This window comes from Clostridium sp. AF22-10, assembly GCF_003478725.1.
GTDB classification, from domain to species: domain Bacteria; phylum Bacillota; class Clostridia; order Lachnospirales; family Lachnospiraceae; genus Otoolea; species Otoolea fessa.
The window spans coordinates 1-92,904 of sequence record NZ_QUFZ01000012.1; the positions used below are offsets into that span (position 1 = coordinate 1).

Genomic DNA, 92,904 nt, shown 5'->3' on the forward strand with positions numbered 1-92,904 from the left:
TCTCTGTATAATAAGATTTTTACTAACCTGCCAGTCAGTAGTCTTATTGTACTCTGAGGTATTTTCAATTTTCAACGTCTACGCTTTTTATTATACAGGAAGCTCCTTTCCTCTGTTATAAGGTTAATGACTATGGATTAATATCCTTCAACTCCCATCTGCTTGCAGATTTCAGCAAGTTGCGGATCCACATATTTTCCGTTTTCCTCAATTGTCACGCCATCTACGATAATTGTAGGTTTCGATACTACACCGTCTGTGTGAGAAGCTGCTGTCCAGTAGCTTCCGCGAATCATTTTACCCTGACTTCCAATACCAAATTCCATGCATCCAAAAATTCGTTCATCTTCTACGATACGTCCGGTTGGTTTCATAACGCCCGGATTGAATCCGAGTGAATAGTGTGCCAAACGGAACATATTCGGATCGTTGAACGAATGCAGCCATGCGCTGAAACGTTCGGCCTCTTTTCCGCCTTCAATCTTAGTTACACGTCCATTTTCCAAGGTGAGTTTCACATTTTCAGAAATTGCACCCATGTCGGTCGGCGGGAAAATCGCAACATCGAATACAAGGGTTCCATTAATCGTTTCCTCTATTGGACACCAGCTAATCTGGCCAGCCATCATGAACGGATACCCCTTAAAGGTTGCCAGCTGACCGGAGTGACGAACTTTTCTTCCCTCATTTTGGGCTGTTAAATAAGTTCCATTATTATCTTTAATGATAATATCGTTTCCTGCCTCTAATTTAGCCTTTAAAGCCTCTCCCAGCTCTACTACCTTGTTAACATCGACTCTTCCGATACAATTCACGATCATGGTTGCATCCATACCGGTAAGATTAATGTAACGGCAGCCAAAATCAATTGCTCTCTTCCATGCATCACTCAGGAAGATGGAACCGTATGATAACTCAATCCAGACATCGGAAACAGCAACTGCATTTCCAAGCGGAGCCGCCGGTTCTGAATAGGTACTTAAATTGGTCGGTGCGAAAACAAGCAGCGGATTGGCTCCAACAGTATAAGCTGCGCTCATGAGAGCTTCCAGTACACGTTTATCCGTAGAGGTATCTCCGGTAATTACTACGTTCTCTCCCGGCTGCACCAGCATAACATCGTGCACCAACTTGTACGCAGCCTTACTGACCTCATACGATAAATAGTCTTTCGACATCTCAATTCCAATCGGGTATTCCATAGTTCCTCCTTTCCCTAACATTCATAATTTTAAGTATACTATTTTGAAATTCGCGAAAAATATTTTTCTTTGTCTTGATCTTAGCATATAAATCAAATAAAATGAAATTATGTTATTTTATAAAGTGATAAATCTGTATTATACAGACTGTAGTCTGAATTTTGGTCTACAAATTCAAGAATACCCAGGTATTCTTGCTACTAGATGTGCGTTATTTCATATCTGATATAGCCCGCCACCCACGAAATCGCCTTATACAGATATTCACGCAGAAAGGAGAGAGTATATCTGTGTTAAATTATAAGCTCAGTACCTTTTTAGAGCTCTGTGAAACGAAAAATTATACCAAAACCGCTGAAAAGCTTCATATGACTCAACCAGCCGTAACTCAGCACATCAAATATCTGGAACAGTATTACGGAACAAAACTATTTTATTATGATGAGAAAAAAAGACTTCACCTAACCGATCAAGGACGTCTCCTCCGCTCATATGCCCAATCTGTACAGGCTGATTCAGAAATCATAAAAAACCGGCTTTCTGTCCCCATCAACGAACCTGACATTTTCAAACTAGGTTCCCTGACCGGATTCGGAGAAACATTTGCTGCAAAAGTAATGGGAAAATATCTGGACAAATACCCTGAAAAAAAGGTCAGCATCTATATGGGAGAATCTGATGACTTGTTAGTTCAATTAGCAAACGGAAGAATCCAGGCTTGTATTGTGGATACCTACTGTCCACCGGAAGAATATGAATGTCACGAATTATTCGAGTCTGAAACCATCTGCATCTGCGCTCCCACTCATCCGCTGGCCGGAAAAACCGTAGATTTTAAAGAATTACATCCCTATCGGTTGATTTTCAGAGAAGAAGGTTCAAAATCCTATCTCAATCTGCGTTCTATTCTTCACGGTTACAATCAGGACATACATAATTTCGCCTCTTTTGTAGAAGTCGGAACCATCAATACCGTTCATAATCTTGTCATTGAAAATGTTGGTCTCTCATTTGTATACAAGTTTGTCGTACAGAAAAAACTGGATCGCGGTGTTATGAGCCAAATTTTTATTAACGATTTTAAAAGCAAAACCTTCATTAACTATGTATGGATGAAGAACAGCTTTTTCGCTGAAAAAAACAGGGAATTCCTGGATATATGCAAACATTATCTTGCCAGTCTGGGAGATCTGAATTTATAAGAAGAAATGTGCCATGGCACATAGAACGAGGTTTCCTATGGCAAAACAGCCGCTCCGCAATCTTATTGATCGCGAAGCGGCTGTCGACACTTATGTATAAGCTTTTCATACTTCTATTGCATATCTTAACTTAATTAATTCCCTCTGTAAATTTATCAGGTGCTACCTTTGCCTTCACCTTCATTATTACATAATAGGTAATACCGGTTATAATCAGAGATTGTGCCGGCGGAATTCCAATTACTACAACATAGGTTGTAATATAGCCAACTGCAATTCCCACAATCATTGCAATTGTAGCCATAAAATTCCATCCCTGCTTATCTTCCCACACTCCCTTTCTGAGGAAGAAATCAACAAACATAACCCCTGCAATGGCCGGATAAAGAAGAGCAGCCAGACTAAGCAGTTTCTGTAAATTTTCCAGAATACCCGTAAAACAAAGAAGAAGTGATAAAAATGTACCTGCGGCCGTTACAATCGCTCTTCCTTTATTTGTTTTTATATTCAGCATATTGGAGAAAGAAAGTCCCATTGTATAGTTATTTACAAGCTGACTGGTCCAGGCAGCAAGCCAAAGAACAATAAATCCCCAGATAGGAAATCCTAAGTTTTCCATAACTGCAACAATATCTGCAGTTCCATTTCCTGCTCCCATGATGGCACCAATAAAAAGAAGCGGAATACCAATTGCAACAATTCCAATCGGTATTAAAATATTATCCTTCCAACACGGTTTTGCATATCTTGTATAATCAGCAGAAATAACAAACTGCGATACATTCATGCCAAGTATCATCGTCACACCGGCAGCAAATGAAATCTCACCGCTTCCTTTGTAACTAATAATGTTCGACCATCCAATGTTCTTTAATGCCAGGTAAATACCAACAATGCACAGAAGAATTCCACCAGGAACCGCAAAATAATCCGTCCATTTCATAGATGAATATCCAATAACAGAAGGAATTGCGAACAATATTCCTGCGACAATGGTGGTAATCATCCAGGCAGTTCGATTAACTGTATAGTCAATTCCCAAAACTGCACAAAACGCATTGCCTGTTACCGATGTCTGAACGGCCCACCAGCCCATACTGATAACACCGATAACTAGCGCGATAATAAATTTTGCCTGTTTGTCGCCAAATCCTTGTTTTGCAATTACGGAAGAGGAAAGACCTGTTTTGGCTCCCATATATCCACTGATAGCATTTCCTACCCATGTTAAGCATATGAAAGTGAACAGTACAACCGGTATGATTCCTTTTAAGCCAAATGCGCCTATTAATGTAGAACCTATCATCAACAAGGTAACACTGAATTCAAGGCCTCCGAAAATAAATGCCGGTGCTGTCCAATGCTGCCGTTGATTTAGCGGTACCGGGGTCATCGGATCATCTATAATCACCGTTTTTTCTTTTTCTAATTCTTTTCCCATACAATCTCCTTCCTATATTTTGTTATAAACTTCTTCACGTCTCATTAATCTCCACGGGATGGTTTCTTTCGCTTTCTCCAAACATTCCTTTTTGAGCACAACACGTGTGTAGGATTCTTCTGATGTGCATAATCTGGCAAGCGTTGTTCCATCCGGATTCGAAACAGTTGTATTACCACAATACTCCACGTCCCCGGATGCCCTGTTTAATCCAACCGTATAAACCTGGTTTTCTGCTGCTCTTATACTGCTGCATCCGGAAAACAGGTAATCCCAACCCGGATTCCACGCGCTCGGATACATAATCACATCTGCGTTCTTTTTTAATGCTAAAGATTTTGCCAATTCTGAGAATCCAAAATCTGCACAAATTAACAATCCAATTGTCCAGCCTTTAAACGAAACCGTAACCAGCTCTTCTCCTTTCGCAAAAAAATCATTTTCCTTATCCCATAAATGAATTTTTTTGTACTCTCCCAAAAGTGTTCCTGTTCCATCCCAAATACAGGCAACATCATAATGCTGGTTTCCCTCTTTTTTATTAATTCCGGCCATGATTGCTATCTTATATTTACTGGCAAGCTCTGAGAAAAAAAGTGCTTCCCTATCTGAAATTATGGCCTTTTCAAAATTGTATCCGCTGATACAAAGTTCCGGAAAGCAAAGAAGATCTATGTCGTCAGAAGAATGGTTTCTAACAAGTTCTTCTATATGAGCACAGTTTTTTTCGATATTTCCTTCCTGGATAGATAATTGAATAATTCCTAGCTTTAACATATGTCCTCCTTTTTAAACTTACTTTTTTTCAATTTAATCCAAATATTCGATCCTTTTCTCCTTTCATTTTCATACTTACTCACGAAATTACGTTTCTTTTCTTGATTTTATCACGCAAATCAAACAAAATAAAATCATATTATTTTATAAAGTAATAAATCGTCATTATACCGACTATAGTCTGAATTCAAGTCTGTCGTCATTTAGATATAAAAATATAGTAAAAGCCCCGGAGTTTTGTGATTCCGGAGCTTTTACTATATTTTGATACCGGATTGCTATGTGCTTCGCACTTTCGCAATCCTAAAACTATTCAAACATTGCGCTCTCAGCGCCTTCAATCTGAAGATTGGTCTGATAGAATTTGGTCAGAGCACTGATTGCATACTCCACATCCTTCACACCGGCTGTCTCGTAGCAGGAGTGCATACCAAGCTGCGGAAGACCGATATCTACCGCATGGACGCTGACCTGTGTATTGGACAGATTGCCCAGTGTGGAACCGCCTGCGCTGTCACTGCGGTTTGCAAACACCTGAACCGGAACACCTGCCTCATTGCAGACATTCGTAAATACCGCACGGCTGAATGCGTCCGTGGTGTATTTCTGGTTCGCGCTCTCCTTGATGACGATACCTTTGTTCATCCAGGAGCAGTTGACTGCATCCGTCTTCTCCCCGTGGTTCGGGTGAACGGCGTGTGCGTTGTCGCAGCTTACGAGGAAAGAACCGGCAACTGCCTGATAATAGTCCTCCGGTGTCTTGCCAAGTGCGCCGTTGATGCGGTGCAGGACATCCTGTAAGAAGGTGGACATCGCTCCCTGCTTCGTATTGGAACCAACTTCCTCATTGTCGAAGCAGCAGTATACGCTGACATCGCGCTCATTCTTCGCCTCCAGGAATGCTTTCAGGGAAACGTAAGCGCACTGTAAGTCGTCCAGTTTCGGACTGGAAATGAACTCGTCCGCATACCCCCAGATCGTACCCGGCTGGCGGTTTACAAGGAAGAGATCCTTTCCTAAAATATCCTCCGCTGCCACACCAAGCTCTTTCGCAATCATCGCGTCAAACGCGCCTTTTTTCAGCTCACCAGCGGAGAACAGCGGGCATAAATCAACCTGACGGTTGTATTTGTATCCATTGTTCACCTCACGGTTGAAATGAATCGCTACGTTCGGAATGATGAACAGATCTTTATCGATGTACAGAAGTCTCGCGCTCACGCCCTGACCGTCCTTTACCAGCACACGGCCTGCGACAGTCAGAGGGCGGTCAAACCATGTGCTGTCGATCATGCCGCCGTATGCTTCTACATCGAGACGCAGATACTCGCCCGGACCATTTAACTCCGGTACATTCTTGATCTTGTAAGTCGGTGAATCACTGTGGGAGGCGCACATCTGGAAATGGTAATCGCCCAGTTCCTTTCCGACGCGGAACGCAATGATACTGGAATGGTTGCGGATCGTGTAATACGTTCCACCCTGCTTCACGTCCCAGCAAGTTCTCTCCGGCAGATAGGTAAAACCTGCCTCATCCAGCATTCCCTTGATCGTCTCAATCGAATGAAACATACTCGGGCTGTTCTCAATAAAAGTCAATAATTCCTTCGCAGCATTCATCATGCAGACTTCCCTTCTCTCTTCTTAATCGCCGGTAAAATCAGTCCCAGTGCTACCAGAACGACTGGTGTGATGACATTCAGCATGGTTGTGTACAGATCACCCTGTTTGTACATACCTAATAAGCAGCAGGCTGCGGTCAGGATAAAGCACCATGCGCCAAAGCCCAGTGCCACTCCGTTGTTCTTCACAAAACGATACTCGCGCTCAAACTTATCTGAATGTTTGCGAAGCATGAAGTACGCAAAGAATACCCACAGATAACGCATCGGCATGGTAACCGAATTAAGCTGTGTCAGCTGGCGCAGAACCGTATCCGCATTCGGAACCAGAACCTGAGCCAGAATGATGGAACCGGACAGGATGACTACCATCCAGATACCATTGACGTAAGCGCCAAATTTGTTTTTCTTTAAGAGCTTGGTCGGGATGAACTGACGCGCATCCTCGTTGTCAAGCAGCATACGAAGCGGTGCATCGATGCTGACTACCAGCGTCGAGAACTGGCCGATCGCGTTGCAGGCTGCATAAATGATCATAATCAGGTTTCCAACGCCGTAATACTCACCCAGTTTCTGGAATGCCCAGTACTGTCCATTCGCATTGTAAGAGTCAAAATTAGCCTCAACCAAGGATACATCGAACATCATACCCATCGCGATTGTACCGAAGATCGCGCAGACGATTACCATGATCGCTGCAAAAATCATACTCTTCGGGAATCCCTTGGACGGATCCTCTACCTTGTTTACATATGGGGAGATCTTCTCACAGCCGCCGACTGCAAATACAAGGATGGACAAGCTGCTGAAATACTTCCAATCAAAATGCGGAATCAGGTTTTTCAAGCTGAAATCCACCGACAGGTAACCACCGTTCGGATTGATGACCGGTGCAGCAAACATCAGCAGAATGTACAGGATACTCATGACAAACATACTGGTTCCCGCCAGGGTAGCCAGTTTCTTTAACGGGTTTAAGCCGCGGCTTGCAACCCAGCAGAAGAACAGCAGTACCGCAAAGGTAACTAACTGAACCGCTTTCGTGTTAAAGGACGCATACTTCTCTGCGTTCTGGAAAATCATCCAACTCAGCGCTTTCAGACCGCCGGATCCCTTCGATGCGATGTAGGTGACATGGCAAGCCCAGTAGGTCCAACCTGCGTAGTATGCAGCCTTCGCGCCGGTTGTCTCATGAATCCAGGAGCTGACACCGCCGCCCGAATTCTTAAATGCGGAACCAAGCTCTCCGACCATCAGTGCGTACGGTACAAAGTACAGTGCGAACATCAGAATCCAGGAGAAGATAACCTGTGTTCCATTGAAGTATACGAAACCATTTAAAACGTTTCCAAATCCCCAGAGGGTGGAGAAACACATAAAGGAAAGCATATACCACTTGATTTTGTTTTGTTGTGATTTGTTCATATCTTATTTTCTCTCCTTACTGAAAGTATCTTTTTTATTCTCTCATATGCTGCGTTAATTGTCAAAAGTATTTTTTTATTAACCCAGTATTTTCCAGTCCGAATCGGTAGTATTCTGTAGTTTGTGGCTACTTTTTGTTAAATCCATACAATATGCACCTATTTTTTCCCCAAAAAAAGCGGCGATTCGAAAGAAAACGCCGCTTTTTGCCTCTTGTTTTATAAATATTTTATTATATCATTTTCGATATACACAGCTCCTCCAGCGCCACGTTAACCCCCGCGCAGAGGAAGTGCCAGAGACTTAACTTCTGTCCCTACTTCATGTAACCTTTCAGCGCCCACTCATACGTCTCGATCGCCTGCTGCAGGTTCATGTTAGCTGTCTCTTTGTCGATCTGTTTCTCCAGGAAGGAAACTTCCTCGCTCTTGTACTCCAGCTGGGTCGCCATGCCAAGCTCCAGCTTCTTCTGCATCGCATTCATCGTCTGCGTCTCTGCTGCCAGGGACGCATCGGCAAGCTGCAGGGCTGTCTGCTTCTGCATGATGTCGTTGTAGAGTGTCTGCATACCGGAGCGGATCGTCTGCTCCTGGTTCTTGATGGTGCGGTCCATGTTTTTCTTATCAGCTGAACCTTCTGCCATATTGGCATAGCCGCGCTTATTGGACTGTAAGGACAGGTTCTGTTCGAGCGCCGTCTGTGTGTCCGCCGCCAGGTTCATTGCCGCGATCCGTCCAAGATCCGCCTGCGGCAGATCCTGGATATCCGGTTCCGCGTCATAGGTCCAGCCGGTCTGGACGCAGAGCTGCTGGTGCTGGGTCTGAAGCCCCGCTTTCGTCTGTGTCAATGTGGATTGAAGCGACTGCAGCGATTTCTGTGCATTTAACACATCAATCTGGGTCGCCTGACCGAGCTGCTGGCGTTTCTGAGTCATCTGCAGTGTCAGTTCCTGCAGTTCCAGCGATTTCTCCATCAGCGGAATTGTCTTTTTGACCTGATTATACGCCGCAAACGCTGCCTCTACCTGTACCACGACCGCATCCTGGCTATTCATATAGTCCAGACGGTCCATCTCGCTGTCACGGTAGGAGGCATCGGCCGACTGCTGCGTTTTTAATGCATTCTGCTCGACCATCGCCGATGCAGACATCAGGCTGGCATACGCACTTGCCATGCCCGGCACTGCCAGATAATCCTCAATCTGGTCTGCCTGATCCCGCAGGTTATCCGCGCTGTCATACAGGTCATTTGCCTGATTGTACTGCTTATCCTGCACTTCCTTCGCATTCTTTGTATCGCGTCCTGCCTGATAGGTTGTCTGGTTGTTTAAATACGTCGGGTTGTACTCCTGTACCAGATACGGCAGCTCGCTGTATTCCATCACATTGTCCTGAAGCTTCGCCCATGTATCCGCATCGTAGGCGAACTGCGGGCTGGCAGCCAGCGCCGCAAATGATCCCTGCAATACCAGAACCGCTGCTGCCGCTGCGCTCAGAAGCGCCGTTTTCCTTCTTCTATGTTTCATTTCCGGTTCCTACTTCCTTTCTGTTACCACCATGTTATCCTACGGCACTTTCTGTTCCAAAAGTGCCTACCCGTGAATAGCAACCTGTTCACACCTTAAGTAAACTGCCATTCCTGACGGATTAATTCGTCACAATCAGACCTTTCACAGCCCACTCGTAGTTTTCCACCGCTTTGGTATATTCCAGTTCCGCGCTCTTATACGACGCCACGCTGCTGAGCCAGGAGCACTCAAGCCCCAAATAATTGGCTCTTGAGAGCATTCCCAGTGCGTTCTGGCGCTTTGCCGCCTCGTAGCTCTGCGCTGCCGCCTGATATCCAGCCGTCGCACTGTCATACGCCTGTTTCTTTGATACCACCGCCGCATAGAGGTTCTGAACCGTGATCGTCACCGAATCCTCGGTATAGGCGACGTTTCGCTTCTTGACTGTGCGGTTGGAAGACCCTTCCGCTTTCGCAGCACGCACAGACATCAAATCATAATTTGCGCTGACTGCCGCCTGTGTATCGGCTGCCAGATCCATCGCCGCAAGGCGGGTGGCATCCGGAACCGGCACATCCGCAAAGGTTACCGGCGCATCCGCGTCAAATCCAAGCAGCATCAAAATATTCTGCTTGAGCTGCAGTGCCCCATTCTCTGCCTGCTGGGCGCTGGAATTGGCCTGCTGCAGCGCCTTCTGCGCCGTCAGGACCTCCTGCGCGGAAGCACGGCCGAGCGCCTGCATCTTCTGTGCGGCATCCGCATTTACCTGGCACATTTCCACATTCTTTTTCGCTGTTTCCACCTGCGGGAGCAGTTCCTCATACTGGATGAGCAAGTTCTGCACCGCCTTGACTAACTTATTCTTTGTCTGACGCAGGGTCCGGGCATAGGTGCCGGAAAGCTCCTTGTTCGTAAGCTTTGCCCCCTGTTTGCGCAGCTCTCTCGCTGCCGCCTTGTAGCCCTCAAACAGCTCTCTCGTCTCCGCATCCATATCGTCGGACTTCAGGTCCATCGCATCTTCCATGAGGGCGCTCGCCTCTGCCGCCAGGGCAGTTCCCGCCGACTGGCTGGTCGTCTGGCTGTAGAGCTGGGAACGCAGGTTTAAGTACGTGCTGTTGTACCCCTCGATTCGCCATGCGATCTCGCCATATTCCAGCGTCCCGTCCTCAAGCTGCTCTTTGGTGTACGGGGAAGTCTCCTCCTCCATCTCGGTATTGCCGCCCGTCAGCACCGGACCGGTCGCATCGTCACCGATCCGCGCATCTGAGCCGATCCCCGGTGTTTTAGCCGCATATGCCGGCATCGTCATAGCCGTGCTGACTAACGCCGCCTGTAAAAGAATGGCAAACAGTTTCTTCCTGTTTTTCTTCATCTTACTCATCTTCATTTCCTTTCGGCGCTCTACGCGCCTGCTCCCGATTCTATCCCGGCGCCCCGTTTCAGGATGCCGAGCGTCCGGACAAACCGTTCCCGGATACGGTTTTCCGGGACTCCGTCGTGAAAGCTCTTGATCTCCATCGCGATCGACATCATCGCCATGCGAAAAAAGCTCATATATTCCTCCCAGCCCATCTTCCGCAGGGATTTTCCCACGCACGCCTCATAAGCGGCGCGCTCCAGCCTGCGTCCGCGCACGGCGCGCGGGCTGTCCAGGTCATAATTGAATATATCGAAGGTCAGCGCCTCCCGACTGCTGCACTCCATGATGTTGCGGATGAAATCCGCGCGTTTCTGGTCGCGGCACAGGGCGAGTGACCCATTTAAGGACTGGTCAAGCATCTCCCAGATGTCCCCCTGCGCCGCTTCGAGGCAGCGCTCGCCGCATTCATAAAATTCATTGATAAAGCTCTCACACAGATATCCTAAAACATCCCATTTACTGTCAAAATACGTATAAAAACTGCCCCGGGAGATCCCGGCATCTTCTATCATACGGTTGAGCGATGCTTTTTCTATCGTTGTCCGCGTATATTCAGCCATACACGCGTCCCGGATTTTCTTCTGTTTTTCCTCCGGCAATCGCTTAAATCGTTCCGACGGCATCTTCTTCTCCCCCTTTTTCTATCCGTACAGGCAGCTTCCCCGCCCCGGGTCCGCCGCCTGACAGATTCACTGCTTAACCTGCTTTTCCTTAGTCGCAGTCCAGCTTATCATACTCATCTTCTTTGCCTTTTCCCATGTTATAAACCACCCGGTAGAAGGACGGAAGCAGTACCAGCGTCAGGATCGTCGCCGCAACCAGACCGCCGACGTTTACAAGCGCTAAGCCCTGCATCATCTTGCCCGCCTTACCAAATGCCAGACAGTTCGGGATCATCGCAATGATGGTCGTCAGTGTCGTCATGCAGATTGGGCGTACACGGATCGCACCGGCTTCTACCAGCGCCTCGTCTAACGGCATCTCCATCCGCAGCTGGTTCACCGTATCCACGTATAAAATACCGTTGTTTACAACCGTACCGACCAGCATCAGGAAACCAAGCATGGAGTTCATACTGATCGGGCAGTCCGCCAGAAACAGGAATCCAAAGGAACCGATCAAACTGAACGGGATCGTTGCCATAACCATCAGGGAGAATTTCGGGGACTCAAACTGGATCGCCATGACAATGAAAATCAGAAAGATCGCTGTGACAAGCGCCATTCCCAACGCGGAAAGCTCCTCGCCCATCGACTCATCCAGGCTATTGGTCGCCATCTCAACGCCGTACGGGAATTCCCAGTTCTGCACGAAGCTCTTGACATCTTTTTCAGCCGTCTTCTTATAATCTGCCTGTGCCTGCATCGTGATCGATACCTGGTACTGTTTCTCTTTTCGTGAAATCTCCTGTGGGCTATCCTGGTAGTAGATCTCTGCCAGATCCTCCAGCGGAAGCGTATTACCCGTCGCCGTCGTGATCATCATGCCCTGCAGTTTCGCGATGGAATCGTAGCGATCCGGCGCAAATTCTACCTTCACGTCCTGATCATTGCCGTTGACGGAGATCGTCGCCGCTTTCACACCGCTTAAATTACTGTATACCATCGAACCGATGCTGGCCGGGGTCAGTCCCTCTGCCTCTGCCTTAACCGGATCCACATTTACCTTGATAACCGGCGCCGCATTCTCAACAGAAGAATGTACCTGCATAACATCCTCGCGCTTGCGAAGCTCCGTTACCAGATCATCCGCTGCCTTCTTTAGGGTGTCGTAATCGGTACTCTGCAGATCCACCTCAATTGAATCACCGCTGCTCATGCTGCTGCTCATACTGCTGCTGCCCTGTTCCAAGGTAATGGTCGCATCAACGTAGTTCTGTGTCGCATATCTCCACTTCTCGATAACCTCGTCCGTGGAAAGTTTTCTCTTATCTTTTAAGTAGGCATTCAGCGTCACATCACTTCCGGAAGTCATGCTGACACCACTGTTTCCATATGTCATCAGGTAATGATCCACATCCTCGTCTGTCTCTACCATATTTTCCAGATCGAGCACAGTGTCACGGATCGCCGATACCGAATAACCCGGTTTCGTCTTGATCGTCATCGTGACGATACCTTCATCGATCGAAGACATCAGCTCCAGGTTCAGTCTGGACGCCATGAGGATGGACAGGACAACCAGCACTGCAGTCGTTCCGAATACAAGCGCATAGCGCTTGATGACATGCGGCATATGCTTGCGATACCAGCCCTGGATGCCTTTGATGATACGTCCTGCCGGCGCATGATCCTTCTCAACCGGATGCCAGAACATATAGCAGAGCGGCACGATGATGACTGCTGAGAATAAGGAAGCCGTCATACAGAAAATGATCGTGTACCCGAGCTGTGTAAAGAGCTGTCCAGACATACCATTTAACATCAGAAGCGGAATAAATACAACACAGGTTGTCAGCGTACCGCCGGTGATCGAGCCGATCATCGTGCGCGTACCTTCCAGCGCCGCATCATAGAAATCCAGTTTTTCCTTTGCCCGGAAACATCCGTCGAGGACGTTGATCGAGTTATCAACCATCATACCTACACCGAGAACGAGCGACGTCAGGGAAATAATATTCATTGAGAATCCCATCGCCGCCATACAAATGATCGCCAATACAACGGAGATCGGAATGGACGTACCTACGATGACCGACGCACGCAAATCGCCATAGAATAAGAACAGAATGATCATGGACAGGATGATCGCCAGGATCAGGGTCTGGATTACGCTGCTTAAAGACTGTTTCAGCGTGTCACTGGCATCATCTACCACGGTGATTTTAAGACCCGGATACTGCTGTTCAATTTCCTGCACCTTCTTGGTTACCTGGTTGGAAACCTCGATCGCGGTGGAACTCTGCTGTTTTTTGATTCCCAGGGAGATAACATCTTCGCCATTGTAACGTCCGATCGAGCTTGCATCCTCCAGCGCCTCATAGACATTTGCGATATCAGAAAGATGGATCGTCTCACCGTTTGCCAGCGGAAGTACGACATTTTTCAGACTTTCCGTGCTCTTAAATTCGTTGCCGACACTGACGTCGAGATCCTGTTTTCCAACCCGGACATCGCCCGCCGGGATCGTGAAATCGGCGGCACCGACTAACTGTGCAACCGTATTCATATTCAGGTGGTACTGTGCCAGTTTTTCCGGAATCAGTTCCACGCGGGTGTAGCTATCCTGACCGCCGGCAATCGAAACCTCGCCGACCGAGCTTAATTTCTCAAACTCAGGAACAATTTTGTCATCTACATATGTATAAAGGTTCTGATCAGCGTCGCCGCTGACTGCCAGCGTAACCGTCGCCATCGAGTTGATATCCAGCTCCATGATATTCGGATCGTTGGCATCGTCCGGCAGATCGCTCTGAATGCCATCTATCGCCTTTTTCAGGTTAATGTATGCGGTATCCATGTTGGTACCGTACTCATACTGGACAATGACGATCGATACATTTTCACGGGAAATGGACTGTACCTTATCGACCGAGTCCAATGATGTGATCGCATCTTCTTCTTTCTTGGTAACCAGATCGGTTACGTCCTCCGGGCTGGCTCCCGGATACACCGTAGCGATGATTAACATCGGCATCTCCATCTCTGGCGTCAGTTCCAGCTTCATGCCCATGACGGACTGAAGGCCGAAGTACGCGATGGTAATCAGACAGAGAATGATGGTAACCGGACGCCGCAGTGCGAGTTTTGTCAGTCGAATCATTCTTTGTCACCTGCCTCTGTCGTCTCCGCTGCTGTCTCATTGTTTCCGTCTGTCTGCGCGCCATCGGTATCCTGTGCTAACAGGACTTCTCCCTGATCCACCAGCTCGTTGCTCCAGCTCACGATGACCTGGCTGTCACTCGTCAGACCCGATTTTACTTCCATATTTTCATCGTCATAGATACCTGCTTCGATCTCGGTCTTCTCCGCTTTTCCATCCTCATAGAGATATACAAACGGGGCACCGTTGTCATAGCTGACTGCATCGACCGGAACGGTCAGCACCTGGCTGACATGGTCCATGATAACCGTCATTTTTACGCGAGAACCATTCGTAAGACCTGCTGCATCCGGCACCATCGCACGCGCGTCATAAAGGCCGCTGCTCTCGTTGACCATAGATCCGATTTCGGTTACAGTACCGGTGTAATCCGCACCATTTTTCTCCAGCGTCACGCTGTCGCCCAACTCCATCGTCTGGTGGATCTTCTCGGTGATGCCGAATTTAACCTGTAACTGGCTGGCACCGGAGATCGTGCAGATCTCGCCTGCCGGAGATACATGATCATGCGGCTCGACGCTCCGGGACTCGATCACACCGTCGATCGGCGCCGTCACGGTCGTGTATTTCACCTGCAGATCGTACTGGTTCTTCGCAGATTCATAGGAAATCTTCGCATTCTGTGCGCTGTTTTGTGCCTGCTCCATCGCCTCCTGGGAGACAAAACCATCAGCAAAGAGCGCCTGGGTACGGCTTAAATTGCTGTCCGCATTCTTTAAGGCAACGGAAGCCGCATCCACCTGTAGCTTTAACGCTGTCAACGCGTCGGAATCGATCTTGCACAGCGCCTGCCCTGCCTGGACCGTATCGCCCGCCTGGAAGTAAACCTCCAGCACCTCGCCGCTCATCTTCGGCATGACGCTCGCGCGGGACTGCGGCTCTACCAGTCCGGTCAGATCCGTGTACAAGCTGATGTCCTGACGAACCGGATTTTCTACTCTTACGGTTGGACGGGATTCATATTCCACCGCCGTATTCTTATGACCGCATCGGGACAAAACGACAGCGCCAACAACTACAATCGCAGCCAGCGCCAGAATCTTTCCTCTTTTTTTCATAATTTCCTCCATCTATGCTTGTTCTTGGTAAAAATTTTTCTCAGTCTATATTTTACTCATCTCGTATACACTTTGCCACTCCCAAGTTCGGACAGGTGTGTACACAAATTCGCCAAAATGTATCTATCCATGTTCATCTTTTTTTCATGGCACCCGAATTCTCCTGCCGCTGACCGTTTTTTCCGGGTACATGACAGCAAAAACGCAGAAAAAACCAACCAAATACCGCTGATTCCTCCTGCGTTTCCTTGTTCCATTTTCTAATTGATAATAATTCTCAAACATGCCGGAAAACTGATTTCCTAACGATTCCGCGTAGGGTCGCACCCGGTGCATTTGCGGATCACGCTCATGAACGTGGCGACGCGCTCCTTCACATCCGCCTCATTCTTAAACGGCGCATCAAACGCAACTCCCATAACCGAGAAAATGATGATCTGCACCGCCATCGCCGCCTCCGACATCGTCAGGTTCTTAAACATACCCATCCGTTCCAGATGGTTATAAAAATACTGGTACACCTTTTCTCCCATCTGACGGCGCAGGGCCATGAACTGTACCGACTCGGACAATGCCCGGATATGCTTCTGATTTTCCATGATATACATATACAGCTGTGTCAGCGCCTTCTCCGGATCTGTCTGGCTCATCGTCTCTTCCATGACGCGCTTCATCTCGCGTTCCATCCGGTATTCCATCAAATCATATATATCTTTAAAGTAATAATAAAATGTTTTTCTTGTGATCCGGCTCCGCTCGACCAGCGCCGTGACCGTGATCTTCTCGACCGGTCTCTCCGACTCCAGCTCGATATAAGCCTCTACAATCCGTTCCTTCGTATTTCCCTGCTGCATACTCTTTTCCTCCGGCAAACCGTTGTTGTTTAAGTATAGTTTATAATTCAACAAACTGCAAGTATTGCCTGAAATTTCCATGTTCCTGCGATGAATCGTTACTGTTCACGCATGCGTGCCCAGTAACGGAATTTGCCGTGGCTTCGCATTCAAATACGGCAAATTCCTGCTGCCACCACGTTTTCTTACGGCACTTTCGGTTCCAAAAGTGCCTACCCGTGAACAGTAACGATGAATCCACGTTACTGTTCACGCAAACGTGCTTATTTGTGGACAGCAGCCGATACGGACGGTCCGCTTTCGTGCTTCACACGCCCTTCCACCTGCGGCAGTTTCTGCGAGTATACAACCACCCGGTCGCCTTCCAGTATCTGCGTACCGCCGTCTGGAATGACGATCTGGCTGCCCCGCTTTATCATCACAATGATCGTATTCTTATAGAAGCGCGCCTCCGCGATCTTCTTACCACACCAGCGGTGATCGGGTGTCATCAGAATCTCTTTTAAAAGGATTCCCTGGCTGTCCGTAAAGCCCTCTGCACCCAAGACGACGGTATCCCCTTCCAGAATTACAGTCTGCCCTTTGGGCACAATCGTCTGCGCGCCGCGCCGGATCACTGTGATTAACATACCCGGAAGCATCTCAATCTCACAGATTTTACGGTTTTTCCACGGATGATTGTCCCCGATCGGAAGCTGCACGAACTGAATCTGCATATCGCCCGTATAGTCTGAGAACGTCCGCATGACATCGGTCGAGTTGTCGATCATGTCGCATTTTTCTGCCACCTTCGGAAGCAGCGAACCCTGAAAAATGATGGAAAATAAAACAACGCAGAACACGATGTGGAATATATCATATTTCATATATCCCTCACTGAGCGTCGCCATGATCGCAAATACGATTGACGCCGCACCGCGCAGACCCGCCCAGGAAATAACCAGATACTGCCCGATCGGCGGTTTCGACGGTGCGAGCAGCAAGCCAACCGCCGCCGGACGCGCCACAAATGTTAAAAACAATGCGATTGCGATCGCCGGAAGCACGATCGACGGCATCTGCGAGGGAAACGCCAGAAGTCCCAGTAAGAAAAACAGAAGCATCTGCATCATGCCGGTAAACGCATCAAAGAAGCCAACCAGCGCTTTCTGGTTCTTCAGCTCCTGATTTCCAAGGATAATACCGGTCAGATACACGCTTAGGTAGCCATTTCCGCCAATCTGGGATGCAAGCGCGTAGGAAATGATTGCCGCCGCAAAGACAAAGATCGTGTCAAATCCCTCGCCATAAAAGGCATACCGCTTTAAAAGCCATGTCACCAGCCACGCGACCGCCGCGCCGGTCAAAAGCCCAAATGCGAGCTGGCGGATCAAAAGCAGAACCGCCGAACCGCCGCTCACACTCCCCGTCATCGCAGACAGCAGAATCACCGTCATCATGTACGCAAACGGGTCGTTGCTTCCGCTCTCTAACTCCAGCATGGATGCCGTGCCGTATTTGAGGTTCAGCTTGCGCGAACGCAGGATCGAGAACACGGATGCCGCATCGGTCGATCCAAGAACTGCGCCGAGAAGCATTCCTTCCATCAATGCCATCTTAAGCACCAGATGACAAAACAGCCCGGTCAAAAACGCCGTCAGCACTACACCCGCCGAGGATAACAAAATCGACCGCCCCGCGACCGGCTTCGCCTCACTCCAGCGCGTGCCGAACCCGCCGTAAAACATAATAAAAATCAGTGCCACCGAGCAGACCTGTTCCGCCAGTGCAAAATTGCCGAATGGAATCTTAAAAATACCGTCCGATCCAAACAGCATTCCCAGCATAATAAAAATAAACAACGTCGGCACCCCCAGCCGCCCCGAAAGACGGCTTCCCGCGATGCAGACAAGGATAATAATCGCTACGACCAGAAGCGCAAATGAAGTTGAAATATGTATCATTCCTTTCTATGTTTAGTAGGTATCATAAATGTGGTGTTTTTATAATGATACAATATCTCTATGCCTCTTTCGTGTTAAGATTCCATTAAAAAGAGGAAATCTTACAGCGACAGATCTCCCTTCGCCCGCGCCCTCCGGTCGCGGATCGACTGGATCACCGGCACCAGGAACATTGCGACGATACCGCCCGCAAATCCATTGTTATAGAGGTTCATGCCCCCATACACGATCCCGACATTGAGCGCCACCGACGCGTGCAGAAAACCGGCTAACACGCCGCATAAAATTCCAAACTCTCCGGCGATCGGCGCCAGCGTCGTGGAAAAGAGCAGCGCCAGAAGTGCCGACGGATTCGTGATATCCCACGCCCGGACGGTACTCGCAATGCAGACGCCCGCCATGATCGGGAAAATATTCCGCAAATGTTTTCCAGTCGCACTGAATCCAACGATGGTAAAGATTCCGCCGATCGTCGGTCCATTTAGGTTTCCGCCGACTGCCAGCACAAAGAAGGTCGCAAACAGACCATTGAGTCCCATGTTGAGAAGCGTCACCGCACCGCCCAATTCCAGCAGGTAATCGGTACCGCCGATTCCCGTTGTCGCAAGGAGTTTTTCATAGCCTAAAAGCGTATCTTTTCCGCGCCACAGCACTGCCACCACCGACATGCCTGCAAACAGGACAAATAGCAGCCCTAAAAGCATCGCATCATTGCCGGAGGACCAGATAAGACGCGCCTCCGTCTCAATTCCAAAGGACTTAAACGTGGAGACCAGGACCGTCGCAATGATACCAGAGGCAAATCCCACATTATAAAGGGAATATCCCTTATGGGCATAGTGGGAATGCGTCGCGAGCGGTGGAAGCACGAATCCGATACAGATTCCCACCAGAATCGTCACACAGAAGCGCTGCCAGAGCGGCAGCTCCACCACGTGCATCAGCTGTGTGATGATCGGAGACAGGCTCGTTCCGTAGATGCCGACATAAATATAGTTGGATAAGTGCATTTTATGATATTTTGCATAGAGAAATACACCCAGAAAAATCGCCCAGATATTCATCAGATTTTTTCCGAACAAAGAGAATCCAAACATCAGACAGCAGGATGTGATCGTATGCCCGTCCATCTCCATCCCAAGACTATAGACAAAGTAGATGCTGATAAGCGCCATCATCCCGGCATTGACAAACGCGGCTCCCATGCCGCCGACCGCAATATAATCGGTGATCAGGAAATCCGGTTCCCTTATGATTTCATAGATACCAGTCACAATGGAGTCAAACGGCTGTATAATCAGCCCCACTGAAATGAAATAGATCGGAATCAGTGCCAGAAGAAAGAATTTCATCTCTCTGGACAGAGATTTCACTGTAGTCATATACGCACACCTTTCAAAAAAGGGATGCAAAAAAGATTCCGCATCTTTGCACCCCCGACTGTTAACATTCTATAAAAATGGTTACTATTCTATTGTATTGGATTTTCAACTGTTTTGCAACTGATTTTTTTCTCACTGTAACCCGTTATGAAACCCGTCCGACAGAACCGGCTGCCCCCATTCTCATGTGAAATTGTTACTCTTCCTCCGGCGCACTTCCCAGCACATAACCGCGCTCTTCCAATATTTCGCGCAGCTCATCAACCACCGCCCCCAGCTCTTTACCTTCCTCGTCGATCGTGATGTCCGCGTATTTCTCAAAATACGAGATCCTCTCATGGTAGAGATCCAGAAGTGTCATGCCGTCTTTCAGCGCCACGCCGCGGTCCTTGACATCGCCGACGCGTTTTACCAGCTCGTCATAGGTAATTTTCAGATAGACAACCAGTCCGATGGATTTTAAATGTTCCATCGCTTCCTTTCCGTAGATCACGCTGCCACCCGGTGCGATGATCGCCTGCTCGGCTTTTACCCCCGCGTTGACGCGGTTCTCCACATCGAGAAATCCGTCCAGCCCCTGTTCTTCGATAATCTCGCGCAGACGCTTACCTTCCTGTTCCTGAATCAGCAGATCCACATCTATAAAGGAATAGCCCAGTCTCTTTGCTAAAAGCACTCCGACCGTGCTCTTTCCTGCGGACGGCATACCAATCAAGGTTACATTATTTTTCATCTTTGGCACCTCTTTTTTTCTTTACACTCCATCCAAATGTTCCAAGAAGCTCTGAAAGCCCATAGTAGCCGCCATGTGAATACACAATCGGTTCCGCCTTTGCAAGCTCCAGGCCGCCGCGCTCGTTGAGCCACTGCTCGTCCACGCTGACCCCCGTCACCTCTGCCAAAAACATATGATGCGACCCCAGTTCCTTAACTTCGGTCACCCGGCACTCGATCGCGACCGGGCTTTCGGCGATCACCGGCGCTTTCACCGTCTGCGCCGGAACCGGCGTGAGCCCTGTCTCCTTCCATTTATCCACATTCCTGCCGGAGCGGACGCCGCAGTAATCGGTCGCATATGCCATCGACTCCGTCGCCAGGTTGATGACAAATTCACCGCTCTCCCGCAGCATATGGTAGGAATAGCGCTCCGGGCGCACCGAAATGTACGCCATCGGCGGGTTCGTACAGATCGTGCCCGTCCAGGCAATCGTGATGATATTGCTGTTTCCTTCGGAGTCCGCCACTGTCACCAGCACCGCCGGAACCGGATAAATCATATTGCCCGGCTTCCAGTGGGCGCGCGGTCCCGGAGTGTTCCGGGTCTCCACCCGTTTTTCCAACTGTCCTTCCGGGTTCTGCCTTGCTCCTCCCCGGCGCCGCTCTTTTGGCTTTCCAGCCGCTCTCTTCTGTGCCATCCCTATATCTCCTTAATCATTGTCCGGGAGAAGTTTGATCCGGACCATGATCTGTTTCACCATGCTTCCCTCCGGCAGGCTCATATCATCAATATGCGTCTGTGCCGGCAGATCGCCCTCTTCCTCCAGTTCCAGGCTGATCCAGTTGTACGCTGCATCCCGCGCATTTTCCACCGCATCCTCCAGATCCGGACCTTCTGCCTCGCAGCACTCCAAATCCGGAAAATATGCGTCATACCCTTTTCCATCTTTCTTAGGCGTAAAAACCGCCGGATATACAAATGTCATGGTATCCTTCCTTTCCGTCCGACCTTCCTGCCCTGCACGAACTATCACTGGATTTTCCGTATGGAACAATCCCGCCCGCGCACCGTCACCTGATTTACTGCTCCAATGTCACAGTCAGTGCCGGAATCAGCTGTTTCTTTCTGGAAACAACGCCCGGCAGTGTTGCCGTCTGCTTCAGCTCTTCATTTGCGTCGCCTACGTGGAACGCGTCTGCCACAACCTGTGCCGCCCCCTGTCCAACACAGAGAAGTTCGGTCGTCTCCGTCAGAATATTCGTCAGCATGAAGAAGATCATATCCAGACCTTCGTCCTCACGCGCCTTCTCCATAAACGGCAGCATACGGTTCTTCAGCTTTCCAAGCTCCTCTGCATTCAGGGAGTTGATCTGACCGACGCCGAAGTTTGTCTTTCCAGCTGAGAATTTCTTGAAATCCAGATACAGAATCTCCGCATCACTCTTGCCCTTTAACTCGCTGCCTGCCTCAAACATCTGATTTGCGAACTCATCCAGCTTGATGCCTGCCATCTCAGCCAGAGAAACCGCTGCCGCCCGATCCATCGGTGTGCAGGTCGGGGAACGGAACAGAAGCGTGTCGGAGATGATCGCACTGCAGAGCAGACCCGCGATAGTCTTGTCGATCTCCAGCCCCTGTTCACGGTACATCTGGAAGATGATCGTTGCCGTACAGCCCAGCGGCTGGTTACGGAAGAATACCGGTCCGACTGTCTCCACAGTACCCAGACGATGGTGGTCAATCAGCTCCAGGATATTGGCATTCTCGATGCCGTCTACCGCCTGGCCGCGCTCATTGTGATCGACCAGAATCACGTTCTTGCCGCGCGCACCCAGTAAATTACGGCGGGAAATCAGGCCTTTGTATTTGCCTTCTTTATCGAGTACCGGGAAATGACGGAAACGCTTGCTTGCCATCACATCCTTAATATCATCGATGAAATCATCTGTATCGAAGGTGATCAGCTTCTCAGTCTTCATGAAATAGCTGATCGGCATACTCTGGTTAATGAGACGGGCTGCCGTGTAGGTATCATACGGAGTTGTGATGACGGTACAGCCGCGCTCCTGTGCCAGTTTTTTGATCGTCATGGAAACGCCAGCGCCCTCACACACGATAATACAGCTTGCACCCATCTCGATCGCGCACAGCTGCGACTCATAGCGGTTGCCGAGGATAACCAGGTCGTTCTCTTCAATATAATATTCCATCATATCCGGATTAGCTGCCGCAATCAGGACTTTTCCTTTATCAAAGTACGCTTTCTCATCGCCAACAAAAATCGCGCCCTCCAGGGTCTCGATGATATTTGCATACTGGGTGCATGCCTTGGAAAGAATGCTGCTGTCGTATACATTCATATAAGAACGGGTGATATCGCCGACTGTGATCAGACCTTCCAGTATATTCTTATCGGTAACAGCCGGAAGTGTTACCAGACCGTCCTCCTGCATCAGGTTCCATGCTTTTCTCAGGGAAATATTCTTGGAAACACCTGGAGTCTCGCGGATCTCAACATCCTTGACCTGCGTTTTAACGGATTTAATCAGTTTCGGCACATCTACCTTAAAGTAATCCAATACGAGGTCGTCTCCGGGTTCAGTTCTCCAGCACGGCACGGTACATATTCGCCGCCCGTCTGAAGTGTTTTGAAATTCGCATAGCCGATTGCAGAACAAATCGAATCCGTATCCGGGTTTTTATGTCCAATTACAATCGTTTTCTTTGCTTTTTCTGCTGCCATTTTTTCCTCCTGATTCGCACCGTGCGCTGCAAATTCTGCCATTTTTCTTTCTATCCTCTGTTTTGATAGAGAAACCTCTGATTCATGAAACTTTTTTGTACAAAATCGCCAATTTTCATAATCTGTTTACACGGTGTTCATATTTTATTCATATCTTATTTTTATACTAAAAGCATAAAAGATTTCACTTTTCAAATTTGTTTTATAGTGATTTTGCACATAGATTTTTCATAATTGCCCCGGATGCTTGACCGCTCCGGGGTCTCCTCTTGTCTACAGCATTTTTCGGCATATCTGAACGTTTTTCTATCCCTATTTTCTTCAAACGTCCAGCCCCTTTACCCTGCACTCTGTCACTCAAAACAAGGCGTCTAATCGTAACTGTTCAGCACCTTCACAGTTACGCCTAATCTAAGATCAGTCTCGCCGCCCCATAGATACCTGCGTCATTTCCCAATGTTGCCAGGCGAACCTCGCCCTTATTCTCAGAGATCGGGGTCAATTCACGGTAATAGCGGTCAATCCAATCCGTTAAAAAAGTCCCCGCCTTTGACACGCCGCCTCCGATGACAAAAATCTCCGGATCCACGGTCATCGAAATAGTCGCCAGCGCCCATCCGAGATAATAGCACACGGTGTCCATAACCTCCAGCGCCAGTGCATCCCCGGCTTTTGCCGCATCCAGCACATCTTTTGCGGTGATCGCATCACCGTAGGCACGCATCACCGACGCATCCGGCTTTGCCGCCATCTTCCGCCTCGCTTCCCTGGCGATACCGGTCGCGGACGCTACCTGTTCCAGACAGCCGTGTCCGCCGCAGTTGCAGGTTTCTTTCTCGCCCTCGCGGATATGGATATGACCGATCTCGCCGCCCAGTCCGTGGCGTCCTGCAACGATCTTCTGATCGTGTACCACGCCGCCGCCGACACCGGTTCCCAGCGTCACCATCACGATATCATGGCAGCCCTTGCCGCCGCCCTGCCACATCTCGCCGAGCGCCGCCACATTAGCATCATTACCGGAGCGGACCGGCATTCCATCTAATAACTCACTCAAAATCTTCTGCGGGTTCAGATCGCGCCATCCCAAGTTGACGCAGACCTCCACATAGCCGTCCGGCTGCACCGGACCCGGAAATCCCATACCTGCGCCGATCACGGCGTCCATCGGGATTCCCTGCTCGTTCAATTTCTTCCTGATCGAAGCGGCTACATCCGGAAGAATGTACGCCCCATTCTCTTCCTTGCGGCTCGGAACCTCCCACTTATAAACAAGCGTTCCGTCCGTCTCAAAAATACCAATCTTAACCGTCGTTCCGCCGACGTCTATCCCAATACATTTTTTTTCCATGTCTGGATCCCTTCCCTTACGGCTGCACCGGCAGCCTTTCTTCTATGCCCTCATCTTTTTTCTGCGCTGGCTCTTATTATACGCAATGCATCCCCGTTTTGCAAGGTTTGGAAAGCAAAATACACCTGCCTGCCGGAGAAAGGCGCATTTCTGCTTAAGCGGTACCGCATTCTTTTCTGCCGACAGACAGGTGCCTGTCTTTTATCTTATTTTTTTACCAAAATCAGCATTATTTCAGGCTCTTAGCCACCTCTACCACATGCTCAACGGTAAAGCCGAACTTCTTGAACAGAAGCCCTGCCGGTGCGCTGGCGCCGAAACTTTCCATCGCGATGATCTTGCCGTCTAAGCCGGTGTACTTGTCCCAGCCGAAGCTCCAAGCGCCTCTACTGCTACACGGCGGCGTACTTCTCTCGGAAGTACGGACTCCTTGTACTCCTCGCTCTGCTCCTCGAACAGATCCATACACGGCATGGAGACAACGCGGACTTTCTGACCTTCTGCTGCCAGAGTCTCTTTTGCATGAACCGCCAGAGCTACCTCGGAACCGCTGGCAATCAGAATTAACTCCGGTGTGCCTTCGCAGTCGTCGATGATGTAGCCGCCCTTTAATGCCTCACGGCTGCTGCCTGCCATCGGCTCCAGATTCTGTCTGGTCAGCACCAGTGCGGTCGGTGTGTGCTCGGAAGTAACAGCACTGTACCAAGCTGCCTCTGTCTCGGTCGCATCGCACGGGCGGAATACATGGAAGTTCGGCATCGCACGCAGCGCTGCCATCTGCTCGATCGGCTCATGGGTCGGTCCATCCTCACCAACGCCGATACTGTCATGCGTAAATACATAGGTCAGCGGCACGCCCATCAGTGCAGACAGTCTTGCCATCGGTTTGCAGTAATCACTGAATACAAAGAAGGTCGATACATACGCACGCAGACCGCCGTGCAGCATGATGCCATTTCCGATCGCTGCCATCGCAAGCTCGCGGACACCGAAGTGCAGGTTACGTCCAGCTCTGTCCTCCTTGGAGAAGTCGCCCGCATCCTTCATGTTAGTCTTGTTGGACGGTGCTAGGTCAGCAGAACCGCCAAACAGGTTCGGCAGAACATCCTTGATGTAGTTGATCAGGCGTCCGGAGATCGCACGGCTTGCTTCCGGTTTCTCCTGTTTTGCCCAGAATCCGGCGTCATCTTTCAGCGCCTCGCCCGCCTTTGCATTGTGATACTGGTTCCAGAGCGCTTCCATCTCCGGATATTCCTCGCAGTAAGCGGCAAACATCACGTTCCATGCAGCTTCTACCTCTGCCTTCTGCTCTGCGATCTCGGAGTAGTTTTTGTATACCTCTTCCGGTACGAAGAACGGCTCTTCGCTCGGCCAGTTTAAGTTCTTTCTGAGTGCTTCCACATTCTCCACGCCCAGCGGCTCGCCGTGTGCGCTCGCCTTGCCCTGTTTTGCCGGGCAGCCGAAGCCGATCTGCGTCTTGATGGTGATAAAGGACGGATGCTCGGTATCTGCCTTTGCAGCCTCGATCGCCTTGCCGATCGCGTCGATATCATTGCCGTCTTCTACAGTGATCGTCTGGAAACCAAATGCCTGCATACGCTCCTGTACATTCTCACGGAATGCGATGTCGGTGCTTCCCTCGATGGAGATGCGGTTGGAATCATAGAGAACAATCAGCTTGGAAAGTCCCAGGGTACCTGCCAGAGAGAATGCCTCAGAGGAAATGCCTTCCATCATACATCCGTCGCCGCCCAATACATAGGTGTAATGGTCAACTACCGGATAATTTTCTTTGTTGAATACGCTTTCCAGATGTGCCTCAGCCATCGCCATGCCGACTGCCATACCCATACCTGCGCCCAGCGGACCGGTCGTCGCCTCAACGCCAACGGTATGACCATATTCCGGATGTCCCGGAGTCTTGGAATCTAACTGGCGGAAGTTCATCAGATCTTCTTTGGAAAGATTTCCGTAGCCAAACAGGTGCAGCAGAGAGTACAGCAGCATGGAACCATGACCGCCGGATAAGATGAAACGGTCTCTGTTCTCCCACTTCGGGTTAGCTGGGTTATGGTTCATATGATGTGCCCACAGTTCATAAGCCGCTGCTGCACATCCCAGCGGAAGTCCCGGATGACCGGAATTTGCCTTCTGGATTGCGTCTGCGGATAAAATCCGGATCGCGTTTACGGATAATGTGTCAATCTGATTCATAAGTAACCTCCTGCTATGTATCTTAATTTTAAAAACTAAACGTGTGTTATTTGAGGCGGATCTCGCGCATCCGGTCGCCGCCGCTGATAATCAATGAATTGAACGCGCGGCCGCGTGTTACCTGCGCCACAGAGAAATCAAACTCCCCGGCAAACCGCTCCTTGCCGGACAGACTGTAGACCCGACAGGAATTTTCGTTATTTAGGATGACGAAATCGCCCTGTATATTTATGTTACGCCACGAATACGAGAAATCTGCCGTACCCATAGCGGTTCCATCGGATTTAAACATGCTCAAACGGCTCTCACTTCCGCCCTCGGTGTTGTCCGAGATGACCGCCACATAGTCCTTCGACCATGCCACGCCACGGACTTCCCCGTCGATCTCCGCCTGGCGCACCAGCGCCGGGCTTGTTACATTTTCCAAAGAGAAAAATGCCACCTGATCATCCGCAAATGCACACGCGTGATCCTCGTCGAGAAACCGGACGCGCGGACAGATGCTGTCTCCCAGCTCATCAAAACCTCCGACCAGACGGTCTGGATAATTCTTTCCATATTCGGAGAAATTGTAAAATACAATCCGGTTTTTGAGTGCCCCGTCCTGCAGATACAGGTCGGAAAGCATGACCTGCGTACCATCCGGCGATAAGGAAACGTCCATCAGGTAACCATTTCCCGACATAACCGTCTTGATCGCCCAGTCAAGCTCGCTGCCGTCTTTCTTGAAAAAGGTCACATACGAAGCATTGCTGTCCTCCACCAGCGCCGCCACGATGCCGTATGCCGATACGCTGACGCGCAGGATCGGCAGAAGCGTCGTCGCCTGTCCCTGGCTTCCGGTCTTGTCCACAATATAAATATCATTGCCCTGCTGGTCCCCGATCACGGCATAATCGCCGTTGACATAGCAGATTGGTGATTTCAGCTCATAACTCATCGACCAGACCGCCTTGCCGGACTTGTCCAGATAGGAAGCTCCGTCCTTCGTATATTTCAGGACATTTTCCCCAAATGGAACAAATTCCGTCGTGCTGCTCTCACTCGCCGCAATCTCTTTTTCCCACGCTACCGTATAGTCCGTGTAGGCATGGTTATCTTTATAATACATAAAACCAGCCGCCAAAAGCGCCGAGATTAACACCGCCGTCAGCACCCTGCGGAGACGTTTCCGTCTGGAATGGCGCTCGGCTTTCTCCGCCACCTCTTCCTCATTTTCCCCGTGGCTTATGCCCCGGCGGGGAAACATGTCCTGCGTGGCGGTGTCGATCACACGCCCTCTCAGCTGCTTTTTCTTCTGTTCCCGTTCAATCGGTTCATCTCACTCATTTTTTTATCTCCTGTAGCTGGACTGCCATCTTGATTATACACTATTTTAGATGGTTTGGCATTATCTTTTTGCTATTCTCCGGACACATCCGGCAGCACCAGCGTCTGCCCTGCGATAATGCGGTTTTCATCGGTCAGATGGTTGACCGCAAGGATATCGTCCAGATGACGGATATTACCATAAAGCTTAAAACAGATCCCATAGAGTGTCTCCCCGTCCCCGACCGTGTACGTGCCGCCGGGCTTCAAGTTTGTGACCGGATAGTCCTGTCCCGCCGTCGAATTGCCGCCCGGATTCGGCAGGTCGCGCTGTGCCTCCGGCTCCGGCAAAATGTACGGGGCTTTCGTCTCCGCCATTTTTCCGTCCTCTTCGCTCTGCCCGCCGGAAGCCTGTCCATTCTGTCTGCCTGCTATGGCAGTGCCCTCTGTATCTCCATCCGCCGCGCTCTCAAGTGTCCATTTATGCGCCTGTCCTCCGTTTTCCGCTGTTGTTCCGTCTGCATCCACATCGCTGCTCTCAAGCGGCGTCACACTACCGCGGAGCTGTTCCACCGTGACCGCCTCTTTCCCGTCCGCAGTGCCCCGCACACCATCCGGGAGGACGGATACCAGCACACTCTCCATCTCGCGCATTTTCTGGTAATTGCCGAAAAGCACCACGCCGCCGGCAAGCACCGCGACCGAAAGCACGCCGCACAGCGTCCCCAGCGCCCGGATCGTCCCGTAACGCGACGCCGCCTCCTGCTGCCGCTCTTCCATCCGGTTACGGAAATCGCGGATCACCCGATCGCCGGTGCCTGTCTCCACCCGGCGGGCGTCCTTCCGCAGAATCATATAGTCCTGCATCATCTGGTTTTTCTCGTAGTATATATGATATCCTTTCAAACGGTAAAACCCGTCCTCCGACATCACATAGTATGCCGCCTCACCGTCCACACCGCTGTTTATGTACATGAGCTGGTTTTTCCCACCGAAATACTGCTTGTGCAGCCGCCAGTAGGTCAGGGGACTTAACATACACCCCGGCGCGCCGCAGATAAACCACCCCTGCACGGTCTTTTTCGGAAATGTCTCCTCCATCCGCTGGTATGCCTTTTTCCATGCCGCCTCCGAAAAGACAATCTTCTCCCCGGACGGCACAACCTCCTCCATCTCCAGCGCCCCGTCCACAAAGAGGCACGGAACCTCCTGCTGTGGATCCGAATTTCCGAGCAGCAGCCCGACCCGGAGTCCCGGTCCGCCGGATGGATATACCTGTTTCAAATACGTGTTTACATAATCCTCCACATACAACCGGACCACCTCATCCCGCTCGCCGATCTGCCGGATATTTTTCGGCAGTTCTGCGCGGGAACCAGAATATTCTCCCATATGTTCACCCCGCTATGATAGATTCTCCTGAAACCGGGTCTGTACTTGCTTCCATGATTTGATTGCTGCACCGTGCAGCATTTTCAGTGCTGAAAATACCTGCTCAAATACAGTAACATGATTTTCCGTAATTTCAGGAGTATGATGAATTTCTTTCCGCCTATCATAACGCCGATTGCATGCAAAATTTGTCAAACGGAGGCAGCATCCAGGCAAAAATTTTCGACAAGCCCGATCCCCGCGCTGATGCAGTCTGCCAGCTGCATAACGAGTGCCAGGCGGATACTCTGCAGCATCATCGGATCGTAATGGCTGCAGCCCGCCACGATCCCGGTGATAAAGAGATCTCCGACCGCGTGAAGCTCCTTGCAGACGCCAAGCCCCGGCTTTAAAGCCCCACGCCCCAGCGTGACATAGCCGATATGGTTTTCATCGCCAACCGAGGCATCGACCGCCACCACCAACGCATCCGGGTACCCATTTTTTAAAACCTGCGCGTAATGTTCCAGGTTCATCGCGTGCACGGGGCGATCAAGTGTTCCGAATACCAGCGTACCGCGCCGCCGTTCCTGTTTGAGTTTATATCCGATCAACGGTCCCAGACTGTCTCCGGTCGAGCGATCCGTGCCGATGCAGAGGAAAACCAGTTTCTTTTTATGCCTTCGGGTCATTTCTTCCTGAATCAGCCCACTTAACTGCCCTGCCAGCTCTCCCACCGCGTCCCGGCGGGCTGAATTGTAGTAATATATCTCCGGACTGCCACCGAACCGGCTGCGTCCCCGTCTGTTCATCTCCCACACCGTCCTGTTTTCTCCCTGCCTGTTGGACAGGGGTTGTTTTACCTTTATTATAGGCGGGGTGGCAGGAAATTATGCGAAAATTGAAGGATATATACACGGACGAAAAAAGATGTGACAGAAGGCAGCTTTACAGCGCCCGGTGTCACATCTTTTTTCTGGTTGTTCCTATATCTAATTATTTATTTTTATGAAATAATTTCCACAGTTTACTTTCCGCCGCGTTCGCGGTACTCTGCGATGACCTCGCTTAAATTAACGGCTGTGCTGTTATCCAGAATATGTTTTAGCGCGTCCAACTTTTCTGGATTCAGAAATTCCTTGCCTAAGTAGCACTCGTAGGTATCTGTGATAAAGATTCTCTTTTCCTTGATTACCGTCTCGGTATAGTGCAGGCGGCTCTCGACCTCCTGATGGCCTTCTTTGAGTTGTTCGAGCTTTGCACGGCTGTTGCTGGTGATCTCATCGGTCAGGATGGTTTTTGTCACATTTTCGAAGGTGTTTAATGCGTCCTTTTTCTTCTTCGCCGTCTCCTCCAGATCCTGCTCCATCTGGGAGATCTCATCGTCGTATTTTTCCAGATCGTAGAGCGCTTCACTGCGATCCCGACGGATCGAGGAGGTGATCACCGCGATCTTGCGGTTGTTCGCCGCGATCAGACTGCGGATCGAACGTCCTTCCTGCAGCGCCGCCAGATGGCGATCCTTCGTCCAGTTTCCAATCAGGATATACAGTCCGCCAAAAACAACCACATCCACGCCGTAGATCATCGCCAGGTATAAAGTCTTCTGTTCTGGAAGCAGCTTGTAGATGCCGCACGGGATCAACAGGAAACAGATCGCAAAGGTAATCAACACCGTCAGAAATTCTTTGAATCCCCTCGGAAAATACAGCGCATAGTACAGTGGGCTTTTGCAGACAAATGGAACACGATCCGACTGGAACAGCGTCCGCATCCGCACGGCAAGCTCTCGGTTGTGCGCGTGAAGCTCCTGCGTTTCTTCCTTAATCCGCTCCTTGATGCCCTGGTTTTTCGCCTTTTCGCGGCGTGTCCGCGTGCGTTTCAGCTTATCCTGCAGCTTCCCAAGCTCATCGTCATAGCTTTTTTCAATCTCATCCCGGCGCTTTTTCACGGTCGAATTCACGGCATCCGCCACCGCTTTCCGCTCCGTCTCCAGCACGCGCAGACGCTTTTTCTCTTCCTGAGCAAGCGTCTCCTCCTGTTTTTCAAACTCCGCCAGCTCCACCACTGCCTGTCTGGCGTCTTCCAGAAATGTTTTCACATCCGTTATCGCCTGTGCCATCTCGCCCCTCCCGGTCTTTGTCTTTTTGTAACGGCTGCCTGCCCTTTATTCTTCCAGCACCTGTATCTCCAGATAATCGAAATCGATGCTCTCGATAAAGTTGTCCTGGGTAAAACGCGCCTTATCGTGACGTTTGAACTCCTCGATCGTCTTATCCAGCCAGACCGGATGCCCCAGATCAAAGGCATAGCAAATCTGGTCGATCGCGTCAAACACCATCGCCGTTCTCGACATTGTATAATCACCGTTGCTGATCACAATATCCCTAAGCATCCGGTTTTCCTTCATCATTTTTCCCCAAAGACGAAACATCCTGCCGTTCCTTTCCCGCTGTCAAATTTCATTTTTACCGTGTCCGGATGTTCTCTCCGGACATCTTTTCTCACAATCTTATGTCCAGTATATCAGCTTTTTTAAGAGTTGACAAGGCGGGGCTTTTCGGCAAAATTCACTGCCACTGTGTCATCGTGCAGCACTTCCCATTTTCAAAAGAAACTGCAGATCTTCCTCAATCCCCCGCACATTTCCAGAAACGTCCATCGCATACTCCATGACCCACTCGGCATCCGGCGTCGCCTGCTTTGCCAATTTTAAAAAGCAGTCAAAATCAAGTGTTCCCTCATGAATCCTCTGATGGCTGTCGTGGACACCGTCGTTGTTGTGGAGATGGTACGCCACAATCTGGTCCGCCAGCGCGTTTACGACCCGCTTAAGCGACCAGCCGTTCGCCCAGGCGTGCCCGATGTCGATGAGCACCGCATACTGTTCCCGGCGGCACAGATCGATAAATTCCTGCTCATCGAAGAGACGGTTTCCGCGCTCCAGAACTCCGGCATTCTCCACGACCACCTGGGTTCCCGCCTCCTCACACAGCTGTTTCACGGTGTAATAATTTTCACAGGAAACACGGACGCGGTCTTCCTTCTCGCCCGGTATGATGCGGCAGTTGTTGTGATGATAAACGAGATATTTGCTTGAAAGCTCTTTCGCATACGAAAGCGTCTTTTCAAGCAGCTCCATCGTGCGCGCATACTCTACAGTCCCCTCCGCTGCCGAATGCTCTGCCTGATAATATGGACCATGGAAGCTGACCGGGACTTCCTTTAAGAGCGGCATGGCGTCCCGCAGGTTCTTCTCAAAGCATTCCTCATGAAACATCGGAAACACCTCGACTCCCACCTGTCCAGGAAACCGTTTGAGATACGGAAGAACCTGACCGAACTCGCTGCCTTTATACATATTAGTGCTGATAAGAATTTTTCTCATGATTGCATGTCTCCTCTTCAAAATATACGTTCATAATCTTGTTTTGAAAACACTTTTTTCGCTCTATTATCTCTATTCTTACTGGGCGATCGCCTTTTCCAATTTCGGCACCGCCAGCTTTTCCTGTGCGCGGATCACCATCTCCGGGTAACCGAGCGATTTCTCCGTCCCGCGGTCAAACAGATGCAGCTTTTCCGTCTCCACATGGATGTATACCTTCTCACCCGGCTGTGGAATCTCGCCCTCGCGGATGGCAATCAGCTCGTTCTTGTCTCCCTCGACCTGAATATAAACACCGTACCGGTTTCCGTAATCCTCCACGTAACGGACCATGCCCTCGATCGACCGCTCCTGCGGGGTGCGGCTCATCATCACGTGTTCCGGGCGGACACCGGCGTACAGCAGTCCCGACGGGCACTGCGCGGCGATCCGCTGCCAGATACCCGGAAGTTCTACCTTCTGCTTCCCGATGACAAGCGCCCCGTTATGATATTCCGCCTCCACGATATTCATGGACGGCGAACCGATAAACTTCGCACAGAACACGCTTGCCGGACGATTGTACACGTGTGACGGGGTATCGAGCATTTCCATCTTGCCCCGGTACATGAGCGCGATCCGATCGCCAACCGTCATCGCCTCGATCTGGTCGTGCGTAACGTAGACTAACGTCGGGTGGTACATTTCATGGATTTTTACCAGTTCTTTTCTCGCACGCATCCTAAGCTGTGCATCCAGGTTTGACAGCGGCTCGTCCAGAAGGAAATAGTCGGCGCGCTTTACCACGGCTCTCGCCAATGCCACTCTCTGGCGCTGTCCGCCGGAAAGCTCCTTCGGCTTCCGATCCTCCAGCCCTTCCAGTTCCAGCATTTTGAGGACTTCTTTTAAGCGCGCATCGATCTCGTTCTCATCCATCTTGTGCGCTTTTAAACCATATATGATATTATTCTTGACGCTCATATGCGGAAACAGCGCATAGTTTTGAAACACCATCGAGACACCGCGCTCGCCGCACGGCACATCATTTACCACCTGGTCGCGCATCCACAGGTTTCCGGCGGTCACATTTTCCAGTCCCGCAATCATGCGAAGTGTCGTCGATTTTCCACAGCCGGACGGACCTAATAAAATCAGGCGTTCGCCCTCCTTTACCTCCATGCAGAGGTCCTCCACGACCACATTTTTGCCATACGCTTTTTTAACATTTTCAAATACAATATTTTTCATTGAATTAATCTATCCCTTTCTTATGTCCAGCGCAATCTCCCATTATCCCTTCAATCCAGACGCCGCAAATGTATTGATGATATAGCGCTGGAAAATGATATACAGTACCAGCGGAATCAGCATCGTGAGCACCGACACCGCCATCGCGATCGTAAATTCCGTACCGCCCTCGGCGCTGATGTACATCTGCAATGCCAGCGACAGCGTATAATTTTCCTTGGATTTTAAGATCAGCACCGGCCACACATATTCATTCCACGAATTGATAAAGAAAATGATGCCGGTGGAAATGATGGACGGACGCACCAGCGGAATCACAATGTCGCGCATGATTTTCATGTGCCGGATATTTTCCATCCGTGCCGCCTCAATGAGTGCCAGCGGGATTCCACGCATTGCCTGGCGCAGCAGGAAAATTCCCAGCACATCCGCCAGCTGCGGCAGTGCGACGCCCCAGATACGATCGCGCAGACCGATTTTAGAGATCAGAAGATAATTTGGAATCATCGTGACCGTAAACGGGATGAACAGCGTACTTAACATAATAAAATACAAAAATCCTTTTCCCTTAAACCGGAAATAGACGAACGCATACGCCGCCAGAAGTCCCGTGATTGTCTTAAAAATCGTGACCGTCGATGCGATCAGAAACGTATTCAGCGTGATTTTCACAAACGGCAGTTTGTCAAATACATGCCGATAATTTTCCAGCGTCGGATGCAGCGGAATCACCTGAAAAACCGTGTTGAACGCCTCCTGCATCGTCTTGAAAGAGTTGGAAATTGCAAATACGATCGGCATCAGAAGGAGGAAAACGACCACCACCAGAAACAGATGCCAGCCGATCTGTCTGTCTTTAGTTTTCATAGTAAACCCCCTTTTCTACAAACCGGAATTCCAGCACCAAAAGAATGATAAAGAGTGCCATCGTCATGACCGATACCGCCGAGGAAGTTCCTGTTTTATAGAGTGTAAACGCCTCATGGTACGACATATAAATCAGGTTCGAACTGGCATAGTTCGGTCCTCCCTGTGTGACGACCTTGATCGGCGTGAACACATACTGGAGTCCCTGCACGATCGTCGTAATAAACACATAGATTCCAGTTGCAGAACTCATCGGCACGACGATATCCTTAAAAATCTTCCACATCGGCACATTTTCCAGACGCGCCGCCTCGATGACCTCCATTGAGACACCGGAGACGCCCGCTAGGATGTTGATGAAATTGTAGCCAAACGTCTTCCAGGTCGTGATAATACAGAGTACCGCGATGACCCAGCCCTCCGTTTTCGACCAAAACGCAGTTTCAGCCCAAACCAGCCTGCCACAATCGCGACCGGACCCGAAATCGGATTCAGAATCCATGTATACAGAATCGAGCCGACGACCAGCGAAATCACACTCGGCAGGAAAAAGACCGCCTTGTAAAAACTCTGTCCCTTTTTGATGACGCACGAAAGAATGAATGATAAAATGTACGGCATCACAAAGTTAAACACCAGAAGAATCACGATGTACCAGAATGTATTGCCAAAGATTTTCCATGTATTCGGATCCTTCAAAACGGAAATATAATTCCCCAGTCCCACAAACTTCTTGACCGGCTTTACCATGTTCCACTCAAAAAAACTCAAATACAGCGTGTAAAAAAGCGGATAAAACATAAATACCGCAAACATGACGAGCGACGGCAGCAAAAAAACATATCCAAGCGCTGCCTGTTTTTTGTCCTCCCGATTCAAACTATTTCCTCCATTCCAATGCATTTTATGAAGGGGCTGCCGCCAAACAGCTCTTTCGCGCTCCGGCCGCTTCCTGCGTCTTATCTGCACGCAGTCCATTCTGCCAAAACACGTTCTGCTATTCCGCAACAACCCCATTCTCATTTCTGTCCTAAATTTTGTAATGATTTTTCTGCCACCCGAAAGCCGTTCCAAGCGTCAGGCTGCCTGTCCCTACTGTGCATCCAGCAGCTGGTTGATCGCATCCTGTGTGCTCGTCATACCATCTTTCGCAGATACCTGACCGCCCAGAATCTGGTCTCTCATATCCAGAAGAAGCTGCTCTGCCTCAAGGCCTGCATCGCCCGGGAATGCGGTCCATGATACAACGCCGTCCATCTGCTCAATCGCTGCATTCATCATTGTGTTCTCAGCCAGAAAATCTTTCAATCCATTTTCTGCCTCTGCCACATCTTTTCTCGGCGGTACATAACCGGTTCCCTCGGTCCATGCTGCCATTGATTCTACGCTGTAAAGATACTTTTCAAACTCCCATGCCGCCTGAATCTGCTCGTCGCTCTGCGCGGTGATGGCTAAGAAACAGCCGCCTGCCGGAACCTTGCGCTCCTTGTCGTTCCACAGCGGGGATTTCACGGTTGCTACGTCAAACTGTGCCCCCTTCTGTACGGAAGCGCGTCTCGCAATGGTGGTGTAGAGCATCGCGCAGTTGCCGTCGATAAAGCTCTGGCAGCCCTCTTCCCATGAAACATGAAGGGCAGAACCATCTTTTACCATATCCTGCATCATCTGCATTGCCGCAATGCCGTCCTCGGTTGCAAAGCTTGCTTTTTTCTTGCCGGATGCATCCGCAGTCAACATATCCGCTCCCGCGCTCTCAACCAATGCCTGCTGCGCCCAGAAGTCTGCCGGTTCCTGCATATAGAAACCATATTTTCCTGTCTTCTCTTTGACTGCCTCGGCAAATTCCTGTACTTCCTGCCAGGTCTCCGGTCCATCTTCGGAAAGGCCCGCTTCTTTTAAGAGATCTTTATTGATGTAGAGAACCGGGCTGCTTAAGGAGTACGGGATTCCGACCTGCTCGCCGTTGCTGTTGACCGCCAGGTCTAAGACATTTGGAAGGAAATTGTCGGTTAAGAAATTTGCATCCTCGCTGTCGAATTTATCAATCGCATCCTGCGGCGCCACATAGTCAAAGTTATTGGAGAAATAATCCAGAAATGCCCAGCCAATCTGAACAAGCGCCGGTGTATTTCCGGTCGCCGCTTCCGCCTGCAGATTCTGCATCAGACCTTTGTACATATCCGGGTTGTATTTCGCTACTACCTCGATGTGATCATTTTCCTCATTAAATTTCTTTACCAGATCGTCTACGACCAGACCTCCCTGGGGTTCTGCGTTACAGTGCCAGTATTCAATCACCGTTTTATCGCCGGATGCCGCCTTCTCTGCCCCGCTCTCTCCGGACGCGCTCTGTGTGTCGCTGCTTCCTGTCGCCGAGCTGGATGCCTGGCTGCATCCTGCCATCAATGTCATCGTGCCTGCCATCGCAAGCGCCATCAGACGTCTCATACTTACCTTCATTCGTTCTCCTCCTGCTGCGGTGTCCCATCTCCCAGTCTGTCTTACCTTGGAACCAGCCATCTATGTCAAAATCGTGATCGGGAGTCCTTTGCCGCGCTTCTCTTCTGTCAAATCACTTGTGCTGTGTCCAGATTCTATCTTAAAGATGGTTTGTAAAATGCAGGAGGTGATTTATGTAAAAATTATCTATAATTTTTGAAAATTGTTTTTTCGAGGTTCTGCGGCATAAAAGAATGTGCCTTTTTGTGTAATGGGGAATTCCAAGGAATTTCCTATTACACAAAAAAACGCCTCTATCAGTTTTTGCTGATAAAAGCGTTTTTTATTCTATGTTCCGTTTTCTATGTTTATATCCGGGCTGCAGTTTCCTTCATGGAACATGCCGGAGAGAATGCCGCAGAACGCATACTTTTTTATATGTCCGCCCCCTACAGTCTCTTAAGCAGCGCCTCTCTCGCTTCCTCATAGCCCGGTTTGCCAAGCAGTGCAAACATATTTTTCTTATAGCTCTCTACGCCCGGCTGGTTGAATGGATTGACACCCAGAAGGTATCCGCTGACGCCGCAGGCAAATTCAAAGAAATAGAAGAGCTGTCCCAAGCTGTATGCATCCATCGCCGGGATCGTCACTTTCAGGTTCGGCACACTGCCGTCGGTATGTGCCAGAATCGTGCCGTTCATCGCACTCTTGTTGACGAAATCCACGCTCTTGCCAGCCAGATAGTTCATACCGTCCGTGTCAACATCTTCTTTCTTCAAAATGATCTCCGCCAGAGATTCAGCCACTTCCAGAACTGTCTCAAACATGATTCTCGCGCCATCCTGGATGAACTGACCCATCGAATGAAGATCGGTCGTTAAATCAACCGCTGCCGGGAAAATACCTTTCTGATCCTTGCCCTCGCTCTCGCCGTAGAGCTGTTTCCACCACTCCGATACATAGTGCAGGCTCGGCTCATAGTTTGCCACAATCTCGACCTGTTTGCCCTTCCGGAGCAGAATGTTGCGGACCGCCGCATATAACAGAGCAGAATTCTTCTCAAACGGAGTCTCCAGTGCATTCTTTCTCGCGTCTGCCGCGCCCTGCATCAACGCATCTATATCCGCGCCGCTGACCGCGATCGGAAGCAGACCGACTGCCGTCAGGACGGAGAAACGACCGCCAACATCATCCGGAACCACGAAGGACTCGTAGCCCTCTTCATTTGCCAGATTCTTGAGTGCGCCCCGCGCCCGGTCTGTCGTCGCGTAGATTCGCTTGTTTGCCTCTTCTTTACCATATTTCTCAATCAGCATCTCCTTAAATACACGGAATGCGATCGCCGGCTCCGTTGTCGTACCGGACTTGGAAATAATATTGATAGAGAAATCTTTTCCATCGACCAAATCCATCAGATCATGGATGTATTTGCTGCTAATGCTGTTGCCAACAAAGTAAATCTCCGGTGTTTTTCTTTTTTCTTTCGGAAGATTATTGTAAAAACTATGGGACAGGAACTCGATCGCCGCTCTTGCGCCCAGATACGAACCGCCGATACCGATTACCAGCAGGACATCGGAATCCTTCTGAATCTTCTCCGCAGCTTTTTTGATGCGTCCGAACTCTTCCTTATCATAGTCCACCGGAAGGTCGATCCATCCAAGAAAATCATTGCCCGCTCCGGTCTTTTCTACCAGCGTCTCTCTTGCCGCCTGCACGCCCGCCTTGATACCGGCGATCTCTTCCTCATGAATAAATGCAGCTGCTTTTGAATAATCAAAGATCACATCTTTTTCCATACGTTTTCTCTCCTTTGCATTTCAGCCGTCCGCAGGCGGCGTGATTACTTTGTCAAAAACTTAACTTATCCTTATTATAGCAATCTGGACACCCATGTGCAACCGGTTTTCAGTTGGATTCATCATTTACAATCCCGATAAATACTCCCTCATAATATCTCCTAGGACCTGCGCCTCCTCGCGGCTCAAACCTTTCATCCAGTCACCTGCATTTGCCTCTCCATTTCGTGTTTCCCGCGTATCCCGGCTTGCTGCAATCTGAGCGAGGCTCTGCTTCAAATACTCCATTTCCTTGTCGCTGGGACGCTCCTTTGCTTCCTGCCTGGGACCCGTATTGTTTCCCGTTTCATTTCCTGATACCATCCGGCGATCCGCAAGATGCCCATCTGTCTCATGCTTGTCCCGTTCCTCCGATTCGCACGGTGCAGTGCGAACTGCCCGCATCAGATTCTGTGCCCGTGCATCCCGCTCACGGAACGGATTCACTCTCATCGCTGTCCGCGATTTTCCTTTTTCAAACTCCGTTTCTCCCAGATCCCGATTATTCGTTTCTGCGCCATCCCGACTGCTCACACCGCGCTCTGCCCGCAAAGCACTCTGCAGCCGTTTCGGCATTTCCCGCACATTCGAGTCCGCGCCAGCAATTCCGCCGGATACTCCAGAAACTCCTGACATTTCCTGTCCGCGCGTCTCCTTCTCACGTGCCGCCCGAAGGAACACCGAATTATCCACATACTCCAAAAGCGCCGTTTCCAGCCGCTGCTGTTTCTGGTCAATCTGGAAACAGCTCTCGATAAATGCCAGAAACAGACCACTCATGACAGCTGCCGATGCATACAGCACAATATAGCTTGCATCCAGCTCATACCAGTACGCCAGAAATGCCTCCGCTGCTCCGGTCAGAAGCCCTAAAAGCACCATTTCCATTGACACGCCGTTCCACGCATCCAGCGAAATATGTAAAAATGAAAATCCGTCAATCTGCTTGTCCAGATATGCCTGCGTGTTCACGATGTTCTGTCCCAGGCGGCAGGTATTTTCCAACCGCTGCTTCAGATTTTGAAGATTCTTGTTCCGGGTCATCGCCATGTTGTCAGTTTCTTTTAATAATCTTTTGTAGAGGCTCCGTGTAATCAACTTGCTGACAAATCCGATCATTCCGATCGCCGCAAGAACGGACAGCGCTTTTCCAGTTTGTAAAAATTCCAGCATAAAAAAGCTCCCCTTTCTCTACTTCCGGATCACTTCCGGATGGCTTGCCACAGGTCAGGTTTAGGCGCTTCGCAGTTTGTCTCTTGCAATTTGCTTTTTACAATCTGCTTTTCACATTCTGCTTTTCACATTCTGCTTTTTGCGCCCTGTCAAATCCCGCCTGCATCGTGCTTTATTATAGCCGCCGAAAGAGTCTTTGTGAAGATGAGAAAGGGGAAAATCGTTCGTCAAATTCTGCCTTAATTCGATTTTAAATAGGTATTAATAATGCGTATCATGCAAAATTTCGGGTTATTAAAAATTCTGTCTGTGAATCATATCTATGACTCATTACGCCTCATACCGGGACGCCATTTCAAGCAGTAGGTTTACCGAATGCTTGATCGCCTGCGCCTCAAACGCCGCATAGTCCATACCTGCGCTGTCATCCGCCTTATCTGAAATGGCACGGATAATCAGGAACGGGATTCCGTTTAAATATGCCGCCTGTGCGATCGCTGCGCCCTCCATCTCGGTACAGCTTGCGCTAAACTGCTCGATCAGCCACTCCTTTTTTGCCTTATCCGAGATAAACTGATCGCCGCTTACCACGCGTCCCGGAAATGCCTGAATCTCCGGATTGACCTTCTGGTTGCACTCAATCGCCAGCTCGCGCAGCTTCTCATCCGCCTCAAATGCAAAGGTATCTACTCGCGGAATCTGTCCGATCCGGTATCCAAATCCGCTCGCATCCATATCATGCTGCACCGCATCCGTCGATACAACGATATCGCCAATGTTGATCTCTGCACGCAGGGAACCGGCGATACCTGTGTTCACAATCGCGCTGATATGGAACCGATCCGCCAGAATCTGACTGCACATACCTGCATTTACCTTACCGATACCAGAGCGAACCACAACTGCGTCCTTTCCGCCCAGTTTGCCTTGATAAAAATCCATACCGGCTACGCTTGTCACGGTAACATCCGTCATTTTCTCCTTGATCTGAGCCACCTCTTCATCCATCGCTCCGATGATTCCTAACATCTGTTTATCCTCCTGTTTTTTCTAAATGTACTCTCGGAATCTTTCTGTGCTTGATTTTGTGAGATAATTTTTTGTCAGTTGCGCCCAAATTTCTGAAGCGTTGGCGTTGCGTCCGCCTCTGAAATTCGGGTGCAGCTGGCGGAAAATAAGCCGCAAAAGCAAGTGCAGAAAAGACTCCGAGCGTACATTCTATTATTCATCCTTCTATTCTTTTTAACACGACCGTATCGTCACAGTTCACACGTTGTACAAATTCCTGCTGCCACCATGTTTTCTTACGGCACTTTCGATTCCAAAAGTGCCTACCTATGAACAGTTACACCGTATCTTCTCAAAAGAAAGTATACTGGATTTTTGTTATCTTGACAACACCTTTACTGGCAGACTATAATCATTTTACTGCGGTGGATTCCCGCCACAGCAGATTAAAACACATACCATTTTGAGGAGGTTTTACCATGACATACAAGACAAAGGGAGTCTGTTCCCGTGAGATTAATTTTGAAGTAGAAGATAATAAAGTAAAGAATGTGCAGTTCGTCGGCGGCTGCTCCGGCAACACACAGGGCGTTGCCCGCCTGATCGATGGCATGGATATTGACGAGGCAATCTCCCGCATCGAAGGCATCCAGTGCGGCTTCCGCCCAACTTCCTGCCCGGATCAGCTGGCACAGGCGTTGAAGGAGTATAAAGCGAACGTGAAATAGGAATTTTTGAGGAGATTCTTTCACGCCTGTTGGCATAATGAAAAACCGTTTAAGAACCCCCACCTGAAAACATCTGGAATTTTGAATCAGAAATTCCTGGATGGTTGCAGGTGGGGGTATTTATGTGATCGCTTTTTTCATACTATTTCGTGTTGCAAATATAAATTTAGTAACACTGTCCCCGTTTAGAATTAGTCGCCGTATTCGGTGATTTTGATTCCCTCTGTTTTTGTCATAAAGGACTGTCCCTTTCCATTTGACTCTACATAATGAACGCCAACTACTCTATAATAATATCCTGTTTTCTGGTTTTTCACTGTAAAATCATTCGACATTCCTGATAAATCTTCCGTTGGAAAATCCTCTTTGCTAGCATCATATATATATCTAGAAACTTCTACCCATTTACCATCCTCTTCTCTTTGCAGAACTGCAATATTTTTTATTTTATCACACTCTACATGAGCTACTGTCTGAATAAGGATTCCAATATCTCCTTTTCCTAAATTACTAATTCTTGTTAATGCCGTATCAATAATACTTCCCCTTGGTTCTATCCCCCTCGCAATTCCCTCCGAAACATTTTCATTTAATAAACAAGCATTGCTATAATCCGCCTCTTCAACCGAAACTCCATTAATATACTGTGTGTCTGCTGCATAAACTTGCATCATACTTGCAGCTATAATCATTCCTGCACATATCAGTGTATATAATTTTTTTCTCATATAAAATTTCCCCCTAATAATTTTCTAAAAATAAATTTTCAACAATCTTTTTAAACTCTTTTTTAGGAATTATCCCCGAAATTTGATAGTATGTATCCCCTTTTACAATATTAGCACTATATTCAAATTTCAATATTAGCACTATATTCAAATTTCCCATCTGAAAGCTCTGATTTTTCAAAATAAATATTTTCTTTTAACAAATCATTATAAATATACTCTTCTTTTTTTCTATCAGATATAACATTTGTAGAATTACCAGTACCACCTACTTCTTCTAATATCTTTACACGATATTTTTCATAAGAAAAATACATTATAACCCACGTTTCTCCTATATCTGCTTTTACATACTTCATCTTTTTAGGCATATACGCAAGTTTCAACGGACGAACCTTTGTTTTTTTAGTTATTTCTATATATGCTTTATCTAATTCATCCTCTCCAGGAATAGCCTCAACATTATTTAAGACAATCTCATTCCGTACACTGTCCTTCTCCCGCACCACATACCGATACTCCCTCTTCGCCCCAACCGAAATCCCCATCGCCACAACCATCACTGCGATAGCGGCGGCAGCTACAGAGACTTTTACAATCGATTTCAACCGGCGTGGTTTGCGAGCTTCTTCGTGCAGTTTGACAATGTTCTCGCTGGATGATTCTTTTTCACTTTCCGGGCTTGTTCCCACCTCCGCTTCTAACTTTGCCATCAACCTCTCAAAGCCATCTTCTGATCCTGGAGGTATGTCGCTGTCTTTTACTTCCGTCTGTGCAAGGATAAAATCCTTCAACAGCTGATCTTCGCTGACTCCAAACGCTTCCTGCAGCAGGCGCTCTGCATCTTCTCCAGCTTTTTTTCCGCGCCGGCTTCTGCTCACTTTTTATCCCTCCTCTCTGTCCTCGTCCTAACTTTTAGGTTGACTTTTCTTTTTTTCCGTTTACTATACTAAATGTAACCCTTTGCGGGTATGATAAAGCATAAAAACAGTTGTTTTCAGGTTATGGTTGTCCCCTCACACCGTAACCAGCGGCTGATGTGTGGAGGAAACTACTATGAAAAAAATCATTCTGACCGGCGGTGGTACTGCAGGTCATGTTACACCGAATCTCGCCCTGCTTCCGGCACTGCGCGAGGAAGACTTTGAGATTCACTATATTGGTTCTTATAACGGCATTGAGCGCCGCCTGATCGAGGCAGCCAGCATCCCTTACGATGGAATCTCATCTGGAAACTGCGCCGTTATTTTGACCTTAAGAATTTTTCAGATCCGCTTCGCGTTCTGAAAGGATACTTTGAGGCTCGCAAGCTTATGAAAAAATACAAACCGGATATCGTCTTTTCCAAAGGCGGTTTTGTCGCTGTTCCGGTCGTTCTGGCTGCCAAGCATTATAAAGTGCCTGTCATCATCCATGAATCCGATATGACCCCGGGACTGGCAAATAAAATCTGTATTCCAGCCGCTTCCAAGGTATGCTGCAACTTTCCGGAAACACTTAAATATCTTCCGGAAGATAAGGCGGTTCTGACCGGTTCCCCGATCCGTGAAGAGCTTCTGCACGGGGATCGTCTGGCGGGACTCCAGTACGCCCATCTTTCTGCCGATCGCCCAGTAATTCTGATCATCGGCGGAAGTCTCGGCTCCGTCACGGTCAATCAGGCTGTCCGCGGCATTCTTCCGCAGCTTCTGAAAACCTATCAGGTAATACATATCTGCGGAAAAGGCAATCTGGATGAGTCTCTCATCGGCACCGAAGGATATGTTCAGTATGAGTATGTGGATAAACCACTCCGCCATCTCTTTGCAGCGGCAGATCTGATCATCTCCCGCGCGGCGCAAATTCCATCTGCGAAATTCTGGCACTCCGCAAACCGAACATTTTGATCCCTCTGTCGGCTGCTGCCAGCCGCGGCGACCAGATCTTAAATGCCAACTCCTTTGCAAAACAGGGATTCAGCACCGTTCTGGAAGAAGAAGTTTTAACCGCAGATACTCTCAGCCAGGCAATCGAAGAGACCTATAAAAATCGCCAGCAGTTCATTGATAAAATGTCTGAAAGCCACTTAAACAATGCTGTCAAAACCATCATGGGGCTGATTCATGATTGCGCACGCAGTTAGTAGCATTGCTACGTTTGTATAGTACAAGACTAAAACACTGAATATGTAAGCTTATCATCACATCGGACAGATTCGAAACGGCTCTGCTTCGATGTGATTTTTAAATATCAAACAGCTTTGCCCTCAACACGCGCTTCTGCAATTCTGCTTTTGCCCTGTAAAGACGTGTACAGCATACCGTTGATTTGATTTTCAAAACCGCACAGGCTTCTTCCGCCGTCAAGCCCTCCAAAACACGGAGAATCAAAACATCCCGCCAGTCCTTCTTCATAGATTTGACAATCTTCCATACGTTCCAATAGATATCCCTATCGATAACCTCCTGATCCAGAAGATGAATTCCTATCTCCCCTTCCAAAAGAAGGTTCATAATCTCTTCTTCCGCATCCGGATCTTCCAGATGCAGCATCTCGCGGCGCCGCATCTGCCTCCGGTTATCGATCCACTTGCTCCGTAAAATGCGGATCAGTAAAACCAACTTTACTTTATGATCCAGATCTAACGAATAGCGCTTGTAATATTCAATGAAAGCTTCATGCACCATATCCTCAATGTCATCGTACCCTACTCCAATTCTATACGCATATTTCTTCAGCGGTACCAGGTACTCTCTGTAAAGCGCTTCAAAAAGCGCCATTTTTTCATTCTCATGGTGCATATCCAAACTCCTATCGCGTCAGTTCTTCGCGGATGGAGCTGCTAATTTCTGCCAGCTCTTCCGGCGTTGCTTTTCCTGGCGCCCATGTCACCATATCCGGTCCATTTTCATATCTCGGAATAATGTGTACATGGAAATGAAAAACAGTCTGTCCTGCGGATATGCCATTGTTCTGAACCACATTGAAACCCGTGCAGCCCAGTGCTTTCTTCATCGCCGCACCAATCTTTCCAGCTAATGGAAGAGCTTTGGCCGCAATCGCCGGATCCAGCTCACATAAATCTTTGAAATGCTGCTTCGGCAGAATCAGCGCATGTCCCTTCGATGCCGGTCCTAAATCCAGAATCACACGAAAATCTTCATCTTCATAAACCGTTGAGGATGGAATCTCTCCGCCAGCGATCTTACAAAAAATACATTCTTTGTCTGTCATGTCGGTCTCTCCTTCTCTCTATGCTTCTCCATTCACTGGAAAAGCGGTATTTTCTTTTGTCACTTGGCTTGAAACTTCCATGTCAAGTGCCTTTATTATAGCATATCCCCATGGCTTGTTCTATGTAAATTTGCAGAAACGCGAAATTGATGTACTTGCAAAATAATTCACATCAATTTCGTGTTTTTGGTTATTATTTCATATTTTCAGACAATTTATCGGTGTTCCCAAAATTTATATCCGACATCCGCCAAATAAATGGAATCCCCATTCCCCAAACTGACTGTTTCATTTGCCTGAAGCGGATAGCCATTGACCGATGTTCCATTGGTTGAATTGAGATCTGTCAGAATGTATACGCCCTCCTTCTGATCGATCCGCGCATGAAGACGGCTGACGGTCGGACGGTCAATACATGCGTCCGACAGCCCCGGATGTTTTCCAAGTGTAAATGGAATATAGGAAATCTGAATCACTGTTCCTCCGGCTTCCACCGGCTCTAAGCGCACCGTTCCTTCCCCATTCTTTGAGGCAGACAGAAGCGTAGTCCCCGCTTCTCTCGCCCGCTCTATCTGTGCTTCTTCTTCTCTTCGAAGTTCCTGCCGATAAGCTTCTTCACTCTCCGGATAGACCTGCCAGCGGTTTTCAGGCGTTGTCTGCTGCCAGTCTTGATATGATAGAGTCCCTTCTATCCCAGACCGTTCTTTCTTTTTCTGGATCACTTTCCTCTCACCATTCCGCACACGACTACTCTTTCCACCTCGTCCAGCTTCATTCGCCTGATCCACTTCCGTGCTTTCCTCTCTATCCTCTCCCTGACCTCGATTTTTCTTCCTGCCACCATATACCTGCCATTTTCTGCGGGCTGCCAACATCTCCCTCAAAAACACGATTCCCCCGATGCCGCCGCTGATTGCATACAGCCATACATCCATTTCTCCCGTCACGTACCAATACACAATGCCAGCTGCCACCGCGCTTCCAAGTACCTTTATCCACCTGTTCTGCCATTGTCCCTTTTGTTTTCCACCTGCCCTTTCAGACTTTTCCCCCACTTCATCTGAGTTCTCTACCGGCTCCAGGTTCTTTTTCACCGTTTTCTCCTGATACAACGCTTCCTGCCTATATTTCCAATCCTTCCTGGCTGGCGTTTGAGTGTCAGAAGCCATTTTCCCAGATCGAGATTTCAACGTATCCCTCCGATTTTGCTCCGCTTCAATCCACTCCTGCCGATCCGCCCACACTCCCGCCGTCTCAGGATCCCCCTCATCCTCGTTTCGTTTTTCTGCCGAAAAGATCCGATCTTCCCCCGAAAGCTGGCGCAGCAGATCTGCCGTTCCGTAATTCTCCCGCAGACTAATCTGGTACAGATTATAAGCTAATACAACAGCCTCCCGATCCTGATGATCCGCACGTTCCAGAAGATACCCCAGCAGTTTTGAGAGCGCCTGCGGCGCCTCTTCCCGATGCCCCGGAACCAGACATAATTCCACAGTAAAATGATCGGGTTCCAGATACAGATATTCCGGATCCAGCAAAAGCTGTTCCTCTTTTAACAGGTACTCTTCCACCCGCTTCAGAACCGCCAACACACCAAGCAGAATCGACCGGAGTTCTTGTCCCGACAAGGTCCGCTTTTCCAACACCCGTCTAAGTGGCTGTCTCGACGTTATCTCATAATAATATTCTCTCGCCTCCTCCGTCTGGCGGACCCGGAACTTCAAAAGCCCTTCGATGGCATTCGCCGACAGCATCTGTACCGCATAGCCCGTTTCTTCCTCCGGCGCTTCGATTATCATATAATTATGATTCATTTCCCGGCTGTACCGAATCTCCATCCCGTATCCTCCATCACTCTGCATTTTCCAACACTGTCAGCAAACGGATCGCCCGCTCCGGCTCCTGTCCGCGCAGGGATATCTCCGTCTCTGTACTGCTCTTTACCCTTCCGTCCAAGTCTCCCCCATCTTCCCGGATCGTCAAAACTGCATCTCCGCACCGGAAGAATCCATGCAGGCGCTGTCCAGCTCTGCTGCTTATCTCCCCCACAGTCATTCCATCTCCCCGCAACGTTTTTTCCTCCCGATACAGGCACCATTCCATCGCCTCCTGCAGGACAAAACGCCCCGTAATCCTGCCATGCACCTCAAACACTCCATTTAACAGTGCCGCGATAAAAAAGAATGCAACCGCCATCACAAACGAGGCTTCCACCGTATAACTGGCAGAAACCTCCCGCTTCATCCAAGAGATGCTATCAGCATCCAAATCCACACCGGAAGCACACACGGCAGAAATGGCAACTTCTTTTTCCGCATTTTCTCCCATAGACCATTCCCCTTTCCGCCAAGCAGTGCCGTAAGCATCCAGACACCTCCTGCCAGACTGCTCACAAATACAGCTCCCATCAAAAGTTCAAGCGTCCGCCATCCCCCCAGATAGCACCCAGTGATCAGAAAAAAGCAGCCATCTCCCAGTCCGACCGCACCTTTCGTCTGCCGCTCCATCCAGAACAAAAAAATCCCCGGCAGCATTCCCAAAAGCCATACCGTTATCTGCAACACACTTTTTTTCCAATCCCATCCATCTTTTATAACCGACAGCACACACCGTATCATCGTAAGCGCCATTCCTGCCGTTCCAAATCCATATAGCCAGCTTACGCGTATCCGTTTTCTATGAAAATCCTGCCAGGAAAAGACCATCAGAAAAAGTGAAAAAACAACCGCACAGAGGAAACATACTGCACTTTCCAAATCCATCCGCGTAAATCCCATGAAACTTATCTCTGCACTGTTTTCCATCACTCCGCCCTCTCACCCCTCCTTGATTCTTTCCGCCATCCGCACCTATCCACTTCCACAGTATGAACACACCCCCATATATTCCACCTCTGATCGCCGCACCTTCTGCACATAATATGCCAATGACGAACAGTCCTGCTTTCCATGGTAAACCTCGCCGGACGGAAGAATATACACCAGACCTCCCGCCGACACCGTCTTTCCACAGTATCTGCAAGCCTTATAACGGCATCCCCCGCTGTTTCTAAGCACCCCCGAAATTACATCTGCATACGCAGCCGCGGTGATCTGATTCGATATATAATGGCACGAAGGTGAGAGATGGTAGCGCGTACTGTCCCGCCCCACATAGACCCATTTTTCCTCCGGTTCTGAAGCGTTTTTCTCTGAGAAATACCCGCCTTCCGCCCCAATCCATCCCCGCTTCCGGCTCCGGGAAGTAAGCGTCACATGGTCAAGCGCAAATACCGAGAACGGCAGCCGCACCTGATAGGAGGCGCGCAGGTCAATCCATTCTCCATCTTCCGATACGCGGCTGGCACCACACTGGATATTGGACACTTTGTTCCCGCCCGCTGTCTGAATCTTCTCCTTTAAATATCCCTGCAGGATAAGCCCGGACGGAAGTTCTGACCAGCCCCCCGTTCCCTTTTCTTCTGCCTCTGCCGCTTTTCCCGCCTCCATTTCTGCCGGATGCACCGTATGGGATGTCCGATACACCTGCCATCCCAGTTCCCGCCCCGTCACTTCCAGCACCGTCTGCACCTTTCTCTGAGTATCCAGTATTTCCATCGGAACTGACAGGAGAATCACCGTAAACATAAACAATGTCAGACTAAGCGCCGCCTCAATCGTCAGGCTCGCACACAGGGAAGCAGAGGACAATGCCCTTTTCCAGGGTCGTTTTGTTACTTGGGCTCTATGCCGCCGAAGGACGGGTATCCCGACCGCACAGATACTTTCATTTATTCGTTTTGTTAGGTTAGTTGTCATCATCTTTTTTACTGGCTTTCTTTATGTACTTGGAGAGGCACATTCACTTGCATCATCTCCTGAAAAAGGACACTGTCCTCCACTCCCCTGTAATTGTGTTTAATATTCCTTCTGGGACGTTCTACGAAGCGGTATCAACGTTCCCTGTGCCGCATAGGACACACTTACCCCATACTGGCACTGATCCATCCGAAATCCCGGCTCTTTTTCTGAAATGCGGTTCTGAATCATATCCATCATCCGGTAACAGAAACGGCTCTTTCCCTGTATCAGGAAAAAGAGTTTCAGCCAGTCCTGGTAGTCCAGCCCTCTGTCGTCTGTCCCGTTTTTCAATGAAGGATCCGTCCCCGTTTCCAGAAAGATGGACGCGCCCTTTTCCGTCAGAGCAGAAAGCGAAATCTGCCACTCCCCCGGCTGTTTGAAAAAAGGAATTTTTCCGCCCGCCAGCAGAACCTTCACATCTGCCACCGACTCTGCAAACGCCCAGACTGTCATGATAAAGAAGGATGCCGCCGCCGTGATCGGTGTGATTCCCGCCAGCCCCGTGATTGCCAGCGCCAATGCTTCCGCCTCCGACCGTTTTTCAGAATCCGCATATAAAGCTGCCAGATTCACCGCCTCGCGCACAGCCAGAAGTTCATTGACGGTGCGTTTTAAATTTTCCCGCTCCGACGCATTTCCCTGTAAGAGATATTCCTGCTCATAATGGACACTTCCCGTCTTTTCCTGCCCGAACCGGGTAAAAAAATGCGCCGCATACGCATCTAAAAGAGCCCGTTCAAGCCCCGCCGTCCAGACATCCCCAGCTGTCCCCCGCTTTCCGCTCTCTCCGCCTGCATACAATGCCGACGGAAATGCCGCGGTCGAAATCCAGTTTTCTGAAATCACAGTTCCCGCCGGCACACAAAGACTCAGCAGATCCGTCCCCGACAGGCGGCTGACTGCTTCCAGCACATTCATTTTTTTCTTGTCTCGGACTGCCGGAACCCGGAAACGTCCATCCTTCTGAAAACCCGCTGTGATCGTCAGAACCGGCGCCCACAGCGCTTCCTCGTCCAGCTCATCGTCCTCATCGTCAGGCTCCCAATCATCGATATAATCCTGTATCTCCTTTCCTTTCCGGACTGCTTCTGCAACCACCTCTTCATTTCCGTGAGCCGTCTCTTCTGTCTTTTTTACCTCCTGGCGGCGCGCTCCATCCGCATCCAAATACGAACGATACCCCCGCATCTCCTCCTGTACCATGCCCCAGGAGCCTTCTTCCAGATCCGGCTGGGCTTCCTGCGCCTCCTGCTCCGATCCCTGCAGTTCTTTCGCAAGCCGGTCCGCCTGTTTTTCATACGCCGCAACCAGCCCCGGAATCTGCTTTAATTCTTTCTCTAAGCTTTCCGCCGATTGAAAGAACGAGCTTCCATCCGCCTGGCGAACCGCTGCCTCCATCTCCTCCAGATGTTTCTCCTGTTTTTGCAGGCAGGCTCCGATCGCCTCGATCGACTCTTCCAGACGCAGCACTTTTCTGCCATTTTCCTGATATCCTTCCGCAATCCCATGAACCGCCCTTGCTTCCGTCATCCGTTTTTCCATCTCAGGCAGTTCAGACTCCTCACTTTCCAGCGTCCAGACACCCACTTTCATATAATCGGTAACTTCCTTCGCAAAGAAATCCCCATTATGCCCGGTGATCGCATCCATCGCTTCGATCTGTACCTTGCCGCCGCTGACCGGATAAAAGGGCGCTGCCGCCAGATATGTTTCCATCTGCGGCTCCATCTCCGCCGCCAGGCGCTCTTTATCCGCACATTCCAGCACAAAAATCCGGTATTTATCCCAAATCTCCCGGTGATAACAGCTCATCAGCGAATCCAGGGAGGAATTGAGCGCCATCTGCATATACCAGCCGCTTCCGGCTGCCCGGGCGGACTCAAACAGCCCGCCCATCAGCGCACAGATACAGGTCAGAATCAAACTCAGGAAAACTGTGATACCCCCGCAAACGTCCATTTCTGCTTCAACGTGCCGTTCTGCCCGGATCAATATACCTCCTTCGACTTGCTGTTGATCTGTTTAAAGATATTTGTAAGAAGCGTATTAATCTGCTTTTTAAAGACAATGACCAGACCTATCAGCACCACCAGAATCAGCACTAATTCAATGACCCCCACGCCATCCTCGTCCATCAGAAACGATTTTACTTCTCTTACCAGATACGCTTTATCCATATACTTTTTCTCCTTTCTCCCCATTTTTCAGATCCCAAACGCCAGAAACGCCGGGACTGAAACCATCACCATAATAATCATCAACATCAGAAACAATGGAAGCATCAGCTTTGTGGACGCCTCTTCCCCCCGGCGTCTTGCCAGTGCTTTCTCTTCTTCAAACGCCGACTCCATCTCTGTCTCCAGCGCCTTTCGAAGTCCTTCTGCCCCATTTCTGACATTCTGCTCCAAAAGCCCGGAAAGCTTCCGGTACGGTCTCAGACGGCAGCCCGCACCAAATTCCGCATATGCCTGCAGTTCCGGGACACCGCGCTGCATCCGGTGATATGCCGCTGCCATTTCCCGGTATGCCGCCCGCTCCGTCTGTGTTCCCGCCCGGCATGCCGCCTCGTATTCCAGCACAATCCGTTCCCATGCCCGGCGGACCGGAAGCCCCGCCCCGGAAAATACGGTCAGCTTTGACACAATCTCCGGGTAGTCTTCCATCAGTTCCCGCTTTTTCTTCTTTTTCTCCTCACTCTCCTTCTGTTTTTCATAAAGAGGAAGCAGAATTGCCGCCGCAATCCCCAGCACCGGAAACAGCAGATATTCCCTGTCTCCGCGCACCCGGTAAGATAAATTCTTCCCCTCATACATCTTTGGCAAAACCAGCTGACCTTCCGTTCTCTGCGCCTCATCCATCTGCTTTAACAGCTGCTTAAAACCTGCCTCTTTTTCCTGCTGCTTCGTCCGAAGCGGCGGATATAGCGTGACCGGAAACCGGTACTCCCGGCTGAATGCCCCCGCCTGCAGGGATGCGGTCAGTTCTGTCTGAATCCCCTTCTCCGGGCATTCTTCATTTAAAACTGTCCCATCTGTCTGAATCCATTCCGCATACTCCGGTGTCCAGCGGACCCGGATGCCCTCTTCTTCCATCCAGCCAACGAGATGTAGATCTTCCCTTACCTCCTGCAGGGACGGATTGTTTCCCCGAATTAAATCCGCCAGTTTACCTCCCGCCTCCAGCAATGCTTTTTTTGCATCCTCTTCCGCATATTCCCGCTCTCCGAGCGCAATCTCCACCGGAATCTCCTTCTCCCACAGTCCGCGCACCCACACTTCCTGCTGCCGTTCCCCTTCTCCGTATGCATAGCGGTTCAGCCGGTTCCCCTCTTCCAGCGCCCCATCCCTTTTTTCCACCAGATATCCCACAACTGCCAGAATTATCCCCAAAAGAATGCATAAAACCTGCTTTTTCCCCATTTTCCCCATTATGTTTCACACCTCAATCTGAAGAATTTTCCCCGATACCCTCCATGCCAGCAGATAGACCACCAGACACCCGGTCATCACCACCCGCCCCACCGCTGTCTCATACATCTGTGAGAAAAACCCCGGCGATGACAAATCCACGTAGAGCACAATCAGGTACGGCATCAGGTTCATAATTCTCTGTTCAAACTGCTTTTCTGCCGTCATCGTGAGAATTTCCTCCCGCACCTGTATGCGATCCGAAATCACGTGAACGACATGGTGAACCACGCTTGCCAGCTCACCCCGGCTCCGTTTGGATACAGTAAAAATAACAGAGAAATTTTCCACCTCATCCAGACCACTCCTCTTTGCAAAGGAAGAAAGCAGCACCTCCACGGTCCGGTTCATTTTAAGCTGACTTGCCAGGTATGAAAACTCACGGGTAATCATCCCCTCTTTTCCGTATTGTTCTTCCAGATCGCGCACGCTCGCGATAAACGCATTTTCCACCGAATAGCCTGCAGCCAGCGCCGAAGCCACAATCTGAATCGCTTCCTTAAACTGGAGCCGCAGTTCCTCTTTTCTCCGGCGGCAGAGCTCCCGCCTCTTAAAAAACGGCCGCAGCATCCCCGCCGGAAGCATCAGAACGAACGCCAGAAATGAACGGTAGAATACATACGCCGTCACGGCGCACACCGCTGTTCCCTCCAGAAGGTAACGTATCCACTCCTGCCCCGTCAGGTGGTAAACCCGGTAATCAGAAAGCACTTCCTCCCGCGAATCTGCGCCGCCCTTCAAATCTGCCAACCTGGATAAGTGCTCCTTCCACCTGTCCGGAATCAGCCTCCCCGCTTTCCTGAAACTGATAGATGGGAGAAAGGCGGATTTCCCCATTTTCATAGCCTATCACCTCCGTGATCTCCAGTACCTTCCGGCTCCGGTCCCGCATCCGCCCGACATGGACCATCAGATCGAGCGCTGAACCGATCTGGCTCCGGACCGCCGCAAGCGGCAACTCTGCCGCCATCAGAACCATTGTCTCCAGTCTTGAGAGCATGTCTTTTGCGCTGTTTGCATGTCCAGTTGAGAGCGAGCCATCGTGCCCCGTATTCATCGCCTGCAGCATTTCCAGCGCCTCGCCGCCCCGGACCTCCCCAACGATGATGCGGTCCGGACGCATTCGGAGACTCGCCCGGATCAGATCGCGCATGGAAATCTCCTGCGAACCATCCCGGTTCTCCACCCTTGTTTCCAGGCTGACAAGATTCTTTATATGGCGGATTTGAAGCTCTGCCGAATCCTCGATCGTGATGATGCGTTCCTCCTGTGGAATATAGCCGGACATGGCGTTTAAGATCGTCGTTTTTCCCGATCCGGTTCCTCCGCTGATGAAGATATTGAGCCCCTGCTCGACCGCTTTCTGCAAAAATGCCGCTGCCTCCCGGCTGATACTTTTTAACTCAATCAGACGTTCCATCGTGATCGGTTCCGGGAACTTCCGGATCGTTAAAATCGGACCATTTAACGCCACCGGTGCCAGCACCACGTGAACACGCGAACCATCTTCCAGTCTCGCATCCGCAATCGGAGACGCCAGATTGACCGTCCGGTTGACACGGCTTACAATCTGCTGAATCAGATCCTCTAGCTGCCCTACCGAATCAAAGTGCTTTTCTAATTCTTCCACACGCCCCTGCCGCTCGACAAAAATGTGCTCCGCGCCATTTACCATGATCTCCGTGATCGTCGGATCATCGACCAGCTCCTGCAAAATATCCAGCCGTCTGAATGAATCAAACAGCTCTTTTCTCAAAGAAAGCCGCTCTTTTAACGGCAGATACGCCCCTTCTGCTGCTTCCAGAATCGCCATGTCGATCAGGTCGCGCAGTTCCTCATCCTCCACCTGCATACGGCTCTCCATCTGCTCCATCAGACGCTGCCTCAAAACCATTTTCTGCTCCTGCATACTTCCCCCTGCCAGTTGTTTCTCTCACAACCGTTTACTCTTTAGAATGACTGGCAAAATCCCGCTCCATTTATCCCTGTCAAAAGACTTTGCCCCTTCTAATTTAACCCACAATGAACATTATCCGCCCACACTGCTTCCCCGCAGCAGCTGTCGTACATAATCACCCAGTTCTCCCCATAAGAGCTGGTCAATATAATCGCCCCGTCCAAAACTGCCGTGATACGGAAGCTTCAGGCGTTTAATACGTTCCCTTAGCATGCCATTTCCTGTCTGTGAAAAATACTGCTCCAGCTCCTTAAGCTTTGCCAAAGACACCGGATCTTCCCGGATCGGCATATAGATTACCCGGCACAGCTTCATTACCGAAAGCGCCGTCCTGCGCCCGCTTCCTATATCCACTACCAGCGTATCATACGCACTCTCCCCGGCAATTGCCCGTATAAGCCCCGCGATCGCTCCTCTCCTGCCTGATCCAGATCCTCCGGATAGCGCACCGGAGGAATATAGTCCAACTCCCCCATCGTGTGGACAACGCTGCTTAAACGAAGCGAATTATAGCTTCCACCGTTGTAAAAATACAACAGATCCGACAAATCACTCTTGTATTCTTCTTTCATCAAAACCGACAGACCGGAAAATTCCTCCAGGTTCAGATACAGCACCCGCTCCTCCTGTGCCAGAAGTTTTCCTATTGTCAGGGCAAACGAGGTCTTTAAACACCGTCCAACCGGCGAATACACTCCCAAGACCTTCGCCAGCCCCCGTCCAGACACCTCCGGCAGATCCCCCGGGCTTTCCCCATACCAGGTCATCACGTCGCGCACAATCGCATCACTGGACTGGTATTTGTAGACACAGGGAACTGACGGACTAACCGGCTTTCCCCCATTATCCGATAAAAGAATGACCTTTTCCGCCCGGATAGACTCCTTTTCTTCCGCCGGAACATGCTCGCCCAACAACAGAAGCTTTACCGGATGTTCCGCCGCAAATGCCCGCAGCCGCTCGATCGAGCTGAACGCCACCACCTCAAACGGTATTTTTTCCTTCTGGTTAACTACCTCTGCAAACCGCGCCGCATAGACTGGATCCACGTCATACACAGCCAGAATATGCTTCATCGCACCGCCACCTCCCTAATCACAAGCCATTTTCCTTACAGATACCGAATCAGCTCCGCCCCAATCACTCCCAAAAACAGGCACGGTGCCAGACAAAAAGATGCCTCTTTTCCATCCCGCGCTTCCAGATAGTACGGCTCGACGCTTCCCCCAAGCGCAGACCGGTACAAATAAAACACAAGATATGTAAGCCGCTGCCTGGCAATCCCACGCCGGATAAGTAATACGAGCGACCATATTCCGGCAGCTGCCAGCCCGCACAGGAAAATCCGCCCGCCCTGCCGCAGCCCGGCGGCACCAAACAGGACGGCTGCCATTTTGATGTCCCCCGCACCTATCATGCGAAACAGATACAGAGGGAACAGGACAATCAATAAACTCCCGCTACGAATCAAATATCCACAAGTCTCGCCAATCCCCATCATAAGCGCCGCCCCATATCCCGGCAGCCGCCCGTCCCATCCGGCCGTATATCCCATCTTCATCCCCAGACCAAACCGAATCAAAAGAAACAACAGGCCGCCAAGCAGAAGCATCCCATTGGGAATACGGCGTTTTTTCAAATCCCAAAACGCACAGCCGCCAGTAAACAACAGCAGCAAAAAGGTCAATCCATCCCCTCCTTCTCTTTCGCATACATGAAACGAACAATTTCTGCACAGTATGTCCTCTTTTCAAAACTCCTGCCGCAAACGATAGCTGCCAGTCCTGCGCCAGCTTTTACCGCCACCTTTTTCCATTCATTTCCTGTATGCACTTCAAACATTCCTGAAAAATTATCGAACATTTCTCTGAACTTAACTTTTAGAATCTTAATAATAGATCAACGGGAAATCCGGATTCCCGTGACAGATGGAAGAACCCATCCATGAATGTTCCTCCATTATGAACAGTTTTTGATCAAAAGTCAATCCCAAAACACCCGAAATATGCGCCAAAAACATCTCAAAAACTTTGTGCATCTGAACCCATTATTTTAGCTAGACAATTTCGTTATTTGAAAATAATTGCCAAAATATCTCTTTATTTTTTATCTATAAATACCCATTCCAGCATTTTCCTTTCCATTGACTGACGAAACAAAAAATGGTAAAATACTATTAGTTTAAATTTTTAAACCATTATAGAAGGAGGAGCCGCGATGAAAAAAGGAATAGAACTTAAACAGCATTTTCATACCTGTATGCCTCTTTTTATCGCACTGGGTGATGAAATACGGCTGACGATCATCGAAGCACTGACGGACGAAGCCCTCACGGGACGCACAAAAAACACCCCTATGAACACAAATCAGCCGGATAAAAACGATGACCGTCCAATCAGCCTGCCCACCCAGCCCCGTCCGCACGGCTTAAATGTCCGGGAAATCACCGAACGGACCAGCCTGTCGCGCCCGGCAGTTTCCCACCATTTGAAGATCTTAAAGACAGCCGGGCTGATCGACGTCCACCGGGAGGGAACCTGCAATTATTATTACCTCTCGATCGAAGACAGCACCCGGAAATTGATGCAGCTCGGACATCTGCTGGAATCCGTGCTTTCCATGAACGCCTGAACCAGGATGCATATCTTTCCATTTTCTGAATATACTGATCGTTGTACCAATTTATAGGATTCAGAAAGAGAGCATCAAACCATGAAGCACAACCGCACCCACTGCTCCGGGAGCACCAGCACGGACATTTTTTCCGCCCACCCTGACCCGGAGCTGCTGACAGAACTGCGACAGACCATGAGCACGATCAACACCGTTTTCAACCATTTTGAAGAGGTCGTCGATCCGACTCTGATTGACTGCTATATCTACGAACTGAAAGCCGCACACCTCCGGTATCAGTTCCTTTTACGACATATTAAACAACAGGAAAATACCATTTAACCGACACAAGGAGGACCTTTCTCATGACAGCCTGGTACGACAAAGCTATCTTTTACCATATGTATCCTCTGGGAATGACCGGAGCACCGTTTGCCAATCCCTATCCTGTCTCCGATGGGACAGCGGATGGCACCAGGGACGTTTCCTCCGATTCCCGCATGGACGAACTGATGCAGTGGATTCCCTATTTAGAGAGCCTGCATATTTCCGCGATTTACATCGGACCGCTGTTTGAATCATCCACGCACGGCTATGATACCCGCGATTTCCGGCTCATCGACCGGTGGCTGGGAACCAACGTTTCGTTCCGATCTTTCGTGGACTGCTGCCATGAGCATGGCATCCGCGTCGTCGTGGACGGCGTGTTCAACCACACCGGTCGCGAATTTTTCGCCTTCCGCGACCTGCAGGCGCACCGTGACCAGTCCCCTTACGCCGGATGGTACAGGAACGTCAATTTCGGCTGGGGCAGCCCGCCGGGCGATTCCTTCGGCTATGAATCCTGGCACGGCATCTGGGAGCTTCCCTGCTTAAACCACCGAAACCCGGAAGTGCGGAACTATCTGCTTGACACTGTCCGTTTCTGGGTGCAGGAATTTGACATCGACGGTATCCGCCTCGACTGCGCGGGCGATCTTTCCTTTGAATTTATGCAGGAACTGCGCCGGCTGGCAAATGAAATCAAGCCGGAATTCTGGCTGATGGGCGAAGTCATCCACGGCGAATACGCCCGCTGGGTCAATCCGCAGATGCTTCATTCCGTCACCAACTACGAGATGCACAAAAGTATCTATTCCGCGCACAACGACCACAATTATTTCGAACTGGCACACAATGTCCGCCGCCTCGAAGCGGTGGGGCGGGATCTCTACACCTTTGTGGACAACCACGACGAAGACCGGATCGCAAGCAAACTGTTAAATCCGGCACATCTTGCGCCGCTTTATACGCTGCTGTTCACTCTTCCGGGCATTCCGTCCATCTATTATGGAAGTGAATGGGGCATTCAGGGACGCCGCGGACACAACTCTGATACGGAACTCCGTCCGAGAATCCTGCCGCCGAGACCGCTTGCAGAAGAAATGCAGACCAGCGACGGACAAAACACCGGCATCCGCACAGATGGCAACTGCCAGAGCTTTTCGAGCGCCACAGGCCCAAACATACACGCAGGCGCAAACACCTGCTGCCAGACCACTTCAAGCACCACAGGCTCAAACACAGATACCAGCGCAGGCACCGTGACACCGCTTACACTTCTGATCCAGAAACTCGCCGCCATCCACGCCGCCGAACCGGCGCTTCACGGTGGGCGTTATCAGGAACTTCTGCTGACAAACCGGCAGTACGCATTTGCCAGACACGGTGACCACCAGGCGATCCTTACCGCTGCCAACAACGATGACAACGCCGCTTATTTACAAGTTCCACTTCCATTCCACACGACAGCGGAACAAGCTACGGATCTGATTACCGGAAAATCGTTTTTGATCGATAAGAATACAAACAAAATTCAGATAGAATTAGAGGGTAACAGCGCTGTTATTCTCGGAATCACGGAGGGGTAACCTTATGAAAAAAGCAGCTTCCACTACTAAACGAACCACATCGAAAAAACCAAAGACAGAGGGACTTGGCGTGATCGGCGAGCTTGATCGGTATCTCTTCGGAGAAGGCCGCCACTACCAGCTCTACCACAAGCTGGGCGCACACCCTTATACATATCGCGGACAGGACGGCTACTATTTCGCGGTCTGGGCGCCGCACGCAGCCGCCGTCAGCCTGGTCGGCGACTTCAACGCCTGGAATCCGGATGCAACCCCGATGAAGCCGGTCGCAGACAGCGGCATTTACGAGCTCTTCGTACCGGGACTTGGCGTGGGACAGCTCTACAAATTCGCCATCACCACGCACACGGGAACGATTTTATTTAAGGCAGATCCATATGCATTTTCGGCAGAATACCGTCCGGGAACCGCTTCCGTGACCGCCGATATCCGCGGCTTCAAATGGAACGATTCCAAATGGATGGAATCGCGCGCGGGCACCGATCCGGTCAAGGCGCCAATCTCTATCTACGAAGTTCACTTAGGATCCTGGAAAAAGAAAAACCGCCCGGAAAAGGACGGTTATTACACTTACATGGAAGCCGCGCATGAGCTGGCTGACTATGTCCTGGAAATGGGCTACACCCATGTAGAGCTCATGGGAATCGCCGAACATCCGTATGACGGCTCCTGGGGATATCAGGTAACCGGCTATTTTGCCCCGACCTCCCGCTACGGAACCCCGACGGAATTTATGTATTTCGTCAATTACTTACATAAAAAAGGCATCGGTGTCATCCTAGACTGGGTTCCGGCGCATTTTCCGAAGGATGCACATGGACTTGCCGATTTCGACGGACAGGCGCTCTATGAGTATGCCGACCCGCGCAAAGGCGAGCACCCGGACTGGGGTACCAAGGTCTTTGATTATGCCAAAAACGAGGTATCCAATTTTCTGATCGCCAACGCGCTCTACTGGCTCGATGAATACCACATCGACGGTCTGCGCGTGGACGCCGTCGCTTCCATGCTTTACTTAGACTATGGGCGCCAGGACGGACAGTGGGTACCAAATAAATATGGCGACAACAAAAACCTCGAAGCCATCGAGTTTTTCAAACATTTAAACAGCGTGATCCGCGGCCGGAAGGACGGCGCCATCATCATTGCCGAGGAATCCACCGCCTGGCCGAACGTTACCAAGAGCCCGGAGGAGGACGGTCTTGGATTTACCTTCAAATGGAATATGGGCTGGATGCATGACTTCCTCGAATACATGAAGCTCGACCCGTATTTCCGTAAATTTAACCACAACAAAATGACCTTCGGCATCACCTACTGCACCAGCGAAAACTTCATTCTGGTGCTCTCGCACGACGAGGTCGTCCACCTCAAATGCTCGATGATCAACAAAATGCCGGGCGAATACGAGGATAAATTTGCCAACCTGAAAGTCGGCTACACTTTCATGCTCGGACATCCGGGCAAGAAACTTCTCTTCATGGGACAGGATTTCGGTCAGTTCCATGAATGGGATGAAAAAGTCTCCCTCGACTGGTACCTTACGAAAGAGCCGTTCCATGCCGACCTCCAGAATTATGTGAAAGGACTTTTGACGCTCTACCACAAATATCCGGCGCTCTACCGCCTGGACGAGGAGTATGACGGCTTCCAGTGGATCAACGCCAACGACGGAGACCGCAGTATTTTCAGCTTTATCCGCCGCGATGAAACACAGAAAAAGAATCTTCTCTTCATCTGCAACTTCACCCCGGTAGACCGCGACGATTACCGCGTCGGTGTTCCGAAACGCGGCACCTACACGCTGCTGCTTGACCAGGAACACGGCTACTACAAGCGCGGCGATAAGATCAGCCATTACCGCTCCATCAAGAGCGAATGTGACGGACAGCCATACTCCTTCGCGTACCCGCTTCCGGCGTATGGAACTGCGGTGTTCCGGTTCTCATAAAATAATGTTCCTATGAAGTCAAAAAACCTGCCGCAGACAGACTGTTTATATGGGGGATACAGTCTGCCTGCGGCAGGTTTTATTTATACGGGTTCTGATTCGTGACCCAATCAATTTTATCCGCGGATCGCCGCTTCCAGCTGCTTCAGCGCTTTCTCCACCGTCACCCGCGGGCATGCGATATTGATCCGCTCGAAGCCCTCGCCGTCCGGTCCGAACATCGCGCCGCTGTCCAGCCACAGATGTGCCTTGTCCACGATCAGATGTTCCAGCTCTTTTTCATTCAAATGAAGCGCCTTAAAATCCAGCCACAGAAGGTAGGTTCCCTCCGGCTCGATCAGACGGATTTCCGGCAGATGCTCTTCCAGATACGCCTTCACAAACTTCCGGTTCTCCTCCAGATACGCTTTTAGCTGTGCAAGCCACTCCGCTCCCTCTTCATACGCCGCCTGGCATGCTACCAGTCCCATCAGACCGACCTGGCTGTAGCCTGCCGCCGTGATCTCCTTTAAGAGTTTCTTCCGAAGCTCTGGGTTCGGCACAAAGATATTGGAAATCTGCAGTCCCGCCAGATTGAACGTCTTGGACGGTGCCGTGCAGATCAGGCAGTTCTGCTCAAACTCTGCACCCAGCTTCGCAAATACTGTGTGTGGATGTCCCTCGCGGGTAAAATCACTGTGGATCTCATCACTGACCACGAGCACACCGTGACGCAGGCAAATCTCGCCAACCCGGCGCAGTTCTTCCTCGCTCCAGACACGTCCGACCGGGTTGTGCGGACTGCAAAGCAGGAACAATTTTACCTTATTTTCGACGATCTTCGTTTCCAGGTCGTCAAAATCCATCGTGTAATAGCCATCCGTGATTTTCAGCGGGCTGTTGACAATCTTACGTCCATTGTCCGTAATTACTTCCGAAAATGGATAGTAAACCGGCTGCTGCAGAAGCACGCCGTCGCCTTCCTTCGTATACGCCCGGACAGCCGCCGCCAGCGCGAATACAACGCCCGGTGTCTTCACCAGCCACTCCGGTTTCGTCTCCCAGCCAAAGCGCTCCCGGTACCAGTTCTGGACTGCCGCAAAATAGCCCTCTTTTCCATCACTGTAGCCGAAAATACCATGTTTTACTGTCTCTTCCAGCCGCTCTAAAATCGCCGGAGCCGTCTGAAAATCCATATCAGCCACCCAAAGCGGTAAAATATCCGCTGGTTTTCCTCGCTCGATGGCAAAATCATATTTTAAACAGTTGGTACCATGCCGGTCCACCACTTTGTCAAAATCGTATTTCATGCATTTTCCTCCCAATCCATCGTTCCTGTCAATGAACGGTTTTCACTCTGGCATCCTGTCATCCATGCCCATATCCCACTGCCCATGCAAAACCGATACCAGACATATCTATCCTCTTTTGTAACTGTTCAGTCCCTTCACAGTCACGCGCAAAAATCCATTAAAAATTGCCTACGGCAATGGGATTTTTGCCTGCTGGCCCATGTTTTCGTACGGTCAGCGCAGTAAATGCGCAGACCTACTGAACAGTTATCCTCTTTTTACGCTAACGCCTGTTCCAGATCCGCAATCAGATCATCCACATTTTCAATACCGACAGACAGACGTAAAAATGTCTCCGTAATTCCAAGACGTTCCCGGATCTCAACCGGCACATCGCCGTGTGTCTGCAGCATCGGATAGGTAATCAGGGACTCCACGCCGCCCAGACTCTCCGCATAGGAAATAAGCTTCACGCGCTCCAGCACCTTTCTCGCCGTCTCCTCTGTATCAGTGCGGAACGAAATCATGCTGCCCGCGCCGCGGCTCTGTTTTTGGTTGATCTCATAACCCGGATGCTCCGGAAGTCCTACATAGTAGACATCCGTTACTTTTTTCTGCTCTTTCAGCCAGCTCGCGATCTTCATCGCATTCTCCTGCTGCCGTTCCACACGCACTGACAGAGTCTTGATGCCGCGCAGAACTAAGAAAGAATCAAACGGAGAAAGTCCGCTTCCGATCGTCTTGAACAGATACCGGATCTGTTCTGCCAGCGCCTTGATCGGCGTACATAAAAATCCAGCCAGCGTATCATTGTGACCGCCTAAAAACTTCGTGCCACTGTGGACAACCAGATCCGCGCCCTGCGCGATCGGATTCTGCAGATACGGGGACAGGAAGGTATTGTCCACGATCAGAAGCAGTCCGTGCTTCGTCGCCAGACGGCTCATTTCCGCCAGATCGGTCACCTGCATCGTCGGGTTGCTCGGTGTCTCGATGTAGAGTGCCTTCGTCTGATCCGTGATCGCCTTCTCAACCGCCTCCACATCGGCTGTATTTATATAGGAAAATGAAAAACCGCGCTTCTTTTCCAGTGCCTCAAAAATACGGACGGAACCGCCATACAGATCCTCGGTACATACAAAATGGCTGCCACTGTCAAACAGCTCCATCATCAGCGAGATCGCCGCCATACCGGATGTGCAGGCAACGGTATCAACCGCTCCTTCCAGCGCCGAAACCGTCTTTTCCAGCTCGTCTCTGGTCGGGTTGCTCTCACGCGTATAATTATGACCGGTCGATTCCCCAATACCCGGGTGGGCAAAAGTCGCCGTCTGGTAAATCGGTACTGAAACAGCGCCAAAAGAATGGTTTTTAGAAGTTTCCGGATCTCCGCAAATACAAGTTGTCTCTATCTGATAAGCCACGATGTCATCCTCCTGTGTCTATTTGCTATATCAGCAAATTTGTTTTTTATATATTTTTCTTATTTCATATTATTTTAATTGGTTTATCAGTGATTGTAATGCGGAATTCCTACTTTGTCAATAGGAATTCCATGCAGTCCGCCATTTTCCCGGGCGTTTTCCTTCCTCAGCGCAGAAACCTATCAAGGTACATTTTTTGTTTTTTCACAGAACGCACCTTCCAAACAATTCAAGTCGAACGTCCGTGAGACTTGGCGCGTGATTCTGGTCAGCGAGCTGACATATTCTTTACAGAATCACTGCGCATCCTCGCGGAGCGTTTATCTCAGTCGGAGAATGGACTCCCACTGAGACAAATTTGCTATTACTCACCACCAGAAGAGGTGGGAGTCTTCTCGACTGAGATAAAAAACAGAATAATTTCGGTTCCTTCTTTGCAAATAAGCCAATGCATATAGTTTTCCCCATACACATCGGCTTATTTCACGCATCAGGCGGATCTCTCGATCCTGCCTTTTACTTCATATTCAACTATTTCCGCAGCTGTGCCAGGCGCTCCTGTACCTGTGCCATCATCTGGCGGTATTTCTCCAGCTTCTCACGCTCTTCGGCAATCTTTGCCTCCGGTGCGCGGCTGACGAACTTTTCATTACTTAACATGCCCTCGGAACGGGCAAGCTCTTTTTTCAGCTTCTCCTCTTCCTTGGTCAGACGCTCGATCTCCTTGTCCAGATCCACCAGCTCTGCAAACGGCATATAGATGGTTGCCTTTGCAGTCACAGCCGATACGGCATCGTCTGCGATTCCGCTCTTGTCCTTCTGAAGGACAACCTCGCTCGCATAGCCAAGAGTTGCGAAGAAGACACGGCTGTGCTCGAAGATGGCCAGAACTTCCGGATCCTCTGATACAACGTATACTTTTGCCTTCTTGCTCGGCGGTACGTTCATGGATGTGCGGACGCCGCGGATCGCGCGGACTGCATCCTTGATCGTCTCTACAGCTTTCTCCTCGTCTGCGAAATTCCACTCATCCTTGTACTCCGGCCAGGAAGAAATCATGATGGACGGTTCCTCATCCTGCAGATTGCAGAAGATTTCCTCGGTGATGAACGGCATATATGGATGCAGCAGTTTCAAGGACTGGATCAGAACCGTTTTCAGGGTCCAGAGTGCAGCGGCCTTGGTGGTGTCTTCCTCGGACCAGAGTCTCGGTTTTACCATCTCGATGTACCAGTCGCAGAACTCCTCCCAGATGAAATCGTAAACCTTCTGGAGGGCGATTCCCAGCTCGTACTTATCCATGTTCTCGGTAACATCTTTTGCCAGCGTGTTGACCTTGGAGAGGATCCAGCGGTCAGCCATCTGCAGGTCAGAAAGCTTCACATCCGTTACCGGCGCTTTCTCAATGTTCATCATGATGAAACGGGATGCATTCCATACCTTGTTTGCAAAGTTACGGCTTGCTTCCACACGTTCCCAATAGAAGCGCATATCGTTGCCCGGTGCGTTACCGGTCATCAGGGTCATACGAAGTGCATCGGCGCCGTACTTGTCGATAACCTCGAGCGGATCGATACCATTTCCAAGGGATTTACTCATCTTGCGTCCCTGGGAGTCGCGTACCAGACCGTGGATCAGGACGGTGTGGAACGGCTCTTTGCCCGTCTGCTCCAGACCAGAGAATACCATACGGATAACCCAGAAGAAAATGATATCGTATCCGGTTACCAGCACGTCGGTCGGATAGAAATATTCATATTCCGGTGTATCCTTCGGCCAGCCGAGCGTGGAGAACGGCCACAGGGCGGAGGAGAACCAGGTATCCAGCGTATCCTCATCCTGATGCAGGTGGGTGCCGCCGCATTTCGGGCATACCGCCGGTGCACACTTGGCAACGGTCATCTCGCCGCAGTCATCACAATAATAAGCCGGAATCCGGTGTCCCCACCAGAGCTGACGGGAAATGCACCAGTCACGGATGCCCTCAAGCCAGTGCAGATACGTCTTTCCGAAACTCTCCGGAACGAATTTAAGTCTGCCGGATTTAAGTGCCTCTACCGCCGGTTTCGCCATCTCTTCCATCTTGACAAACCACTGCGGTTTTACCATCGGCTCTACGGTTGTGCCGCAGCGGTCGTGGGTACCTACGTTGTGGGAATGCGGAACGACTTTGACTAAAAGTCCCATTTCCTTCAGATCCTCTACCATGGCTTTTCTCGCCTCGTAGCGGTCCATGCCCTGATATTTGCCCGGTACGCTGATGGTTGCATCGTCATTCATGATGCAGATCTCTTCCAGGTTGTGGCGTTTTCCTACCTCAAAGTCGTTCGGGTCATGTGCCGGTGTGATCTTTACGCAGCCGGTACCGAACTCTTTATCTACATACTCATCCGCGATGACCGGAATCTCTCGGTCGGTCAGAGGCAGTTTTAACATCTTGCCTACGATATCCTTGTAGCGCTCATCCTCCGGGTTGACAGCTACCGCAGTATCGCCTAACAGCGTCTCCGGACGGGTGGTTGCGATCTCGACGAAACGTCCCTCTTCGCCGACGATCGGGTAATTAATGTGCCAGAAAAAGCCGTCCTGCTCCTCATGCTCTACCTCGGCATCCGAAATGGAAGTCTGGCAGACCGGGCACCAGTTGATGATACGGGATCCCTTGTAAATATAACCTTTTTCATACAGTCTGGTAAATACTTCCAGAACCGCCTCGGAACAGCCCTCGTCCATCGTGAAACGCTCGCGGTCCCAGTCAGCGGAGGAACCCAGCTTGTGAAGCTGTTTTACGATACGGCTGCCGTACTCTTCTTTCCACTCCCATGCTTTCTCCAGGAAGCCCTCACGACCCAGATCATGCTTGTCAATGCCCTGCTCTTTCAGCTTATTGATAACCTTAACCTCCGTTGCGATCGCGCATGGTCGGTACCCGGCTGCCACAGTGCCTCATAGCCCTGCATTCTCTTGTAACGGATCAGGATATCCTGCATGGTGTTATCCAGCGCATGTCCCATATGAAGCTGTCCGGTAATATTTGGCGGCGGCATCACAATCGTGAACGGCTTCTTGCCGTTTCTGCGTCCGCGCTCTGCATCGGCGTGGAAATATTTGCTGTCCAGCCATTTCTGATACAGGCGATCTTCAATATCCGCCGGATTATATGTCTTTTCCAGTTCTTTCATTGATCGATTCTCCTTTTGTGTTTTAACTCATCAAATGCTGTTTATCCTCGCATTCTATCATGAACCGCATCTTATTTACCTTCATTTTGTGTAATTTCCGATGCAGTTTCTTACATCTGTTTCCGGACAATCTTGTACTCATCATCCGTCTGGTAGTACGGGCAGACAAAACGCTGGTTGCTTAAAAATGCCGCCATCTCGTCCTCATCCAGATCTGCCTCGCACAGATAATACCCATAATCATCGTCATAGACATAATTGCCGCACGTATCACAGCTTGTCAGCGGACCCTGTTTTTTCATCTGTTTTGTCCTTTCCGAAGCGCGTTTCCTATGAAAAGAATGTGCCTTGGCACATTCTCGCGCCGAGCGCGGTCGCTTGCGGCATGTTTCTGCTTCGCGCGAGTGCGCATCCTCGCGGAGCGTTTTTTGTTTCATAGGACGTAATTTCCTATGAAATGAAAAAACCCCTTGCAGACATATCATCTGCAAAGGGCGTCATATACGCGGTACCACCTTAATTCAATCAGGATTTCCGCCTGCCGGTGTTTTCTTTGCACACATCCAGACTTTACCCCAATCCTCTTGATTCTATAACGGGAACTCCCGGGATCTCTTATCCACCACTCTCTTTCACAGCATTCCTAAGTCATAGCAGAACGCGGTTTTTCAGAAATCCGGCTCCGAAGCTACCTTCCACATCCGTTTCCCGGAACCGTCTCTCAACCTGCGCGGTTCTCTCTGTCAGGGCTTCTATGTGTACTCCTCTTCTTCACTGCCTTTCATTTTTCAGTTCCTTGTTATCATAGAGGTTTTTCAGGAAAATGTCAAGGTTTTCGGCACAGGTTGGTAAATTCTGATGCCAGAAATTGCAGCTAAAATGGCAACAATCGCAACGACTACCAAAAGCTCCGCCAACGTAAAGCCCTTTTTCCTATTCTGTATATGAATTCCCATTCTTATCACCCACCTGTCACCTTTATCCATTTTTTGTTTTATTTTATCACATGATTCTAAAAAATTCACGCAAAACGTTTTTCATCTGACGCACATTCCCATAAATAGAAAGAAGAGGCCTCCGCCTGCGGTTTTCACCGCAAAGCATCCGCCTCTTCCCCATTTCGCTGCTGTAATCAAATTCCTGCCGTCAATTAAAACAGCGGAACAACCGCTCCATCATACTTCGTCTCGATGAACTCTTTGATATCATCGCTTGTCAGGACTTCCATCAGAGCTTTTGTCTTGTCGCTCTCCTCGTCACCTTCACGGACTGCTACGACATTTCCGTATGTCTGGGCTGCCAGAGAGTCAGAAGACTCTACTGCCAGAGCATCGGTTACCTTTAAACCAGCCTCGATTGCGTAATTTCCGTTGATAACTGCGATATCCGCATCCTGTAAGGAACGCGGAAGCTGTGCTGCCTCAAGCTCTACGATATCCAGGTTCTTCGGGTTCTCTGTAATATCATTGATAGTTGCGGTCAGACCTGCATCCTCTTTCAGTGTCAGAAGACCCTGATCCTGAAGAAGCAGAAGTGCTCTTGCCTCATTGGTTACATCGTTCGGCACAAGAACCTCTGCGCCGTCAGCCAGCTCATCTAAAGAATCGCTCTTGCCTGCGTAGATGCCGAATGGCTCATAATGGATTGCGCCTGCACTTACCAGATGAGTGCCATTCTCCTCATTAAAGGTATCGAGATATGGTTTGTGCTGGAAGTAGTTTGCATCCAGATCGCCGGACTCCAGTGCGTTGTTCGGCTGTACATAATCAGTATACTCTACGATCTCCAGATCGTAGCCCTTGTCTGCCAGAAGGTCTCTTGCAGCTTCCAGGATCTCAGCGTGCGGTGCCGGGCTTGCACCTACTACCAGCTTCTCCAGATCGCCGTCTGCCTCTTTAGCCTCTGCGGTGCTCTCCTCTGCTGTCTCTGCAGCGGTCTCAGCAGTTGTCTCATTCGAGCTGGAAGAGCAGCCTGCTAAGGATGCAGCTGCCAGCAGTGCCAGGAATGTGGTTCCTAAGAATGATTTTTTCATAGTGATTTCCTCCTCTTTGTGTGTTTAAATTGTAGCTGTTCAGTACCTTCACAGTCACACGCAAAAATCCATTAAAAATTGCCTACGGCAATGGGATTTTTGCCTGCTGGTCCATGTTTTCGTATGGTCAGCGCAGTAAATGCGCAGACCTACTGAACAGTTACTTTAAATTTATATTTCAGAAATGTCCTGCATCTGCCACAGACGATAGGCTGCATTTCATTTCTGTAAATATCTTATTAACGGATTCTCTTATCACTTCTTCTCGAACTCCGCGTAAAGATCTCCTGAATCAGCTGTGCGATAATAACCAGAATCACAACGGTAATCAGCATCATATCTGCCTGATAACGGTGGTATCCATATCGGATCGCCACATCGCCCAGACCGCCGGCGCCGACACAGCCTGCCATCGCGGAATATCCGAGGATTGTCGTGATCGAAATCGCCGCGCCGACTAACAGGGACGGCTTGGACTCCGGAAGCAGCACCTTGAAAATAATCTGCCAGGTTGAAGCGCCCATTGATTTTGCTGCTTCAATCACGCCTGCATCAATTTCCTTTAATGATGCCTCTACCATACGGCTGATGTACGGGAACGCCGCGATTACCAGCGGTACAACTGCCGCATTTGCTCCGATCGTCTTTCCCACGATCGCGCGGGTCAGCGGCATTACCATCGCTAACAGGATGATAAACGGCACCGAACGGAGCAGGTTGACAATCACGCCCGCCACTTTGTTGAACAGCGGCACCGGACGGATGCCGTCTTTATCGGTTACAACCAGCGCCACGCCGAGCGGGATGCCGATCAAATAAGAAATCAGGGAAGAAAGACCTACCATATATAAGGTTCTCCAGGTCTCTTTTACCAGCATACTGACTGTCTTCGCATCAAATACCATCTTAGCGCACCTCCTCATAGGTCACACCGACCGTTTTTAAATAATTGCAGATACGCCCTGCATCTACCTCGTCCTCCGGGAGCTGCAGAAGCATCTGTCCCATCGCCTTGCCCCCAATATCGTGGGTATCCGCGAGAAGGATATTGACCGGAACCTTGCAGGCTAATACCATATTAGAAATAATTGGCTCCGAAGATTCCTGTCCATTGAAAATAACGCGGATCTGACGCGCTCTGGCAAAGCTTGTCTTCTGCCCTGCCGTCTCTCCTAAAATCAGCTGCCGCCCAATCTCCGACTTCGGACCAGAGAAAATCTCTGATACCTTGCCAGACTCTGCAATGTGGCTGTGGTCGATGATCGCCACACGATCACAGATAGACTCAATAACTGCCATCTCATGGGTAATCACGATCACAGTAATACCGAGTTCGCGGTTAATCTTCTTGAGAAGCTCCAAAATCGATTTTGTCGTATTCGGGTCGAGCGCACTCGTCGCCTCATCGCAAAGCAGCACCTTCGGGTTCGTGGACATCGCGCGTGCAATCGCCACTCGCTGTTTCTGTCCGCCGGAGAGCTGTGCCGGATATGCCTTCATCCGTTCTTCCAGACCGACTAATTTTAAAAGCTCAGCCGCCCGTTTCTTCGCCTCTGCTTTCGGGACACCGGCAATCTCCATCGGAAAGCACACATTCTGGAGTACATTTCTCTGTGCCAGAAGATTGAACTGCTGGAAAATCATCCCCATCGACTGTCTGGCTTTCCGAATCTCCGACTCCTTCATCATCGACAGGTTCTGTCCCTCAAAAATAACCCGTCCCGCCGTCGGTATCTCCAGATAATTGATACACCGGACCAGCGTACTCTTTCCTGCACCTGACAGACCGATAATTCCAAAAATCTCGCCCTTCAGGATTTCCAGGTTAATATCATCTAACGCGGTTACCGTTCCGTTCGTTGTCTGGAATTGCTTTCCCAGTCCTTCCAGGCAGATGATCGCTTCCTTTCTCTGCTCCATGGTCTTTTCCCCTCTCTTTTTCCGAATATACAGCATTGATACCCTGTCGCATAAAAGATGCCACTACTGTTTTTTTGTCACAGGAAGCAGTTAGTGCCTTTTTGTGTCATAAGGAATTCCAAGGAATTTCCTATGACACAAAAAAGCCGCGGATCCAGTACGGATCGCGGCTTCCTATGCTATACTTACAGGTCTATCCGACCAGCCCGTTCCGTCTTTCATGCACACAAATATGACAGCACATCATACACATGCCGTTCATCATCATATTCATCTGCATGGCTTTACTCTGACGCATCGGACCTGTCCCCTTTCAGCTTATATTCCCTTATTCCTGATAGGAATTATATGTTTATGAAGATACACCCATTTTCCGGGTTTGTCAAGTGTTTCCTAAATTTTTAAGAGCTATTTTTTAGAGCTATTTCACTCCTGCTCCGGTTTTTGCACAGCTTCTCTTCTTTTTGATGTCTGGAGTTCCCGTGCTTCTGCACGGCTGCGGCGCAAATTTTCTCCTGGCATCTCCTGTTTCCGGCTGCGCCCTTTCTCACGCTCGCGGATGCGATCCGGCGTGCGGCTCTCAATGATATAGCGCGGGCGGTGCTTTGACTCCAGATAAATCTTTCCGACATACTCTCCGACGATTCCGACCGAGAGAAGAAGCAGTCCGCCGATAAACCAGATCGATACCATCATGCTCGCCCAACCAGTGATCGTATTGCCCCGGAAGAAATCAACCACCGCCCAGATAAGGAATCCAATACTGACAAAAAATGCCGCAATTCCCATGAACGTAATCATCCGGATCGGCTTCGTGCTCAGCGAAGTAATGCCCTCGATGGCAAAAGCCAGCATCTTTTTCAGCGGATATTTGCTCTCCCCTGCTGCCCGCTCTTTACGGTCATAATATACCACATCGGACGGATAACCGATCATCGGGACAATCCCGCGCAGAAACAGATTGACCTCCGAAAATTCCGCCAGCCCTTCCAGTGCCCTCCGGCTCATCAGGCGGTAATCCGCATGATTATACACGGTGTTCGCTCCCAGCGCATTCATAATCTTATAAAATCCCAGCGCAGTTGTACGCTTAAAAAATGTATCCGTCGCCCTGTGGCGGCGCACACCGTACACGATGTCACAGCCAGCCATATACCGCTCGATCATCGCGTCGCATGCGTCCACATCATCCTGCAGATCGGCATCCATCGAGATCGCCGCGTCACACCGCCGTCTCGCCGCCTCAAAAAGCCCGGCTAAAAGCGCGTTCTGATGACCGCGGTTGCGGCTCAGCTTCACACCTGCAAACCGCTCGTCCTTCTCATGGAGTTCCTCGATCAGCTTCCATGTTCTATCCTTCGAACCGTCGTCTACCATCAGCACCCGGCTTCCCGGATGAATCCGGCGGCTGCGGGTTAAATCATCTAATTTTTTACCTAAAAATTCTGCCGTCAATGGCAGAACTTCCTCTTCATTGTAGCAAGGCACCACGATATAGATAACCGGTGCATTTCTCATACTGTCATCTCCTGCCCGGGTCACTGTCCCTTCTATGCAGACAAGTCCCCTCGTATTTTCAAAAGCAGGTTTCCAGATACAGGTATCTTGCCAGAATCCCCCCTGCAGCTGAAATCTGCTTTTTCCGTATTTTCCTATTATATAGGAACTACATTAAAAAGAAAAGTAAATTTTTGACACATCCACCCGATTCCGGTATAATAGAATGGATATTTTTATCACTTTACTATTACTCGCCACCTAAAGAGGTGGGAGTCTTCTCGACTGAGATAAAAAATCAAAAAAAGCCATCTATCAGGAGGTATTCATATGTCAAAAACCGAAAAAGCAAAGGTGTATTTTACAGATTTCCACACCATTGCATTTGGCGACGGTCTCCCTGCCAAATTAAAAAAACTGATCCGTAAAGCCGGGATCGGTTCCATCGATATGGATGGTAAATTTGTCGCTATCAAGATGCACTTTGGTGAACTTGGAAATATCAGTTATCTGCGTCCGAATTATGCCAAAGCCGTTGTTGATGTCATCAAAGAGCTGGGCGGCAAACCATTTTTAACAGACTGCAATACGATGTATCCAGGCAGCCGCAAGAATGCGCTCGAGCACCTGGAATGCGCCTGGGAAAACGGATTTACCCCGTTGACTGTTGGATGTCCAATCATCATCGGTGATGGATTAAAAGGCACCGATGACATCGCTGTTCCGGTGGCCGGAGGCGAATACATCAAAGAAGCTAAGATCGGCCGCGCCGTCATGGACGCCGATGTCTTTATCAGCCTGACCCATTTCAAGGGACATGAGATGACCGGCTTCGGCGGTACGATCAAAAATATCGGCATGGGCTGCGGTTCTCGCGCCGGTAAGACCGATCAGCACAGCAGTGGAAAACCACACGTCAAGGAAAAGCTCTGCCGGGGCTGCCGCCGCTGTCAGAAGGAATGTGCCAACGGCGGTCTCGTTTTCGATGAAGCCTCCAGAAAAATGCACGTGGATGCTGAGCACTGCGTCGGCTGCGGACGGTGTCTCGGCGCCTGCAATTTTGACGCGATCGAATTTGACAACAACGCAGCCAACGAGCTGTTAAACTGCCGTATGGCGGAATACACAAAAGCCGTTGTGGATGGACGTCCAAACTTCCATATTTCCCTGGTCGTTGACGTCTCCCCGAACTGCGACTGCCACGGTGAAAATGACGTACCGATCCTTCCAAATCTTGGTATGTTTGCTTCTTTCGATCCGCTGGCACTCGATCAGGCCTGTGTGGACGCCTGTCTGGCCGCTGCTCCGATGCCGGGCAGCCAGCTTGCAAAACATCTTGCTGATCCGGATTTCCACGATCACCATGACCATTTCACAAATTCCACACCAGAATCTGAGTGGAAAAGCTGCCTGGCACACGCGGAGAAGATCGGTCTGGGAAGCCGGGAGTATGAATTGATCACACTATAATAACATCACCCCCATCTGCCAGCTGTGCCGCCGGTCTTTTTGCGGCCGCAGAGCTGTGAAAAACGGAACCGCCCCGGTCTTTTCTGCCGGTCGGCTCCGTTTTATGCTCTTCTTTATTTCTGAATCCAGACACCATTCGCATCGACTCTATATCCGTCCGGTGTCGTTCCATTGACAAACAATGCTCCGTCAGCACTCACATAATACCAGTATCCATTCGTCTGAATCCAGCGGCTCTTCGCCATAGCCCCGCTTTCGGTATAATAATGCCAGGAGCCGTTTACCATCTGCCAGTCACGCGCCATCCACGCATCTGCATGGAAATAGTATGTCTCCCCCTTGATCAGTAGACTCTCATTTGCCGCGTAGGTTCCGTTTGCTTTCAGGTATTTCCATTCATTTCCAAACTGCTGCCACGCACCATCACCCTGAGCAGCTGTATTGCCAGATCCAGAGCTACCCGGTCCGCCCTGACTGCCGGAAGAAGAGGTATTTTTGCTGGTCGTATTGCCGGACGGCTTGCTGGAATTTGACGTACTGTTGTTCGCCGCATCCGATACCGAGGTGTTCGTGCCAGCCGGTGTGCCGGATGCGCTTCCCGCCACTGCAAAACCATAGTCCAGCAGCTTCTTCGTATCGTCATAATGGGTCTGCGAACTCTTTAAAACAACTGCAATCAGGCGCACGCCATTCCGCTCTGCACACGTTACCAGCGTGTTGCCTGCCAGGGAAGTATAACCGGTCTTTCCGCCTATGATTCCCTCATAGTACTGAGAATTTGCCGGATTGAGCATCTTATGTCCCATCGTAAGCGTCCGCACCGTCGGCACGCTGGCAGTCGCCGGGAAATCGTAATGCAGGGTCGATGCAACCTGACGCACCGTCGCATTATTGAATGCAGCATTTGCAATCAGCGCCATATCATGTGCGGTTGTAAAATGGTTCGCATTGTTCAGACCATTCGGGTTTGCAAAATGCGTATGCGTGCATCCTAAGGACGCTGCCTTCTCATTCATCTTATCCGCAAACGCGCTGACACTGCCGGACACATGCTCCGCCAGTCCGTTTGCCACCTCATTTGCCGATTTTAAAAGCAGACCATAGAGACAGTCCTTAACCGTAAAGGTATCACCCGCCTTAACCTGCAGCGTCACCGCGCCCGATTCCAGATTCGAAACTGCCGTCTGGGAAAAGGTTACCGTATCACTCAGATTACAGTTTTCCGCTACCAGAAGCGCCGTCATCAGCTTCGTGATGCTGGCTGGATAATACTGCGTATCCGCATTCTTGGAAAACAGAAACTGGTTGTGCGTCGCATCATAGAGCACTGCGCCCTGCGCTGCCACCGTCGGCTGAGCTGCATTCTGTGAAGTAACCGTTGCTCCCGAAGGAACTGCGCCGGAGACCGTGCCTCCTGCCGCCTGTCCCGGACCGGTCGCCCCGTCTGTCGCAGCAAATGCAGTCCATGACACAGACATCATAAGTGCCATTCCCAGGCAGAGGGAACGCACGGATTTTTTCCATTTATTCATCGTATATTGTCCTTCCTGTATGTATTTTCGCTTTTCTCCTACCCGCCAGCTCCCGCAAACGTAAAGTTACGTTCACTCATTGCGCGGACTTTAACGGATTTTGCCAGTGCTGCGCAGGTACAAATCATGCAAATCTGTCTTACATTTTACTTCATTTTAAGCGACAATACAAGTTGAAAGGAAAATTTGAAATTATTACAGATACTTCTTCCGCAGATCTGCCCCACTCTCTGCCGACAGATACGCCGGTGCCACATCAAAGACGGTCTTGCAGCCTTTCTGGCCTTCCTGGTTCATCTTGTATGCCGCGCGTGCGTATGCCACGATGATGGAGGAAGTAAATTCCGGGTTGGAATCCAGCTTTAAGCTGTACTCGATGATATGGTGGTTCTCTTTGTTCCAGCCGGTCTTGCCGCTGCGGAGTACGAAACCACCGTGCGGGAGACGGTTGTGATCGCGTTTCAGTTCTTCTTCGGTGATGAAATGAACCGTTGTGTCATAATCAGAAAAGTAGTTCGGCATGGTCTTGATCTCGTTCTCGATCTTTGCCTGATCCGCGCCCTCTTCTGCCACAACAAAGCACTCTCTGGTGTGTTTTTCGCGGGTGGTCAGCTCTGGGCTGCTGCCGCTTCTGACTGCCTCCAGTGCACTTTCAACTGGGATTGTGTACTGTCTGGCATCCTTGACGCCCTCGATCCGGCGGATCGCATCGGAATGTCCCTGCTGACGCCCTTGCCCCAGAATGTATAATTTTCGCCCTCCGGCAGGCATGCAGCTGCATAGAGACGGTTCAGGGAGAACATGCCCGGATCCCAGCCAACGGAGATGATGCCAACCTTTCCGGATTTCTGTGCGGACTCATCGACTGCTGCGAAATGCTCTGGAATCTTTGCATGGGTATCGAAGCTGTCCACTACGTTAAACCACTGTGCATATTTCGGGGTCTGGACCGGCAGATCCGTAGCCGAACCGCCGCAGAGAATCAAAACGTCGATCTCGTCTTTCTTCGCCTCTGCCTCATCTACATGATAAACCGGTACGCCCTCGGTCAGGATCTTGACCGTTTCCGGCGCACGCCGTGTAAATACTGCTTTCAGTTCCATATCCGGATTCTGGCGGATCGCACACTCCACGCCGCGTCCCAGATTTCCATATCCTAAAATTCCAACTCGGATACTCATAGATATTCCTCCTAACGGTACAAAATTTGCCACGGATCCGGCTCTATTTTCCAGCTTACGCGATCCGATTTTACTTAAAAATTTCAAGTGTTCCCATTATACACTAGATCCATCCGTTTTTCAATATAGGTGAGTTCACGCGTACAGGAAACAAATTCTCATTTAATTCTCAACGAAAGCCTTATTCCAGCTCCTTCATTCCGGTATACAGCTCAAAATACCGCCCTTTCTGCGCCAGCAGATCTTCATGGTCGCCGCGCTCAATGATCTGCCCGTGCTCCAGCACCATGATCGCATTGGCGTTGCGGACTGTCGAAAGCCGGTGGGCGATGACAAAGGTCGTCCGGTCCGCCATCAGCCGGTCCATGCCGTGCTCGATGTGCTTCTCCGTCCGCGTATCGACCGAACTCGTCGCCTCATCCAGAATCAGGATCGGTGCTTTAGAAACTGCTGCCCGCGCAATGTTTAATAGCTGGCGCTGTCCCTGGCTTAAGTTTGCACCGTCGCCCTCCAGCATCGTGTCATACCCATCCGGCAGACGCATGATAAAGGAATGCGCCGATGCCGTTTTTGCCGCCTCAACAACTTCTTCATCCGTGGCATCCAGCCGCCCGTATCGAATATTTTCCCGTACCGTGCCGGTAAAAAGATGCGTATCCTGCAGAACCATCGCGATATTTTCCCGCAGCTCCTTCCGGTGCATCCGGCGGACATCGACGCCGTCCACCGTGATCGAGCCGCCCTGTATATCATAAAAACGGTTGATCAGATTCGTGATCGTCGTTTTTCCGGCTCCCGTCGAGCCGACAAAGGCGATCTTCTGTCCCGGCTTCGCATAGAGCGAAATATCCTTCAAAATCACCTGCCCCGGCTCATAGCCGAAAGTCACATGGTCAAGCACCACCTCACCGCGGATCGGCGCGATCGAAACCGCATTCGGCGCATCTGCCGCCTCCGGTTCCGCATCCAGCACTGCAAACACGCGCTCCGCGCCTGCCAGCGCCGAAAATACGTTTCCAACCTGCATGGAAAGCTCGTTGATTGGTCTGGAAAATTGCCGCGAAAAACCTAAAAATACGGTCAGTCCACCGACATCAAAGTTCCGGAACACACAGAGCAGACCGCCAATGCAGGCTGTCAGTCCATAATTTAACTGGCTTAAATTGTTCATGACCGGTCCCATCACACCGCCGAAAAACTGTGCTCGGATCTGTTTTTCTTTCAGATCCGCATTGAGCCATCCAAATTCTTCCTCTGCGATCTCCTCATGGCAGAATACCTTGACGACCTTCTGCCCCTGCACGGTCTCCTCAATATAGCCGTTCATCGCGCCAAGCGCCGCCTGCTGGGCAGAGAAATATTTCTGGCTCCGTCCGGCAACAAATTTACCGGCACGCAGCATCACCGGCATCATGGCAAGCGTAATCACCGTCAGCCACACGTTCGTGTAAATCATCAGGACCAGCGTTCCCACAATACTGAGTGCGCCGGATAAAAGCTGCACCAGCGTACTGCTGAGCATCATGCCGATCGTATCCACATCGTTTGTAAAACGGCTCATCAGATCGCCGTTGCTGCCGGTATCATAAAACCGGAGCGGAAGCGTTTGCATATGGTTAAACAGCTCTTCCCGCAGCCGCTGCAGCGCGTTCTGCGCCACCTGCAGCATGATGCGCGACTGCATATAGGAAGCGGCAACGCTGACTAAATAAACCGCTCCCATCACGCACAGGGAACGGAACAGCCCCGCCACATCGCCCCGGCTGCCATCTAAAGGCACAATATACCGGTTGATGATCGGGCGCAGCATATAGGCGCCCGCCAGATTCGTCACCGTCCCCAGGATCACACAGAAAAAGGCGACTGTCATCGCCATCCGGTCGCGTTTTAAGTATGAAAGCAGGCGCAGCATCGTCTGACCGCCCGCCTTGGGCTTTCCGCCCTTCATGGCCGCCATCCGTTCCGGTCCCCGGCGGCGTTTCGGCGCGTCGGCTATGCGGCTGCCATATCGGCGTTTCAGGCTTTCAATCTGTTTTTCATCCATCATGCCATCCCCTCCCCGTCTGCCCGTTTTCCATATTGCGTCTCATAGATCTCCCGGTACGCCTCACAGGATGCCAGCAGCTTCTCCTGCGTTCCCTCTCCGATAATCCTGCCGTCCTCAAGGACGAGAATCCGATCCGCGTATTCCAGCGAACTCAGCCGCTGTGCGATAATAAATTTCGTCGTATCTTTCAAATCTTCCCGGAATGCCGTCCGGATCGCCGCCTCTGTTGCCGTATCGACCGCACTGGTGCTGTCGTCGAGAATCAGGATCTTCGGCTTCTTTAAGAGTGCCCTTGCGATGCACAGCCGTTGTTTCTGACCTCCGGATACATTGACGCCGCCCTGTCCCATCTCCGTTTTGTAGCCTTCGGCAAACGAATTCACAAAGGAATCTGCCTGCGCATACACTGCTGCCCGCCGCACTTCTTCCTCCGTCGCCGTCTCATCACCCCAGCGCAGGTTTTCCTCGATCGTGCCGGAAAACAGGACGTTTTTCTGTAAAACCATGCCAACGCCGTCCCGGAGATTTTTCAGGGAATACTCTCGCACATCGATACCATCCACCCGCACACTCCCCTCTGTCACATCATAGAGGCGGGGAATCAGCTGTACCAGCGACGTTTTTCCGCTTCCGGTCGCACCGAGGATGCCAATCGTCTCCCCCGGCTCTGCCGTCAGGCTGATGTGGGATAGAACCGGCTCACCCCCTTCGCGGTAGGAAAAGGAAACATCCTTAAATTCCACGCGTCCTTTCTCAACCTTCCGGTCCTTCTGTGATGCATTTTCATCGCTCAAATCAATCGGCTCATCCAGCACCTCATCGATTCGCCGGATGGACGCCATCGCGCGGGAACTCTGCAAAAATACCATTGAGAGCATCATAAGTGACATCAGAATCTGTACAATGTAGGTCGTAAATGCCGTCAGATCCCCGACCGCCATCCGTCCGCCGATAATCAGGTTTCCGCCGAACCAGACAACTGCCAGTGTCGTCACATTCATCGCGAACATCATGACCGGCATCGTCACAATTACGATCTTCAGCGCCCGCAGCCCTGCCTCCTTGAGCTCCCGGTTCGTGTCGGCAAACCGCTTTTCCTCGTAGTCTTCCCGCACAAAGGATTTCACCACCCGCACGTTCGTCAGCACCTCCTGGATGCCGCTATTGAGCGTATCCAGCGCTTTCTGCATGGCCGTAAACCGCGGGTAGGCAGTCCGTAGGATCCAGACGATCGCCGCCGTCAGAAGCGGAATCACCACCAGGATGACAGCTGCCAGTTCCGCATTCATCCAGAACGCCATCACAAGCGCCCCCAGGAACATGCCCGGCGCGCGCAGCATCATCCGAAGTCCCATCATAATCAGGTTCTGTACCTGCTGGATATCGTTCGTCAGACGGGTTACCAGCGATCCCGTGCTGAACGTATCGATATTTTTAAATGAAAACTGCTGCACTCTGGCAAATAAGTCGCGGCGCAGATCGCTGGTAAAGGAAATCGACGCCTTCGCTGCAAAATATGCCCCCAGAATGCCGCCTGCCGCCATCAAAAAGGAGGTAATCGCCATCACAAGTCCCATTTTGAGAATGTATCCGCCGTCTTTCTGCGCCACGCCATGGTTAATAATCATCGACATAAATTTGGGCAGCAGAATCTCACCCAGCACCTCCGTTACCATCATGAGCGGTCCCAGAATAAAGGCGCTCTTATATGGCAGTATATATGATTTGTATCGTTTCCATTGCTTCACGCTTTTTCCTCCTGCCCGTTATTTCTGCAAATTTTTTTATGGATTCTGTTCAAACAGCTCCATCAGTTCATTCTGGCTCAAATCGCCCAGTGAAACCATTCCCTCTGAAACCACCTGCGCCGCCAGCGCAAGTTTCGCATTCTGCAGCTTCAAAAGATTTTCTTCTATCGTATCCTTTAAGATCAGTTTGTATACCGTGACCGGCTTTTCCTGCCCGATCCGGTACGCGCGGTCGGTCGCCTGGTTCTGCGCTGCCACATTCCACCACGGATCGTAATGAATCACGATATCCGCCGCCGTCAGGTTGAGTCCCGTTCCCCCGGCTTTCAGGGAAATAAGAAACACCGGAACCTCATCCGAGGCAAACGCCTGCACCATCCGGCTGCGTTCTTCCTTCGGGGTCGCGCCGACCAGAAGATGGGACGAAATGCCCTCCTGTAAAAGGCGTTCCCGAATCCGCTCCAGCATCGAGGCAAACTGGGAAAAGAGCAGGATCTTATGTCCCGCCGCAGACGCCGATGCGATCAGCGAAACACAGGTCTCCAGCTTCGCCGACTCCCCCGTATAATCTTCAAAACAGAGTGCCGGATCGCAGCAGATCTGGCGCAGCCGCATAAGCTGGGAAAGCACTTCCAATTTCCCATTACCCGACCATGCGCCGCCAGCCAGCGCCTCTTTCAGTTTCAACGCCGACGCCGTATAAAGCTTCTGCTGCCGCCCCGATGCCGCCGAATAAACGATCCTCTCTTCCTTGGTCGGAAGCTCCCGCAGCACATCCTTTTTCAAGCGGCGCAGGACAAACGGTCCCGTCATCCGCCGCAGTGCCGTCAATGCTTCCGGATCCTGATTTTTCACGATCGGCAGCTCATACCGCTCACGGAACTTCCGGTAACTGTATAAAAATCCCGGCATCAGGAAATCAAAAATGCTCCAAAGCTCGCTGAGCCGGTTTTCCACCGGCGTTCCCGTCAGAGCGAAACGGGCATTCGCCGAAATCTCCTTTACCGCCTTCGCGCCCTGTGTCTTTGCATTTTTAATGACCTGCGCCTCGTCAATAATCTCATATTCAAACGTGCGTCCCAGATACGCCGCCCGATCCCGTTTCAACAGATCATAGGACGTGATGATCACCTGCGCCCCCTCAGACGCCTCCATCCGCATCTGCTCCTCCAGCTGTTCCTGCCGTTCTTTCGCCGTCCCTGCAATCAGAAGCACGCGGATCCCCGGCGAAAACCGGGCAAATTCCTGTCCCCAGTTGTAGACGAGCGACGCTGGGCAGACGATCAAAGACGGAAGAGGTAATTCTGACCCACTGCCTTCATTTCCAGCTGCTTTCTGCTCGGTTTTTTCCTGATAAAATGCCGTCAGAAGCGCAATCACCTGCAGCGTTTTTCCCAGTCCCATATCATCTGCCAGGATCCCGCCGAAATGATACCGCGCCAGCGTCCGCATCCACGTATATCCGATCTTCTGGTATTCCCGCAGCGTCTTTTCCAGCACCGCCGGAACCGCATAGCTGACACTCTGCGCCGTTTTTAGATCGCGCACCATCATCCCGTAGGCTTCATCCCGCTGAAACAGTTTCATCCTGCCGTCGCCCGAGAGACTGTCCAGATAAAAAGCACGGTAGGCAGGTATCTTCGCCTCCCCCGCCTGAAATTCACTCTTTGTCAGTCTCAGATCCGCAGTCAGGCTGTCAAGCGCCTGCAGGCCGCCGCCCGAAAGCTGCAAAAATTCGCCATTTTTCATGCGGTAATATTTCTTTTTTTGGCGGTATGCACTGAGTACCTGCAAAAGCTCCGCCGGGTCGATTCCCGCCGTCTCAATCTTCAGATCCAGCCAGCCGCCTCCAAGAGAAACCCCCATCGACACTTCCGGCGGGGGCAGGACGCGCAGATGGCGGACAGACTCTGACAGCCATACCTCGCCCACCTCCTGAAACTGCGGCATTCCCTCGCTCAGAACCTGGTACAGCGCTTCTTCATCCCCGCGGATCACCAGCTCGCCGCTCTCATCCTCCCAGTAAGAGAAGTACCGCGTGATCAGGCGGCTGATATAAAATTCCGCCGGTACATCCCGGCAGATCTCCCGCGGAACATACTCGTCCGCCAGCGGCGAAAACGTAAAATCTCCGTAGGAAAGCGTCGGACGCAGACGCAGCTCGTCCGGCGAATCACTGTCAAACTCAAACCGGGCTTTCAACGCCTCTGGGCGGTATTTCTCCCAATCGATCTCCGTGCTCTGCAAGATCCCAAGTGCCTCCATGCCTTCCAGCACCCGCGCATAAAAGAGCGGAATATCCCGGCTTCCAACCAGCAGCTCCCGCTTCTCTTTCCGGCTTCCACACTCTCTTCCGCCCTGTTCCATCTGCTCCAGAAAAACGCCCATCGTTTCTGTATACAGTTCACTGCATCCAAACAGATGCAATCCATCTGCCACATACAGACGCTGTTCTCCCCGGAACGAGGTTAGAGCCGATGGAACCGTAACCGCAATTCCATCGCCCCTTGCTTCCACCTCCACCGGGAAACGCGGATCCTTGCGCTCAACCCGGCACACACGTTCAGCACCTTTCTCGTCCTCCGTCTGGACTTCTTTTCCCTCTAAAAGATCAAACAGCCGATCCCTCGCTGCAGATCCCAGCGTTAACGCCCGCATCACCGGAAGCGGCAGCCCCGCATGACCGCGCATCTCCTCATAATGGCGTATGTAGGCGTCCGCCTCCTCCAGCAGAAGATCTAAAAATGGGCGGCTTTCCGGCGCAAAGGCAGACGGGACGTGTTCAAACGCCATGCCTTTTCCGTATTCCACCCGTTTTCCGCTGTGAACCGCCTGTGCAAATTCCAGCAGGTTTTTCACAATATACCGTTTTTCCCGTCCGATCCGTGCCTCCAAAAGCACTTCGCCGCGCCGGATCTGTAAATAGGGATGCAGATAGACCGGTTCCCGCTCTTCCTCGCCCAGAATCCGCGCTACTTCCCGGTTCGTGTACTCCCGGATCATCATCCGGATCTCCGGCGAAGTCGAAACCGGCGGTGTATGCTCGGCTTTCTGCTGGCGGGCAAACGCCTCCTGAAGCGCTTTTGCATGCACGCAGGGACCCCGGAATGAATTTCCCTCCGCACAAGAACAAGAGTAGTCATAGATCTGACTACCCTTGATAAAAATTCTTGTCTGATATACCTTTGTCTCATCCTCAATCTGTCCCTGTACCCGTACTTCGCCCTTCCAGAAGGTATCTACGGACATTTTTATTATTTTCATGAGGATTCCTCCATATTACAGATTACATGTGTTCCGGCGATTCCATTCCGAGCAGATCCATACAGGTATCCAGCACCCGCTTGGTCAGCGTGATCAGGCTGATAAAGGCTGCCTGCTTCGCTGCGTCCTCCTCGGAGAGGATCTTATTTTCCAGATAGAATGCATTGAACGCATCCGCCACTGCCGCCATGTATTGGCAGAGCTTATGCGGCGCCGTCTCATAGAATGCAGATTCTGTCACCTCGCCGAAACGGCAGAGCGCCATCTGAAGTGCTTTCTCTGTCTCGCTCTCAGCCGGACGGATCGGAACCACTTTAGCATCCGCACCGCGCAGTTCCTTGTATTTCTCCAGAATGGACTTGATGCGGACGATCATATACTGGATATGTGGACCTGTATTTCCCTCGAAGGAAATAAAGCGGTCTACATCGAAAATGTAATCTTTGGTCGCCTGATTCGAAAGATCGGCATATTTAAGTGCCGCCAGACCGACAATCTCCGCCGTGCGTGTCATCTCGTCCGCCGGAACCTTCTGCTTCTCCTGAATCTTCTCATATACCTTCTCATCGATATTCTTGATCAGGTGCTCCAGACGCATAACACCGCCCTCACGTGTCTTGAACGGACCACCGTCCTTGCCGTTCATCGTACCGAAGCCCAAGAAGATCATCGGCGTATCTTCTTTGACGATGCCCGCCTTCTTCGCCACACGAAATACCTGGATAAAATGAAGCTCCTGGCGCTTGTCTACGACGTAAATGTAGCGGTCCGGATGGAAATCCTGCTCACGTTCGATGATCGTCGCCAGATCGGAAGTCGCATACAGCGCCGCACCGTCGGATTTGCGGACGATACAAGGCGGATATTCCTTCGCATCCCCTTCCTGTGCGATATCGACAACCAGCGCGCCATCGCTCTCATAGGCGAGACCTTTTTTCTGTAAATCCTCGATCAGTCCCGGAATATATGGCTGCGCATCGCTCTCGCCCTTCCAGAGGTCGAACGATACATTTAAATTGCCATAGTTCTTTTTCAGATCCTTCAAGGACACGTTCATGATGTGCTTCCAGATCGCATGGAACGGTGCATAGCCGCTCTGCAGCTTGAAGGTCGCCTGCTGTGCCCGCTCACGGAATGCCGCATCTTCCTTGGATTTCGCGCTCGCTGCCGGATAGATATCCTCCAGCTCGGAAATCGTAAATGGCGGCTCCGACGGATACTCGCCGGTATAATCCGGGTCAAAATATACCAGATCCGGCTGACGGTCATGCAGCTCCTCGATGATCAGTCCCATCTGCAATCCCCAGTCACCCAGATGCACATCGCTGATGACATGGTGTCCCATATAGCGGCTGATGCGCTTGATGCTCTCTCCGATGACCGCGGAACGTAAGTGTCCGACATGCAGTGGTTTTGCTACATTGGCTCCGCCGTAATCGATGATGATCGTCTCCGGCTTCTTAGCTGCGTTGAGTCCCAGCTTTTCATCCTCTGCCACCTGCTGTACATAGGATGCCAGGTAGCACGGATTCAGGCGGATATTGATAAATCCAGGCATCACGGCGTTGATCTCAGAAAACATCTTGCTTCCGGCTGTCTTTTCCACCACCTCATTGGCAATATCGATCGGTTTCTTTTTATACGCTTTGGCAGCTGCCATCGCGCCGTTACACTGATACTCGCAGAGATCCGGGCGGTTTGATACCGTCACGCGGATATACTTCTCATCGTACCCGCAGCCGGTAAACGCCGGTTTCAGTTCTTCCACGATCAAATCTAAAATCGTTTTCATACTAGATTCCCTTTCATAATTTATATCGCATATTTTCAAGAATGCCTCTGCATTCTTGTTGCGAGATGCGCGTCATGCAAAGCATGACATATTTCTTTTGCGCATCTTAAGCAATCCTGCCGGAGGCTATATCAGATGGGAGACCCGCTCCCACCACTGATACTAATTTGCTCCTCGCCACCTGAAGAGGTGGGAGTCATCTCTCATCTGATATATCCTTCCGCATTGCCTTTTTCACATCCTTGCGGAACTGCTTCCAGGCATCCTCATGATCCACGAAATACTTCGGGCACGCCTTTCCAGTCACATCATAATGACGGATCACGTCTTTCGGACTTAAATCGAGCTGCTTGCACAGCCATGCAGTCAGTTTTACCAGCGAGTCATACGTCTCGTCTGTGAACTTTCCGTCTGCCGCCGGATGGCAGCACTCAATCGAAACGGTGTCCGCATTCCTCTCATTGGAGGCATATGCCTTCTCCCCGACCGGAACGCACTCAATGATCTCGCCGTCCAGACCGATTACGAAATTGCTGCTGACGGAAACAGTGTTACTGCCGCTCTGATCTTTCAACCCCTCAAAATAATCATGGTTCTGCTGTGCCGTCGTCCCAGGATTTGCCACATAGTGAATCACGATCCCGTTGATGACCGGGATATTCGTCCCCGGTCTGGAATATCGGTTGACCGTGAGAAGCTGCTCATCAACCCAGTTTGGCATCTCGATCGTAGACGGATCGATCAGCTTGCGGATCATTTTCCCGCGCAGCGTCCAGCCTGTTCCCGCACCCAGGAGGAAAATAAGCAGACACAAAAACAGCCGCATCATCACACGGCGCTTCTTCTGCTGCCTCGTCCGCTCCCGGCGGATTGCCGTCTGCCTGCCGGATGTACGCCTCTTCCTGCCACCAGATCTGCGCCCCGGCTCATCCTCTTCCCCCAGACGCAGACGGTCTTCTCTTCCGTTCTCCATATTTATCACTCCCCATGAGCACCGCTCACTCCGAACCTGCTCTCTGAGATGAACCAACGGACGCGTCATAGACGCCTCCCCGATATGTTAAGCAAAAAAACTGTTGTAAAATCTCGACGTTTCCTCCGGATCTTACAACAGTTTCTCTGCTTGCTACTGTTCATGCGCTGCATAACCAGCAAAGGAAAATGCCTGCCACAAACAGTAATCTCTGTTTCCAGTCAGAAACCTGTCAGTGACACGACTGCCTCCCCACAAGGGTACAAACGGTATCGTGAAGACCTTTCTGACGTATATGTTATAACTTAGACTCTGGACAGATATTCACCAGTACGTGTATCGATCTTGATCTTATCGCCCTGGTTTACGAATAACGGTACATATACAGTAGCGCCAGTCTCTACAACTGCCGGTTTGGTAGCGCCTGTAGCAGTATCGCCCTTGAAGCCCGGCTCTGTATCTGTGATCTCAAGCTCTACGAACAGCGGCGGTTCTACGGAGAATACCTTGCCGTTGTAAGAACAGATCTTGCACATCTCGTTCTCTTTTACGAACTTGAGTGCGTCGCCGATTGTCTCCTGGTTTAAAGCTACCTGCTCATATGTGTTTACATCCATGAAGTTGTATAAGTCGCCATCGGAATACAGATACTGCATATCAACTCTGTCGATTCTGGCAGACGGGAACTTCTCGGTCGGACGGAAGGTTTTCTCTACAACGCCGCCATTCATTACGTTCTTAATTTTAGTACGAACGAACGCAGCTCCCTTTCCCGGTTTTACGTGCTGAAATTCCATGATCTGGTATACGTTGCCATCAATCTCCAGTGTGATGCCGTTTCTAAAATCGCCCGCTGATATCATAAATGATGCTCCTCCTTGAAAATACTCGCTTTATCTTTTTTATTTTATACTATAATCCAATTGTTGTCAATCATCAGATGTCGAAAACACTTGATTTTATTAGTTTTTTGGACATTTCAAACTGCTTAAAATCGTCTCAATGTACCAATTTTGTACCAATTTTAGACGATATTCAATGCTTTTGCTACCATATCCATCTCTTTTTGTTTTTGTTCTTCAGTCGTGTGAACATATAGATTCATAGTGGTAGAGATGTTAGAATGTCCCATTATTATCTGTAAAGTTTTTGATGACATTCCACCTTCGTTACATCGTGTAGCAAAAGTATGCCGAAGTATATGCATTGATATTTTTGGTAATTCTGCATAATTACATATTTTGTATAATGCTGAGTTCATTTTACTAAGGCTTATTGGTTTACCGTTTTTATCTAAGAAAACTATATCAGCCCATTTAATGTCTACCATCTTTAATAATGAGTTTTTTCTTTTTTGCAATTTCAATATTTCAATAGCTTCATCTGTCAATGGTATAGTCCGAACACCATTTTTACTTTTAGGTTCATTTACTTCCCAATTATCGATAGGCTTATTGTAGATCATTGTTCTTTTAACTGATATAGTTTTATTTTTTAAGTCTATATCATCCCATCTTAACCCAATTAATTCTCCTGCACGTAAACCTGTTTGTAACACGAATTTGTAATTCAATTCAAATCTGTGACCAATTAAAGCATCACAAAGTTTTTGTTGTTCTTCTACTGATAATGCTTCTCTTTCCTCAGATGATTTTCCAATTTTATGTTTCACTTGTTTCGTACAAGGATTACGAGATATAATATTATTTTGATAAGCATAATCAAGTATATTATATAATACAAGTCGTGTTATTCCAATTGTCGAAGACTTGTATCCTTTGTCTGCCATTTTGTTCAAGACCATCTGACAGTCCATAGTAGTAATACTTGATAAAAGCCTATTGCCAATAATCGGATCAATATCTGTTTTGTATCTATCCTTATAATTCCTATAAGTATTCGAACGAACAGTTTTTTCTTTTATTTCGATCCAATATTTATACCATTCTGAAACAGACAAATTCTCTGGCTTGTCTAAATTGGAATGTTGACAATAAGATTCACCATCAATAACCCATTTCTTACATTCTTGAAGCTTATGAAAAATCTTTTGGTGACGCTTTCCTAGATTATCGGTATACCTTCCGATATAATATCCATCTTTACGTTGGCTTATACCAGTACCTAATTCTTTACCTTTTAAGTCTTTTCCCATAAATCTCTACTCTCCTTTCAACCATGAGAAAAGCCTTATGCAATTCAATATTAGCACAGAAGATGTCAAAAGTCTATAATTCGATATTGTTAGACACATATTTTTCAAATTCCTTTCTTTTAATTAAACACTTCTTTCCTACATAAATTGTAAAATTACAATTTGAACGACGTGAAAGCTCTCTCAATTTATTAACTCCAATATTGCTATAGTCTGCTGCTTCTTCTATAGTTAATGTTAATTTCTCCCATATAGGAACATTTGTTCTCATACTATTTTTCTCCTATTAAATTTATATTTATAGGGAATACTCCGAAGAATATTCCCTATATCACGATTCTAGTAACAATAACTGTGCCACTTAGTTCTCAGATAGAGCCTTCCTTGTCTACCACCAGATTGCCATACGACTTTCTGTGGTAGGATGCTACCATTTTCAAGAATCCATTTGGCATTCATCCAGTTCCGCTCGGTCGGAGTTCTGTAGAAATTACCATCTGAAATACAGGCGTATTGTCTTTTCTGAAAAATAACACCCTCTAATGAGTTTGGGAATCGACTATCTGCTACCCGGTTGAGTACAACTGAAGCTACATATCTTTGTTCCATATCATCACATGGCTGTGCTTCTCCAGCAATTAGATGCGCTAAAAGATAAACATCGTGTTCTGTATATGTATTACCACGACTCTCTTCTGGATAGAGATTTGCTGTTTCAATGAATGCTACACCTGATTCAGTTAAAATCATTGACCAACCATCAATCTCAAAAGCAACATCAAATGATGTATTCATCATAGATGTACCTAAGACTTCAGAAGATTGGTCTGGCTGTGCATAGATATTCACTTCTCCATGTGTATATTTTGTTACTGATTCTAAATTGTCCTGTGCTGCTAATTCAATAGCAGTTTCTAATGTAATATTTCCTGCCTCGACCGAGCAAGGCATGACAAACATTGAAGCGATCGCAAATAAAGCGACTAACGATTTCTTCATATAACCTCCTTTGTGCGTGTCAACGAGTTACTATATATCAAACCGATTAAGGTGTGATAATCTGTTTATTTGGTGTAATGATATTAGAATCAGTCTTTTTCCCATTCATTACAGATTCATAAAAATCAGTAGAATATTCATTTTTTACATAAGAAATTTCATCTACATTTCTAGCTTCAAGAATGATTCCTGCATTAGTTTCTGTATTCTTAGATACAAATACAAACATATGCTCAGTGATGTAGAAATCATTACATTTACAATCGAAATTTAATAATTTACCGTCTTTTAACCTACACTCATAATGTGTTTTCATTGCCATCTATATATTCTCCTTTTCTTCTTTGTTAAGTTTATTCTTTTGCGCTTTTAGTTCTATTTCAGCCTTGATTAGAGCAAATGGGAAAATAATAATCATGCATGGAATAGAAATTAACATCATAATCGCATAAACAGCCAACAATACGATTACAAATGGTACGAAACAAATAGTGACTGTAAGCATTTTTAAAACATCTATTATCCACATCTATATATTCTCCTATTTGTTCTTTCACGAATTACCATCTGACCAACCACAGTTAGGGCAATACCAATAAGTCACTTCTTCATACATTGGAATAAGAATCTGACAGTCTCTATATTCCTTATGAGTTTCAGATAATAAATCTTCTCCACATTTAGGACACCTACCTGTCTCCCAGTATTTATCATTCATATTTACTCTCCCTGATACATGAATTTAATAAATCTTGAAATATCTTCTTCTTCATATACTACAAGCTCTAATTCCTTAATATATCCATCAGAAAAAGCATTGGCTAAAACAAAATACTGTGCTAATTTAGATTTAAGATTAATTCTATCTCCTTCAGGAGATACCAATTCAATCTTACCTTTACATTCTCCAATAACCTTAAATAGAGCATCTACATTACTTACATTCGCTAATTTCATCATTCTCACCTCTTTCTTTTAGAGCATCTTTCATCTCCATTAATGTATAAAATCGACCATATTTTTCTCCGCGATTAAACGCTTTAATAATTAGACGTTTTACTTATCCTTTGGAGTATCAGAAGACGGGAAGCTTAAAACTTCCTCATCCTCTGTGATAAATTGGTTAATTTCTTCATTGATTAATTCCATTAGATTTTTTGAGTTTTTGATTGCACTCAGATTGCTCATAACTACTTTATCCTTCCTCTTCTATATTCTCTTCTTTTTTGTTGGAAACTTTGTAAAAGTGATAACAGGTTGCTAGATATGGAATAAATAAAATAAGAACTACCATTTGATAATGTAGAATCCATCCAAGAATTGTAATCAAAATACCAATATCCCAAATTGCTATAACTGGTTTTGACTGAGATAAGATTTTAGATGTGAATTTTAATGGATGAAAAGATAATTTATGTTTACTCATTAATTAATACCTGTAGAACCAATTCCACCGCGAGATTCAGTGTCAAGATGCTCTACTTCTTCAAACTCAATCTCAGGTTGAATCTTCTGAATCTCAAACTGGCAGATTCTATCATTCTTATGAATCACAGTATCTCTCAGAGCAATAGCTGGGAATCTCCACTCATCTGCATCTCCGCTATAACTGTTGTCGATCTGTGCAACGCTGTTACTCATGATGATACCGAAATTTTTAAATGTACTACTACGCGGATATACATTAGCCTTATATCCTTCTGGGAGTTTCATTCCCACACCAAGTTTAATCAGTTTAAAGTCACCCTTTTTCATTTCTACTGTTTCAGCAGCACGAAGATCAATTAAATCACCTTTACTAATTTTCTCTACCTTATCAATTTCTTTATCAAAATATTTAATCTGAATCTTTTCCATTTAGATATTCTCCTTTAGATATTTTATGTATTTATCCCATTTTCCAATTGAATGAATATATTCTTTTCCTTTAAGCCCTTTTAATTTCATATCAGCTTTAATTCTCTCAATAGGATTCTTTTTTGTTGCTAATGTTTTTATAAAATTATTAGTGGTATGTGATAGTGCTAAAATGCGTTCTGACGGGATTCTAGCCACTATTTCTTTATAAACATATAAATCTTCATCTGGTATTCTATAATCCTTATTTCGAGGTAAATTCTTGCTCGAAAAGGGACTAATATTTTGACCACTTGTTTTTGGTTTTAATAGTGGAATAATTTTGTTAGAATCAACATATTTAAACTTAAATAAAACTTCCGAATCGGTTTCTTGTATATCAGAAATAAGATTATCTCCTAATGATTGAATAACTTTTAATACATTATGCCCTCTCCCAAGGCTGGGAATATATGCTTGAAGGTAACTACCAGAATAATGAAAAATTTGATTTCCATACTGGCAATCAATATAAACATCAATATCTTCATACTGTCCGTTTGGTTTACGAGGAAAATCATTTGTACTTCTATCAATTGGCGCTTTTAATCTATAAACCCCTTTGAATTTGTCTATCATGTATGACATTGATATTACTCCTTATATTTAACGTAAAGTCCGCAATGGCATTCTCCTTCTTCCTGTTCCCTAAACTCTTTACACATACATTTTGTATCTTCTGATTTGATTAATCTACAAGGACAGTAATTATCATTTTTTTTAAGTCTTTTTCTAATATTATTCACCAATTCTTTATCTGAATTCAATTTAATTTATCATACTTACCAATCCTTTCTGCATACTGATTATCACTG

Annotated in this window: 80 protein-coding genes, 5 pseudogenes and 1 other annotated feature; of the genes and pseudogenes, 8 read left to right on the plus strand and 77 right to left on the minus strand. The window is 49.4% G+C overall.

Translation table 11 applies throughout. The features are described from left to right. Positions 1 to 137: 137 nt before the first annotated feature. On the minus strand, positions 138 to 1,202 hold the full coding sequence (locus DWX91_RS09845) for an aminopeptidase (RefSeq protein ID WP_118466978.1): 1,065 nt from the start codon (positions 1,200 to 1,202) through the stop codon (positions 138 to 140). Positions 1,203 to 1,492: 290 nt separating this feature from the next. Between DWX91_RS09845 and DWX91_RS09850 the strand changes: the two genes are divergently transcribed. Then, positions 1,493 to 2,404: a LysR family transcriptional regulator gene (locus tag DWX91_RS09850; protein ID WP_118538721.1), complete on the plus strand. Its 912-nt coding sequence runs from the start codon at positions 1,493 to 1,495 to the stop codon at positions 2,402 to 2,404. Between the two features lie 130 nt (positions 2,405 to 2,534). On the opposite strand, the gene DWX91_RS09855 is transcribed toward DWX91_RS09850, so the two are convergent. The 32 genes and pseudogenes from DWX91_RS09855 to DWX91_RS10005 all read right to left on the minus strand — a co-directional run bounded on the left by DWX91_RS09855 (position 2,535) and on the right by DWX91_RS10005 (position 41,321). Further along, the gene (locus tag DWX91_RS09855; RefSeq protein WP_118472963.1) at positions 2,535 to 3,845 is read right to left on the minus strand and encodes a cytosine permease; all 1,311 of its coding nucleotides are present in this window, start codon (positions 3,843 to 3,845) and stop codon (positions 2,535 to 2,537) included. Between the two features lie 12 nt (positions 3,846 to 3,857). After that, the gene (locus DWX91_RS09860) at positions 3,858 to 4,622 is read right to left on the minus strand and encodes a carbon-nitrogen hydrolase family protein (RefSeq protein ID WP_118472964.1); all 765 of its coding nucleotides are present in this window, start codon (positions 4,620 to 4,622) and stop codon (positions 3,858 to 3,860) included. Between the two features lie 309 nt (positions 4,623 to 4,931). After that, positions 4,932 to 6,245, minus strand: a complete 1,314-nt coding sequence (locus tag DWX91_RS09865; protein WP_333549123.1) for a M18 family aminopeptidase — start codon at positions 6,243 to 6,245, stop codon at positions 4,932 to 4,934. Further along, positions 6,242 to 7,669: an APC family permease gene (locus DWX91_RS09870; RefSeq protein WP_107001735.1), complete on the minus strand. Its 1,428-nt coding sequence runs from the start codon at positions 7,667 to 7,669 to the stop codon at positions 6,242 to 6,244. The genes DWX91_RS09865 and DWX91_RS09870 overlap by 4 nt, the downstream gene beginning before the upstream one ends. Before the next feature lie 316 nt (positions 7,670 to 7,985). After that, positions 7,986 to 9,194, minus strand: a complete 1,209-nt coding sequence (locus tag DWX91_RS09875; RefSeq protein ID WP_117796619.1) for a TolC family protein — start codon at positions 9,192 to 9,194, stop codon at positions 7,986 to 7,988. Between the two features lie 121 nt (positions 9,195 to 9,315). Continuing rightward, the gene (locus DWX91_RS09880; protein WP_182431333.1) at positions 9,316 to 10,557 is read right to left on the minus strand and encodes a TolC family protein; all 1,242 of its coding nucleotides are present in this window, start codon (positions 10,555 to 10,557) and stop codon (positions 9,316 to 9,318) included. A gap of 20 nt (positions 10,558 to 10,577) precedes the next feature. Beyond that, on the minus strand, positions 10,578 to 11,219 hold the full coding sequence (locus DWX91_RS09885) for a TetR family transcriptional regulator (protein ID WP_118472966.1): 642 nt from the start codon (positions 11,217 to 11,219) through the stop codon (positions 10,578 to 10,580). Between the two features lie 88 nt (positions 11,220 to 11,307). Continuing rightward, positions 11,308 to 14,358, minus strand: coding sequence for an efflux RND transporter permease subunit (locus DWX91_RS09890; protein WP_118472967.1), 3,051 nt, complete (start codon positions 14,356 to 14,358; stop codon positions 11,308 to 11,310). Continuing rightward, positions 14,355 to 15,476, minus strand: a complete 1,122-nt coding sequence (locus DWX91_RS09895; protein WP_227589701.1) for an efflux RND transporter periplasmic adaptor subunit — start codon at positions 15,474 to 15,476, stop codon at positions 14,355 to 14,357. Before DWX91_RS09895 ends, DWX91_RS09890 begins: the two co-directional genes overlap by 4 nt. Positions 15,477 to 15,778: 302 nt before the next feature. Beyond that, a complete protein-coding gene (locus DWX91_RS09900) occupies positions 15,779 to 16,330 on the minus strand; it encodes a TetR/AcrR family transcriptional regulator (RefSeq protein ID WP_182431334.1) in 552 nt (183 codons plus the stop codon). 263 nt (positions 16,331 to 16,593) lie between these two features. Then, the gene (locus DWX91_RS09905) at positions 16,594 to 18,273 is read right to left on the minus strand and encodes a potassium/proton antiporter (RefSeq protein ID WP_117796614.1); all 1,680 of its coding nucleotides are present in this window, start codon (positions 18,271 to 18,273) and stop codon (positions 16,594 to 16,596) included. A gap of 101 nt (positions 18,274 to 18,374) precedes the next feature. Beyond that, positions 18,375 to 19,655: a DUF1576 domain-containing protein gene (locus tag DWX91_RS09910; RefSeq protein WP_107001742.1), complete on the minus strand. Its 1,281-nt coding sequence runs from the start codon at positions 19,653 to 19,655 to the stop codon at positions 18,375 to 18,377. A 196-nt stretch (positions 19,656 to 19,851) separates the two neighbouring features. Continuing rightward, complete coding sequence (locus DWX91_RS09915; RefSeq protein ID WP_118472969.1) at positions 19,852 to 20,388, minus strand: shikimate kinase; 537 nt, start codon at positions 20,386 to 20,388, stop codon at positions 19,852 to 19,854. Beyond that, a complete protein-coding gene (locus tag DWX91_RS09920; protein WP_118472970.1) occupies positions 20,378 to 21,070 on the minus strand; it encodes a flavin reductase family protein in 693 nt (230 codons plus the stop codon). The genes DWX91_RS09915 and DWX91_RS09920 overlap by 11 nt, the downstream gene beginning before the upstream one ends. Positions 21,071 to 21,082: 12 nt before the next feature. Continuing rightward, a complete protein-coding gene (locus DWX91_RS09925) occupies positions 21,083 to 21,358 on the minus strand; it encodes a type II toxin-antitoxin system HicB family antitoxin (RefSeq protein WP_118293722.1) in 276 nt (91 codons plus the stop codon). Positions 21,359 to 21,452: 94 nt separating this feature from the next. Beyond that, positions 21,453 to 23,116: pseudogene (locus tag DWX91_RS09930) on the minus strand (putative manganese-dependent inorganic diphosphatase). Between the two features lie 406 nt (positions 23,117 to 23,522). Next, complete coding sequence (locus DWX91_RS09935; RefSeq protein ID WP_107001744.1) at positions 23,523 to 24,467, minus strand: ROK family glucokinase; 945 nt, start codon at positions 24,465 to 24,467, stop codon at positions 23,523 to 23,525. 229 nt (positions 24,468 to 24,696) lie between these two features. Beyond that, positions 24,697 to 26,681 (minus strand): annotated as a pseudogene (gene tkt / locus DWX91_RS09940) (transketolase). A 46-nt stretch (positions 26,682 to 26,727) separates the two neighbouring features. After that, on the minus strand, positions 26,728 to 27,954 hold the full coding sequence (locus tag DWX91_RS09945) for a DUF5711 family protein (protein WP_243099016.1): 1,227 nt from the start codon (positions 27,952 to 27,954) through the stop codon (positions 26,728 to 26,730). A gap of 128 nt (positions 27,955 to 28,082) precedes the next feature. Beyond that, positions 28,083 to 29,381 (minus strand): LysM peptidoglycan-binding domain-containing protein, encoded by a 1,299-nt coding sequence (locus DWX91_RS09950; protein ID WP_117796612.1) that lies wholly within the window; start codon positions 29,379 to 29,381, stop codon positions 28,083 to 28,085. Positions 29,382 to 29,572: 191 nt separating this feature from the next. Continuing rightward, positions 29,573 to 30,172 (minus strand): spore protease YyaC, encoded by a 600-nt coding sequence (yyaC, locus tag DWX91_RS09955; protein WP_118472972.1) that lies wholly within the window; start codon positions 30,170 to 30,172, stop codon positions 29,573 to 29,575. Between the two features lie 215 nt (positions 30,173 to 30,387). Beyond that, positions 30,388 to 31,482 carry a hypothetical protein gene (locus DWX91_RS09960; protein ID WP_117796611.1) on the minus strand — a complete coding sequence of 365 codons (1,095 nt, stop codon included), beginning with the start codon at positions 31,480 to 31,482 and terminating at the stop codon, positions 30,388 to 30,390. A 45-nt stretch (positions 31,483 to 31,527) separates the two neighbouring features. Next, positions 31,528 to 31,794, minus strand: coding sequence for a hypothetical protein (locus DWX91_RS09965; RefSeq protein WP_107001749.1), 267 nt, complete (start codon positions 31,792 to 31,794; stop codon positions 31,528 to 31,530). A gap of 150 nt (positions 31,795 to 31,944) precedes the next feature. Further along, positions 31,945 to 32,748: a sugar phosphate isomerase/epimerase family protein gene (locus tag DWX91_RS09970; protein WP_227589700.1), complete on the minus strand. Its 804-nt coding sequence runs from the start codon at positions 32,746 to 32,748 to the stop codon at positions 31,945 to 31,947. Between the two features lie 78 nt (positions 32,749 to 32,826). After that, complete coding sequence (locus DWX91_RS09975) at positions 32,827 to 33,975, minus strand: ABC transporter ATP-binding protein (RefSeq protein WP_117796609.1); 1,149 nt, start codon at positions 33,973 to 33,975, stop codon at positions 32,827 to 32,829. Between the two features lie 42 nt (positions 33,976 to 34,017). Then, positions 34,018 to 34,842, minus strand: a complete 825-nt coding sequence (locus DWX91_RS09980; RefSeq protein ID WP_022360021.1) for a carbohydrate ABC transporter permease — start codon at positions 34,840 to 34,842, stop codon at positions 34,018 to 34,020. After that, the gene (locus DWX91_RS17435) at positions 34,832 to 35,299 is read right to left on the minus strand and encodes a carbohydrate ABC transporter permease (RefSeq protein WP_243099019.1); all 468 of its coding nucleotides are present in this window, start codon (positions 35,297 to 35,299) and stop codon (positions 34,832 to 34,834) included. Before DWX91_RS17435 ends, DWX91_RS09980 begins: the two co-directional genes overlap by 11 nt. Next, on the minus strand, positions 35,188 to 35,721 hold the full coding sequence (locus tag DWX91_RS17440) for a carbohydrate ABC transporter permease (protein ID WP_243099022.1): 534 nt from the start codon (positions 35,719 to 35,721) through the stop codon (positions 35,188 to 35,190). The genes DWX91_RS17435 and DWX91_RS17440 overlap by 112 nt, the downstream gene beginning before the upstream one ends. A 213-nt stretch (positions 35,722 to 35,934) precedes the next feature. Next, positions 35,935 to 37,302, minus strand: a complete 1,368-nt coding sequence (locus DWX91_RS09990; RefSeq protein ID WP_118538725.1) for an ABC transporter substrate-binding protein — start codon at positions 37,300 to 37,302, stop codon at positions 35,935 to 35,937. A 428-nt stretch (positions 37,303 to 37,730) separates the two neighbouring features. Beyond that, positions 37,731 to 39,080 (minus strand): glucose-6-phosphate isomerase, encoded by a 1,350-nt coding sequence (locus DWX91_RS09995; protein ID WP_118538727.1) that lies wholly within the window; start codon positions 39,078 to 39,080, stop codon positions 37,731 to 37,733. A 126-nt stretch (positions 39,081 to 39,206) separates the two neighbouring features. Beyond that, a complete protein-coding gene (locus tag DWX91_RS10000; RefSeq protein ID WP_117796605.1) occupies positions 39,207 to 40,292 on the minus strand; it encodes a hypothetical protein in 1,086 nt (361 codons plus the stop codon). A 330-nt stretch (positions 40,293 to 40,622) separates the two neighbouring features. Further along, positions 40,623 to 41,321 (minus strand): 5'-methylthioadenosine/adenosylhomocysteine nucleosidase, encoded by a 699-nt coding sequence (locus tag DWX91_RS10005; RefSeq protein WP_022360026.1) that lies wholly within the window; start codon positions 41,319 to 41,321, stop codon positions 40,623 to 40,625. Positions 41,322 to 41,779: 458 nt separating this feature from the next. Between DWX91_RS10005 and DWX91_RS10010 the strand changes: the two genes are divergently transcribed. Next, on the plus strand, positions 41,780 to 42,028 hold the full coding sequence (locus DWX91_RS10010; RefSeq protein WP_022360027.1) for a TIGR03905 family TSCPD domain-containing protein: 249 nt from the start codon (positions 41,780 to 41,782) through the stop codon (positions 42,026 to 42,028). A 191-nt stretch (positions 42,029 to 42,219) separates the two neighbouring features. On the opposite strand, the gene DWX91_RS10015 is transcribed toward DWX91_RS10010, so the two are convergent. Beyond that, a complete protein-coding gene (locus DWX91_RS10015; protein ID WP_117796604.1) occupies positions 42,220 to 42,756 on the minus strand; it encodes a hypothetical protein in 537 nt (178 codons plus the stop codon). Positions 42,757 to 42,878: 122 nt separating this feature from the next. Beyond that, positions 42,879 to 43,637, minus strand: a complete 759-nt coding sequence (locus DWX91_RS10025) for a hypothetical protein (RefSeq protein ID WP_118538731.1) — start codon at positions 43,635 to 43,637, stop codon at positions 42,879 to 42,881. A 175-nt stretch (positions 43,638 to 43,812) separates the two neighbouring features. On the opposite strand from DWX91_RS10025, the pseudogene DWX91_RS10030 reads away from it, so the two are divergent. After that, a pseudogene (locus DWX91_RS10030) lies at positions 43,813 to 44,878 on the plus strand (undecaprenyldiphospho-muramoylpentapeptide beta-N-acetylglucosaminyltransferase). A 100-nt stretch (positions 44,879 to 44,978) separates the two neighbouring features. Here DWX91_RS10030 and DWX91_RS10035 read toward each other — a convergent pair. The 15 genes from DWX91_RS10035 to DWX91_RS16625 all read right to left on the minus strand — a co-directional run bounded on the left by DWX91_RS10035 (position 44,979) and on the right by DWX91_RS16625 (position 57,065). Then, positions 44,979 to 45,536 (minus strand): RNA polymerase sigma factor, encoded by a 558-nt coding sequence (locus DWX91_RS10035; RefSeq protein WP_118538733.1) that lies wholly within the window; start codon positions 45,534 to 45,536, stop codon positions 44,979 to 44,981. Positions 45,537 to 45,546: 10 nt separating this feature from the next. Next, positions 45,547 to 45,969: an HIT family protein gene (locus DWX91_RS10040; protein ID WP_022360422.1), complete on the minus strand. Its 423-nt coding sequence runs from the start codon at positions 45,967 to 45,969 to the stop codon at positions 45,547 to 45,549. Positions 45,970 to 46,184: 215 nt separating this feature from the next. Then, the gene (locus DWX91_RS10045) at positions 46,185 to 47,807 is read right to left on the minus strand and encodes a DUF6382 domain-containing protein (protein ID WP_118472974.1); all 1,623 of its coding nucleotides are present in this window, start codon (positions 47,805 to 47,807) and stop codon (positions 46,185 to 46,187) included. Positions 47,808 to 47,820: 13 nt separating this feature from the next. After that, a complete protein-coding gene (locus tag DWX91_RS10050) occupies positions 47,821 to 48,213 on the minus strand; it encodes a hypothetical protein (protein ID WP_117796600.1) in 393 nt (130 codons plus the stop codon). Next, positions 48,210 to 48,773, minus strand: a complete 564-nt coding sequence (locus tag DWX91_RS10055; RefSeq protein WP_117796599.1) for a prepilin peptidase — start codon at positions 48,771 to 48,773, stop codon at positions 48,210 to 48,212. Before DWX91_RS10055 ends, DWX91_RS10050 begins: the two co-directional genes overlap by 4 nt. Before the next feature lie 45 nt (positions 48,774 to 48,818). Then, positions 48,819 to 49,658 carry a hypothetical protein gene (locus DWX91_RS10060; RefSeq protein WP_118472975.1) on the minus strand — a complete coding sequence of 280 codons (840 nt, stop codon included), beginning with the start codon at positions 49,656 to 49,658 and terminating at the stop codon, positions 48,819 to 48,821. A gap of 207 nt (positions 49,659 to 49,865) precedes the next feature. Then, entirely contained in the window at positions 49,866 to 51,800 is a 1,935-nt protein-coding gene (locus tag DWX91_RS10065) for a DUF5702 domain-containing protein (protein WP_243017852.1), read from the minus strand. Further along, positions 51,797 to 51,985 carry a Flp1 family type IVb pilin gene (locus tag DWX91_RS10070; protein ID WP_022360416.1) on the minus strand — a complete coding sequence of 63 codons (189 nt, stop codon included), beginning with the start codon at positions 51,983 to 51,985 and terminating at the stop codon, positions 51,797 to 51,799. Before DWX91_RS10070 ends, DWX91_RS10065 begins: the two co-directional genes overlap by 4 nt. A gap of 27 nt (positions 51,986 to 52,012) precedes the next feature. Then, entirely contained in the window at positions 52,013 to 53,236 is a 1,224-nt protein-coding gene (locus DWX91_RS10075) for a hypothetical protein (protein ID WP_118472976.1), read from the minus strand. Between the two features lie 6 nt (positions 53,237 to 53,242). Then, a complete protein-coding gene (locus tag DWX91_RS10080; protein ID WP_243015269.1) occupies positions 53,243 to 54,025 on the minus strand; it encodes a type II secretion system F family protein in 783 nt (260 codons plus the stop codon). Beyond that, positions 53,976 to 55,184, minus strand: coding sequence for a CpaF family protein (locus DWX91_RS10085; RefSeq protein WP_333523633.1), 1,209 nt, complete (start codon positions 55,182 to 55,184; stop codon positions 53,976 to 53,978). The genes DWX91_RS10080 and DWX91_RS10085 overlap by 50 nt, the downstream gene beginning before the upstream one ends. 120 nt (positions 55,185 to 55,304) lie before the next feature. Beyond that, complete coding sequence (locus tag DWX91_RS18130; protein WP_243024601.1) at positions 55,305 to 55,586, minus strand: hypothetical protein; 282 nt, start codon at positions 55,584 to 55,586, stop codon at positions 55,305 to 55,307. Next, entirely contained in the window at positions 55,586 to 56,308 is a 723-nt protein-coding gene (locus DWX91_RS10090; protein WP_412693879.1) for a hypothetical protein, read from the minus strand. Before DWX91_RS10090 ends, DWX91_RS18130 begins: the two co-directional genes overlap by 1 nt. A 35-nt stretch (positions 56,309 to 56,343) precedes the next feature. Further along, on the minus strand, positions 56,344 to 56,919 hold the full coding sequence (locus DWX91_RS10095; RefSeq protein ID WP_182427989.1) for a prepilin peptidase: 576 nt from the start codon (positions 56,917 to 56,919) through the stop codon (positions 56,344 to 56,346). Further along, positions 56,916 to 57,065 (minus strand): hypothetical protein, encoded by a 150-nt coding sequence (locus DWX91_RS16625; protein WP_182427988.1) that lies wholly within the window; start codon positions 57,063 to 57,065, stop codon positions 56,916 to 56,918. Before DWX91_RS16625 ends, DWX91_RS10095 begins: the two co-directional genes overlap by 4 nt. A 384-nt stretch (positions 57,066 to 57,449) precedes the next feature. On the opposite strand from DWX91_RS16625, the gene DWX91_RS10105 reads away from it, so the two are divergent. The 4 genes from DWX91_RS10105 to glgB all read left to right on the plus strand — a co-directional run bounded on the left by DWX91_RS10105 (position 57,450) and on the right by glgB (position 61,706). Further along, on the plus strand, positions 57,450 to 57,863 hold the full coding sequence (locus DWX91_RS10105) for an ArsR/SmtB family transcription factor (RefSeq protein ID WP_242995792.1): 414 nt from the start codon (positions 57,450 to 57,452) through the stop codon (positions 57,861 to 57,863). A gap of 81 nt (positions 57,864 to 57,944) precedes the next feature. Beyond that, a complete protein-coding gene (locus tag DWX91_RS10110; protein WP_107001765.1) occupies positions 57,945 to 58,187 on the plus strand; it encodes a YaaL family protein in 243 nt (80 codons plus the stop codon). A gap of 23 nt (positions 58,188 to 58,210) precedes the next feature. Then, positions 58,211 to 59,755, plus strand: a complete 1,545-nt coding sequence (locus tag DWX91_RS10115) for an alpha-amylase family glycosyl hydrolase (RefSeq protein WP_243099017.1) — start codon at positions 58,211 to 58,213, stop codon at positions 59,753 to 59,755. A gap of 4 nt (positions 59,756 to 59,759) precedes the next feature. After that, positions 59,760 to 61,706, plus strand: coding sequence for a 1,4-alpha-glucan branching protein GlgB (glgB, locus tag DWX91_RS10120; RefSeq protein WP_117796594.1), 1,947 nt, complete (start codon positions 59,760 to 59,762; stop codon positions 61,704 to 61,706). A 116-nt stretch (positions 61,707 to 61,822) separates the two neighbouring features. Here glgB and DWX91_RS10125 read toward each other — a convergent pair whose 3' ends face one another. The 9 genes and pseudogenes from DWX91_RS10125 to DWX91_RS10170 form a co-directional block, all read right to left on the minus strand. Beyond that, complete coding sequence (locus DWX91_RS10125; RefSeq protein ID WP_118538735.1) at positions 61,823 to 62,995, minus strand: MalY/PatB family protein; 1,173 nt, start codon at positions 62,993 to 62,995, stop codon at positions 61,823 to 61,825. A 260-nt stretch (positions 62,996 to 63,255) separates the two neighbouring features. After that, a complete protein-coding gene (locus DWX91_RS10130; RefSeq protein WP_022360405.1) occupies positions 63,256 to 64,401 on the minus strand; it encodes a trans-sulfuration enzyme family protein in 1,146 nt (381 codons plus the stop codon). 531 nt (positions 64,402 to 64,932) lie between these two features. Then, positions 64,933 to 67,583, minus strand: a pseudogene (locus DWX91_RS10135) (valine--tRNA ligase). Between the two features lie 110 nt (positions 67,584 to 67,693). Continuing rightward, positions 67,694 to 67,885 (minus strand): DUF6472 family protein, encoded by a 192-nt coding sequence (locus tag DWX91_RS10140; protein ID WP_022358726.1) that lies wholly within the window; start codon positions 67,883 to 67,885, stop codon positions 67,694 to 67,696. Between the two features lie 185 nt (positions 67,886 to 68,070). Beyond that, positions 68,071 to 68,367: a binding site (T-box leader), on the minus strand. Positions 68,368 to 68,398: 31 nt separating this feature from the next. Next, entirely contained in the window at positions 68,399 to 68,539 is a 141-nt protein-coding gene (locus DWX91_RS16935) for a type IV pilin protein (protein ID WP_207664030.1), read from the minus strand. Positions 68,540 to 68,733: 194 nt separating this feature from the next. Further along, the gene (locus DWX91_RS10150; protein ID WP_022358728.1) at positions 68,734 to 69,615 is read right to left on the minus strand and encodes a MetQ/NlpA family ABC transporter substrate-binding protein; all 882 of its coding nucleotides are present in this window, start codon (positions 69,613 to 69,615) and stop codon (positions 68,734 to 68,736) included. A 239-nt stretch (positions 69,616 to 69,854) separates the two neighbouring features. Beyond that, positions 69,855 to 70,520: a methionine ABC transporter permease gene (locus DWX91_RS10160; protein WP_118538737.1), complete on the minus strand. Its 666-nt coding sequence runs from the start codon at positions 70,518 to 70,520 to the stop codon at positions 69,855 to 69,857. Position 70,521: 1 nt separating this feature from the next. Next, a complete protein-coding gene (locus DWX91_RS10165; RefSeq protein ID WP_118538739.1) occupies positions 70,522 to 71,535 on the minus strand; it encodes a methionine ABC transporter ATP-binding protein in 1,014 nt (337 codons plus the stop codon). A 426-nt stretch (positions 71,536 to 71,961) separates the two neighbouring features. Next, complete coding sequence (locus DWX91_RS10170; protein ID WP_118538741.1) at positions 71,962 to 73,053, minus strand: glycosyltransferase family 2 protein; 1,092 nt, start codon at positions 73,051 to 73,053, stop codon at positions 71,962 to 71,964. Positions 73,054 to 73,362: 309 nt separating this feature from the next. On the opposite strand from DWX91_RS10170, the gene DWX91_RS10175 reads away from it, so the two are divergent. After that, the gene (locus DWX91_RS10175) at positions 73,363 to 74,502 is read left to right on the plus strand and encodes a DUF362 domain-containing protein (RefSeq protein ID WP_118538743.1); all 1,140 of its coding nucleotides are present in this window, start codon (positions 73,363 to 73,365) and stop codon (positions 74,500 to 74,502) included. Positions 74,503 to 74,615: 113 nt separating this feature from the next. On the opposite strand, the gene DWX91_RS10180 is transcribed toward DWX91_RS10175, so the two are convergent. The 18 genes and pseudogenes from DWX91_RS10180 to DWX91_RS10260 form a co-directional block, all read right to left on the minus strand. Then, positions 74,616 to 76,034, minus strand: coding sequence for a D-alanyl-D-alanine carboxypeptidase family protein (locus DWX91_RS10180; protein ID WP_118538745.1), 1,419 nt, complete (start codon positions 76,032 to 76,034; stop codon positions 74,616 to 74,618). 195 nt (positions 76,035 to 76,229) lie between these two features. Next, a pseudogene (locus DWX91_RS10185) lies at positions 76,230 to 77,215 on the minus strand (diaminopimelate dehydrogenase). A 181-nt stretch (positions 77,216 to 77,396) separates the two neighbouring features. Further along, positions 77,397 to 79,262: an ABC transporter ATP-binding protein gene (locus DWX91_RS10190; RefSeq protein ID WP_118538747.1), complete on the minus strand. Its 1,866-nt coding sequence runs from the start codon at positions 79,260 to 79,262 to the stop codon at positions 77,397 to 77,399. Then, a complete protein-coding gene (locus DWX91_RS10195; protein WP_118538771.1) occupies positions 79,259 to 80,941 on the minus strand; it encodes an ABC transporter ATP-binding protein in 1,683 nt (560 codons plus the stop codon). The genes DWX91_RS10190 and DWX91_RS10195 overlap by 4 nt, the downstream gene beginning before the upstream one ends. Positions 80,942 to 81,046: 105 nt before the next feature. Next, on the minus strand, positions 81,047 to 84,274 hold the full coding sequence (locus tag DWX91_RS10200; protein WP_118538749.1) for an SNF2 helicase associated domain-containing protein: 3,228 nt from the start codon (positions 84,272 to 84,274) through the stop codon (positions 81,047 to 81,049). A gap of 22 nt (positions 84,275 to 84,296) precedes the next feature. After that, positions 84,297 to 86,066 (minus strand): arginine--tRNA ligase, encoded by a 1,770-nt coding sequence (argS, locus tag DWX91_RS10205; protein ID WP_118538751.1) that lies wholly within the window; start codon positions 86,064 to 86,066, stop codon positions 84,297 to 84,299. Positions 86,067 to 86,262: 196 nt separating this feature from the next. Beyond that, positions 86,263 to 87,039, minus strand: coding sequence for an N-acetylmuramoyl-L-alanine amidase family protein (locus DWX91_RS10210; RefSeq protein ID WP_118490748.1), 777 nt, complete (start codon positions 87,037 to 87,039; stop codon positions 86,263 to 86,265). A 305-nt stretch (positions 87,040 to 87,344) separates the two neighbouring features. Then, positions 87,345 to 87,902 carry an elongation factor P gene (gene efp / locus DWX91_RS10215; RefSeq protein WP_022358740.1) on the minus strand — a complete coding sequence of 186 codons (558 nt, stop codon included), beginning with the start codon at positions 87,900 to 87,902 and terminating at the stop codon, positions 87,345 to 87,347. 161 nt (positions 87,903 to 88,063) lie between these two features. Further along, the gene (locus DWX91_RS10220; RefSeq protein WP_118538753.1) at positions 88,064 to 89,194 is read right to left on the minus strand and encodes a site-specific integrase; all 1,131 of its coding nucleotides are present in this window, start codon (positions 89,192 to 89,194) and stop codon (positions 88,064 to 88,066) included. Between the two features lie 73 nt (positions 89,195 to 89,267). Then, positions 89,268 to 89,465, minus strand: coding sequence for an excisionase (locus tag DWX91_RS10225; protein WP_118538755.1), 198 nt, complete (start codon positions 89,463 to 89,465; stop codon positions 89,268 to 89,270). Between the two features lie 68 nt (positions 89,466 to 89,533). Next, a complete protein-coding gene (locus DWX91_RS10230) occupies positions 89,534 to 90,193 on the minus strand; it encodes a cell wall hydrolase (protein ID WP_243099018.1) in 660 nt (219 codons plus the stop codon). Between the two features lie 46 nt (positions 90,194 to 90,239). Next, positions 90,240 to 90,515, minus strand: a complete 276-nt coding sequence (locus DWX91_RS10235; protein ID WP_118538757.1) for a hypothetical protein — start codon at positions 90,513 to 90,515, stop codon at positions 90,240 to 90,242. Then, positions 90,516 to 90,722, minus strand: coding sequence for a hypothetical protein (locus tag DWX91_RS10240; RefSeq protein WP_118538759.1), 207 nt, complete (start codon positions 90,720 to 90,722; stop codon positions 90,516 to 90,518). A 191-nt stretch (positions 90,723 to 90,913) separates the two neighbouring features. Then, a complete protein-coding gene (locus DWX91_RS10245; RefSeq protein WP_118538761.1) occupies positions 90,914 to 91,150 on the minus strand; it encodes a polya polymerase in 237 nt (78 codons plus the stop codon). Positions 91,151 to 91,249: 99 nt separating this feature from the next. Then, positions 91,250 to 91,381 carry a hypothetical protein gene (locus DWX91_RS18135; protein WP_412693880.1) on the minus strand — a complete coding sequence of 44 codons (132 nt, stop codon included), beginning with the start codon at positions 91,379 to 91,381 and terminating at the stop codon, positions 91,250 to 91,252. A gap of 237 nt (positions 91,382 to 91,618) precedes the next feature. After that, a complete protein-coding gene (locus DWX91_RS10250) occupies positions 91,619 to 92,050 on the minus strand; it encodes a dUTP diphosphatase (RefSeq protein ID WP_118538763.1) in 432 nt (143 codons plus the stop codon). Further along, positions 92,051 to 92,677 carry a hypothetical protein gene (locus DWX91_RS10255; RefSeq protein WP_118538765.1) on the minus strand — a complete coding sequence of 209 codons (627 nt, stop codon included), beginning with the start codon at positions 92,675 to 92,677 and terminating at the stop codon, positions 92,051 to 92,053. Between the two features lie 5 nt (positions 92,678 to 92,682). Further along, a complete protein-coding gene (locus tag DWX91_RS10260; protein WP_412693881.1) occupies positions 92,683 to 92,856 on the minus strand; it encodes a ferredoxin-thioredoxin reductase catalytic domain-containing protein in 174 nt (57 codons plus the stop codon). Positions 92,857 to 92,904: the final 48 nt, after the last annotated feature.

Coding starts and splice junctions, on each gene's coding strand:
- DWX91_RS09845 (WP_118466978.1), bottom strand. CDS start 1,202: ATGGAATACCCGATTGGAATTGAGATGTCGAAAGACTATTTATCGTAT.
- DWX91_RS09855 (WP_118472963.1), bottom strand. CDS start 3,845: ATGGGAAAAGAATTAGAAAAAGAAAAAACGGTGATTATAGATGATCCG.
- DWX91_RS09860 (WP_118472964.1), bottom strand. CDS start 4,622: ATGTTAAAGCTAGGAATTATTCAATTATCTATCCAGGAAGGAAATATC.
- DWX91_RS09865 (WP_333549123.1), bottom strand. CDS start 6,245: ATGATGAATGCTGCGAAGGAATTATTGACTTTTATTGAGAACAGCCCG.
- DWX91_RS09870 (WP_107001735.1), bottom strand. CDS start 7,669: ATGAACAAATCACAACAAAACAAAATCAAGTGGTATATGCTTTCCTTT.
- DWX91_RS09875 (WP_117796619.1), bottom strand. CDS start 9,194: ATGAAACATAGAAGAAGGAAAACGGCGCTTCTGAGCGCAGCGGCAGCA.
- DWX91_RS09880 (WP_182431333.1), bottom strand. CDS start 10,557: ATGAGTAAGATGAAGAAAAACAGGAAGAAACTGTTTGCCATTCTTTTA.
- DWX91_RS09885 (WP_118472966.1), bottom strand. CDS start 11,219: ATGCCGTCGGAACGATTTAAGCGATTGCCGGAGGAAAAACAGAAGAAA.
- DWX91_RS09890 (WP_118472967.1), bottom strand. CDS start 14,358: ATGATTCGACTGACAAAACTCGCACTGCGGCGTCCGGTTACCATCATT.
- DWX91_RS09895 (WP_227589701.1), bottom strand. CDS start 15,476: ATGAAAAAAAGAGGAAAGATTCTGGCGCTGGCTGCGATTGTAGTTGTT.
- DWX91_RS09900 (WP_182431334.1), bottom strand. CDS start 16,330: ATGCAGCAGGGAAATACGAAGGAACGGATTGTAGAGGCTTATATCGAG.
- DWX91_RS09905 (WP_117796614.1), bottom strand. CDS start 18,273: ATGATACATATTTCAACTTCATTTGCGCTTCTGGTCGTAGCGATTATT.
- DWX91_RS09910 (WP_107001742.1), bottom strand. CDS start 19,655: ATGACTACAGTGAAATCTCTGTCCAGAGAGATGAAATTCTTTCTTCTG.
- DWX91_RS09915 (WP_118472969.1), bottom strand. CDS start 20,388: ATGAAAAATAATGTAACCTTGATTGGTATGCCGTCCGCAGGAAAGAGC.
- DWX91_RS09920 (WP_118472970.1), bottom strand. CDS start 21,070: ATGGCACAGAAGAGAGCGGCTGGAAAGCCAAAAGAGCGGCGCCGGGGA.
- DWX91_RS09925 (WP_118293722.1), bottom strand. CDS start 21,358: ATGACATTTGTATATCCGGCGGTTTTTACGCCTAAGAAAGATGGAAAA.
- DWX91_RS09935 (WP_107001744.1), bottom strand. CDS start 24,467: ATGGAAAAAAAATGTATTGGGATAGACGTCGGCGGAACGACGGTTAAG.
- DWX91_RS09950 (WP_117796612.1), bottom strand. CDS start 29,381: ATGGGAGAATATTCTGGTTCCCGCGCAGAACTGCCGAAAAATATCCGG.
- yyaC (WP_118472972.1), bottom strand. CDS start 30,172: ATGAACAGACGGGGACGCAGCCGGTTCGGTGGCAGTCCGGAGATATAT.
- DWX91_RS09960 (WP_117796611.1), bottom strand. CDS start 31,482: ATGGCACAGGCGATAACGGATGTGAAAACATTTCTGGAAGACGCCAGA.
- DWX91_RS09965 (WP_107001749.1), bottom strand. CDS start 31,794: ATGTTTCGTCTTTGGGGAAAAATGATGAAGGAAAACCGGATGCTTAGG.
- DWX91_RS09970 (WP_227589700.1), bottom strand. CDS start 32,748: ATGAGAAAAATTCTTATCAGCACTAATATGTATAAAGGCAGCGAGTTC.
- DWX91_RS09975 (WP_117796609.1), bottom strand. CDS start 33,975: ATGAAAAATATTGTATTTGAAAATGTTAAAAAAGCGTATGGCAAAAAT.
- DWX91_RS09980 (WP_022360021.1), bottom strand. CDS start 34,842: ATGAAAACTAAAGACAGACAGATCGGCTGGCATCTGTTTCTGGTGGTG.
- DWX91_RS09990 (WP_118538725.1), bottom strand. CDS start 37,302: ATGAAGGTAAGTATGAGACGTCTGATGGCGCTTGCGATGGCAGGCACG.
- DWX91_RS09995 (WP_118538727.1), bottom strand. CDS start 39,080: ATGGAAAAAGATGTGATCTTTGATTATTCAAAAGCAGCTGCATTTATT.
- DWX91_RS10000 (WP_117796605.1), bottom strand. CDS start 40,292: ATGCTGGAATTTTTACAAACTGGAAAAGCGCTGTCCGTTCTTGCGGCG.
- DWX91_RS10005 (WP_022360026.1), bottom strand. CDS start 41,321: ATGTTAGGAATCATCGGAGCGATGGATGAAGAGGTGGCTCAGATCAAG.
- DWX91_RS10010 (WP_022360027.1), top strand. CDS start 41,780: ATGACATACAAGACAAAGGGAGTCTGTTCCCGTGAGATTAATTTTGAA.
- DWX91_RS10015 (WP_117796604.1), bottom strand. CDS start 42,756: ATGAGAAAAAAATTATATACACTGATATGTGCAGGAATGATTATAGCT.
- DWX91_RS10035 (WP_118538733.1), bottom strand. CDS start 45,536: ATGCACCATGAGAATGAAAAAATGGCGCTTTTTGAAGCGCTTTACAGA.
- DWX91_RS10040 (WP_022360422.1), bottom strand. CDS start 45,969: ATGACAGACAAAGAATGTATTTTTTGTAAGATCGCTGGCGGAGAGATT.
- DWX91_RS10045 (WP_118472974.1), bottom strand. CDS start 47,807: ATGGAGATTCGGTACAGCCGGGAAATGAATCATAATTATATGATAATC.
- DWX91_RS10050 (WP_117796600.1), bottom strand. CDS start 48,213: ATGAAGCGGGAGGTTTCTGCCAGTTATACGGTGGAAGCCTCGTTTGTG.
- DWX91_RS10055 (WP_117796599.1), bottom strand. CDS start 48,773: ATGGAAAACAGTGCAGAGATAAGTTTCATGGGATTTACGCGGATGGAT.
- DWX91_RS10070 (WP_022360416.1), bottom strand. CDS start 51,985: ATGGATAAAGCGTATCTGGTAAGAGAAGTAAAATCGTTTCTGATGGAC.
- DWX91_RS10075 (WP_118472976.1), bottom strand. CDS start 53,236: ATGGGGAAAATGGGGAAAAAGCAGGTTTTATGCATTCTTTTGGGGATA.
- DWX91_RS10085 (WP_333523633.1), bottom strand. CDS start 55,184: ATGCAGGAGCAGAAAATGGTTTTGAGGCAGCGTCTGATGGAGCAGATG.
- DWX91_RS10090 (WP_412693879.1), bottom strand. CDS start 56,308: ATGAAGCATATTCTGGCTGTGTATGACGTGGATCCAGTCTATGCGGCG.
- DWX91_RS10105 (WP_242995792.1), top strand. CDS start 57,450: ATGAAAAAAGGAATAGAACTTAAACAGCATTTTCATACCTGTATGCCT.
- DWX91_RS10110 (WP_107001765.1), top strand. CDS start 57,945: ATGAAGCACAACCGCACCCACTGCTCCGGGAGCACCAGCACGGACATT.
- DWX91_RS10115 (WP_243099017.1), top strand. CDS start 58,211: ATGACAGCCTGGTACGACAAAGCTATCTTTTACCATATGTATCCTCTG.
- glgB (WP_117796594.1), top strand. CDS start 59,760: ATGAAAAAAGCAGCTTCCACTACTAAACGAACCACATCGAAAAAACCA.
- DWX91_RS10125 (WP_118538735.1), bottom strand. CDS start 62,995: ATGAAATACGATTTTGACAAAGTGGTGGACCGGCATGGTACCAACTGT.
- DWX91_RS10140 (WP_022358726.1), bottom strand. CDS start 67,885: ATGAAAAAACAGGGTCCGCTGACAAGCTGTGATACGTGCGGCAATTAT.
- DWX91_RS16935 (WP_207664030.1), bottom strand. CDS start 68,539: ATGGGAATTCATATACAGAATAGGAAAAAGGGCTTTACGTTGGCGGAG.
- DWX91_RS10150 (WP_022358728.1), bottom strand. CDS start 69,615: ATGAAAAAATCATTCTTAGGAACCACATTCCTGGCACTGCTGGCAGCT.
- DWX91_RS10160 (WP_118538737.1), bottom strand. CDS start 70,520: ATGGTATTTGATGCGAAGACAGTCAGTATGCTGGTAAAAGAGACCTGG.
- DWX91_RS10165 (WP_118538739.1), bottom strand. CDS start 71,535: ATGGAGCAGAGAAAGGAAGCGATCATCTGCCTGGAAGGACTGGGAAAG.
- DWX91_RS10170 (WP_118538741.1), bottom strand. CDS start 73,053: ATGAGAAATGCACCGGTTATCTATATCGTGGTGCCTTGCTACAATGAA.
- DWX91_RS10175 (WP_118538743.1), top strand. CDS start 73,363: ATGTCAAAAACCGAAAAAGCAAAGGTGTATTTTACAGATTTCCACACC.
- DWX91_RS10180 (WP_118538745.1), bottom strand. CDS start 76,034: ATGAATAAATGGAAAAAATCCGTGCGTTCCCTCTGCCTGGGAATGGCA.
- DWX91_RS10190 (WP_118538747.1), bottom strand. CDS start 79,262: ATGATGGATGAAAAACAGATTGAAAGCCTGAAACGCCGATATGGCAGC.
- DWX91_RS10195 (WP_118538771.1), bottom strand. CDS start 80,941: ATGATGGTAACGGAGGTGCTGGGTGAGATTCTGCTGCCCAAATTTATG.
- DWX91_RS10200 (WP_118538749.1), bottom strand. CDS start 84,274: ATGAAAATAATAAAAATGTCCGTAGATACCTTCTGGAAGGGCGAAGTA.
- argS (WP_118538751.1), bottom strand. CDS start 86,066: ATGAAAACGATTTTAGATTTGATCGTGGAAGAACTGAAACCGGCGTTT.
- DWX91_RS10210 (WP_118490748.1), bottom strand. CDS start 87,039: ATGGAGAACGGAAGAGAAGACCGTCTGCGTCTGGGGGAAGAGGATGAG.
- efp (WP_022358740.1), bottom strand. CDS start 87,902: ATGATATCAGCGGGCGATTTTAGAAACGGCATCACACTGGAGATTGAT.
- DWX91_RS10220 (WP_118538753.1), bottom strand. CDS start 89,194: ATGGGAAAAGACTTAAAAGGTAAAGAATTAGGTACTGGTATAAGCCAA.
- DWX91_RS10225 (WP_118538755.1), bottom strand. CDS start 89,465: ATGAGAACAAATGTTCCTATATGGGAGAAATTAACATTAACTATAGAA.
- DWX91_RS10230 (WP_243099018.1), bottom strand. CDS start 90,193: ATGAAGAAATCGTTAGTCGCTTTATTTGCGATCGCTTCAATGTTTGTC.
- DWX91_RS10235 (WP_118538757.1), bottom strand. CDS start 90,515: ATGGCAATGAAAACACATTATGAGTGTAGGTTAAAAGACGGTAAATTA.
- DWX91_RS10240 (WP_118538759.1), bottom strand. CDS start 90,722: ATGTGGATAATAGATGTTTTAAAAATGCTTACAGTCACTATTTGTTTC.
- DWX91_RS10245 (WP_118538761.1), bottom strand. CDS start 91,150: ATGAAATTAGCGAATGTAAGTAATGTAGATGCTCTATTTAAGGTTATT.
- DWX91_RS18135 (WP_412693880.1), bottom strand. CDS start 91,381: ATGAGCAATCTGAGTGCAATCAAAAACTCAAAAAATCTAATGGAATTA.
- DWX91_RS10250 (WP_118538763.1), bottom strand. CDS start 92,050: ATGGAAAAGATTCAGATTAAATATTTTGATAAAGAAATTGATAAGGTA.
- DWX91_RS10255 (WP_118538765.1), bottom strand. CDS start 92,677: ATGTCATACATGATAGACAAATTCAAAGGGGTTTATAGATTAAAAGCG.